Genomic DNA, 115,343 nt, shown 5'->3' on the forward strand with positions numbered 1-115,343 from the left:
TCGGAATTAGCGAATCCACTTAAAATCGTCTTCACACCACTTCACGGAACAGGTCTTGTGCCGGTAACAGAAGGCTTGAAACGGTATGGATTCGAACAGGTAACAGTCGTCAAGGAGCAAGCAGAACCAGACGGTGCGTTCCCGACCGTGACGTCACCGAACCCGGAAGAACATGCTGCCTTTAAACTGGCGATCGAATATGGTGACCGGACAGATGCCGACATCTTGATTGCGACGGATCCCGATGCTGACCGTGTCGGAGTCGCAACACGTGATGCAGACGGAGAATGGACAGTCCTGACAGGGAATCAGACGGGAGCGTTATTGCTCGACTACATCCTTTCACAAAAAGCGGCGCAAGGAACACTGCCAGCGAACGGATTCGTCGCGAAGACGATCGTTACGTCGGAACTCGGCGCGTTGATTGCACGTCATTATGATCTCCATGTCGAGAATACATTGACAGGCTTTAAGTTCATCGGGGAAAAAATCAAACAATATAACGCATCGGGTCAATATGAGTATCTCTTCGGATACGAGGAGAGCTATGGTTACCTTATCGGTGACTTCTGCCGAGACAAGGATGCCGTCCAAGCATGCTTGTTAGCCGCTGAGATGGCTGCGTACCATAAGAAAGAAGGACGGACGCTCTATGAGGCATTACAGGCGATTTACGAGCAGTTCGGGTACTTTGAAGAGTCACTCCGCTCTCTGACACTCAAAGGGAAGGATGGCGTGGCACAGATCGGGCGTATCATGGATACGTTCCGTGAGAATCCGCCAAAACAAGTGGCTGGAGAACAGGTCGTCTTATTCGAGGACTATGATGCGAGCATCGCCCACGATTTGAAGACACATCAACCTTCACCGATCAACCTGCCAAAATCCAACGTACTGAAGTTTACGCTTAGCGATGGATCATGGTTCTGCCTTCGTCCATCGGGTACGGAACCAAAAATCAAATTCTACTTCAGCGTCACGTCACCCGATGCTGCTGAGACGACACGGAAACGTCAGCAGATCGAAGATGAAGTCATGCAAGAAGTCGAACAAATTCAATAAGTCCTATGCAGGATCACGTCATCGACGGGATCCTGTTTTTGTCTGAGAGCATCAAAAAGTGAAATCCGTGCAACCGGTACCATTTTGAGGTACAGTAAACGAGATAGAGTTTATACGATAGAGGAGTTGGAAGACAGATGGAACGGATTCAACTAACAGAAGATTTATCATTCTCACGCATTATTCATGGTTTATGGCGATTGAATGAATGGGAGATGACGAAAGAAGAGCGGCTTGAATTGATTGAAGCATGCCTTGCTTTAGGAATTACGACATTTGATCACGCGGATATCTATGGTGACTACACGAATGAACGCTTATTCGGAGAAGCGCTTGCTTTAAAACCGGAGTTACGTGACCGAATGGAGATCGTTACGAAGACGGGCATCAAGATGAAAGGGAACCATTTCTCGGATCAGTCGTTATCATTCTACGATACGACGAAAGAGCATATCATCAAACAGGTGAATCGTTCTCTTCAAGAACTCGGTGTCGAGTACGTGGATACGTTGTTGATTCACCGTCCAGATCCGTTGATGGACCCGAACGAGATTGCTGAAGCGTTCGTAGAGTTGAAGGACGCAGGAAAGGTACGGACATTCGGTCTCTCGAACCATACACCTGCGCAACAAAGTCTCATTCAGTCGCGCTTACCATTCATGCTCGTGACGAACCAACTCGAGTTGTCGGTTTCGGAACTGAAACATTTCGAGGATGGATCCGTTGATCTCTGTCATGAAAATGAGATGCCGTTGATGGCATGGAGTCCGCTTGCGGGCGGTCGTCTCTTCAAAGACGAGCAATATGCACCGTTACGCGAAAAATTAGCTGAAATCGCAGAGTCGATCGGGGCAGAAGAAATCGATGAAGTCGCATATGCATGGTTGCTCAAACATCCAGCACGTATCATGCCAATCGTTGGTTCTGGTAAGATTGAACGTATCGAATCTGCTGTTCGTTCGACGAAATTGTCTTTGACACGCGAGCAATGGTTTGAGATTTTGAAGGCATCACGTGGTCGTGACGTCGATTAATTGGTTTTAAGATAAAAGCAGATCAATGCGCACGTTGTCCGTTAGCGAAATAAAGTGAGAGGATCGTTTCCGATATATCATCTGGAGGCGATCCTCTCTTTCGTTTACGAATAGAGTGTTCCTCTCATTTAAAAGTAAATAAAAAAAGCCCCATCTCAAGGGGGAGGAGAGATGGGGGATCTATGAGGTTAAGCTTCTAAGCGAAGCATCTCCTGACGGTATTTATCTAAACGATCTTTACTTGCTGACATGGCAGCTTGGTCATTGGCTTGAATCGCATCGAAGAGCGTACTGAGCTCATAATCGATTTCGAGACGTAGCACTGGAATTCGCTGCTCTGCATCTTGTCTACGGAAAGCTTCAATTACTTGTTTCATCTCGGCCACGCTCCTTTGTAAGTTGTCAGATAATTCTGATTTTTATTAGTATACTTGATTATTCCCGGATTGCCTAGTGCTAAACCTAAAAAAATCTAAAAAAAACACACTTGAAATCCTGACGGTTCCAAGTGTGGAAAATTCATTCTGGAATGCTGAAGCGTGCTTCTAAGCGATGTTGAACACTTTGAATGAGTGTTGACATGATCCAGTAAATCGCAGCTGAGAATAGCAGCAACGGCATGACGAGATACGTCGTTGCTGAAATCTGGTCAGAGACATACGTCAATTCTTCAACAGCAACAATCGTACCGAGTGATGTTGATTTGATGATATCGATGACAGAGTTCGAAAGTGGTGGAATCGCCCGAGATAGTGCTTGCGGCAAGATGACGTCCTTGAATGTCTTACGGCGCGGAATACCGAGCGAGTCAGCGGCTTCCCATTGTCCACGATCGACAGAGGAGATGGCAGCCCGGAACGATTCAGAGATATACGCAGAAAAGTGAAGCGATAAGCCGAAAGCGAGAGCTTGGAATCCAGTCAATTGAAGGACAACGAGACCATTGTATAAAATCAGGATTTGTAACAGCAATGGTGTTCCTCGGAAGAAGGAGACGTATAAACGTGCAAAACCGCTAAAGACGGCAAGACGGCTATCACGCATGACGGCAAGAATCAACCCGAGAATAAGCGCAAAGACGATGGCGAGACCACTTGCTAGAAGGGTCGTACCAATCGCCTTTGCGTAGACGTCCGAGTTATCCCGGACGATCGTTAGTAATTCACTCACTTACTGATATCCTCGTTGAAATACTTCTCACCGATTTTTGCAAGAGTGCCGTCTTCTTGCATCTCAGAGAGTGCTTTATTGAAGTCTTCTGTATACTTGCTGTTTTTTGCCATCATGAAGCCTGATTCGTTCTTGTCGAACGTCTCACCGACCGCTTTGACTTTATAGCCTGCTTTCTTCAGCTCCGTCAAAACGAAGAGACGATCGTTCATAGCAGCATCAACACGACCTGCTTCAAGATCTTTTAAGACTTGGTTCGCACCTTTGTAGTATTTCACTTTCGCGCCAGCTTCTTCAGCCGTCTTCGCGTAAAGTGAACCTTGTGTCGAACCGACTGTCTTTCCTTTTAAGTCGTCGAGTGTTTTGATGTCGTTCGTTTTATTGTTGACGATGATCGTTGAACCAGAGACCGTATACGCATCAGAGAAAGCGTATTTTTCTTGGCGCTCAGGCGTGATTCCCATTTGGTTCGCGATGACATCGATTCGTTTTGAATCGAGTGCTGGGATGAGTCCTTTGAAGTCCATCGCTTTGTAATCGACTTTATAGCCGGCACGTTTTGCGACTTCGTTCATGACGTCTACGTCATAACCTGTCAATTTTCCTTTTTCTTTATACGTGAAAGGTGGGTACGTTGCTTCTGTACCGACTGTAATGACTTTTGACTCTTTATCAGAACCTGCGTTGTCGTTCGAAGCGCCGCATGCTGCAAGCACCCCCGCTGTCGATAATGCTGCTACAGCTAATTTCAAACCGTGTTTCATAGCGCTCTCTCCTTTATAAATGAATGATTTCAATTCCTAGTTTTCGAATAGGATTAATTTTAAGCTACAAGCAGTATCATACAAAGTTACAGGAACGTCTGTCAATAAAAAAGACTGCCCTTAAAAGGACAGTCTGAAACATCGTAACTGATCGATGATGCGATTAACGGATCGTTGCTTCCGTCGCAGAGTCGAAGAAGTGTGCTTTTGTCATATCGAAGAAGAGATCAAGCTGCGATCCCATCTCGACGTGTGAGCGTGAATCAACACGTGCCGTGAACGCTTGTTGTCCGACTTTTGAGTAGAGGTAAGACTCTGCACCCATCAATTCGGATACTTCGATATGTGCTGGGAAGCGGTGTGCTGTTTTCGTGTCTTGGTAGATCAATTCCGCATGGATGTCCTCTGGACGAATTCCGAGGACAAGATCCTTGTTCGTGTAACCACGGTCGCGGAGAACTTTCATTTTTCCTTCTGGTACTTCGAACTTCTCTTCTGTTCCTGAAACGTGGAAGAGACCGTCTTCCGCTAATTTACCTGTCAAGAAGTTCATCGATGGTGAACCGATGAATCCGGCAACGAACATGTTATCTGGGTGATCATAGACTTCTTTCGGCGTACCGACTTGTTGAATGATACCCGCTTTCATGATGACGATTCGTGTCGCAAGCGTCATCGCTTCCGTCTGATCGTGCGTAACGTAAATCGTCGTCGTCTCAAGACGTTTGTGTAGCTGAATGATTTCCTTACGCATTTGTACACGCAATTTAGCATCTAAGTTCGAGAGCGGCTCATCCATCAAGAAGACTTTAGCATCACGAACGATGGCGCGACCAATCGCTACCCGTTGACGCTGACCACCAGAGAGTGCTTTTGGCTTCCGCTCGAGGTATTCTTCAAGACCGAGGATACGAGCTGCGTTATCGACGCGTTGCTTGATTTCATCTTTTGGGAACTTCCGAAGCTTTAATCCGAACGCCATGTTATCGAAGACGTTCATGTGTGGATACAGCGCGTAGTTTTGGAAGACCATCGCGATATCGCGATCTTTTGGCGCTACATCGTTCATGCGTTTGCCGTCGATGATGAAATCCCCACCTGAGATTTCTTCAAGTCCAGCAATCATCCGGAGCGTCGTTGATTTACCGCAACCTGATGGTCCGACGAAGACGATGAATTCTTTATCTTTAATGTGAAGGTTGAAGTCATCAACCGCTTTTGCATCACCTGAGTAGATTTTATCGATATGTTCAAGACGAATTTCAGCCATGTGTAGTTCCCCCTAATGTAAATGATGAAATAATAACGCTTACAAGATTTAGTATAAAAGAAGTCAGGGAGTCTGCCTATGGACAACCTGACTAAATGCAAACGTTTTCAATTAGGCATCATGCTACAAGAAGTAAGGTATAGAGGAAAGTAGCGCCTTCAAATGATCGAACATCGATTCCAGTCTGCTCCGTCAACCGGTCGAGTCGATACTGGAGGCTATTTCGATGTAAGAATAGATGTTTTGCTGTCAGGGAGACGTTCAAATTAGCTCGACAAAAAGCAAGGATCGTCTCACGAGACTCTGGCTCGAGTAAACGGATGAACTGATCGACGAGTGTCGCGCGGTGCCGGTCATCTAGACTTGCAAGACGGATCATGGCAGGCAAGAAACGTTCGATTTGCATCGAAGGAACGAAAGCAAGCGCTGCTTGTTCGAGTTGGAACTGAACGGCGATATCACCTGCAGCACGTTGTTGGCCAAGCAATACCTTACCGTCGAGTACAAAATCAGATTGTAATGCAAAAAATAAATCGGATAGTTCGGACTCGATGACAAACTCTTCGCGTTCAACGACCGTGAAGCGGTGTGTGCTAAAAGGAATAAGGATGCTCGTCTGCGAAAAGAAAGAGGAGAGCAATTGTTGAATTTCTTCACTTGTCCGTTCATCGGTTGGATTGAACAAAAAATGGACAAGTCGGAACGACTGATCTTCGAGGGCATGAGCAGATTGGATACGCTCTCGCCATAGATCGATATCAGACCGCGACGTCGTGATGATGCGTTCAGCGAATACATCAAGCAGTTGTTGTTCGCGGTCAGAGATGGCAGTCGCCTTGATTCCAAAACAGAGTCCATCTTCAAGGCGATATACGCTATACTGTTCCTGGCAATAAACATTCGGATCGGTCGTAAGCTGGTCATTGAATACAGTCATCAGTTGTCGTAACACACGGCATCACTCCTAAATCGTACATAACTATCTCGACTTTACCATAAGTCGAAAATCGGAAGGAATGATAACTTATGTCAGATACGTTTTTACTCGTATTGAAACTTGTCGGAATCATTGTCATTGGGGCCCTGATTGGCGCAGTCACGAATCATCTAGCGATTCGGATGTTATTTCGACCACTTGAACCGAAATACATCGGAAAATTTCGCGTGCCGTTTACGCCGGGTCTGATTCCTAAACGGCGAGATGAACTAGCAGCGAATCTCGGACGGACGGTCGTCAAGCATCTCTTGACGCCAGAAGGGATCGGGAAACGTCTCGCATCACCAGCTGTTCGTGGAGCTGTCACACGGCTCGTCGAACATGAAGTCATGAAATGGACACGTTCAGAAGAGACGACGGAAGCGTGGATTAGTCGATTCATCGATGAACCCAAACAACGGATTCAAGGGAAAATCAGTTATCACTTGGAGCAGGAGTTTTCATTCCTCATGGGTAAATGGCGTGAGCAGTCCGTGCGCGAGTTGATCGGGGAAGCCGGAGAACAAAAAATCGAAGAGGTCATGCCAAGACTCGTCACATCCGTATTGCACCAAGCAGAGGAATATTTTGATGGACCAGAAGGACGTCTACAACTCGAGGAAACTGTTGCTCGTTTCATCCAACAGCGTCTCGGAGGTGGGATGTTCGGGATGTTGCTCGCGAACGTCAACGTCGTTGATATGATTCAGCCGGAGCTGAAACGGGTACTTCAATCAGAGTCGACGTCTCAGTTCATCCTTGCCTTATTACGTCAGGAATGGCAAAAGGGACTAGATCGTCCACTGTCGTCTTATATGACAGAAGAGACGGAGTCACGGATTCGACAGACCGTCAAAGAACAAGTCTTGGCGCGTTTACCGATTGAATCGATGCTTGCTACACCATTACGCGTCTGGTTGAATCCCCTCGAGTCACAATTACTCGAGCAACATGTCCCTGTCGTCATCGATCATCTATTCGAACGGACGACGAATCAAATCGGGCAAATTCTACAAACGCTTGATCTCGAAACGATTGTTCGAGAAGAGGTCGGTTTGCTGGATACTGCGTATCTCGAGGAAATCGTCTTATCGATTTCCAAGCGAGAATTCCGGGCTATCACTTGGCTTGGAGGGTTGTTAGGTGGTTTAATTGGATTGATACAGGCGGGGCTTTATCTCGTCTAAACAAATTGGAGGTTTTACTCATGGCAGAAACAAACTTATATGATCACGCGTACACACTGGAGCGTGCATTACGTGAGACTTCGGAGTACACGACATTAAAAGATTTGTACACGCAAGTTAACGCGGATCCGGAATCAAACGAATTGTTTGCATCGTTCCGTAACATCCAACTCGAATTACAACAAAAGCAGATGCAAGGTGAAGAAATCACACCAGACGATATGGCGTCTGCCCAAACAAAGATGCTTGAAGTCCAAAACAACCCATTAATCAGTCAGCTGATGCAAGAAGAGCAACGGATGCACACGATGCTGACGGAAGTCACACAAATCATCATGAAGCCGTTAGAAGAACTCTACGCGCCAATGATGGAGCAACAAGACGACGTTCAATAAGTCATCAAAAAGGAAGACGCGCCATTATGGCCGTCTTCCTTTTTTGTATAGCTCAAGATGAAGTAGGGACGATCCGTGGCAAGTAAGCGCGCTCGAAATGAATCAAACGACCTGAACGTGTGACACGAGCTGCATGATGAGCGTACCCACTCTCATTGAGACGCCGAATCCCTTCTTCTCGTGCCTGTCCATCTGCTTCTGCTTCAAAAACGTCATCGAGTAACGTTTCACCACGATCTGAAAAGACTGTAATCGTATACTGCATACTTGTTCCTCCCTTGTCTGATCGGTCTTGTACTTAGTATAATGAACAGATATTCATTTTACAAGCGCAGGTCTAAGTCTTGCCACGTCAACTGTCGCGCAGCGGGAGGAGTAGTCAGGTGACTGACCGTCATACCAATCAAGCGGATCGGTCCGTCGAAGGTGATACCATTGAACAATTTCGTTGTTTCCTCAAGTAAGCGTTCTTCGTCCGCCGTTTCTTCTGAAAATGTATGCCGTTTCGAACGTGACTGGAATGTATCGGTCTTCCACTTGATCGTGATCGTCCGGCAAACGAGTTCTTTTTTTTGAAGACTCGCAATGACGGATTTTGATTCTCGAATCAACGTCTCAAATATCGTATCGATATCCTCCGTATCTTCTTCGAAGGTCGTCTCAGAACCAATCGATTTTCGCTCGCGTTCCGGACGAACCGGACGCTCGTCGATCCCGTGTGCCATCGCATGCAGTTCCGTTCCGCGATCGCGTCCGAGCAATGCTCGTAATTGTTCGACCGGCATTGCTTGGACATCTGCGACGGTTTCAATTCCTTGTTTTCGTAACGCTTGTTCCGTGACTTTTCCGACGCCGTGTAAATCTCCAATTTTTAATGGAGACAAGAAACTGAGGACGTCCTCTGGAGGAACTACCGTCATCCCGTTCGGTTTCTCGTATCCGGATGCGACCTTCGCGACGAGCTTAGAGTTCGAAACACCAGCAGAGGCCGTCAGACCTGTCCGTTCTTTAATTTGCTGAAGAACATATTGCGCGATATAGGTCGCACTTTTTTGATCAAAATAATTTTCCGTGACGTCAAGATACGCTTCATCAAGCGAGAGAGGCTCGACGAGCGGTGTCACTTCTCGAAAAAGCGCCATGATTTGCGCACTGACAGCTCGGTAGACGTCAAAGCGGGGACGAATGAAGACCGCACGGGGGCAGAGCTGGAAGGCACGTCTTGACGGCATCGCGCTATGGATACCGTATTTCCGTGCTTCATAGGAACAGGTCGCTACGACACCACGTGCATGAGGCGGTCCACCGACGACGACGGGAACACCTTTTAATCGAGGACGATCGCGTTGCTCGACGGAAGCATAAAAGGCGTCCATATCAATATGAATGATTTTTCGTTCCATCGTACAAGCGTCTCCTTTCAGTAGATATGATACAATTAGTATAACGAACTTATGTTCTGATATCTATTTTTTTGGTCGACTGTTCTTTGGCATCCGAACAAGAGCGCCTAACCATCCACGCCAGCGCATCCAGTAGAAGATGCCACCAGTCGAGAGAAAAATTAGACCAAGGGATAGGGCGTAACCGTATTTCCATTCTAATTCCGGCATGATTTTAAAGTTCATCCCCCAAATCGCACCGAGAGCCATCGTTGGTGTCGCGACGGCAGTAAAGATTGTTAATGCCTTCATGATTTCGTTTCCACGGAAGTTCGAGACGGTCGTCGATAAGTCGAGCAGGACCTCAATGTCTTTTTGATAATGTTCAATGAGCATCAACAGACGGCGGACACGTTTCGTAGCTAGTTTCAACGAGAGATCCTCGAGATACGCGTCCTCGTCGAGAAATGATTCTTCACCAGCCATGACGAGCTCTTGAAACGGAACGATTAAATCGGACCAGTTCTCGATCGTGTCGCGTAAAGCGAAGATGCTATCGAGCGAATCTTCATTGATGCTGCCACGTAGTTCATCTTGTCTTGAGAATAGTTCCGTCTCAAACTGATCGATACCGGCAAAATACGTGTTCAGCTGTAAAGCAAGAATCGTATAAAAGGCTGCGAATGGATGCGCGGGAGAATAGGGAGCGACCAGGGACACGATTGAATCCGACAATCCAATCGTGATCAGTTTTTCTTTCGTTACATAAAAGCAAATCGAGCGGCGGTCACTTTTGTCGACAGGATTTTGCCAGGTGACGACAGCGCCATAGAGAACCCCTTTTTCCGAGCGGGTGAAGTTCATGTCTTTCGATCGCAGCTGCGTCACCCAGTCCATTTCGGATTGATCGACGGCAGCCGTCGGAAAGGTTTGTTCATAGTCAGCTAAATCGAGATAGCGAGACCAATTAAATTGAGGTTCCAGTTCCATGTTCATGACTCCCATATAGTAGAATGAAATAGTATATGCCTTAAGTGTAGTCAATGGAATATAAAAAAGACACCTATTTTACAGATAAAGGACGTGTTTCAAGTATGAAAGGAATTGGTAAATTAGCAGTTGGAGAAACGCTCGATCAACGAGCGATGATCAAGCAAGCGGTCAAAGGAATTGCAGCGAATGGGAAACCATACTTGACGCTCATCTTGACGGATAAGACAGGCGAAATCGAGACGAAGATGTGGGATACGAGTGATCTTGGAAAATATGCGCCGAAATCAATCGTCCATGCTGCTGGAGAAGTCATGGACTATCGAGGGCGGACACAACTCAAGCTCAAACAAATCACGGTTCTAGAGGAGACGAATGTCGAGGACTATGTCCAATCCGCACCGATTCCGCGAGAGCAAATCGAGACGGAAGTCCTCGCGTTCGTAGAATCGATTCAGAACAGTGATATGAAAAAGCTCGTTAAACATTTGATTACTTCGCGATTCGACGCTTACTTCACGCATCCGGCAGCGGTCAAGAACCATCATGCTTTTTACTCGGGGCTGTCATACCACGTCCTTTCGATGTTGCGTCTAGCGGATCAAATCGCTCAACTCTATCCGACCTTAAACCGTGACGTGCTAATCAGTGGCATCATTCTGCACGATTATGCGAAAATCAAGGAGTTATCCGATCCGGTTGCACCGGAATATACGTTGCCTGGTAAACTCGTCGGTCATATTACGATGATGGTAGCGGAACTTGAAAAAGTCGGAGCAGAATTACAAATTGACGCAGAAGTACTGACGGTCTTGCAACATCTCGTCTTAAGTCATCACGGACGACCGGAATGGGGTTCTGCTGTCGCACCACAGATGCGCGAGGCAGAAGTTTTGTTCTTGATCGATAACCTTGATGCACGGATGACGATGATGGATCGTCTCCTTGAATATGTCGAGCCAGGACAGTTCTCGGAACGATCATTCGCACTAGATAATCGTGCTTTTTACCGTCCGAAGCTATAAGGGGGAGAAAAGATGAAGACGAAGTTGTTTGATACGGTTCAACTCGGAACGTTGACATTCCGAAATCGGGTCATCATGGCGCCGATGTGTATGTACAGTGCAAAAGAAGATGGACTCGTTACGGATTGGCATGTCACGCACTATGCAACCCGTGCGATGGGTGGTGTCGGTGGCGTCATCTTAGAAGCGAGTGCTGTTACGCCAGACGGTCGCATTTCAGCCGGTGATCTTGGAATTTGGTCAGATGTTCATATCGAAGGCTTACAACGGATCGCAGAGCAAGTCAAAGCAGCGGGTGCAAAAGCAGGCATTCAACTGGCCCATGCCGGGCGCAAAAGTACGACGGCAGAACCACCCGTTGCACCGAGTGCTTTACCGTTTGATGATACGTATACACATCCACGAGCATTAACGCTTGAGGAAATCGCGACGATCAAACAACAGTTCATCGATGCAGCACTGCGTGCGGAACGAGCAGGGTATGATTTCATTGAAATTCATGGGGCTCATGGTTACTTACTGAACACGTTCCTCTCTCCGTTATCAAACGTTCGTGAGGACCAATACGGTGGATCGGTTGAAAATCGGATGCGCTTGTTGCTAGAGATCATTGATGGCATTCAAGCCGTTTCCAAGCTCTCGATCTGGGTCCGGATTTCAGCAGCCGATCACGCAACAGGGGGAATGACGGCGACGGATTATATTCCACTCGCGAAAGAACTAGCTGCACGTCACATCGATCTACTCGATTGCAGTTCAGGGGCTGTCGTCGCTAATGCCGTACCGGAAGTGTATCCAGGCTATCAAGTGAGCTATGCAGAAGAGTTGAAACGAGAGACGGGTATTGCAACAGGCGCGGTTGGATTGATTACGACAGCTGCCCATGCAGAAGAAATCGTCCGTAACGGTCGAGCAGATATCGTCCTGCTCGCACGTGAACTACTTCGCCAACCTTATTGGGTCTATCATGCGGCAGCCGAACTAGGAGATACGGTCGCCTTGCCGAAACAATACGAACGGGCACCAATCCGGACGGTTCGTTAACTATCGCTCATATGAATGAAAAACGACACGAAAAAAGGAAGCCTTCGCGGCTTCCTTTTTTGATTACTGCTGTTGTTGTTGCATCATTTGTTGTTGCATTTGTTGTTGTTCTTGTTTATCTAAATCAAAAGCATCCTTGAAGTCTTTGTTTTCGATTTTAACATCGTATTCTTTCATGAGTGAACGGTAGATATCGTTCGGGTTGACTTGTGCTGCTTTTTCTTCAGCAAGTGCTTTTTTGATGCGTGCTTTTTCTTTATCAAGCGTAAAGTCTTTCTTTTCTTTACGATCGACTACTTTGATGATGTGGTAACCGAATTGTGTTTTAATTGGATCGGAGATTTTACCTTCAACGCCATCCTTGAACGCATAATCTTCGAATTCCTTGACCATTTTACCTTTTGTGAAGTATCCAAGGTCTCCACCTTTTGCACCGCTACCTGTATCTGTTGATTTCTCTTTTGCCAGTTTCGCGAAGTCCGCGCCGTCATCCAATTGTTTTTTGATGTCTTTTGCTTCTGACTCTTTCGCAACGAGGATATGGCTTGCTTTGACTTCGACTTTTTCTTGGTCAAAACGCTCTTGGATTTCTTTATCTGTTACTTTTGATTTCGCAGATTTTGCTTCCGTTAAGAGCATTTGTGTGCGAAGAACTGTCTCGAATTCTTTTTCGTTCTTGATTCCAGCAGATTTCAATGTTGTATTGAACTGCTCTTTATCCGGGAACTGGTCTTTTGTCTTCTTGACTTCTGCTTCGACTTCTTTATCCGTGACTTCTTTGCCGTATTTCTTCTCAAGCAATTTGTTCATTGTTTGCTGGAAAGCGATTTGAGCACCAGCTTTTTCGTATGCTTCTTCTTGGACGTCAGCCTTGTTGACTTCGCCACCTTTGTAATTGATGACGGCTTCGTCATTTGATCCACATGCTGCTAACGTAAATACACTTGCGACTGCTGCTGCGCCTAACAATTTCTTTTTCATACATACACCCCTAATTTACCATTTATTTCAACCGTTTTATCATATCATATTCTCGTCTGGTTGACAGCTGTATCTTGTCATGCCAAGAGATACTTGCTCTTTTCCATGCTATCACATCCAAGTAGTCGGTTGAGGATAATTTTTATGGGAAATTGTGAGGGAAATAACGCTCTTGAGACATAGTAGTAATGTCCTTGTCATGAGGAAAAAAGACCTAAAAAAAGCATTCTAGCTAGAGGCTAAAACGCTTTTGGTAAGGTTATGCTTTTTTGATTGAGTCCATGACTGGATCTTGAGGGCGACGATCTGCTTCTTCTGTGATCATCTTTGATGTCTCAGCGAATATGTCCATGAAGCTGTCGCCATACAAGCGACGTACGATCGCAGAAATGTCCGTTAATTCCGGGAACTTCCCGTACAATTCCTGAAGAGGAAGTGATGCACGGAAGACACCGTTTTCTTCAGGGCGGAACGCTTGAATCGTCTCAAGCAAGAGTGATTCGCCCTCTGGTGTCAACTGGACGTAGGTATTTCGTTTATCTGTTTCCTTTTTCGAGAACGTCAACAATCCGCGGTCTTCTAACTTCTTCGAGAAGTTGAATGCCGTCGAGACGTGCATGACACCATATTTCGCGATCTCTGAAATCGAGGCACCGCCTAGCGCGTGCGAAATCCACAAGATATGATGTTCATTGATGTTCAGATCAAAGGGCTTGATCCAATTTTGCCAATCTTTTTCTACCGTTTTCCATAGTGCTTTGCTTAACTGGACAATCTTGTGGCTATACAACAAAGCCTCTTGTCCAGGATATAACTTTTCGTGTTCCATATCTGACTCATCCTTTCGAAAGGTGACAATGGCTCAAACGCGCAAAATGCAAACTATACAAAAACAAATCGAAGCAACGGATCTTACTTTTGTGGAGAAAGCTGGTCTGCTTCCTGTTTCGCTTCATCAGCGAGAGACTGGATCTTCGTGAGCGATGCTTGGACTTCCGTTTGGTATTCCGAGACGCTCTGCATGACTTCTTCTTTGAAGTGCATACCAGACGCTTTTGCTGTCTCTACTAAGTTCTTGCCCTCCTGGGTCAAATCCTGCACATTCGTTACGATTGTAGAATAAGAATTTCGACGTTGATGACCGTTCGAAGAGTCGCTTTTCGTACCTTGGCGAAGCGCCTTCAGACCGTAAAAAGTCACAAGTGTTAGCGTAGCACCAAAAGCGACCCAGTTACGGGCGGGACGCTTCGACATATTGAACCTCCTTTTTAATATTAAAATATTTGTTTCATATTATTTTACCGAAAATCGAATGAAAGAAACCTATTTCGGCAATATTTTTCTAAGAATAGAAGAAAAAGAACAGACTTAGATGCGAGAAGCGATCGAGTTAGCGAGTTCAGCTAATTCCTCTGCCGTGTAATCGTCATTATGAACTTCCCATTTTGCACCGAAACCGTCTTGTTTATCGTGACGCGGAATGAGGTGCAGGTGGAAGTGAGAGACCGATTGACCCGCTACTTTTCCTGTATTCGATAAGAGATTCATGCCAGCTGCCTCTGTCTCTTGTTGAAGCGCACGACTGATTTGCGGGATCGTCGCAAATACGTCTTGTGCTTGTTCAGGAGAGAGATCATACAAATTATCGGCATGTTGTTTTGGGATGACGAGCGTATGTCCTTTCGTCACTTGTGACAGGTCAAGGAAAGCGAGAACTTGTTCGTTCTCGAATACGATATGACCAGGGACTTCTTTGCGAGCAATTTTACAGAAGATACATGACTCTTTTTGCATGGAACGTTCACTCCCTTGGGTAAGATAATATTAGTATACGGAAAGTTTCCGACTTCCGCACGATTGACAGTCAAATTGAACCCGATACACTTAGAAACATACAGCTACTGAAGGAAGGAGCGAATTGCATGGCATCACGAGTAGCCTCGACGGCACAAAAAAAACGAAAACGGCGCCTGCTCGTCGGTAGCGTCATCATCGTCGGTCTTTTCTTATTCGTTGCCTTTTGGTTTGGACGTAACATGCAAGAAGCGGCGAGAATGGAGAAAACAGACGAGCGTCTTGCTACCTTGTTAAAGGAAAAGGATCAGCGTGGATTCCAACAACTCGTCACGATGAATGGTAAGTCACTACCGATGAGTGAAGCGACGCGACTCGTTAATTGGTTGACGGCTGACTCAGAACGGACGGACCGGGTCATCGCACAAGTCAAACAGGATCAAGGCGCAGGGAAGCAAGTGAAGACACATCTGTTTTCGCTTCAAGAAGAAGATGGATGGCTTTGGTATGACCGGTACTCTCTCGATGTGAATCCTCAGCGGTTAACCGTTTCAAGTGATTTACCGGGAACGAAGATTTCATTAGATGGAGAAGAAGTCGGGACGATTGATCAGAAATCCCTTGAACTCAAGCGATCTCCTGGAGAGTACGATGTTCAAGCAAGTGCGGAACAATCCGGACAGACCGTCCAGGAATCAAAGACTGTACAACTCGGAGATGAACCGAACGCGACAGTCGACTTTAAATTGGCTGATCGATTCAATACGACCGTTTCGAACGAATATGCAGTCGATATCAAAACGTTACTTGAGACGGAAGTGAAAGCCCGGACTGGAAAAAGTATCGATACGATGACTGGCTATCTCGGACGTTCGCGTGACTCGTTCGAGAATACGTTCGGCACGCCTGATTCGACCGTTGCCAATCGAGCACGATACGATGGATATGAAGTGACCTATCAATCGGGGCAGGTGGAAGAATTGCTAATCCGATTAAATAAGACTCCAGATGAGTTAGAAGCCATCGCTGGAAAACCAGAACGAAAGAAGCGCGAGCAAGTCGGTACCGTTTGGGAATATCCGTCTAGTTTTCTCGAAGGTGTGTTCGAATGGTTGAACTTACGAGCAGAAAAACGAGTCGTCGAGCGAGAGGACGGTATGTGGTTACAATTAAAAGACTAAAAAAATCCTCGGACTAGAACGTCCGAGGATTTTTGGTTATCGTTTATTCACCGCACGGAGAATGAACGATACGATAAGGATAAGAATGATAGCTCCGAGTAAAGCAGGAACGATTGCGAATCCGGCAACCATTGGACCCCAGTTTCCGAATAATGCTTGACCGATCAATGCACCAACAAAACCAGCGATGATGTTACCAATGATACCGCCTGGAACATCCTTACCTAAAATCAAGCTTGCTAGCCAACCAATAATACCACCGACGATTAACGCCCATAAGAATCCCATTTAAAACACTCCTTTTCAATTTAAGATCTATGATTACTTACGTACTGCCCGGAGAATAAGTGAGACGATGAAGATCAAGATGACTGCTCCGAGAATAGCCGGAATGACTGCGAAACCAGCAATTTTTGGTCCCATTGAACCAAAGATGGCTTGACCGATCATCGAACCGATGAAACCAGCGATAATGTTACCGATGATGCCACCCGGTACGTCTTTCCCGATAATTAAACTTGCGATCCAACCGATGAGACCACCAATGATGAGTGCCCATAAGAAACCCATTTCTAAACATCTCCTCTACATATTAGTTTTACCTGTTTTCAGGCAGTTATAAACACGTGCGAAAATGAAAAAATCTGAAATCGTTCATTCTTTAGTTCATTCTTTAAATGACTAGACGATTAGACCACTTGATAGAGAATGAATAGACGATTCATTGATTTCACTTTCAATTTACATGTAAATCGTTTTCATATATTGATGTAACGATTACACTTAGAGTAATTGCCGAAAAAACAAGTATTAAAACATTATATTTTAAAAAACTAGGCGTTACGCTAGAAAAACGAAGCGAGTCTACTTTACGATGAGCCTAAAGGGAGTGGCAGATATGTTATTAGACATTAAAGATTTGTCAGGAGGATACGGATCAAAAACCGTTCTGCATGACATCAATATCGAAGTCGACCGAGGTGAACTCGTCGGTCTAATTGGGTTGAACGGTGCCGGAAAATCAACGACGATCAAGCATATCCTTGGTCTTTTACCGGTCAAGACGGGATCGGTTCGAATCAATGGATTGGATTTAACGACGAACGAAACCGAGTATCGTCGCCAAGTGGCGTATATTCCGGAGCAGCCGATGTTATATGAACAACTGACGTTACGGGAGCACCTTCGTCTGATGGCGCAAGGATATGACGTCGAAGAAGCAATCGCGACAGAACGCGCGCAACATTATGCTGAACGACTTCGAATGACGAAGCAACTCGAATGGTTTCCAAGTGTCTTCTCAAAAGGGATGAAGCAAAAAGCGATGATTTTATGTGCACTCGTCACAGGCAGTGAACTGTTGATCGTCGATGAACCGTTCGTTGGACTTGATCCACTGGCAATCCGAGAGTTACTTCAGATTTTTAGTGAACTGAAGCAGGACGGTAAGGGGATCTTAATGTCGACGCATATTCTTGAGACAGCCGAGCGTCACTGTAACCGATTCGTGCTCTTACATGAGGGGCACATTGCAGCAGAGGGAACGACAGCTGCTTTACGCGCACGATATGGACTGCAAGATGGAACGCTGGATGATCTGTACGTTGCCGCGATCGAGGAGGCGGAACGATGAACAGCCAGTCCTTATGGAAGGAACGCTACCAGGCGGCGATGACGGAAACGGTGAAATATACAAGGTACATGGCGAATGGCGGACTGTTATTTACCGTTTACTTCGTTATTTTGTACGGTTTAGTCGTCTACGGACGTTTCCTCGACCAACTCGATCCATCGTTTCCAGGTCGATTCGTCATGGCAGCCTTGTTTCTGATTTTACCGCTCTATCGGACGAGTCGGACGTTTCTCGTTGAGGCGGACCAAGTGTTTCTATTACCGGTGTTAGCGAAGTTATCAAGTTTCATGCAACAAGTACGAGCGTACAATGCGGTCTTTGGTATCATCCGTGCCGTGATTCCGTTTTTAGCTGTCGTTGTTCTCTATGTTCGAACGGAACAGACGACACCACTTGAACTTGTTTTACTTGGGGTAGCGCTTGCTTTGTTCGGAGCTGCTGCGAATTTATCAAAGCTTGAAGGCATCGCACATCGGACGGTGTTACTGTATGCGTGCGGAGCGGCGCTACTCGTCATCATCGATATGGCGTGGATGACAATCGTCGTCGCACTTCTCTTAATGGTCGTACTCCATTTAAAGCGTCAGGACCATCTTCCTCTACGCGAATGGATTGCGCTCGAACAGGAATCGCGTGATCGTTTTTATCGATTAGCGAACTGGTTCGTCGATGTGCCGCATTTATCGGCAACATATAAACGCCGTCGTCTCTTGAGTAACATGGTCGAGCGGATTCCATATCGAGCGCAAACGACATTCGATTACTTGTATGTCAAACAGTTCATCCGGAGTGGAGACGGGATCGGATTGATTGTTCGTTTGACGCTGATCGGGGCTGTGTTCATGTGGTTAGCGAGTGGCAACGAGTTGTTCGTTGCGCTTGCAATCCCTGCGTTTGCAGGATTGACAAGCTTTCAACTAGCACCGTTCACGAAGGCAGTGGACCAACATCTATTGACTCGTCTATTACCGTTTGGAAATGCTGTACAGGCGAAACGAAAAATCATCCGCTTCGCAGCAATCAGTCAATGCATCGTCTTGACGCTACTTGGATTCTTTTTAAGCGGATCCATCTATGTCGTTGGTGGGGCAGCCTTGGCGCTTGTGATTGGTGAATACTACGCTCGAAAATAATAAACAAGAAAGAGCCTACGCGATGAATCCATCGTGTAGGCTCTTGTTCTTTTTATTAATTGACGCGTTCGTTTGAGAGATCTTCTTCTTCGACCATACGCAATTCTTTGCTGACAGGAGCAGGGAGATCGTAAGAAGATTGACCATGTTCCGCAACGTCCAGTCCGCGGAGTTCATCTTCGCGTGTGATCCGAAGACCAATCGTAAGGTCGAGAACTTTTAAGAATGCATAACTCAAGACACTGACGATGACGACGGCAAAGACGACACCAAGTGCTTGAACACCGAGTTGCGTAAAACCGCCACCATAGAAGAGACCAGCTTGTCCGATCCCTGTGATTTCAACGAGTCGTGGTGAAGCGAAGAATCCAGTTGCGAGTGTACCCCAGATACCAGCGACGCCATGAACGGAGAAGGCACATAATGGATCATCGACACGGCTTGCGAGAAGAATGCTCGTTCCATATGTGATCACACCAGCGAGGAAACCGATGACGACAGCTGCCCACGGTTCGACGAAGGCACAGGCTGCTGTGATGGCAACGAGTGCAGCTAAGACACCGTTGATGATCGAAGGGATATCTGCGACACGACGGTGCCAGAATGAGATGGCAAGAGCACCGAGGGCACCTGCTGCAGTCGCAAGTAACGTCGTCAAGGCAACGTAACTAAAGAATCCATCGGCAATCGTTAGTGTCGAACCAGCATTGAAGCCGAACCAACATAACCAGAGGATGAAGGCACCAACGACAGAATAGATGACGTTGTGTCCGAGTAACGGTGTTTTTTCAGCACCGATTCGTTTCTTGAGCAGTAAAGCAGCAACGAGTGCAGCAATCCCACCTTGTAAGTGAACGACCGTTGATCCAGCGAAGTCTTGCATCCCGAGCGAACCAAGGAATCCACCTGCCCAAACGGAACGTGCAATGATCGGATAGATGATAGCAACGAAAAACGTTCCGAACAACAGGTAGACGGATAATTTAGCACGTTCTGCGAATCCGCCCCAAGCGATCGCGAGGGAGACAGCGACGAATGAGAGTTGGAAGAGGAACTTCACATCAATCGTGATGTTCGACCAATCAAGACTGCTGAATCCTCCTTGTAAAAAGAATCCTTCCGTTCCGATGATAGAATTGCCATCACCGAACGTCAATCCGAATCCGATGGCCCAAAAGGCGAGAGCGGCAACCGAGAAGCTGATGATTTGTTTGACGGCGACGTGCCCCGCGTTCTTCGCCCGTAACATCCCTGTTTCTAGAAGTAAGAATCCGATTTGCATCGTAAAGACGAGCAGTGCTGCGAATAAGACATAAAACGTATCGACTGAGATAGCGAGTTGTTCCAGTTTCATTGTCGTTCCTCCTTTATCCATTTAAAGTATGTGTTTACTTTAGACGGAAATACTTTCAAAGAAACGTGTTGTGTCAGAAAATCTGACATGGTATTTTTGTGGAAAGGAGTGACGAAGATGAACTACCGTGAAAAAAAGGTGATGTCGATCGGAATCGTCTGTGAATTGACCGGCTTGTCAGAACGTCAGATTCGTTACTATGAGGAACGGAAGTTGATCTTTCCAGAACGGACAAATGGAAAAACACGAAAATATTCGTTTACGGATGTCGAGCGACTCGTCGAAGTCGCGGAAAAAATCGAGGATGGCTGGCGTACGCACGAAATTCGAGAAAAAGAACGTAAGGTAACGGAACAGCAACGTTCAGACTTGATCCGCGGTCAGTTAAACGCTGCGTTCGGTCTTTACAAGAAACAGTGAACATTTCATGAACTGGTAACAGAACTGTCATTTTGTAAACGATTTATTGGCACAGACTTCTTAATTTCAGATATAATGTTTCTGTGTTCACAAACTTATCGTACGTTTTTTTGGGGCGTTAGAACGAGTATAAAGGGGTAGTTATGATGAAGAAATTCAATGATACGTTTTTGCGGGCGATCCGTGGCGAGCAGATTGATCACGTTCCCGTCTGGTACATGCGACAAGCAGGTCGTTATCAAGCGGAATATCGTGAAATCAAGAAGACGCGGACGCTTTTCGAGATCACACATGACTCGGAACTAGGCGCATATGTGACAGAACTACCTGTAAAACAATTAGGGGTCGATGCAGCGATTCTGTATAAAGACATCATGACGCCACTTCCATCGATGGGCGTTGACGTCGAAATCAAGAGTGGTATCGGTCCAGTCATCGCGAACCCGATTCGCACGATGGCAGATGTCGAAGCATTACAACCATTCAACCGCGAAGATATTCCATATATCTATGAAACGATTCGTTTGTTACGAGAACGACTCGAAGTACCGTTGATTGGTTTTTCCGGGGCACCATTCACGCTTGCGAGCTATATGATTGAAGGTGGTCCTTCGAAGGGATACCATAAAACGAAAGCATTGATGTATGGACAACCTGAGGTATGGCATGCCTTAATGGAGAAACTAGGTGACATGGTCATCGATTACATCAAGTCACAAGTGGATGCAGGAATCCAAGCGTTCCAAATCTTTGATTCATGGGTCGGAACGACAAGCCGGAAAGATTATGTCCGTTACATCAAGCCAACGATGGAACGCATTTTCACGGAATTAAAAGATACAGGCGTGCCGATGATCATGTTCGGTGTAGGAGCGAGTCACTTGGCAGAAGAATGGCACAGTTTACCGTTAGACGTCGTCGGACTTGATTGGCGTTTGTCGATTGACGAAGCACGTGAGCGTGGATTGACGAAACCTGTCCAAGGAAACCTCGACCCGTCTTATCTGCTAGCACCGTGGGATATCCTTGAAGCAAAAACGAAGGAAATTCTCGACATGGGAATGAAGCAACCAGGATTTATCTTTAACCTCGGTCACGGCATCTTCCCGGAAGTCGATCCAGAAGTATTGAAACGTTTGACTGCATTTATCCATGATTATTCGAAAGAAAAAATGGAGGTAGGAAAATGAAGACGTTAGGACTACTTGTTATGGCGTACGGTACGCCATATAAACCAGAAGATATCGAGCGTTATTATACGCACATCCGTCGCGGGCGCAAACCGTCTCCAGAAGCATTGGCAGAGTTGACGGAACGTTACGAAGCCATCGGTGGTGTCTCACCACTCGCACAAGTCACGATTGATCAGGCTGAAGAGCTACACCGTCAACTGTCTGAGAAATATGCTGGTGAAATCGAGTTCAAACTCTATCTTGGTCTGAAACACATCGAGCCATTCGTTGAGGATGCTGTCGAGCAAATGGCAAAAGACGGCATTACGGAAGCGGTCACGGTCGTTTTAGCACCACACTATTCAACGTTCAGTATCCGTTCATATAACGGTCGTGCGAAGGAAGTCGCGGACCAACATGGTATTCGTCTCGCATCCGTCGAATCGTGGTACAAAGAAGAAGCGTTTCTCGATTGGTGGGGGAAAGAAATCCGCAAGACGTTCGACGCTTTACCAGTACCTGAAGAGAAAGCCGTTCTCGTCGTTTCAGCACACAGTCTACCTGAGAAAATCATTGCAAACGGTGATCCATACCCAGAGCAATTGAAGGAAACAGCCGAATTGATCGCGCAACGTGCTGGTGTACCGCATATGATCACAGGCTGGCAATCGGCTGGACAAACGCCAGAACCATGGCTTGGACCAGATGTTCAGGATTTGACACGTGACGTCTACGAAGAAAAAGGATATGAAGCATTCGTCTACGTACCCGTTGGTTTCGTTGCCGATCACCTAGAAGTATTGTTCGATAATGATTACGAGTGTAAAGTCGTCTGCGACGAACTCGGAATTCACTATGCGCGACCTGTCATGCCAAACGCAGATCCAGCTTTCATGAAAGCTGTCACGGAAGCCGTCGCGAAACAGGTGGGTAGTTATGTCCAGTAAACGTCTCGTCATCGTGGGCGGTGGTATATCAGGACTTGCAGCCGCCTATTATGCAGAGAAGCAGTTTCCAGAGATGAACATCACGTTACTCGAGGCAGAGGGTCGTCTCGGTGGTAAGGTGGCGACATATCGGGACGAAGGATTGACGATCGAGCGGGGACCGGATTCATACGTCGCACGGAAACACGTGTTGACGGATCTCATCGAAGAGATCGGATTAGGGGAGCAACTCGTTCGCAATAACACGTCGCAAGCGTATATCTTGGATGCGCGCGGTCTCCACCCGATTCCAAAAGGTGCCGTCATGGGCATCCCGACCGATTTAGAGTTATTCGCAGAGACGTCTCTACTGACGGAAGAAGAAAAGGCAGAGGTGACAGAACGCTTGCTTCACCCTGCTCCTGATTTGACGATTCCGGAAACAGACATCCCATTAGGGGAATACCTGCGTCCGCGTCTTGGAGATGCGCTCGTCGAGAAGCTGATCGAACCGCTTCTTTCAGGCATCTATGCGGGTGATATCGACCGGATGAGTACGTTCGCGACCTACCCGCAATTCGTTGCGAATGAGCAAAAGGCTGGAAGCTTGTTCGAAGGGATGCGCCTCATGCGTCCGCTTGATCAACAACAAGGTCCGACGCTCAAAGCGACAGGTCAATTCCTATCACTTGCTACTGGACTCGAGTCTCTCGTCGAGCGTTTAGAAGAGGTGCTCGAACGGACAGAGATTCGTCTAGAGACACCACTTCGCTCCATCGAACGGGAAGAAGGCGGGCGGTATCGTCTCGAAACGGATCATGGTCCAGAATATGCTGATGATATTTTGTTGACGATTCCGCATCGCCAAGTCGTGTCCCTGTTACCAGATGCGACGCTTCCAGGGCTTGCGAACCTTTCAACACACTCGACGGCGACGGTCACGTTGATTTTCGATAAGGAAACAGCGTTACCGATTGATGGAACGGGATTCATCGTCAACCGTCGGGCGCCGTATTCAATTACAGCATGCACGGCGATTGATCAAAAGTGGAATCATGCAGCACCGAATCATACCGTGCTCCGTGCCTTCATCGGACGCCCCGGAAAAGATGCACTCGTTCGTGAATCTGACGAAATGATTGAACGCGTCGTCTTAGAAGATCTTGAAAACATCTGTGGTCGTCCATTGCAACCGGAACGTGTCGTCATCAGTCGTCTCTTAGACGGCTTACCGGCCTATACGGTAGGACATGCACAGCGGATTCAAGAAGTGCGAGAAATCGTCGCTTCTCATTATCCGCACATTCATTTAGCCGGACTCGCCTATGATGGTGTTGGATTGCCAGACTGTGTAGCAGGTGTCAAAGCGACGCTTGAACAAATGGCGTTACAACAACCGGAACCATGTAAAGAATCATGACACACCTAAACCTTTTTGAAGCTAGCCGTGCTTCAAAAAGGTTTTTTTGTCTTCAGAAGAATGACACGGAAGGAAACGGGAATAAGAGACAGAGGAATCAAAATTGAAGAATACCGTTGAAGCGGGAGGGAATCGTATGGTGGAAGTATGGAGTACGTTCACGATCATCATCGTCTACGGATTGCTTATCATGAATATCTTGGCTGTCCTGACGGTTATTTTTCTTGAGCGGCGCGATATTGGTGCGACATGGGCATGGGTATTCATCTTGTATTTCGTTCCGCTCGTTGGGTTTCTCGTCTATCTGTTTTTCGGAAGACTGTTGAAAAAAACGAATTTTTATCGTGTCACGGATGAAGAACAACTGGAACAGGATAGACGGATCGCCTTACAGAAAAAAGAACTTGTAACGATGGGACGGCACCCGATGATTCAAAAGCACCGGGATATGATTCGGATGAACCTGATGTCGAACGGTTCCCTGCTCAGTCTCTCGAATCAACTGCAGATTCTTTCGGATGGCGAGCAGAAGTTCAATCGGATGATTCAAGATATCCGCCAGGCAGAGCATGAAGTGAATATCCAATATTACATCATTCAGAAAGATCGTCTCGGGTTAGCGTTGATCGATACATTGACCGATTGTGCCCGTCGTGGGATCAAAGTACGTCTATTGTATGATGCTGTCGGATCACGAAGTCTCAAACGGACGGATTTTAAGGATTTACTCGCACACGGAGGAGAAGTGTTCGCCTTTTTCCCGTCGACGATTGGTTTCGTTAATTTTCGATTGAACAACCGGAATCACCGTAAATCCTGTATCATCGACGGTCGAATCGGCTACATTGGTGGGTTCAACGTTGGTACGGAATATCTCGGGATCGATGAAAAGTTCGGCTACTGGCGGGATACACATTTTCGCTTGGAAGGTGACGTCGTTCACGATCAACTCGACCGCTTCATTCTCGACTGGAACCAAGCAAGTGACGTCTATACGGAAAAATCTTTGTTTTACTATGGAACGCACAGGATTCAGGATATATTACCGATGCAAATCGTCACGTCGGGTCCGGATTCTCGTTCAGAGTATTTGAAGCTTGCCTTGATCAAGATGATCAACGAAGCAAAACGGACGATTTATATCCAATCGCCTTATTTCATTCCGGACACGAGTTATTTAGATGCATGTAAGGCAGCCCTTCTGTCCGGAGTGGAAGTCCGTATCATGATTCCGAACAAACCGGACCACCCATTCGTTTACTGGGCAACGACTGCTGCTGTAGGAGAGTTGTTATCGTACGGAGCTAAAGTCTACACGTATGAACCTGGATTTTTACATGCGAAGACGATCGTCGTTGATGGCGAGATTGCTTCAGTCGGGACGACGAATATCGATGCGCGAAGTTTTCGGTTGAACTTTGAAATGAACACGATCGTCTATGATCAGGCAATAGCGATTGAACTAGAACGTCTCTTCCTCGCTGATTGTGAGGTATCAAAGCTCATGACGGTCGAGTCGTATGCCGCGCGTTCAAGAACGATCAAATTCAAGGAAAGTATTTCGCGTTTGTTGTCACCGATCTTGTAAACCGTGTTTACGACCAGTCAAAATGTGAAAAATGGTATAGTGGTATGGAAATAGAAAAAGAGGAGAGTGAAGACGATGGCAAATCCAATCAAGCTACTCGTATCAGACATGGACGGAACCGTTCTTTCGGGCAAGCAACGAATTGAACCGGAGACGATTCAGGCAATTGAAGCGGCACGCGAACAAGGTGTCGAATTTGCAATCGCGACAGGACGTAACTACTTAAATGCAAAAGAATTAACAGATGCAGCAGGAATCCACTGTCCGATCATTGCTTCAAACGGGGCACGTGTGATGACCGTAGATGGAGAAGAGTTAAGTGCGACGACGTTGACGACGGAACAAGCACAGCAAATTTACGGTATCATCAGTCAATATGAAGTTTTCTTCGAGATGTTCTGTGATCGAGGACTCGTGACAGCACAAGGAGCGACGATCGACGCAGCCTATGATTCTCTAAAAGAGTTGAGTGAAGAAAGTGATCGGGCTAAACAAGTGCTTGATTTCTTCCACGATCGTTATTATGTCCACGAAGACGTCAAGATGATTGATGGATTCCGGTCGTATATCCGTAACCAAGCGGGACAAGTATTTAAATTCATCTCATTCTCGTTTGATCAAGAATTAATGAAAAAAATCTGGCAGGAAATCGAGCAGAAGGTCGACGGTGTCTATGTCACGTCGTCAGGACACGATAACATCGAAGTCATGGCAGTCGGTGCCGATAAAGGAACGGCAGTTAAAATCCTCGCTGACCACCTCGGTGTGCCAATCGAACAGGTTGCTGTCATCGGTGATAACCTGAATGATCTTCCAATGTTCAAAGTTGCCGGCAAGGCGATCGCGATGGGGAATGGTCATGATGAGGCAAAAGCGATTGCCCATCACGTGACGAAATCAAATGACGAGCACGGCGTCGGATATGCGATTCAGCAGTTGGCGTCCCGCGCTTGGTAAGGGGGACGTTTCATGTTTAAGGCATTCAAGGAATTCGCATTTCGGGGGAATGTGATCGACTTAGCGGTCGGAGTTATTCTTGGTGCTGCGTTTAGTGGGATCATCAAATCCCTCGTCGACAGCGTCTTCATGCCACTGATCGGTATCATCATCGGGGGCATTGATGTCAAAGGATTGTCAGTCATGGTCGGAAATGCAGAGTTGCAGTACGGTCAATTTCTTCAAGCGAGCATCGAATTCTTGTTGATCGCCTTTGCGCTGTTTATCTTCGTCAAAGGCATCACTTCATTCCGAAAGAAGGAAGAGGTCGTCGAAGAAGAAGCGGTACCAACGACAGAAGAAAAATTATTGACAGAAATCAGAGATGCCTTGATTCATCAAAATGAGTCATCGACGAAAAACTGACGGATACAACAAAGGCTGACTCAAAAGTCAGCCTCTACAAAGATAAAGGTGGCAGAATAAAAATCTGCCACCTTTATCTCGTAACAAAAAGAATGGCGCGTCACACGCCACTCCTACAGGAAAAAGCGCATTATGCGCTGTCAGAGACAAACAAGACCCGCTTTCCTTCTTGAATGAAGCAGGAAAACTGGCTTGTGTCTTGCCTGAGGAAAGGGCGTGAAAAGACACGTCATTCTTTTTTTGAGTCAGGTCCATTCTGAATCATAAAATTTCGAGTAACGCATTTTCAGAGCAGACTTGTAACGAAAGCTGTTTTTTCATTCCTTGATCAAATGAAATTTCCAGCACATCGTCAACCAGGTGCAAGACAGTTCCGGGACCAAATGCTGTATGCGAGACACGCATGTTCTCAGTGATCGGAAGTGGAGGAACGCTAGCTCGCGCTGTAACAGCAGTTCGCTTGCGCTCTACTTTTCGTTTTGCAGCATCAGGCGTGACGAGGCGATGGACGTCTTCGACGAATGGTGAGACATCAAATGATTTCGATTTAAAACGATAGGACAGGAGATGTAGTTCGTGTCGCGCCCGTGTCATGCCGACGTAAAACAAACGTGCAGCTTCTTCCATATCATCGAGTTGTCCATTCTTGTACGCCTTGATCGTATCAGCTGATGGAAGAATCCCAGAAACGAGATCAATCATGAAGACGCGATCAAATTCAAGTCCCTTCGCACTGTGAAAGGTCGAAAGGGTGACCGCATTTTGATTTTTATTTTGTTTCGCATCACGCATCAATTGTTCGAGATGCGTGATCCGTTCACGAAAGGCGAGTAGTGTCGGTACATCACTTGCGATGTTATCGATCGTATTCAATGTTTCAAGCAGGTGATCGAGACTAAAACCGAGACTCTCACTCATTTTTCGCAAATTCTTTTCGTAACCCAGTTCATGACGAATCAGAGAGAGGGCGGCAGAGGGGCGAACGGTTTGGATGGAAGCGAATGTGCGCTTCATTTGTTGAAGTTGTTTCTTTTGATAAAACTTCATCTCGATTTTGTTTATGAGTAGATCAAATACAGATTCACCCGTACCGAACTGTTGCAATTGAGAAAGTTGCGCTTTTGAGATATACCCGGCGAATTTCGTATGAATAGTTGCTAGCACATCGATATCTGTCGGATCTTGTGCGAATGTCATGAAGTTTAAGATATCCTTCAAAATCCAATGACTGAAGAATTTATGATCGACATCCTTAATATAAAACGGAATATTTGCTTGATCCAAAGCATTCATCACATTGATCGATGAGGCATTGTTGCGATATAAGATGGCTACTTCGCGGTAATTCGTCTCTGTCCGTAGTTGATTCAACAGATAGCGGGTCTGATCCTCGTAAGTTGGTAACGTCTCTAAGATAATCGGACGAACAGCAGCGTTCTCCGTGAACATCTGTTTCGGATAACGTGCTTTATTGCGCTGAATGAATTGGTTTGCGACGGATACGATGTCTTGAGACGAACGATAATTTTGTTCCATGTAAAGAATCGTCGCATTCGGATACGTATCTTTGAAGTGCAAAATTTTAGAGGCATCCGCGCCACGCCAACTGTATAGCGTCTGATCATCATCTGCAACGACACAAAGACGGTTATGCGGTAAGGCTAACTTCTCGACCAATTGATGCTGGACGAGCGACGTATCCTGACTTTCATCCGTTAGGATATAGTCGAAGCGTCGCTGATAATGTTGCAACAGACGACGGTCTTGCTCCAAAATCGTATTCGCATACGTCAACATATCATCAAAGTCGAGTAACGGATGTAAGGGATCACGTGACTTGAATTGTTCATATGCCACATAGATATCAGGGAAATGTTTGATCGTCGTCGGTACTGCCTTGATCTCCTTTAAAGAAAGAAGACGGTTCTTGACGAAGGAAATCATCCGCAATAACTCATCCATCTGGTCGTCTGTAATGACACTCCGATTAATTTCCTGGAAAATACGCCGGAGTAACATGCGTTTATGTGGCACATTCGGATGTTGTTGATCCATTGGTCCCTCAATGATCGTATAGGAGAGACGTTGCTGGGATGTATGATCCCGAACGACTTGAAAAGCAAAGCTATGAATCGTCGAGAATGCCGCTGTCGTTCCAATTAATTCGTGAAATAGATGATAAAAACGATCCGCCATCTCGCGAGCTGCTGCCTTACTGAAGGTCAGCCCTAAAATACGATGTGGTTCAATCTTTTTTTGTAAAATCAAATAGGCAATCTTAAAATTAAGCGTCGTTGTTTTTCCAGAGCCGGGTGAGGCGAGTAACAGCAACGGACCATGGTCATGTTCGATTGCCTGTTGTTGGACAGGATTCAGTTGAATGCCGGTCAATCGCTCCATCTGTTCGAAAAAATCTTCATGCATGATACAGTTCACCTCGAGCGTATTTATTTCGCGTTCAATAATCGAACTTTCCCTAGTGTATCATTTTTAGTGTCAGGATTGGATTAAGGAAAGAAGAACCGTGGAATAAAGAGACAAGAGCCTATTGGATGTTATGTAAGACGAGTACCCTGAATGACTAGGCAAATGGACACAAAAACATTAAAATGGGAATAAATGTAAGAGAGTACTCTCTTGTCCTGTACAAAGAGGGAAGGCGGAATGAGAATGTCTGTAGTGAAATTACACATGTATACGAATGAACATTATGAACAATGTGATGCGTTCATTCTTCCGGAAGAACAAGTCCAGTTTACTTCTTTTCCGACGGATGTCGTCGCAGATGCGGTTGCCCATCCAGATAAATTCCCGGTTGTCATCAAAAAAGACGATTTAGTCGTCGGATTTTTTATTCTTCATCTTAATCCCCCTAAAACACATCGAACACATGAACACAGTGTCCTGTTACGTGCCTTTTCCATTGATGTACGCCATCAACACCAAGGATATGCGAAAGAGGCAATGATGCAGTTGCCAGAGTTCGTGCATCATCATTTTCCAGAAGTCACAGCGATCACACTAGCGGTCAATAAAAAGAATATTGCTGCAAAATCACTGTATTTCAAAACGGGATACGTTGATACGTTACAGTCCGTCATGGGTCCAATTGGGGAGCAGCACATCCTTGCATTTGATCTAGAAAAAGAATCACGATTGAAGCATTGAAGCAAAAAAGCATTTTCCTGATTCTATTCAGGAAAATGCTTTTTTATTTAAGATAAATCGTAGAGTGATAAATGCGCACCTGCTTCACCAGAGAAGACAATACCTCGACTGGATGTTTTCGGGAAAATCCGTCCAGATGCAACGGCTTCTCCGTCATTTAGAAAAAGTTCAAACGAAGAACGATCCACGAACAGACGTAATGTATGCAAGTCCTTCGCAAGAATCGTCGATCGCGAAGTGCCGAATGATTCAGCAGGTACTTCTGCACCTGATCGGCTTCGATCGATCGTAAATTGACGTGATACAGCATCGTAATGGAATACGGTTTCTTCTGTGGCGTCTTGACGAATCGAGAAGCGGAACGAGTCCGACGACAGTTTCAAGTCTGTCATCACGAGCTCGAAAATCTCGGCTTCCGCAATTGTCACGTCTTGTTCGAAAAGAATCGTTTCGTCAAACAGCGTCTCTTTTCGTAGCTGTGTCAGTTCATTGACAGGTCGTTGACGAAGTTGTCCCTGTTCGATCGTTAATTCACGAGGCAATGTCAAAGCATGTGCCCAGTTATAGATGTCAGAAGGATAACTGATATCCGGTAACCCCATCCAACCAACAAGAATCCGTCGACCATCTGCCGCCTCAGTTGTTTGTGGCGCGTAGAAGTCAAATCCGAAATCGAGTTCTTGGAACGATTCGTGTGTGAATGTTAAGTCGGGTAAAGCTAACGGTTCGCCGATGAAATAACCGGACTGGAAAATATTTTGATAGTTCGGACCATCTGGTTCAATCCCTTGAGGGCTAAAGAGGAGGATCCCTTTTCCATCCAGCTCGAAATAATCAGGACATTCCCACATATAACCGAATGTCGAGTAATTCGTCTGTAACTCACCGAGGAATGTCCAGTGCTCTGCATCTTGAGACTGATAGATGACAGTACAACCCGTCAAGTCACTACGCTGTGCACCAATGATGCAGTACCAAATGCCCGATGCATCTTGGAAGACTTTCGGATCACGGAAATGTTCCGTATATCCTTCAGGAACGTTTGGAATAGCAGGTGGTAAATGTTTTTCGATTCGTCCATCCGAGCGGAGATGACCGACGATTTGGCTCGTATGGCGATTCCAATCCGCATCCCGTTTATTACCGGTGTACATGATGTGCACTTGATCATCTTTAATGAAGCCACTACCGGAATAAGCACCGTGTGAATCAGGATCGTCATTTGGGATCAAGGCAGCTCCTTCATCGAACCAATGTACAAGATCTTTTGATGTCATGTGATACCAGTACTTCAGCCCGTGTACGGGTCCGAGTGGAAACCATTGATAAAACAAATGATAGAGACCGTCATGATAGACGAAGCCGTTCGGATCATTCAAAAGTCCGGTCGGAGGTTGAATATGGTAAGAAAATCGCCAAGGAGATGTTCGAACTTCTTCCTTCATCGCTTGGTAGACGCTCGGATCGACATCCGAGAGGGGACGGTATCGTGCTTCACGTGTCCATTGATTCATGTTGACAGCTCCTCGTTGAAAAATTATACGCTTCTCTCGTTCACCTTACGGAGGAGAGCTGCGCTTGTCAATCCTCCGTCCTGAATGGTCAATGAACGGACATACATCCTCTGCCATTTTGCTTCGAACGATAGAGCGCTAAATCAGCGCGATGCATGACTTGTTCGAGTGATTCTCCTGTCACCTGTTCGGCGACTCCGATACTCATACCGATGTGGACGGTTTGTTCTTCTAAGTGATACGGCATCGAGACATGAGCGATCCATTGTTCACCTAAGTATCGTGCTTCTGTTAAGGATTGAGTCGTCAAGACGATGATGAACTCATCGCCGCCTAGACGAGCTACGAATCCACCAGGTGGAAGCAACTGTTCGAGACGTTGACTGACCTCGATCAGCAGGAGATCACCTAGCGCGTGACCATACGTATCATTGACTGCTTTAAAGCCGTCTAAATCAAGGCAAAGATAGATAGAATGCGTTTCTGCAGGCAATTGTTCGATGTATTGAGCGAGACCGTTGCGGTTCGCGAGACCCGTCAGGCTATCGCGTTGTGACAAGCGTTCAAACGTTAATTTCTCTTGTTCGGTATGTAGCAAGCGATGAATCAGTCGTTGTAAGGCATCCGTCAGTGTCTCGATTTCTCGGATTCCACGATGATTCGGGAGTGATTTTGAGGGATCATCCTGCATCTGTTGGGCGGCATATGTGATTTTTAATAATGGTCGTGTCAATAACTTCGCTAACATCCATCCGAGTACCGCTGTGATGAAAGAGGCAATCAATCCGGCGATAAAAATCGTTTGACGTAAAGCGTCGGCATCAGCGAAGGCAATCGAAGTCGGTTGACGCACGAGAACCGTCCAACCTAATCCATCGTAATCCTTGTAACCTCGGCTTGTACTTTGACCAGAGACGAATTCTTTCCCTTGCCAAGAAGCGGTCGCAGAAGCATTCGAAGTCAGCGTTACGCTATCAGGTAATGTTTTACCGCTCCATCCGTTCGGTCCAAGCAAAATCGTCTTTCGATCTTGACTAATGATGAAGACATCGACTTGTTGGAGAGAGGACGTGGCGCTCTGAAAACTTTGTTCGATCGCTTTTGCCCATTCGAAGCTGAGATGTGTCGCAAGGACACCAGAAAATCGCCCCTTATCGTACAAAGGTGTACTAATATCGACGAATTGTAACGGTTCACCGCTTGGGTTTGGCAATAATTTTGCGAGTAGAACAGCTTCATGGACATCCCCGATGAATGGTTGTGATAAGGCTTGTTGGAAGACGGGGCGTTCCTTGATCGATGTTCCTTCAAGAATCTGATTCGTTGACGCAACGACTTTGCCTTTCGCATCTAAGCGACCAATCCAAGAAAAGTCAGGAATCTGTCGTTGTAACTCTTCGAGTGTCTGCCGTGTTTCTGCTTTTTGTTCTGTTTGTTGAATCGTTGATAAAGAACCCAGCAATTTTACTTCGGCATAACGTGACCACATGTAATGATCAAGCTTATCAGACAGTTGGTGAGCAGTCGTTGACAGATTCATCCCGACTTCCGATTGGAGTCGGTTTGTTGCATGTTGACTAATGAAAAAAGTTAATCCGAGCGTCATGCTAAAAAATAGCAGGGAAATCAATCCCGCTAACAAAACATCAAAGCGAAGTGAGAGTCTGAACATTGTGCGATACTCCATTCATGCGTTTTCATTTTTTTTTACTTACATCATACACGTAGACGTCTACCTGTTGTTCGCGGTTCGAGATACTCGTTCGTACATATCGAAATTCGTGTTTTTCCCAAAAACGACGGGCTCTTAAATTATCGGGTAAGACCGCGAGATGAATGTGAGGTTCCTGACTTAGAAACTGATCACAAAAAGCAGATAGTAACCGACTGCTAGTTCCCGTACCGTGCTGAGAAGCATCCAGTAAAAATAGACCGATCCAAGGTGTACCGTCTTTTGGATGCTTCGGTAGGTAATCAATCAGTAAGACGGGTTCTCCGTCTACATACCCAATCAGCGATACGGTATCGGGATTTAAAAACTCTTCCTGTAAGGTCGAATCAGAGAGCGGAAGCACTCGTTCTTCTAAGAGCGCATATGCAGGAACGCTCGCGTACAACGATTGGATGATCGGAAAGTGATCATGTGTTACTTGTTCAAAGCGAATCATCTAGCGACTCCATTCTTTATTTTTAATATAAAATTTCTGTTGTTACGCCTTTTTAATTGGAATCAGATTACATATTTGTAAGAAATGAAACTTATCCTTTAAAATCACGTACACTAATAGCATAGACAAAATATGAATGAGGAGGAAGAGCAGATGTTAAAGATTGAAAATATCTCAAAGCGTCTCGGAAAAGAGCAAATTTTAAAAGACGTCAGTTTTGAGGTATCCCCAGGAGAAGTGTTCGGCTTCCTCGGACCGAATGGAGCAGGGAAGACGACGACGATTCGGATCATCACGGGACTACTCGAGCAGGATGCAGGGAAAGTCACAGTCAATGGATTTGATGTCGTAGAAGAGCGTTCGAAAGCGCTGACGCAAATCGGAGCAATCGTTGAAAATCCAGCGTTTTATCCTTATCTGACAGGAAAACAAAACTTAGTTCATGCAAAAAATCTCATTCCGGGACTCGGTCAAGTGGATTATGATGCACTAGCACGACTCGTTGGTCTTGAAGGAAAGCTTTCAAAAAAAGTCGGAGAGTACTCACTCGGAATGAAGCAACGACTCGGAATTGCTCGTGCCTTGCTACATAACCCGCGCGTCTTGATTTTAGATGAACCGACGAATGGTCTGGATCCATCCGGAATTGCAGAGCTTCGTGAATATTTACGCCAAATGGCGCGTGAGCAAGATATCGCGATTTTAATTTCAAGCCATATGTTGAGTGAGATGGAACAAATCAGTGATCGTTATGCGATCATCGATCAGGGTGTCATCAAGTCGGTCGAGTCCGTTCGTAATGAAACTGGAGCGAAAATCGCTCTTCGTGTCAATGCAGAAGCGATGACAGAGGTACTCGATGCCCTTCGCGTCGCGAACTACCCATCAGAAGTACTCGAGAATAAAATTATTATCACCGCACCGGAAAGTGAATGTCCAGCTATCGCTCGACTCGTCGTGCCGATTGCCGATTTACATGAACTGACCGTTAAACGTTTGACGCTTGAGGAACAATTCCTGCAAGTAACGAAAAAAGAGGGGGATTCACATGCTTTCGCTCATACAAAATGAATGGATGAAATGGTGGACGACTAAAAAAGCGAAAATCGTTTTAGCACTATATGTCGTTATTGCAGTTGGTATTATCATCGTTGCAAAGACGAATGATTTTGAGTTCACACGTTATGATTATTATTCATCAACGTTCCTTTTACTGACATCTCTATTAGGAATCATCACGATTGTCTTCACGGCAGAAGCCATCGGGAATGAAGTACGTTATGACACGATGAAACACTTATTAATGAGTCCGTATTCCCGAATGACGATTTATTTCTCGAAACTTATCTTTTCGATCTTGATCATGTTGTTCCAATTCGTGTTCATCGCTGCGATCGTCTACGCAGGCTCATTTGCGTTTTCAGAGGCAGGAGATCCAATTCTGTTCCGCGATACGATCGTCGAAGTTGTCAGTCCGATTTTTACAATATTCATGACGTTATTCTTCTCATTGTTGTTCCGTTCTGTTGGAATGATTATCGGCTTCACCGTACTAGCACAGTTCTTTACGAGCATTGCGGGTAACTTACTGGTTGGTTTCAAACCAGCAATCGCTAAGTGGATCGTATTCATGCATTTAGACTGGTCAATGTATTTCAAGGATTCTATGACCTATGGTACGAGTGAAGCGATGGGAACAACTTTGACGTTCTCCGCCTTGTTCGTATTGGCTCATATCATCGTCTTGTTAGGTGCATCGATTCTTGTCTTCCAAAGAAAATCATATACGTAAATGAAAGAGCTGCTATTGATAGATGAATTTGTCTATCAATAGCAGCTCTTTTACAGTATTCAAGAACTTGTCCGTTTAGGTGGACGTGCTGTAATCGGGAACAATCGCTGAAACCATTCGATCAGTGGACCGTTCAATAAGAGAAAAATGAAAGTTCCGACTCCGATGCCGATCAGTTCGCGTTCAATCAGTGAAAAGAGACAAGCAATCAAAAAAGGAATGCCGAGGCTGATCGTTGCCCCGAGCGAGGTACTTTTAAAGCGACTGATCAGTGACTTCATCAAGTAATCCGGTGGCATCAATACGAATCCGATTTGTAGATAGAGAGCGAGTCCAAGTGAAATCAATGGCATGCCGATCAACATGTACACAACGCGCATCCAAAGTCCCTGTGGTGTATAAATCAATTGATGGATCGATAAGAAGAAATCAATCGCAGCGCCGAACAGGACGACGAGTGCGAAACTGAGGACGATCGTCCACCAACTAAATCGACTCCCAAGAGAGAGTGCCGCAATCAAAGCGAGCACATGTAAGACGATGATCGCTAGTCCGACAGTTAAAGGGGAGATGGCCGCAACGGCTTCACTCGCTGATGTCCAAGGTGCACTCCCGATCGAGGCGGTCACCATGAAGCTGTTTCCTAAGGCGTTAATTAAAATAGAGAATAAATAGATGACAATCCGTTTTTGCTGACTCATTGACGTGCACAGACGGTAGGACTGCGCGTTCACCTCCTGAAAAGAAATCGTTTCGTTAAGCTATACCCTAATCGTAGCGCTCTTTTCACTTATTTTCATGAAAAGAGCATTGCCTATTCCTTATGTTTCACGACATACTTAGGACACATTACGAATCAGGGGGAGAACATATGACATATTTTGGACAGAAGATCCTGCCTTCCGTTAGAAAATTAGAAGACTTTGAAAAGATGCTGAAGAGTCCATATGAATATGGGGTCTTACTCGAAATGCATGTATCGCGTTTAAAAGCGGTCTATGAGATGGCGCATCGTTACGACAAAAAAATGTTTTTGCACATGGATCTCGTTCAAGGGTTAAAAAATGATGAATATGCCACAGAATACGTCTGCCAAGAATTGAAGCCGTATGGTGTCATTTCGACGAAGGCGAGCGTCATCTTGAAAGCACGTCAAAAAAAGGTCAAGACGATGCAACGCATGTTCTTACTTGATTCCAGTTCACTCGAAAAAAGTTATCAACTCATGGAACGGACGCAACCTGATTACATCGAAGTGTTACCAGGGTTAATGCCAAAGTACATTCAAGAAGTGAAAGAAAAGACAGGGCGTCTCGTATTCGCCGGTGGACTCATCGATACGGTCGAGGAAGTGGAACAAGCGATTGAAGCAGGTGCCTCAAGTATCACAACATCGAATAAGGACTTGTGGCGTCATTTTGAACCACGCTCTTAAGTTGATTGTGAGGAAAATCATTCGGATTATTTGACAGCGTTTTCACTGATTGTTATAGTGATATCAAGTTGATACAAAGTGACGGAGAAAAGGGAGATTCACGTGTGAGTCCTGCTTGAAGAACATTCAAGTATGAACTGACGTGGATCTCCTTTTTATGTTGCTTTTTTCACATAACCAAAAGGAGGAACACATATGTCACCCATTTTAGCGGAATTTTTAGGCACAGCTTTGCTTGTCGCGCTTGGGAACGGTGTTGGTGCAGGCGTTAGTTTGACGAAATCGTTTGCGAAGGATGCAGGTTGGATTGTCATCACGTTTGCATGGGGTTTTGCCGTGGCGATTGCAGCGTATGCCGTCGGTCAATTCAGTGGAGCACACCTTAACCCAGCAGTAACGCTTGGTTTAGCCTTTGACGGTTCATTTGCATGGGCAGACGTACCAGGCTATATCGTCGCTCAAATTGCCGGCGGGATACTTGGTGCAAGTCTTGTTTTCGTCCATTACTTACCACACTGGGCGGAGACGAAAGACCCAGCAACGAAACTCGGCGTCTTTGCGACGTCACCAGCGATTCCACATACATTTGCCAATCTAATGAGTGAAATGATCGCGACATTCTTGCTTGTCATTGGGTTGTTATCAATCGGAGCAAATAAGTTCTCAGATGGTCTAAATCCATTGATCGTCGGTTTCTTGATCGTCAGCCTCGGTATGTCATTCGGAGGAACGACAGGATATGCGATGAATCCGGCGCGGGACCTTGGTCCACGTATCGCCCACTTCATCCTACCGATTCATGGAAAAGGATCATCGAACTGGGGGTACTCTTGGATTCCGGTTCTCGGACCAGTTCTCGGTGGAAGTCTTGGCGGATTGTTTTATCGTTCGGTCTTCACAGGGAAAGATACACCGGCTTTTTGGATTGTAGGACTTGTGACAATCGTCATATTAGGCTTATGCTATAGATTCGGTGTTCGTCCGAACAAAACAACGTCAGTGGAGTCAAAGTCAGCTTAACTTATTTAGATACAAAAGGATGGGGAAGAGATGGAGAACTACATTTTGTCATTGGATCAGGGAACGACGAGTACACGTGCGATCCTGTTTAATCGTGCCGGCGAGATCGTCCATTCAGCACAACAGGAATTCACGCAGTATTTTCCGAAACCAGGTTGGGTCGAACACAACGCAAACGAGATTTGGGGAAGTGTCCTTGCTGTCGTGGCGACTTGTCTGACGGAGGCGAACGTAAAGCCGTCGCAGATTGCTGGTATTGGAATCACGAACCAACGTGAAACAGCTGTCGTCTGGGAAAAAGAAACAGGGAAACCGATTCACAATGCAGTCGTGTGGCAATCGAGACAAACGGCTGAAATCTGTGAAGCGCTTCGAGCAGCCGGTCATGCCGAGCTCTTCCGTGAGAAGACAGGTCTATTGATTGACGCTTATTTCTCTGGTACGAAAGTCAAATGGATTTTAGATCATGTCGAAGGAGCACGGGAACGTGCTGAACGTGGTGAACTGTTGTTCGGTACGATCGATACGTGGCTCATCTGGAAATTATCCGGCGGAAAAGCACATGTGACCGACTATTCGAATGCAAGTCGTACGTTGATGTATAACATTCATGAATTAAAATGGGATGACGAGTTACTCGACATCTTAGATGTCCCGAAAGCGATGCTTCCAGAAGTACGACCATCTTCTGAAGTGTACGCAGAGACAGCAGGGTATCACTTCTTCGGAGAATCAGTTCCGATTGCTGGAGCAGCGGGCGATCAGCAAGCCGCATTGTTTGGTCAAGCGTGTTTTGATACAGGAATGGCGAAGAACACATACGGTACAGGCTGCTTCATGTTGATGAACACAGGGGAAGAGGCTGTTAAATCAGATCACGGATTGCTGACGACGATCGCGTGGGGCGTCGATGGAAAAGTGGAGTATGCTTTAGAAGGAAGTATCTTCGTCGCAGGATCTGCGATTCAATGGTTACGTGACGGATTACGTCTCATTGATGATGCCAAAGAATCAGAAGGATACGCAACACGCGTCACGTCTTCAGACGGTGTCTACGTCGTACCAGCATTCGTTGGTCTTGGTACACCTTACTGGGATTCAGACGTTCGTGGTGCCGTCTTCGGTTTGACACGTGGTACGGAAAAAGAACACTTCATCCGCGCGACACTTGAATCACTCGCTTATCAGACACGCGACGTCCTATCTGCGATGGAGCAAGATTCAGGCATCGAGATGAAAACGCTCCGTGTTGATGGTGGAGCAGTTAAAAACGACTTCTTGATGCAGTTCCAAGGTGATATCATCCAAGCACCAGTTGAGCGTCCGGAAATCAATGAAACGACGGCATTAGGTGCAGCGTACCTCGCAGGTCTTGCTGTTGGATTCTTTGAGAACCGTGAACAAATTGCGACGCAATGGAAAAAAGAACGTCGCTTCGAGCCGAGCATGGCAAAAGAAGAGACGGATGCGCTCTACGGTGGATGGCAAAAAGCTGTTCAAGCTACGATGTTGTTCAAATGATGTGACGTATGTTATAGTAAGGTCAAGTTAATAAATCGGTCGGAGAATATGGAGAGACCACAGCAGCAGTTGACATAGTCAGCGTGTTTGTTGTGGTCTCTTTTTTTTCGAACCTAAACAGGAGGAACTATTCATGGCTAACCAACCATTCTCAAGCAAAAACCGTGCAGATGTCTATAATCGATTAACACGTGAAGAACTCGATCTACTCGTCGTAGGTGGCGGTATCACAGGTGCGGGGATTGCCCTCGATGCAGCGTCACGCGGTATGAAGATTGGCCTCGTCGAAATGCAGGATTTCGCGTCCGGTACGTCTAGTCGTTCAACGAAATTAGTCCATGGTGGTCTACGTTATTTAAAACAATTCGAAGTTCAAATGGTCGCGGAAGTCGGTAAAGAACGTGCGATCGTTTACGAAAACGGACCACACGTCACGACACCAGAGTGGATGTTGCTTCCGATGCACAAAGGCGGTACGTTCGGACCGTTCAGTACGTCAATCGGTCTTCGTGTTTATGACTTCTTAGCAGGTGTTAAACGTTCGGAATGGCGTACGATGTTATCTGCGAAAGAAACATTAGCGAAAGAACCACTCGTCAAACAACAAGGTCTCAAAGGTGGCGGTTATTACGTTGAGTACCGTACAGATGACGCCCGTCTAACAATCGAAGTTATGAAAGAAGCGGTTGAACACGGTGCACGCGTCGTCAACTATACAAAAGCGGAAGAAATCATCTACGATGCTGGAAAAGTCGTCGGCATGCGTGTGACAGACCTCTTGACAGGTGACGTACATGAAATCCGTGCGAAAAAAGTCGTCAACGCGACAGGTCCATGGGTTGATGAATTACGTGAAAAAGATGGCTCTAAAGTCGGGAAACAACTTCGTTTGACAAAAGGTGTCCACGTCGTCATCGATCAATCGAAATTCCCACTTAAACAAGCGGTCTATTTCGATACACCAGACGGTCGGATGATCTTCGCGATTCCACGTGATGGAAAAGCATACGTTGGTACGACAGATACGTTCTTCGATAAAGATACTGCACATCCGAAGTTCACAGTCGAAGACCAAGACTACGTCTTAGACGCGATTCACTATATGTTCCCAGAGGTTAAAGTGACAGCAGAAGACGTTGAATCAAGCTGGGCTGGTGTACGTCCATTGATTTATGAAGAAGGAAAAGACCCTTCTGAAATCTCTCGTAAAGATGAAGTATGGCAGTCTGAGTCAGGTCTCATCACGATTGCGGGTGGGAAATTGACTGGATACCGTAAAATGGGTGAGCACGTCGTTGATCTCGTCGCTAAACTTTTGAAAAAAGAAGAGAACGTCGCGTATGCACGTTGTTCGACGAAAAACATGCCAATGTCTGGTGGACACGTCGGCGGAGCAAAAGGATTTGCTGAATTCTTAAAAGCTCAAACAGCAACGAACGGTCTAACGACAGAAGAAGTTCAATTCCTAGCAAAACGCTACGGTTCGAACTTACCGAAAGTACTGGAATATGCAGCAGCATTCGATGCAGCAACGACAGCTCTTCCACGTTCTGTCTATGCACAACTCCACTACAGCATCGAACATGAAATGGTCGCTCGTCCAATCGACTTCTTCATCCGCCGTACAGGTGCTGTCTTCTTCGACATCGCTTGGGCTCGTGCGCACAAAGATGCCGTCATCGAAGAAATGAAATCTGTCTTGAACTGGACAGCAGAACAAACAGATGCTTATACGAAAGAACTCGATATCGAAATCGAAGATGCAGCACATGCACTCGTGACAGAATAAGCTCTCTAACTCATCAAGGAATCAAGATCAATATGATCTTGATTCCTTTTTTGCATATTCGTATTGGCGCGGGCGGAAAGATTGCAACTCTGTCTAGAGGCGACTATGCTTAATGTATGAAATTACACAAAAGGAGAGAACACAGATGAAAGTAGAAGTATGGTCGGATTACGCATGTCCGTTTTGTTATATTGGGAAGCGTCGCTTAGAACAAGCGATTGCGAACGAAAAGTTAGATGTCGAGGTCGAATTCAAGAGCTTTGAACTCGATCCAGATGCACCAGCAGTACCGACACAAGGCTTATACGAAATTCTTGCGTCAAAATATGGAACGACTCTCGAGCAAGCACGGAATATGTCGCAAGGTGTCGTTGATACGGCACGTCAGGAAGGTTTGCACTACGAGATGGATCGTGTCATCCCAGCCAATACATTCGAGGCTCATCGCTTGACTCAATTCGCTAAAAAACATGGTAAGATGAATGCAGTATCAGAAGCCTTGTTCACAGCGTATTTCATTAATGGAGAAGATTTGAATGACCCAGCCATTTTGACACGGATCGCAGTAGATGCTGGACTTACTGAAGCAGACGTCACAGCGTTTCTTGCGTCAGAAGAGCTGGCGACAGATGTTCGAGAAGAAGAAGCGATGGCACAACAACTCGGAGTTCGTGGTGTACCGTTCTTCGTCTTCGACCGGAAATATGCGATTTCAGGCGCACAACCAGTAGAAGCATTCGAACAAGTCTTCGCGAAGATCCGCCAAGAACAAACACTTGAAGTCATCGCTGAAGGTGATGCGTGTGGTGTTGACGGCTGTAACTGATCACATTATGATTCCATCACAAAGGAGCACGAAACCCTTATGAAATTCATCTTCCATCCTGAGATTCGCGATGCGCGAATCAATCTCGCTGTCGAAGAATTCATCTTGAACAACCTGAACGTCAATGAAGAAGACTATTTCTTGTTTTATATCAACGGTCCATCGATCATCGTCGGAAAAAACCAGAACACGAACGAAGAAGTCAATTTGAAGTATGTCGAGGAAAACGGCATCCACGTCGTCCGTCGTCTTTCAGGTGGTGGCGCGGTGTATCATGACGAAGGAAACTTGAACTTCAGTTTCTTGACAAAAGATGACGGTGATTCGTTCAACAACTATAAAAAGTTCACGGAGCCAGTCGTACAAGCGCTGCATAAACTCGGTGTCGAAGCGGAGCTATCCGGACGAAACGATATTCATGTCGGAAGTCGGAAAATCAGTGGGAATGCCCAGTTCACGACGAAAGGACGGATGTTTAGTCACGGTACATTGATGCTCGATTCGAACATCGAAGAAGTCGTCAATGCGCTTGTCGTCAGTGAAGAAAAGATGCGCTCTAAAGGCATTAAATCGGTCCGAAGTCGTGTCGCGAATATCTCGGAATTCCTGTCAGAACCGTTGACGATGGAACAATTCGTCGATCATCTCCTTGCTTCGATCTATGAAGGAAAAGAGATTGAACGGTATATCTTAACCGAAGAGGACTGGGATAAAGTACGTGCCATCTCAGCAGAACGTTATGGCAACTGGGAGTGGAATTTCGGAAAATCGCCGAAATTTGATGTCATTCATAAAAAACGCTTCCCGATCGGTACGATTGATTTCCGGCTGAACGTCAAAAAAGGCATCATTGAAGAAGCGAAGATTTATGGCGACTTCTTTGGTGTCGAGGATGCAGAAGAAATTGCGCGGGCGCTCGAAGGTTCACGCTATGATCGCGCGTCTCTTCGCGAAGTGCTCGGTCGGTACGAATTGAAAAAATACTTCGGCGCTGTCGAACTAGATGAAGTGCTAGACGTTTTAGCGTAAGTCTTTATGGGAAAACTCCTTCTATCAACTGCATAGGGGGAGTTTTTTTCATGGGCTATAATAAAGATAATTTTTTAGAAGGTTCGTTGACGGACTTTATTGATTTTGAACGGATTTCAGAAGGATTACCAAAAACGGAGGATGAACAGCCGTTACCATATTATGAGCGTGATGATTATAAGGCAGCAGGAAAATTAGAAGGAAAAGTCGCGATCGTCACGGGCGGCAACTCTGGAATCGGGCGTGCTGTCTCAATTGCTTATGTCCGTGAAGGAGCAAAAGTCGTCATCGCCTTCTACGGTGATCAAGAAGGAGCGGAAGAAACAAAAGCACGACTTGAGGAATTAGGCGGCGAAGTCCTACTTTCTAAAGGGGATATCGGAGATGCAGATTACTGTGAAACACTCGTCCAAAAAACAATCGATCGTTTCGGTCGCTTAGATATCATCGTCAACAATGCGAGTATGCAAAAACCAGAAGATAGTCTGAAGGACATCACAGACGAGTCGATGGAAAAGACGTTCAAGACGAATATCTTCGGAATGATGCGTCTTGCCCGTGCCGCGCTCCCGCACCTTTCACTCGGTTCTGCCATCATCAATACGACATCGTCGACGGCATACGAAGGAAACGCGCTTTTGATTGACTATTCTGCGACGAAGGGTGCAATCGTCAGCTTCACACGAAGTCTTTCGATGAACTTAGCGAAGGAAGGCATTCGTGTCAATGCTGTCGCACCGGGTCCGATCTGGACGCCGCTCATCACGGAAACGTTCCCGCATGAATCAGTCAAGACATTCGGGAAAAATACACCGATGGATCGCCCAGGGCAGCCGGCTGAGATGGCATCAGCATATGTTTTCCTCGCGTGTAACGATTCAAGTTATATGACAGGACAAGTCCTTCACTTAAACGGTGGCGTCATCGTCAACGGTTAAAAAGAAACTCTGTGAAAACGTTTCCAAAAAGTGTTACACTATCCATACGGTCGCTTTTGACTACGTATGGATTTTTTTTACGTAAAAAATGAATAGTCATTCATTCGAAAGGGGAATTTTGCTCATGCTTGGATTGATTCAATCCGTCGAAGAAACTGCTCGAACACATCCGGATTCAACGGCGTATGTGTTTGAGGACACGCAAGTCAGCTATCGTGAGTTTGTCGAGAAGTTTCACCGGGCAGCCGGTGCGCTTGAAGCGAACGGGATCCGAAAAGGCGATCATGTCGCGCTGATTTTAGGGAATAGCCCAGCATTCCTAGTGGCATATTACGCCATCATGAAACAAGGGGCAATCGCGATTCCGATCAACCCTACATACACACCGGATGAAATCGGGTATATCCTGATGAACGGTGATGTGAAGGGGATTTTAGGGATTGCACCGCTCGTCGAAGCTGCAAAAGATCGTCTCGTGCATTTACCGAATCTTAAGATTGTCGTCTCTGTTCCTTACGCGGATCAAGAAGGACCAAACGAAACACATCAACAAGTGACGTTCATCACGCTCGATCGCTGGCTCGAAATCGAACATCCCTTGACCGAAGTGACGAATGAACTGGACGACATCGCTGTCATTCTCTATACGAGTGGAACGACAGGAAAACCAAAAGGTGCGATGTTATCCCACCGTAATCTGACGTCGAATGCGCGCTCGATTGGGGATTATCTACATGTATCCAGTAACGACCGGACACTTGCCGTATTACCGATGTTCCATGTCTTTTGTTTGACGGTCGTCGTCAATGCGTCACTCGCACATGGAGCGTCAATCATCATTGCTTCACGTTTTTCACCACAAGAGACGTTTGAGTTAGCGAAAAAAGAACAGGTGACGATTTTTGCGGGTGTACCGACGATGTATAATTTCTTACTGCAAACCGTGAAGGCTCATCCGGAATATGCGACCTATTTTGAATCAACACGCTTGTTCGTCTCAGGGGGAGCGAGTCTTCCAGTGCCGCTTCTTGAAGCATTTGATCGAACATTCCAATGTCATATCCTCGAAGGATATGGTTTATCGGAAGCATCACCCGTCACTTGTTTCAATCCGGTCAATGGTGTTCAAAAACCAGGCTCGATTGGAACATCGATCGTCGATGTCGAAAACAAAGTCGTCGATGAACTCGGACAAGAATTACCAGATGGTCAAGTCGGAGAATTGATCGTTCGGGGACCAAACGTCATGACCGGTTATTACAAGATGCCGGAAGAGTCGCAAGCGACGTTACGCGATGGCTGGTTATATACGGGTGATTTGGCTCGTCGAGATGAAGACGGGTATTTCTATATCGTCGATCGCAAAAAAGATATGATCATCGTCGGTGGGTACAACGTCTACCCGCGTGAAGTCGAAGAAGTCCTCTATCAGCATCCGAACGTCATCGAAGCCGCCGTCATCGGTATACCGGATGAGGAGATGGGCGAAGCCGTCAAAGCATTCGTTGTTGCTCGTGAGACGATGACGGAAGAGGAAACGCAGGCATTCTGTGCTACATCACTCGCGAAATATAAATGTCCGACACAGATTGAGTTCATCGATCAATTACCTCGTAATACGACCGGAAAGATTTTACGGACCGTGTTGAAGAAACAACCGACGAATTCATGACTGTCTCAAGAACTTCAGGTTTCTGAAGTTCTTTTTCTGTGCATAGACAAGAAGGAGGGGATACGAATGAATATCGCATTGATTGCACATGATGAGAAAAAGGATGAGATGATGGGCTTTACACGGGCTTACGCCGCATTCTTTAAGAAAAATACATTATACGCGACAGGAACGACCGGGCAACGGATCATGGAAGCAACCGATCTGCACGTCCATCGCTGTAAGTCAGGTCCACTCGGCGGGGATCAGGAAATCGGAGCGCTGGTAGCACAAGGAAAAATCGATATCGTGATTTTTTTACGCGATCCACTGACGGCCCAACCGCATGAGCCGGACGTCTCGGCACTCATTCGATTATGTGACGTATACGATTTGCCGCTTGCGACGAATGTCGGAACTGCTGAAATTTTAATTAATGGACTCGAACAAGGACAATTTGATTGGAAGGAAATCATTCGAAAACGCCATGAACTGGAACAACAAAAGTTTTTAGACGATTAATTTCATGAGAACGCTTCTCATTTTCGTTTGAGCATGATATAGTCAGTTTGAGGATGATACTGATTATCAATTGCGATGGAAAAGGTGGCGAAGAAAATGGAGATTCTATTAATGACGGGTGTAACGGTATTGCTAGGAGGCGGCGTTGGATTTTTGACGCACGTCGTAAAAATGGAACGTCGTCAACAGGCAACACCTGTGACTTCAAAGAACGAGCAAGTAGCGTATCCAGCGCTCCGTCTCGTCAAATAATAGAAAACTTATGACTTCGCCTTTCTTTTCTTTTGAAAAGAAAGGTTTTTTTGAATTATTATCCACTCTCCCATAATTTTGCGGAATTCCTTTGATACACTGAAACAAAGCACATTAGTCGAGGAGTGAGAGCCATGCATACAATCTATTTAGTTGATGATGAAGTGAACTTGAACCGTGTACTCGTGAAATATTTGGAGCAAGAAGGATGGCAAGTGAAATCATTTACGTCTGGTGAGGCAGCGGCCTCTGCCATCGTTGAAAAGCCTGACTTATGGATTTTAGACATCATGCTACCGGATATGGATGGTTTTCAATTGATTAAACGGATCAAGGCACATGATGAGACGACACCTGTCATCTTCATCTCGGCTCGGGATGAGGACATCGATAAAATCATTGGTCTTGAGATGGGATCAGACGATTACATCGCAAAACCATTCCTTCCGCGAGAACTCGTCATCCGCGTCAAAAAGATTTTGGCACGAACGTATGCGACACCAAAGAGTGGTGTCATCCAATACGGCGATTATATGATTTATCCAGAGAAACGAATCATCGAAGAGAATGGTCAAGAAATCGATTTGACGTCGAAAGAGTACGATTTGTTGATTTTATTCGCTACACAAATTGGGACGCCGATGTCACGCGAGCAGATTCTTGTCAGCGTCTGGGGTGACGATTATTTCGGTTCAGACCGAGTCGTCGATGATCTCGTTCGTCGCGTCCGTAAAAAATTATCGAAGCTTGAGCTCGAAACGATTTACGGCATCGGTTATCGCTTGGTGTCTGCATGAAAAACCGCAGTCTCGGATTCCAGATTTGGGCGATGTTTCTGCTCGTCATCGTCACGCTTTCTGCGGTCATTCTCCTGGTCATCCGTTCATCGATTGGAAATTTCATCGATGAACAGGTCTATGCGACACTTGAGAATAGTGAAGTCTTCTTCTCGAAAGATGCTTCTGTCATCGAGATGTTACAGGATAATCCGATCGAATTCGACCGCCGAAAACAGGAGTCTCGTTCTGTTAACATCTTACTCCTTTCTAAAAACGGCAAACTCTACTACGGTGGAGCGCCACAACAACTGATCAATCAGATGTACCGTGATGCAATTGATCAAAAGACCGTTACAGCAAAGTATACAACTCGTCTTGATAAAGAAGACGTCTATTACAGTATTCGAAAAATCGAGGTTAGCGGCGAAACCTATTATCGTGTCTCTTATGTTTGGGATGCGTATCGGCAAGAACTGATTACACAGTTGTTCTCGAAAATCGGATTCGTCGTCATCATTGGGAGTATCTTTACGTTATTCATTGCCTTTTGGTTAGCGCGACGTTTGACACATCCACTCGTTGAGATCGAGGGAGCGGTTGGGAAAATTGCGGCTCAAAAGTGGGATACACCACTTCCGCTTGACCGTGGGGATGAGATTGGACGACTCGCACGATCGGTCGATGCGATGCGAATGGATCTTGAAAAACAAGATAAGGCACAAAAATCATTACTTCAAAACATCTCCCATGATTTGAAGACGCCGATCATGGTCATCCGAAGTTATGCCCAGTCTATCTCAGACGGGATTTATCCTGATGGTGATTTGACCGGATCCGTATCCGTCATTGATGAAGAAGCGGAACGATTAGAGAAAAAAGTCGCGGCTTTACTCTACGTCACGAAGCTCGACTATTTCGAGCTCGATCGTTCGACGTGGGACAATGTTGACATCGACCGGATGGTGCATCTGTTGAAAAATCGCTTTTCCGGGACGAAGTCACTCGAGTGGCATGTCAGTGGGGAAGCAGGAATCGTTCTTGGTGAAGGAGAGCAGTTGCGTGTTGCGCTCGAAAATGTCATGGACAATGCGATTCGTTATGCCGAAACACGAATCGATATCCGATTGTCCGGAACATCGGATCATGTTCATATTGAAATCGAAAATGATGGACCACCGCTTGACGCCTCCTCGCCACTGTTCCATCAATTCTCACGTGGTAAGGAAGGGAAGTTCGGTTTAGGTCTTTATATTGTCAAACGGATCGTCGAGCGTCATGACGGGACGGTCGCAATCGAGAATCGCTCTGCGGGAAATGGAGTCGGAAAAGTTTGTGTGATTTTTAATTTTCCAAGGCACTTCATCGAACAAATGGAGAATCAAAATGAAAGTAAGACAGAGAAATATTAAAAACGGGATCTTTGGATCTCGTTTTTTTCATTAGGAAATAACTAGCAGGACTAAACAACATAACTGATTATTTGATATAACCAATGTAGTCCAGGAAGGGAGCGAAGAATATGTCATACACAGTTACGGAAGAAACGTTAGCCTTGATCCCGCAATATGGTCAGTACGGAGAGCCGCAGACACTCGTTATCAAGGAACATTCTGAGAGCATTTTAGATGGTCATCCGATTAAATTAATTGAAGAATCCTGTTTGTATTTTGGTTCGTCGATGCGTGGAAGAATTGAAGCAGCGCGGCATATTCTTGGTCCGAACCGAAAGACACCTGTTTTAGTGGATTGGCAAGCACAGACGATTTTCTTTCCAACGACCGCAAAAGAAAAGGCAGAATGTATTTGGATTAATTTTAAACAGATGAAGACTGTTCAGAAAAAATCGGGAAAAGTACAAGTCGAATTTCAGACCGGGCAATGTATCGATACGGATGCCTCGGCATACAGCATCGAGCGACAACGGATTAAAACGCTGGAACTGGCGTATGAAATGCAACGTCGTTTTCAATTGCCGGAGTTTAAGAATCGGTGAAAAGTGGAAACACATAACAGGAATCTTACTTACGTAAGGAGAAACAGTAGAGAGAGAAATCATAGGGAGGTGAAGCGGTAACTTTTACCGCGACACGATGAATGAATCATACGAATGGTTAAATCGCCGAAAACTACAGCCTGGATTTGGTGCGACTGGAGGCAGACGCTTTATCAGTTCCCGCATCGTACGTCCGGAAAATACACCGGGTAAACGAATCAAAGGAATTAAACGGGCACGACAATTGGTCGTCGATGATGCTGGAAATCGCCGTTGGGTCACGAAACGCATCGTTGTGACGGATGCTGCGAAACACGTCACGATGAACCGTCGGACATCTATCGCCTTGAAGGAGACGAATGAGTCGCGCCTAGAGCAAGTCAAACAAAAACTAGCATCTAACAAAAAGGTCTTATTACCGATCTTAGCGGCAACAGGGATCGCTGTCGCAGGTGGGGTCCTTGCTTACGTCCTTCGTCGGAAGAAAAAACAATCTGATCAATAAAAATAAGCCGTTCTCCAATCGGAGGACGGCTTATTTCATGCATTACAAGAATCGTTTTCGTAAAGATGTCGAGAGTGCTTTTTCTGCGATTTCTTCTAGTTCCGTCAAGTTTGTCGGATCAAAGCTATCATTGTAGAAACGACCTACGAAGTCGACACGGTCGTAATCGAGTTCCTTGAAAATCAAGTGTTTATGGTCGTCATAAAAAACGACACGATAGTAATCAGATCCGCGTTCAAGGGTTACGAGACCTTTGATGTGATCCAATTTTTTTTGTTCTTCGGTTTGCTCTTCCTCGAGCGTGTCATCCTCGTTCGTCGATGCTTCGGCTTGCTCGATCGCATTCTTTACGAGTTCCGGTCGTTGTTCTTGTTCTTCCGTCATGTTTTATCGCCTCCATTTATTATTTTACATGGAAATGGACAGATGAGAAAGAAAAATCCCTCAGTCCATCTGGTGTGCTTCACAAACGCGTAGTACATTCATCGCGCCAATTCGTAATCGATCGAGTAGTTGAAGTCGTGCTTCTTCATTTGGAATTGTATCAAGAGCAACTACTTCCATCAGTTCCAACCAACGGATGGCATGTTCTTTTTGAATCGGTAATAACCGGTGAATCATCGCTAAACTCGCCGGCGGTTGATCCGGGTCGCGCGGTCCCCCTGTCAATTGGGTCAAGAAGACGAGTTGTGCCTGTTCGACACGTTGTCGATCGTCAGGGAACAACGGTCGCAACAGTGAATCATGGTAGACTTGATGATAGAACGAGCGAACCAAGGATGTGAGTATATGCTCGCCTCCGATGGTTTCGTAAAGTGACAAGAAGCATCACCTGCCTTACATAGGATGTGTCCTGATTATAGCAAATTTATACGTAGAAGACATGCACCAAAAACAGTACATTTGTTCTTGTTTGTGAGATACTAAGAGTAAAGAAAAACGAGGAGGAGGTTTTCTTGATGAACCATATGCATATTGGTCGTGCCGGTAGTGGGAAAACGACACAATTGATCGAGCGCGTCGTACAAGAACTCGAGCAACGACCATTAGGGGAGAAGATGTATTTCATCGTTCCAGATCAGATGTCATTTGAAATGGAGCGGCGGATTGCGACAGATGAACGGATAGCAGGTCTTGTTCGTCTTGAGGTCATGAGTCTACGGCGCTTTGCGTTTCATATTTTACGCGATTACGGGAATCAAGCGATTCCATTTCTTGATGAGACGGGGACACAGCTATTACTGCGACAGGTCGTTGAGGAATCAGAAGACGAACTGAAGATTTTTAAACGAACTAAAAACATGCCAGGATTTTTCCAAGGACTTGATGAGCTCATTACGTCGTTTAAACGTTCGTTGATTGAGCCAGACATGTTGCGTCAAGTGAGTGATCGCTCTCTCGAACGGTCACCGAAATTAAACGACCTTGCGTTGATTTATGAGCGCTTTACGGAACGAATTGTCGATAAAGCACTCCATGCAGACGATTACTATACGACGTTACTCGAATTACTTCCCAAAGCGCGACTGGATCAAGCGACGATCATCGTCGACGGATTTTATGAATTTTCGCTCCAGGAACAACAAGTTTTACTCGCCTTGATGCAACAAGTGGCTGAAATGCATATTAGTTTTACAATGGACGCAACGGATCCTTATGCGAAACAAACTTCTTTTGGTGTGTCCCAGCGATGCTACATGCAGTTGATCGGTCAAATGCAGGAGCTGTCGATTCCATACGAAGAAATCTTGTATGATCAACCAATCAAGTTTCAATCAGAAGGGCTACGACATTTGGAGCAGGCCTTGTTGAAGCCGGGATATCCTCCTGTCGATCATGACATTGACGGCTTTCAGATGACAGCTGCAGTTAACCGTCAAGTTGAAGCGGAATCAGCCGTGCGGAAAGCGATTCAACTCGTTCGACAAAAAGGGTATCGCTTTCGTGAGATGGCATTCGTCGTGCGACATCTTGAGCCGTATGCGGATCACTTGGAACGAGCATTCCACATGTATGATGTTCCATATTTCTTGGATCAACGTGAGTCGATGGTTCATCATCCGCTTGTTGACTTGATTCAATCCGCTTTAGACATCGTGACATCGGGTTATCGGGAAGAAACAGTCTTTCGTTTACTGAAGACGGAGCTCTTGCCGATTCCCGCAGAAGATGCGCGTCTAGCGCTCGATCGTTTCGAGACGTTCGTGCTCGAACGCGGCATCAAAGGATCGATGTGGCAACAACCGTGGCAATTAAAGCGACGCTTAGCAGAGGAAGTTCGCTTAACGGAAGAGGAGCTTGCGCAAGAAGAAGAACTGAACCATTTACGAACATTCGTCGTCGACTTGATTGAACCGTTGCACCGTAGGTTAAAGCAGGCGAAGACGATGAGCGCGTATACGAAAGGTCTTTATCAATTCCTCGAAGAACAGAAAATTGCAGAACGTTTAATGGAATGGCGTAAGCAGGCACTAGAGCAGGATCAATTACTTGTTGCGCGCGAGCATGATCAAGTATACGAAGCGATACTTCATCTATTCGAGCAGCTAGAAGCTGCTGCACCTGAGCACACTTTATCGACGGAGCTGTTCGTTCAGATGGTCGAGACAGGACTTGAGAGCCTTCGTTTTGCACTTGTTCCGCCATCGCTCGATCAAGTGATCGCGACGGACTATGTCCGTGGACGATTACAACGAGTAAAAGTCGTCTTTTTACTGGGAGCGAATGATGGTCTGATTCCGTTCGTTCAAGATCAATCAAAGTTACTGTCCGAAAATGATCATGACTTTTTACATGAACATGGTATTCCGGTTGGGAAAGCGTCTCTTGATGTGTTTGATGATGAGCTGTTTTACCTGTATCAAGGGATGATGGCTCCAAGTGAAGCCTTGTATGTCAGTTACGCACTTGTCGATGAAGAAGGAAAGGCGCTTCAGCCGGCAGCGATCACAAAACAATTAAAGCGACAACTGTTGCTCGATCGTCCGATCAAAACACACTTTGCAGAAGCTGGGGAACACGCACCGCAAGAACAACTTGATTTCGTAACGAGTCCAGATCGCGCGGCAGCAGCGACGGCGATCGAGCTGCGCCGTTTGCAACGACGTTATCCGATTCAGCCGATTTGGTTCGAAGTGTACAATACGCTTCTCGAAAACGGACAGGGGCGTGAACGGATGGGGTTATTCTCGAGTGCCTTGTTCTATCAAAATCAAGCGGAAGCCTTGCCGGAAGGGTTGGCGCATCGTCTATATGGTGATTCACTGCAAGCGAGCGTTTCGCGTTTTGAGACCTATAACGCCTGCTCGTATAAGCATTTTGCCCGATACGGTCTTCGTTTACGCGAGCGGAAGCTGTATAAATTTGAAGCACCAGACATCGGGAATCTGTTCCACGGTGCATTGAATGATCTGTCGCTCAGTATTAAAGCTTCTGGACGACACTGGCGAGAAATCGACGGCGAGACGTGCGGAACACTTGCGAAGGAAGCTGTCGAAAAGGTGACGCCGGAAATTCAGAATGCGATCTTGATGAGTTCGAGTCGATTCGGGTATATCAAGAAAAAATTGACGGATGTCGTGGAGCAAACAGCTAAAATGCTTGTGGAACAAGCAAAACGAACAGATTTTGAACCTGACTTATTTGAAATCAGTTTTGGGAATGCGACGTTCCCACCATTACGCTTTACGTTACCGGATGAAACAGAAATTGAATTCACGGGTCGCATCGACCGGATTGATCAGGCGACGATCGGTGATCAGCTATACGTTCGAATCATTGATTACAAATCGAGTGCTCGAGGACTGGATTTTGCGGAAATCTATTATGGGCTTGCGATTCAGATGTTGTTGTATTTGAAGACGGTCGTGGAACAGTCGGAGTTGCTCTATCAACAGCAGGCGAAACCAGCTGGTGCGTTATATTTCCACGTCAAAAACCCGATGCTACGAGGCGATTTATCGGCTGACGAAGAAGAGCGCAACCAACTGTTACTCGAGTCCTATCAAATGCAAGGCGTCATTCTCGAGAATGACGAGGTACTACGAGCGATGGATCATATTGCGTACGATGAACGAAAAAAATCACCGCTCGTCAAAGTGACATTCACAAAAAACGGACTGCATAAGACGCAGACGAAAGGTGTCGTACAAGAGGAAGATTTATCAGCGCTGATGGATCATGCATGGGAGGCATTAAAAGACAGCAGTCAAGACATCTATGATGGGGATATCGCCATCAATCCGTTTGATTATCAAGAGCGGACACCGTGTAGTTTTTGTGAGTATCGTTCAGTCTGTCAGTTCGATGAATCGCTTGGGAATCAGTATCGCCCATTAAAACCGATGTCTGAAAAAGAGGTACTGGAACGGTTGAAGGAGGAAGAAGAATGAGCGTGCGTTGGACGGAAGAACAACAACAAGCCATTTCAGCTAGAGGTGGACATATCCTCGTCTCAGCGGCAGCGGGATCAGGGAAGACAGCGGTCCTCGTTGAACGGCTGACGCAACGATTGATTGATCCCGAAGATGAGCTGTCGGCTGATCGGATTCTCGTCGCTACCTTTACGAATGCGGCAGCACGTGAGATGAAGACGCGAGTCATCGAGGTCATGGACCAGCGCATCAAAGAGGCACCTGATGATTTGTATTTGAAAAAACAGCGTCAATTGATGAACCGGGCACAAATTACAACGATTCATTCGTTCTGTTTGTCGATTCTGCGCGAGAATTATTACCGGATTGGTTTAGATCCTGCGTTTCGAATTGCCGATGAATCCGAATTACTGTTGTTACAAGACGATGTCTTAGAAGCAGTCTTTGAGTCCTTTTATGCCTCCGAGGACCCAGGATTCTATGATTTGATTGATAGTTATACGTCAGATCGGGATGATCAAGCCATGTTGACGCTGATTTCGAATCTCTATCGATTTTCCCGTTCCTTACCGGATCCGGAAGCCTTTTATGCACATTTAGTCAGTCAGTACGATCAGCCGATTGACCCGGATGATTCTCCACTTATGCAACGACTAGTCGAATTAGAGTGGGAAAGTCTCTCGAATTTATTGGGACGTTACCGAGAACTTGCTTTTGAGCTGGAGCAGTCTGGTTATGCGGAAATGGGAAACATGATGCGACAGGATATCTCTCCCTTTACCTTGCTCGAAACGTCAGAACGACACTGGTCGATGGTTGCGCTTGCTTTTCAAGCAGTAGAGTTCGGTCGCTGGAAGAGTCCACGCGGGGATGAAGGAATCAAACCGTTTCAAGCAGAGCGGACGCGACTCGTAGCGGAGTTCAAGAAAATGAAAGAGCTGTTCGTCCAAAAGACTGGTGTTGATTACTTGGAGGACTTGCGGTCGCAGCTTCGACACGTGGAGACGATCGTGACACTCGTACGTCAATTTGCAAGCGATTATCTCGAAGCGAAACAACAACGTGGTATCGTCGATTTTTCGGATCTTGAACATTTTGCATTAGAGATTTTGACGGACGAAGGACAACCGTCAGACGTGGCAAAACTTCTGAAGGAACGCTTCGTTGAAGTACTGGTCGACGAATATCAAGATACGAACGAGGTTCAGGAACGCATCATCCAATTGGTCTCGAAAACGGATGAGGCGACAGGAAATCTATTCATGGTCGGTGATGTCAAACAATCCATCTATAAATTTCGTCATGCAGAGCCAGGATTGTTCCTTGAGAAATTCAAACGATTCCAACAGACCGACGTTGGAACACGGATCGATTTAACAAAAAACTTCCGCAGTCGTCTTGAGGTGCTGGATGGAACGAATCAAATCTTCCGCCAAGTGATGGATGAGACGGTCGGGGAGATTGATTACGATGAAGCCGCGCACCTTCGACTTGGGAATCTGAGTTATCTCGAATCGGAGCAAGTGGCACCTGAATTACTTTTGATTGATCCACTTGATAGTGAAAAGGAAGAGGTTGAAGCACGAGCGATTGCAACGCGAATTTTAGAACTCGTTGATTCGAAGCATCCACATCTAATCTATGATGCGAAAGCCAACCGATTCCGGACCTGTGAATACCGCGACATCGTCGTCTTAGCACGGTCGCGTGGTAAGCGTGTCCAAGCGCTTGTCGAAGTGCTCGAACAGTATGAGATTCCGGTCTATGCGGATACGACAGGTGGATACTTCCAAGCGACGGAAATTCAAATCATGATGGCATTGCTCAAGACGATCGATAATCCGCTTCAAGACATCCCATTCGCGAGTTTGTTACGATCGCCGATTTTTGGGGTGGCGGATCGAGATTTAGGACGGATTCGAGCAAAACAAAAAGAAGGAAGCTTTTATGAGGCAGCGCTAGCAATGGCGGCAGAGGAATCATCACTCGGAATTCGAATGGATGAAATCATCCGTCAGATTCAATCATGGCGAACTGAAGAGCGTGGGAGTGCCCTACCTGCCTTCATTCGATCGCTCTTTGATCAGACCGGCTATTTTGAGTACGTCGGCTGTCTCGCCGGAGGAAAAAGTCGTCAAGCCAACTTGAACGCCTTATATGAGCGAGCGAAGCAATATGAGACGTCCGGTTATCGTGGTCTCTATCGTTTCCTTCGTCTGATCAATCGATTAATTGAACGAGGAGAAGACTTCGCAGAAGCCCGTTCGCTTGGAGAAGACGAGGACGTCGTTCGCATCATGACAATCCACCAATCAAAAGGACTCGAGTTCCCCGTGACGATCGTCAGCCAATTGACGAAGCAATTCAACAAACAGGATCAAATGCAGGCGATTCAGTTGCATAAGACGTATGGTATTGCCCTGGATGCGATTGATCCGATTCGTCGTTTGCGATCTGGGACACTCTTAAAAGAAGTCATCCGCCGGGAAATGGATCGAGAGATGAAGGCAGAAGAGATGCGCGTCTTGTATGTTGCGATGACTCGAGCGAAGGAAAAGTTGATTCTCGTCGGGACAGTCAAGGATTTAGAGGATCAAATGGCGACCTGGCAGATGACGCCACCAGATGAAGTCTTACTTCCTGAAAATGACCGGCGCCAAGCGAAGAGTTATGCGGAATGGGTCGTTCCGGCAGTCTTACGCAGCAGTTTACTACGTCCGGATGAGACGGATTGGTCGATTCGCGTGATGTCTTTAGAGGAGTTAGCACCGTATCAAGAAATCTCAACACTCGTGGAGCAACTCGAACATGTTCAGAAGCTTGAAAAAATCGATGTGCCGGTTAATTCGCAAGTCAAAGAAATCGTCGAAGCGGCATTTTCGTATCAGTATCCGCATGCGCTTGCGACAGAGACGGCAGCAAAACAGACCGTCACGGAACTGAAGCGGGCGGAGCAACTGGAACGTGCAGCATTCGAAACGACATATCGCCAGACGACGTATTACCGTGCGCCACAATTCCTCGGACCTGTTTTAAGTGGAGCGGAACGAGGGACGGTCTTACACTTAGCGATGCAATTGTATGAACCGGACGAACCGATTTCGCAACAAATCAATCAGTGGGAAGCAACGGAACGCATTACGCCGATTGAAGCAACGACGATGCGGGAAGCAACAGCACAGTTACAAGGGTTCCTCGACTCTGAAATCGGACAATTGTTTAGCGAACGATTACGGACGAACCACGTCTATCGGGAATTGCCGTTCACATATAAGATCGGGGCATCGCGTTTCCGGAAAGACTGGATAGGTCCAGTGGATGACGCAGTCATGCAAGGAATCGTCGACTGTTTGATTCAGGATGGGGAGTCATATATCTTGCTCGATTATAAATCGGATCAAATCGTCACGACAGAAGTCGGACAGACACCTGCTGATGTGTTACGGGATCGATACGCAACTCAGTTGAATCTGTATCAAGAAGCGTTAGAAGCGATTCTTCATATTCGAATTTCACGCAAGGTCATCTATGCGTTTGCTTTAGAAGAAACGATTGATTTAATTTAAATTACTGAGACCTTCCTCATCCCCCTACTTTAGGTAGAGATGAGGGAGGTTTTAGTATGGGTCGAAAGAGGGATGAAGAAGAAGGAGGTAAAATCAGTTTCTGAAGTGATTTCCGTTTCTTATTGTGAAGGAACTGTGTAAAATAAAGAAGATATGTCACTTTGATGATGGATAATTTTGGGAGGTTTTAATAGATGGCGCGTATTTTATTAGCAGAAGACGAAGATGTCTTACGCATGTTAGTACTCGATACACTAGAAGATGAAGGATATACGATTGACGAAGCGACGGACGGTGACGAAGCGTATCAAAAAATCATGAACGCTGAGTATGATCTCGTTTTACTCGATTACATGATGCCTGGAATGACAGGGATTGAAGTCATCGAAAAAGTCCGACAACATCCAGATAAGCAACACTTAAAAATCATGATGTTGACGGCTAAAAGTCAACAATCAGACCGCGAACGAGCAGAAGAAATCGGAGCGAATTACTTTTTCTCGAAGCCCTTTAGTCCGTTAGAACTGATTGATGTCGTGGGAGGAATACTGAGTGATCACCAAGTGGATTAATCGAAAAATCGGACGTCAACTCATGGCCTCCTTTTATGTCGTATTAGCTACATTGATGATTTCATCATTGATCGTCTACAACTACACCGATACGAAACTGCAGGCGACTCGGGCGAAATTAGAAGATATCCGTGACCGGAGTGCACGTGCGGGTGCTTTATGGGAAGAGTGGCAGGATGTCCAGTTCAACATGCGCGGTTATGCCTTGATGGGGAATGGTGATCTATACAATCAAGTCATGGCTCAACAAGATAAGATTGATCAGCAAACAGAATGGTTCGAAAAAAATGCGATTTATGATCAAGGAAAGGCATTCGCCCAGTCCTCGAGAGAATTGTATGGTTATTATTTCGATGCGATTTTGCCGCTTATTCAATCGTATGTCGAAGCGAAAGAATCTGGAGATGTCACGGAATCCTTCTTAAAAGGAACAACACTTGCTGAACTGCCACTTGGTCAGCGATTATTAGCTGAAGGTAAGATTCAATTAGATGCTCAAGGAAACATTGATGTACTCTCGGAAATCAATAAGAGCGAGCTAGCACTCGGCGGTTATCGTGAATTTTTAGAGGATTGGGCACAACGGACGAGCGACCAACTGGAACGGGAAATCCGGACGACACAGCTGATTTGGTTAGCGAATATCGTCGTCTTACTTGCCGTCTTGATTTTCTTTATTTATCCGTTTATCCGCCGCATCACGATGGAATTATTATCTCTCGTCAAGAACAGTCAACGGCTTGCGAACGGTGAAGATGTTTCGAGCGTCAAAGTACCGAATCGTAAAGATGAAATCGGAATTCTGGCGTTATCCTTCAATCAGATGGCAAGTTCGATTTCCGAGAACAAGCAGCATTTATTAGCGAAAAATGAAGAATTACAAGCGCAACAGGAAGAATTGCAAGCACAGCAGGAAGAATTACAAGCACAGCAAGAAGAACTCGAAGAAGCATTAGAGCTGACGATGCGGAATGAGCAACATCTGCAGTATCGGAATGATTTGACAGAAACGCTCGCGGCGCGTGAGTCGTTGACTGCTTATCCGGAAATCATCGAGAAGCTCGTCACGATCACGGATTCTGAGATTGGTGCATTAGTATTTGTTGATGAAGAAGATAGTTATTCTGTCGTTACGTATGGAATGACGGATGAATTGGCAGAACAGCTGCTTCAAAACGATGCGTCTCTCTTAAAACGAGCTGAGTCACTAAAGTCACCTGTTCATTCTTCTAAACAAGTCGCAAGCAATCATCCATTGCCATATCCGTACTATATGTACGAAACAGCTGTACCGATTCTCGACCCCACTGCAGATGATATCATTGCGTACATCTACCTTGTCCGTTACCGCGATCAGTTTACGAACGAACAGATGCGTGATGTCATGTCCTTCTCCCGCCAATTATCGCTATCGCTTTTACGGATGCGGCTGTTTGACGAGATGACGAAAGAGAAAACGAAGACGGAGCGGATTCTCGATTCGATTCGAGAGGCCGTCATCTATCTTGAACCGGGTAAAGAAGAGGTCTTCGTCAATCGACCACTATACGATTTATTCCCGGAATTACGTTATGGTGTCCAGACTGAACAGGAGACATTGCAAACGTGCTTAGAAGTCATTCGATCCGTTGTCGACGAACCAGAAGTCTTTAGCCGTTATGTTGATGCAGTTCTGCGTGGAGAATTACCGACTGATAGTTTACAGTTCTCGATTCGAAACGAAACGGTATTCATTCAATTTTATGTCGAGGTGATCCACATCCATCACGTACATAAAGGAACGATGCTCGTCATGCGTGATGTGACGAAAGAGACTGAAATGGATCGTTTGAAATCAGAACTCGTTTCAACTGTCTCTCATGAACTTCGGACGCCACTCTCTTCGATTTACGGATTTACAGAACTCATGCTCAACCGAGACATCGAAGAGTCGCGCCAAGATCGATATTTGCGGACGATCCATTCCGAAACGGAACGTCTTGCGAATCTCGTCAATGATTTCTTAGATGTCCAGCGCATGGAGTCGGGCACACAATCGTATAAAAAAGCATCCGTGAACATCTATACGATTGCTGAAGAAACGACACAATTTTATGCGGCTTCGACACAGGCTCATCGGATTACGTTCCGTCACGAGGGAAATCAGTTGCCTGTCATTGAAGCAGACGAAGAAAAAATCAGACAGTTGCTCAATAATTTATTGAATAATGCGGTGAAATATTCACCATCTGGTGGTGCGATCGATGTCGTACTCACGACATCACTTGATCAAGTCATTCTTCAAGTTCGAGATGAGGGAATCGGGATTCCAGAACAATCGCTGAGTCGTCTATTCGAAAAGTTCTATCGCGTCGATAACTCGGATAGTCGAAAAATTGGTGGGACTGGTCTAGGACTAGCTATCTGTAAGGAAATCGTCACGGGTCATGGTGGAGAAATTCATGTCGAGTCAGTCGTGAAGGAAGGTAGTCTTTTTACCGTCAAATTCCCACTTGTCCAGTCTACACATGTGACAATCTCCTGAAAAAACCATATATCAACAAAATAACACTAGGTGTTCGTCCTGAAATCAGATACGATGAAATAGGAAAAGAAAGGAGGAAATGAAATGCCAATCACAGCATTCGTTCACACACACGTCTTACTTTGGGTACTTTTATTGGTTACGTTCTTCGTCGCTTTTTCGATGTACAAGAACAACAAAAAAGCTGCAAAAGGGATTCATATGGCGTTCCGTCTGTTGCTCTTATTGACGTTCGCGACAGGTCTTTATCTGTACATCAAAATTATGGGGATGTCTGAAAATCCAGACCCACTCTACCATGCGAAGATTACACTTGGCTTACTATCGCTCATCTTCGGAGAGTTGACACTTGTTCGACTTAAAAAAGGAAAAGCTTATTCCGGTTTCGTCATCGGATTCATCGTGCTCGTCCTTGTGACAGTATTCCTAGGCTATTCACTCCCATACGGTATGAAATTCTTCTAAGTTCATGCGGGATCAAAGAGTCCTTTTCGACCTCATAGGTTGAAAAGGACTCTTTTTGTCATGTTCGTTAGTAATTTTTGTTTACAAGTGGTTGTTATTTGGGAAAAGGGATGTATTAAACAGTAGAGAGGGGAACGCTTGTGGCACAGTTGAAGGAATGGACGAAAGTTTTCCGAGCACGAAAATGGATGAAACGCGCAGAACCGGTGTTACCACTTTGGCATGGGTATATCGGTTATAAATATGGATTATTCGATGCTCTTCAAACAGGAGCAACACAAGCAGAGGCACAGCTACGGATGCAGCGTCCGCTGACACAGGAAGCGTTATCCCGCTGGTTCGAAGTCGGCGTTGCAGTCGGTCACTTGAAGAAAAAAGATTTACGCTATACAGCGACTCGCCATGTTCTTCCGGAACTCTCTCAATCAGACGATCGGAGTATCGGATTCATGTTATCGGAAATGATGGAGTTGCACTTGCCAGCATTATTCTCTTATCCTCAATTTTTAGAAGAGGGTCAACAAAAGACTTTTAATGGAGAGGAACATGGAGACATCGTAGCTGAAACTTCAGCTCTCGTTGAGACGGTTGCTTTCCCAGCAGTACGCCATATCATTCGGAGTCGTAATCTGACCTCACTACTTGATATTGGTTGTGCTTATGGTGGGTATCTCCGTAAAATCCATGAGGCATTGCCGGACTTACGACTTGCCGGAATCGATATTGAAGAATCCGTCATCGCAGAAGCAAAACGACGAGATACGAGCGGAGAGATTGATTTTGTCGTTGGAGACATCAAAACGTTTGATGTGAAAGAGACATATGACGGTGTCATGATGAATAATATTTTGTATTACTTCCCGCAACCGGAACGCCTTGCACTATTAAAAGGAGTTCGTCGTTTCGTCAAGGATGATGGAACAGTCATTCTCGTCACACCATTACGTGACAGTTCACATGGTGCACCTTTCTCAGCAGCATTCAATGCCTTCATGACGTTGCATGAGAATCTGTATCCATTACCAAGTAAGGAAGAATTGAAAGAAGATCTAACGAAAGCTGGGTTTGAAAACATTTCGATCACACCATTCTTAAAAGAAGGTGCCTGGTATATCGTCACTGCAAACGCCACTTCCTAAGCGAAGTCTGGCGTTTTTACAGTTGGAAGACAGTTTAAATTTGTTGCTTTTACTATGTGCTTAGTATAATAGTTGAAACGATGAGAGATAAAAAGGAGAGATTTGGGTGAAGCGACGCGTAGCAGTGATTGGAGCAGGACCTGGGGGACTTGCATGTGCCTTGTTATTAGCAGGAAAAGGAGTAGACGTCACCGTTTACGAAAAACAAACGCAAGTCGGTGGACGAACTTCTGCCGTCAAGCTAGGTGACTATACGTTCGATCGAGGACCAACATTCCTTAATATGCCGCATATTTTAGAAAACGTTTTTCACGAAGTCGGTCTTCGGTTAGAAGATTATTTAGATTTAAAGGCACTTGATCCGATGTATACACTCTATTTCAAAGGAGGAACAGAGGAGTTTACGATGACGACGGATCGGGACCGGATGAAAGAGGCAATCGAACGACAATTTCCTGGAAACGGAGAAGGGTACGATCGTTTCATGGCAGAGCAAGCACTTAAGCTTGGAAAACTCATGCCAATCTTACAGACACGTCACGATCGGCTGACGGATTACTTATCACCGCGTGTCTTAACGGCACTGCCACGCCTATCGCTCGGACGATCGCTTTATGATGTTTTATCCGATTACTTCACGAGCGAAGAATTGAAGTATTCCTTTACATTCCAAGCGAAATACTTAGGCATGTCAGCTTGGGAATGTCCGGGTGGTTTTTCGATCTTGTCTTACATGGAACATGCTTACGGTGTCCACCATCCGATTGGTGGGATGCATCAAGTACCGCTTGCAATGCAACGTGCGATTGAGGAGCTAGGCGGAACCGTAAAGTTGGGTGCGGGCGTCGAACAATTGATTTTAAACGGAAAAGCTGTCGAAGGAGTCATCCTCGAGTCAGGTCAACATGAGTTATTCGATGAAGTCATCATCGGCGCCGATTTCGCACATGCGATGAATCATCTGGTGCCGGAAGGGGTTTTGAAAAAATGGTCCCGACCAAAAATTGACCGCAAAAAATTCTCGTGTTCGACGTTCATGTTATACCTTGGTGTCAACCGGACGTTCGATGCACCACACCATACGATTTACTTTGCAGAGGATTATGAGAAAAACGTTCGCGAGATGACGCAGACTTTAGAATTGTCGGATGACTTTTCATTCTATGTCCAAAATCCATCCGTGATTGATTCAACGCTAGCACCTGAAGGCAAGTCTGCTATGTATGTCCTAGTGCCGGTACCGAACAATTACTCGGAACTTGATTGGTCGATCGAAGGACCGAAGCTACGTCGCCGTGTTCTGGACGCTCTTGAAACGCGTTCACCATATCAAGGGATTGAAGCGGCAATCGAAGTCGAAGAGATGTTCACGCCAGACGACTGGGAAGCGATGGGGATTCATCAAGGCGCGACATTCAATCTCGGTCATCAGTTGACACAGATGATGTATTTCCGACCGCATAATCAATTTGAAGAGCTCGATCATCTGTATCTCGTCGGAGGTGGCACACATCCGGGTAGCGGATTACCGACGATTTTCGAATCCGCGCGTATTACGGCAGAACTCGTGCTCAAAAAAGAAGGGGTGCGGACATGAAGATAGGATTCGTAGGAGCCGGTGTCGGTACACTGCATGCAGCGCTTTTGCTGACAGCAAGACATCCTGGAGTCGAGATTACGATTTTTGAAAAAGAAGCGCATGTCGGTGGTCGATTACGATCCGTCGATTTTGAATCGGGTGGCCGCATCGATGAAGGTCCGACGATCGTTCTGATGCCAGGCAAGTTAAAAGAGCAGTTGGCAGAAGCCGGAGTTACGGGAGTAGAACTTGAACGGGTCGATCCATTGTATGACCTTCACTTCGACGATGGTACGGTCGTTACGAAAGTAGCCGATGTCGTGGATCAAGCGATCGCGATCGAACGTCAATTCGGTGAAGGTCGTGGATTTTATGAATTCATGCATCAAAAAGAAAAGGATTATGAGACGAGTGTATCGAAATTTTTAGAACGTGGTTATCGTCGGAAGACGGAGTTGTTGCACCCAGACATGATGCGTCCATTATTACAGATGCATGCTCTAGAGACTGCACATGACCATTTGAAGCGATACTTCAAGAGTAAATATTTGCGCATGGCATACAGTTTTCCGACATTTTATATCGGCGGAAACCCTTATACAACACCATCGATTTACGGTTTGATTCCGTACCGGGAACAAGCAGAAGGTGTCTGGTATGTAAAAGGTGGCTATTTCTCGCTTGCTGAACGCATGTACGACACATTAGTCGAACGTGGTGTCCGATTCGTCTTCGAAGCACCCGTTGAACGAATCGTCATCGACCAAGGACAGGCGAAGGAAATCGTCTTACAAGATGGCACACAGGAAGCATTCGATCAAATCGTATTAAACGGAGAGTTTCCATTGATGGAACGTCTTGTAGAAGGTAAACAACCTAAGACCTATACGCCTTCAGGCGGTACGCTACTGCTGTATTTCAAGATGAAAGGGAAAGTCGATTTACCGGTGCATCGCTTTTTGATGCCAAACGACTTGGAACCGCTCATGACGAATATCTTTAAAAAAGGACGATTACCAGAACATCCGGCAGTCTATCTGTTCCATCCGAGTCGGATTGACCGTAGCTTAACAGGAACAGACGATAGTGTCGTCTACTCATTAATTCCTTCTCCGCGAGGCTATGGTGTAGAAGATTATGAAGAAGTAGACTTCATTGAGACTGTACTTGAAAAAATCGAGCATCATCATCCGGGATTCCGGGAAAAGATACAAGAAATGAAGATTCGTACACCGAATGATGCACAGGCCTTTGGATTATATCAGGGAGGTAGTTTTGGGATTGCGCCGACGATTCGCCAATCGGCTGCCTTAAAGACACAGGCAAAACCGTATCCGGATATCGATCGATTATATGCCGTCGGTGCATCGGTGCATCCGTGTGGAGGAGTACCAGTCGTCATGATGGGCGCAACGATACTCGTAAACCGAATGGAACAAGAGATGGGGTGGAAACATGAATTCAGTGACGATCCAGAACGCGTATATCAAATGTGAGGAAGTCATTCAGTCCGGATCTAAGACGTTCTATAAAGCCTTTTCACTCTTACCAAAAGCAGATCGACAAGCTGTTTATGCCATCTATACATTTTGCCGGTTCCTCGATGATACCGTCGATGAGTCGGATACGCCGAAAGAGAGTTTACTAGCTTTCTTGAATGAATTCAAACGATTCCGTGATGGCGAAGTATTAGATAAACCGTTATGGATTGCGTTGGCAGACGTATTTGGACGTTATGAAATGGATGAGACACCATTCCTTGAGCTCGCGGAAGGGATGCGTTGGGATATCGAGAAAAATCGTTATCAGACGCTTGAAGAGACAGAGCAATACAGCTACTACGTAGCGAGTACGGTCGGTTTGATGTTGTTGCCCATCCTTGCACCGCAACAGCCTGATCTCCGTAAGTCTGCTATCGATCTTGGAATCGCGATGCAATTAACGAATATTTTACGAGATGTTGGTGAAGATGCAAAACGCGGCCGTATCTACTTGCCTCATTCATGGATGGAGACATACGGTGTCACAGCGGAGTCGTTACTCGCTGGTCGTCCTTCAGGAGACTTCATCGGTCTCTGGGAAGAGGTTGCACTTCGAGCAGAGCATCTGTATGACGCGGCGATTCCATCGTTTGAACGGTATCCACGAGAGAGTCGGCGTGCTCTTAAGGCTGCTGCCTTCCTGTACCGTGGTATACTCGATGCAGCGCGGGATAATCACTATGACGTCTTTACAAAACGGGCATACGTCAGCCGTTGGCAAAAAATGAAGTTACTTGCTACGATTTAATACATGACCATAGAAAAAAGACCTTGGCGGGGACCAAGGTCTTTTTTCTATGGTCTGAGACCGGGGAGTCTCAGATTACTTCTACACCAGAGCGAACATCTGGACTACGAGATAGGTCTGTTTCGACCACGGGGATGGTCTTTTCTTTATCGAGCTATCTGTGGACCAAACGGATGAGACGATCTAAGGGGGAACGTCGTAAGTCATGCGAATGGACACACGATGAGTCACGTGATGAAATGGGTGGGTCCCATTTGATTTCGCTGGTTAGAAAAAGTAAGTTCTTCAACGCTCTTGACTCGGGGAAGTCACCTTGCGCTTGATTGAGGATGTGGGGTCAATCACTACCTCTTGAACTCGAAGTAATCGTATCAAATCTTAGTTGTCCGTACAAGTGATTGATATGCAATTCACATAACGTTCACAGGGTAGCGGCGACAGCAGAGACGATTCGTTCACTTGCTAGTTTTCCTGAAAGCGTCACCATTGGACTACCACCACCAGGATGCGTTGATCCACCGGCAAAAAACAAATTGTGAACATTCTTTGAACGGTTGCTCGGACGGAGGAAAGACGACCGGATGCCATTGGATGACAAGCCATACAATGAGCCGTGATAGGCAAAGAAGGTTTGTTCGATATCCTGTGGCGTGACCCGTTGCTCGAAGACGACATCGGACGAAATATCAATCCCAAAGGACTGCAATCGTTGATTGATCAGTTGATCATACGTATCAAAATCAATCGCATGTCCAGTATCCGTTGCAGGTGCATTGACGAGCACGAATAAGTTATCACCCGCTTGTCCCATTTCTGGTGCTGTGACGGAAGAATTCGAGATATAGATCGTCGGCTCCTCAGCGTAACGTTTTTCATCAAAGAGTGCCTTGAACTCAGCTTCGTAATCCGAAGAGAAGAAGACGTTATGATGAGCCAGCCCTTCGATCCGACGTGAGAGACCGATACATCGAACATAGGCAGAAATCGACGGTTCGACTTGAGCAGGTGTCGGATTTTTAAAATCAGGTCGTGCCGTTTCTGAGATCAGACGTGGATATTGTGTCAACAAATCACCGTTCATGACGACGAAGTCAACCGGTAGATATTCCAAGTGATTCAATTCAATTTCCGTTGCTTGTCCATCGACGACTTCGATCTGTGTCACTTCATCGCCAAGACGGAAGACGACACCTAGTTCTTTTGCACGTCGGGCGAACCCTTCTGCGATTGCTGTATTACCGCCATTTGTGAAGTAGACACCGTCATTTAGTTCTAAATGAGCGATTAAACTGAAGGTAGCGGGTGTTTGATACGGACTACTCCCGATATACGTCGCATAACGATCGAGTGCCTGAATTAACCCTTTATCCTTAAAGTAGTGCTTATGCAACCCATGAAGGTTTTGAAAGGGATGCACTTTCAACATGTCTCGCCAGAGGGAGGGGCGGATATACGAATCAATATTCGTAAAGAATTGTTGTTTTGCGATCGTATACAACTTCGCCACTTCTTCTTGGTAACCTGTAATATCGTTCTTCGCCAACTGACCGTTCGTGAAACGATCTACTTCTGTCCGCATCGCTTCGCGTCCAGACGAGAATGTTAATGTTCTTCCGTCGGAAAAGTGATTGACCGTATGACGCTCAAGTTTCGTGAATGTAAAGTACTCATCGGGATCCGCACCGGATTCAAGAATGACAGACTGAAAAACTTCCGGCATCGTGATCGTGTTCGGACCAAAATCGAAGCGATGTCCTTCTGTGACGATTGGCATCATTTTGCCACCGATATGTGTATTGCGCTCGATGACCGTGACGCGAAATCCTTTTGCTGCTAATGAGATAGCAGCGCTGAGTCCACCAAGACCGGCTCCGATGACAGCTATATGTTTCATGCTACTGATTCCTCCTTATGAATAGGTCCTACCCTTCCATGTGATTTCCCGTTTCCTAAAGCTTCGAATCATCGCACTTGCTAGCAAGATGACATAAAGGAATACCGCCAGTGGATGGAGCCACCAAACATGTCGGATTCGTGCCGCACGATCGATTTGAAATCGTGCTAAATAAAGAAGAATCAGTGCGAAACCCATCTGCCAGGATGGGTGGAGGATGAGATAAGGTAGGACACTTGCTTGCACCAAGTAAAAGAGTAGAAAGTATGATCCGACGATATAAGAATCGTTCATCCCACGAAAGACATTCTTTAGAAAACCTTGCCAGACTTCTTCGTTCGTGGCGTACATATCACAAGAGACTGCTGGGGCGACTTCGACGAGCGTCGTCGTCAACCCGTGTCGTTTAAACGTACGACAAAGTTCTAAATCGTCAACGAGAGCCGATTGGATGCTTTCATGTCCACCGACTTGGTCATACGCGTGTCGTTCGACGAGAACGACCATGCCGTTGGCTGCAGCAAAAGCTGGATGCTTCACTTTGCGAAACGGAATCGGAAGATGTTGCGCGATAAGAACATGTTGCATTGGAATCAAACACTTTCCGAGAAACGTCGGTACAGGAAAGGACGGGAAACCGGAAAGGAAAACGGCTCGTTCTGTTCGTAACGTTCCGTATAAGCGACAAATCGCATCAGGTGTCAGTGTTACATCAGCATCGAGAAATAACAGATAGTCCTCTGTCGTTCGTTTCGCGAGTTGATGACATGCATGAACCTTTCCTGCCCAGCCTGCTGGTAAGGGAAGACCATCAATCACTGTAAAACGGTCGTCTTGACCAATCCGATCGAGCAATAACTCACGCGTCCGATCGGTCGAGCGGTCTTCATATAAGTAAACGTGCATCCCTGGTGTCAGAGCAGGTTCTAATGCGTCTAATAATTTTCGTACATTACGCTCCTCATTCCGTAACGGGATACAGATTGCTAGACTATCTGGTTGAACGGGATCCGTTAATCGTGGTAGAAAAGCTAAATTGATCCATGTATAGAGACAGACAGCTAGAGCGAAGAAGAGAAAGAACCAACTCATGACCGAAGTGCCCGTAACCAGCGCTCCGTTCGTGCAGGAAGTGGTTCCCTTCGGGTAGAGATACAGCGATACAAATCAACACGTTCCGCAATTGCATCTGCTCGAATGTCGTCGTATAAATCAGTTAGTTCTGCTGTCAGTCGTTTTGCCTGAGCACTTGACCGTTCGTCAGGTAATGGATGAAAGCGACGCGTCCGGATATAGACGTCCGGTTGCTGTTCATGACCATATGAATAATAAAAGGCGACGAGAGACACGTGATCCGTATGACGCGTCAAATGTGTGGCACCACTTGCTAAGCGAAGCGGACGGTCCTCTTGATGACGTTCTTCGCCTTGAGGAAACATCCAGACGCTGCTGCCATTTTGAAGTCGTTCTTTTGCATAATGAAGGCTTGTCTTGATATCAGCGAATGATGTCCGGTCAACAGAGAAAGCTCCGAGACGGGAGAAAAACGGGAAACGAGCAAGCCCTGCTTGATCAATCATGACATAGGGGTCGTGATGGAAACAGGTCTGATCCAAATGAAAAAGAATCATACCGTCCCACCAAGAACTGTGTGTAGCAAGCATGAGACCCGGGACAGGTAAATCGTCTGCTCGATATAAGACACGGTGGAAATGACGTCGGATCAAAGCATGATCGACATACGTATGAAATACGGATTCAGCTAATTTGCTTTTGTTTGCTTCTTTCAACGATAACCCCTCGTTTCACAATGAAATAGACGATGAATGCACTTAAGCTGACCAAAGTGACGCCATAGAGACCAGCAACTCCTGCTGTTACACCGAATAAAGTGTGCAACATTAAAAAGAGATACTGATTGTTTTGTTCGAGTGCGGCATCCGTCGCCTTGACTTGATATCGATTGATGAAAAAGGAAAAGACGAGCGCCGTTCCATACCACCCGAAGAAATTCTGTGTCGGAATATCGTAATACCAGCCACCGTCTTGCCAAAGCCAATACGATTTCACGTTAGCAGCAACAGGATCGATCGCTAAATCGAGCCAGACGGCAAACAATGGAACGAGAATCAATGTACTATAGCGAAACGAGAACAAACGGGAGAAAGCGAGACTCGCCCCCATGACCGATAGCCATGCAGCCCCGATCGTAATCGGTACACCTAATAATTGGACACCGAAATCCGACTCGTAACGATATGTTCCGAACGGCCAACCGGTATGGACCCCAATCGACTCAATGATGATCGAACCAAAGAAGATGAAGGGGATGACAAGACGCCCCTTCGGTAAGACATGCCAAAAATAGAGAGCTGCGTATAAGCCGGAAGCGAATAAAAAGACGGCATTGGCCCACTCGAGCCAAGGGGGAAGTAACGAAAAACCGACTAAGATCAAGCCGATGGTGAACCAAATCGAAAAGAAAATCCAAAGACGTTTATGAAACTGCTCCATGCGTGACATTCCTCCATTTCCAAAATAGCTTCTGTCATAAGTATACCCATATATCTTGAAAACGAGCGAGGGAGAAGCGGTCTTATAAAAAAAGTGGTCCGGCTTCTCGTAAGAGAAACCGAACCACTTCCTATCATCATCCGTTTGAATGTTGTTTTTGCTTCTTCTTTTTGATGAACGAGAAAAGGAGAAACGCGATATACAACGGAACAGCAACGAACCAAAACGTCGACCACTCATTGCTACGCGCAATCATGACATACGTCACGTATAGCAACGTAAAGGTGATGACGAACGTATGGCGCGGAACGGGAATGTCTTTAAAACTTGGAATCTTGACACGACTGACCATCAAGAAGGCAAGACCTGTAAAGACGAGTGGGACCATCAAGTCGTTCATTCGTCCGCTAAACAACGTGACGACGGCCAAAATACCACCTGCCGCTGTAATCGGTACACCTGAAAAATAAGCAGATGCCACATTCGTTGCCGATAAATTAAAACGAGCAAGACGAAATGCGCCAAACAACGGGAACAGAGCAGAGATTAGTAAACCAACTTCTCCGAATTCATAGAAATACGTATAGTAGGCCATCATTGCAGGTGCGACACCGAATGTCACGATATCTGCTAATGAGTCCAGTTCTTTTCCGAAGTCGCCTGCTACACCAAGCATCCGAGCAAGACGTCCATCCAGACTATCAAGCATCATCGCGATGACGATTAGTAAGGTGGCATTTTGAAAATCACCTTTTGCTGCCATGACGATGGCTAAAAAACCACAATACAGATTTCCGAACGTAAATAGGTTGGGTATTGAATTACGAACACGATCTTTCCACAAAATGATTCCTCCTGCCACTTCATCGATACTACTCATCATACCATAATTAGGAGATGGAATTCAGCCGTTCGTAAAGAGAATCCCCTGAGTGAAAGATAAAAAATCATGAGGATTCAACCGAACTTGATGTCCACGTTTTCCAGCGGATATGATGATGAATGGTTCATGGATAGCACGATCCGATAAGAGAACCTGAAAATTCTTCTTAGCACCGATTGCAGAGACACCGCCTCGAATATAGCCAGTCAGGCCTTCTAACTCCTTCATCGGAACAAGCGCGACTTTTTTCGAATGCAATGCTTTAGCCGCTGCCTTTAGAGAGAGTTCTTCTTCCCCCGAAATGACGACGAAGACATATTTATTTTCGACCATTTTCAAAACAAGGGTTTTAAAAATGGTCGAAAGGGGGTAATTAATCTTTCTAGCGACGGCTTCAGCAGATAAATCATCAAGATCAACAGGATAATTGAGGGATTCGAAGTCAATCTTAGACTGCTTCAGAAGCCTCTCGACGTTCGTTTTGCTCATGTGTTTCTCCTTTGACGAGTGAGTATTGGACCCATTTCCGTCCATGCCAACGCTTCATGGCGAAAATGCCACGGAACCATTCGTCAGCAGAGAAGGCAATCCAGATTCCAAGTAATCCAAGACCGAAACCAAGACCAAGCGTATAACTGAGGACGACCGCGATTCCCCACATCGATAGAATACCGATGGCGACAGGGAAACGAACATCTCCTGCCGATTTAAGAGTTCCCATGAGCACGATGTTCATCGCGCGACCTGGTTCAAGAATGACGCTTGCCCAGAGTAGTGGGATACCGATTGCAATGATTTCAGGACTCGATGTGAACACTGATAGAATCGATGAACCGAATGAAGCAAGAGCGACAGCTGAGATGAAGCTTGCGAAAACAGCAATCTTCAATGTTTTCACAGCACGTCCATATGCTTGTTCAAATTGTTGCGCACCAACTTGGCGTGCGACGAGTAACTGCGTTCCTTGAGCGATGGCAAGCGTGAATAGGAAACAAAGCATCGTGATGTTTGATACATAAACACGAGCAGACAACGCTGCTTCACCAATTGTTGCGATGAATCCTGTGATGATGAGTTGTGAGAATTGATAGGAGATCCCTTCACCAGCAGATGGGATTCCGATGTTCATGATTCGTTTCACATCCTCACGATTAAAATGAATCAAGTCTTTTACTGTAAAACGTAAAGAAAGTTTGTGGTAAACGACAAAGAACAACACAAGGACAGCGATTGTCCGGGCGACGACAATCGACCAAGCGACACCAGCAACACCGAGAACGGGAATGCCGAAGAGTCCAAGAACAGCGATGACGTTACCAAAAGCACTAACGAAATTCATGAGTAGCGTGACGTACATAGCATTTTTAGTGAATCCATGACTCCGGAGAATCGCACCCAGTGTCAATGAGATGGCTTCTAAGAAAAGGAATAGACCAACGATCTTAATGAACGTTTCGCCATAGACGAGCGTCTCTCCTTCTAACGAGAAAAATCCAAGAAGTTGTCTTCCGAACAACACGACGGTCAGAGAAACGATGAGACCGGTATACAAGTTAATCGCAAAAGCAGAACGAGCCGTTTGACGAGCGTTTTGCGTCTTTCTTGCACCGAGGTACTGACCAATGATGATCGTTGCACCGACCGAGGTGATGTTAAAGAGAATAATGAAGATATTCAAAATTTGATTGGATACACCGACTGCTGCAGCAGCGCTATCCGAGTAATAACTTAAAATCAACGTTGCAATGATCCCGAGGCTCATATGCAATGCAATCTCAATGAATAATGGCCACGTAATGTGGAATAAGCTTGGTTGCTTGACTGTTTTCATAAATAAATCCCCTTTGTTTCATAAAACGAATAGTGTTTCTTTATCTTTTTGAAACTATACGCCTTCGATTTTCATAATGAAAGAGGGTTTTTTGTCTTTCATCGAAAAAAAAGAGATTTAAAAGGATTTTCATAAAATATCACGAATACATCATAATGAACAATCATTCATTTTTTAAAGGTAGGGGAATCCGATGAAACGAGAAATGCATTATGTCGTCAAGGATCAAATCGCAACGCTAACGCTAGCTCGACCCAAACAACTGAATGCATTAACGTCGAATTTACTAGAAGAGTTGGCAGACGCTCTAGAAGAAGCGAATCAGGATGAGGAAGTACGTGTCATCGTCTTGACTGGTGAAGGACGTGGTTTTTGTGCAGGACAAGATTTGAAAACCGTCTCGCCTGAGCTCGATCATGGTGAATATCTACAGCAGTATTATCATCCTGTCGTTCGGGCACTCGCTAAATCGAAAAAACCGACGATCGCTGCCATCAATGGTGTAGCGGCAGGTGCCGGTTTGTCACTAACGCTCGCCTGCGATTTCCGGCTCGTCCACGCTGAAGCGAAATTATCGCTCGGATTCATCAATATCGGTCTTGTCCCGGATGCAGGAGCGCCGTATTTCTTACCCCGGCTAATCGGTGCGGCAAAAGCAACGGAGCTTGCGTTACTCGGTGACACGATTTCAGCAGAAGAAGCCGTTTTGCTCAACCTAGCAACACGAAGTATCGAATCAGAGAAATTTGTAGAAGAGGTCACAGCGTTTGCTCGTCAGCTGGCAGATCGTCCGACAAAAGTGATCGGGTACATCAAGCAGCTGCAAGCAGCGAGTTATGAAAATAACCTGGAGGAAATGCTTGCTCAAGAAATCATCTATCAGTCACGTGCTGGAAAAACGGAAGACCATCGCCATGCTGTTGAATCCTTCATCGAAAAAAAACGCCCTGTTTTTGTCGGACGATGAATCAAGCATACTTTATAGAAGAAAGACGTCGGAAACGCACGATGCGCCGACGTCTTTTTAATTCAATTTCTTTTTGATTTTTCGTGCGGTCGCATGTGTACGGTTCGTCAATCCTGTAGAGATACGGAATAGTAGAATTCCAAGAAAAGCAGAAACAAAAATGTATATCCCGGTCAACGTCACGAATGCACCACTAGCGAGCGTGATGAAAAGTATCGAAAATTCACCACGTGGACCCAGACAAAAGCCAGATTCGATCGCATGATAATTCGATAAACCAAAGGACCTTCCGCCGAGGTAACCGACTAAGAATTTAGAGACGACTCCCCAAATGACAAGAGCGAAGAAAAATAGATCAATCGGTAATCCGTCAGTCAACTCGAATGACATTCCGAACATGATAAAGAACAATGGTAATAATAAGTCTTGGAACGGAGTGACTAGTCGTCTAAGATAACGCGTCTCATCCAGTTCGGTTAACAGAATACCGATGATGAAGGCGCCAAGTACTTCTGACAATCCGAATAAGATACCGATACCGGAAAATAACAAGATTAACCCGATGATTCCGATGCCGGCATCAGGATGACGGTAGAGTGAATCGACGAGACGTTTCCGTCTTCGGATGAATAACGTCATGATGATTAAAGCAATGAAGAAGAAGCCAAATCCGAGAAAGATGATGCTGATTTTTGCTACCGAGAACGTCTCAGTCCCTAAAACGAACGGGGCCGTCGTCAGTAGGATTGGTGCCATCAAATCTTCGAAGACGAGTAAGGACAGCACGAAGCGATTCACATCCTGATGTTTATCCGGTTCCCGATCGAGCAGCCGAGCAGAAATCGAAGAACTCGTCGCATATAAGACACAGCCAATCAAAAACGATTCGGCGACTGAAAAGCCAAACGATAGGGTCAACAGGATAGTCCCACCAAACGAAAGTAGAATATCGATGACTCCTGCTTTCCAAATGGAACGGAGCTGAATCAGCAAGTCCGCCACTGAAAATTTTAGACCAAGTAAAAAGAACAGGACGATGATGCCCGCTTCTCCTCCGAGTTTCAGCTCTTCGGGAGGGTCATAATAAAATCCAAGGACGATTCCGATCAAGATGAAGGCCAGAATACTCGGAACATGGAATCGTTCACTCAAATAACTGATCGTAAATAAGCCGATGAGGATGAGACCGGCGTAAAAGAAAATTTCCATGGAGGATGTCCTCCTTTCTGTACCCTATACCCTAATTCGCTGGCATTCATTAACTCGTTTCTCTCCTGGAGAACGGATACAGAAAAAAGCCTGGACACAAAACTTCTTTTTCAGAAGGTGAGTGTACAGGCTTTTAAATGGTTATAAGACTTGAACGATCGTTCCAGAATACGCAGGGAGAGAGACATCAAGCGTCTGCTGGTGCGTGTTCGTCAATAAATCAAGCCCCCGACCAGCTTGTGGAGCGGTCAACGAAACGGGAGCATCTGAATTGTTGAAGTAGATATAATATAATCCTTCCGGGCTCATGCGACGCATGATGATTGTATTCGTCTCATCATTCGCGTGAACGAAAGAGATATGTCCTTTGTTCGCAAGCGTCTTATGTTGCTTTCGAAGCTGTAGCAAGTGTCGTGTATAGGCGAATAACTCCTGATCCTGCTCCTCTGGATCCCACGGCATACATTTTCGGCAGCCTGGATCTTGATCGCCATCGAGACCGATCTCATCACCATAATAGATGACGGGACTACCCGAGAACGTCAACATCGATAACAAGAGAAGACGAAGCTTCTGTTTGTTATTCCCAGCACGTGTCAACGCACGCGGTGTATCGTGTGATCCGATTAGATTGAAGGTCACTTCATTGACATTCATCGTGTTTGAGAACAACACATGCGACATATCGTTCGCATACGAGCTTGCTTTAGTCTTATCTAAGGCAAAGAAGTTCAAAGCGGCATTCGTAAATGGATAGTTCATGACGGCGTCAAACTGGTCACCGAGCAACCATTCCTGTGAGTCATGCCAAATTTCACCAAGGATATACGTGTCAGGGTTGACTTCCTTGACGACTTGACGGAAATCACGCCAAAATGCGTGATCGACCTCGTTGGCGACGTCGAGTCGCCAGCCATCGATTCCGAATTCTTCGACCCAGTAGCGGGCGACATGGAGCAAGTAAGACTTTACTTCATCATTCTCGGTGTTGAATTTCGGCATTTCAGGTACAAAAGCAAACGTATCGTAGTTCGGCAATGGTTCTGTCACGAGCGGGAAATCACGCAGATGGAACCATTCTTTATAGGTTGAATGACTACCATGTTCACGGATGTCAGCGAATGCTTTATGGTGGAAGCCGGCATGATTGAAAACGGCATCTAGCATGATACGAATGCCATGTGCGTGTAACAAATCGACCATTTCCTTGAATTTCTCTTTCGTACCGAACTGTGGATCAATTTCTAAGTAATCGATTGTGTCATATTTATGATTCGATTTCGCCAAGAAGATCGGGCAGAAGTAAATACCAGTGATACCAAGTTCAACGAGATAATCGATGTGGTCGATGACGCCTTGGAAATCTCCACCGAAAAGATTCGTCGTCGTCGGTGCTGTACTATTCCATGGGAGTGTACCAGCTGGATCATTCGTCGTATCGCCATTTGCGAAGCGATCTGGGAAGATTTGATACCAAACCGTATCCTGGACCCAATCTGGTGCAGTGAATACGTCGACTGCATTAAGAAAAGGAACGCAGAAATAGTAGCCAGTATCATCGAGCGGTTTTTCGTCGAACCATCCACGTTCCGTGAATACATGACTCGTTGAACCGTCATGGAGACGGAAACCATATCGTAGACGACGGAAGGGAGGTACGACATCGATGAACCAATAATCGTATAACTCATCTGATCCACTTCGCTTCATCGGTGTTTCAAATGTATTCCAGTAGTTTGATTTTGAGGGATCGAAGTTCCAATCGGCAGCATCCGGATTTTCAGTATGCCAATCGTATGGATCGCCCCATATCAAATCGACGCGATCAACGTCATTTTTTTTCGTTTGTAAACGGATGTGGATTGTTCGCTCATCATATTTATAGACGAACGGAGACATCGCACGGTGAAACACAGCTTCTTTGAACATGGCAGTCACTCCTTAACGCAATCGCTTGCATCATATTGATTATGTCTTCGACCTAAGAATAGTAAAGCGCTTTCTTAAAGTCAATTCCAATCCCGTGAAATCAAGGATTCCTGATAAAAGTCGAGAGTGTGATGCAATCGTTTGCATCATGTTGTGCAAACAATAAAAATGAAAACGTTTTCTTTTTATGCACTTATTCTATCTAGCATTTGATTCAAATAATGAAATCAAAAATAAAAAGTTTTTGAAATGTAAGAAAATAATTGAATAAAAGGACTTGTCAAAAGGATTTTAGATTGTATAATAAAAATGTAAAGGTGATGCAAACGTTTTCATAAAACGCTTACAACCACTCGGTTGTTATCATGAGAAAATGGTTGTGCCTTTATGCAAACGTTGTGCATTAAAACTTATCATTCATAAGTTAACTTGGGGAGGAAATTTCAATCATGGAAATGAAAAAATTCGTAGCAGGTCTCTCTGTATCTGTCATGGCAATCGGTGCACTTGCAGCATGTGGCGGTGGATCAGACTCTGAATCATCATCTTCAGATTCAGGTAGTAAAAAACCAAGCAAGATCGTCATCTGGGAAGACACTGAAAAAGCTGAAACGACTAAAGCAGCAGCTAAAGCGTTCGAAGAAAAAGAAGGCGTCAAAGTCGAAGTCAAAGAAGTTAAGATGACAGATCAGCAGAAGAAAGTAGCACTTGACGGACCAGCAGGTAAAGGACCGGATATCATGCTTCTTCCACACGACCAAATCGGTACAGTCGTTGACCAAGGCTTGATCGCAGAGCTCAAGGATGGCGAAAAAGCACTTGAGCCATTCATCGATACAGCGAAATCAGCAGTAACGTTTGACGGTAAAGTCTACGGATATCCGAAAGCAGTTGAAACACCAATCCTCCTCTTCAATAAAGATGAATTAAAAGAAGCACCAGCTTCAATGGACGATCTGTACAAGATCTCAACAGAGCAAAAGAAAGACGGCAAATACGGATTCCTCGCGCTTTGGGATAACTTCTACTTCGCACACGGTCCAATTGGTGGCTACGGCGGATATGTCTTCAAAGACAACGGTGGCAAATTGGATCCAGCAGATATCGGCTTGAACAACAAAGGTGCTGTCGAAGGTATGGATTACATCGGCAAGTGGTACAAAGAAGGTCTCTTCCCGAAAGGTCTTATCGGTGGTGGCGGTGGTCAAGCACTTGACCAACTCTTCGGCGATAAAAAAGCTGTTGCTGTCATGAACGGTCCATGGGCAGTTGCGAGCTATAAAGAAAAAGGCATCAACCTCGGAGCTTCAGCTCTTCCGAAACTTCCAAACGGTGAGCCGATTAAAACATTCGTTGGTGTAAAAACATACGCGATTTCAGCATACTCGGAAAATGCAGAGTGGGCTGAGAAGTTCTTGGCATCACTCACTGGTGAAGAGAACGCGAAAGCAATGTTCGAAAAATACAATGAGATCCCACCAGTCACTGCGCTTCAAGAAGATGCAGCAATCAAGGATAACGAAGTCGCAGCAGCAGTCTTCGCACAATCACAAAACGGTGTGCCAATGCCGAACATCGCTGAGATGGGTCAAGTTTGGGAACCAATGGCAGCAGCACTTCAGCTTGTTGCAACAAACAAACAAGACGCACAAAAATCAGCTGATGATGCTGTCAAACAAATCAAGCAACAAATCGAAGCTAACAATCAATAAGCGTAAATGGAACGCGTGAATCCATGAAAAAGAGATAAAGAGAGGGGGATCTTGGATTCCCCCTCATCTTTATGGTTGGAAGAGAAGCCTGAGGTCAGACATGACCTTTGGAAAGGAGAACGGACGATGGCTGCGATTGCAACACCACACCCGACGAATCCAACGCCTGAAAAAAAGACGAACCACCGCACGATTGCGGCGCTGATGTCGATCATTCCAGGAGTAGGACAACTATACAATAAACAATTCCTTAAAGGCGCGACATTTTTTGTCGTCGTACTATCATATTTTCTCGTCAACTTTGAACTGTTCTTCAAAGGAGCCGGAAATGGTCCTGGCGATCGCGGAGCGATCTGGGGCTTGATTACACTCGGTGAGGTACCAGGCGTAAGGGGGGATCACTCGATCTTTCTAATGGTCGAGGGCATCATTGCCTTGATTTTACTTGTCTTTGGTATCGCCATTTACGTCTGGAACTTTATCGATGCGTATCGAATCGGTAAGTTGCGCGACATGAACCTCGAAGTACCTTCCTTGAAGATGCAACTACGGAACTTCCGCGATAATGGATTCCCGTATGCGATGTTGATTCCTTCATTAGTACTTTTAGTGTTCACAGTCGTCTTACCGTTGATTTTTACTTTCTTGATTGCTTTTACAAACTATAAGTTCAACAACTCTCCTCCAGCGAAATTGGTCGACTGGATCGGGATTCAAAACTTCTTGAATATCTTCACGGTTGATATTTTCCGCGACACATTCGTCAGCGTTCTTGGTTGGACGCTTGTCTGGACCGTCGCTTCGACGACAGGTGTCATCGCGATCGGTATCGGACTGGCAGTCTTACTGAACCAAAAGGGACTCAAAGGAAAACGGTTCTTCCGTTCCATCTTGATCCTGTCATGGGCAGTACCAGCCTTCATCACGATCTTGATCTTCCGCTCGATGTTCAATGAGACATTCGGTGTCTTCAATACGACGTTATTACCAGCAATCGGTCTTACTGACGGTGTCGACTGGATGACAGATCCGACGTATACGAAGCTTGCCTTGATCGGGATTCAGTGGTGGTTAGGTTTCCCATACATCATGACACTGACGACGGGAATCTTGCAGTCGATACCAGAAGATCTTTATGAGGCAGCAACAATCGACGGAGCGACAGCAGGAGAGAAGTTCCGCTTGATCACATTGCCGATGATTCTTTTCGCAACAGCACCGATCTTGATCACGCAGTATACGTTCAACTTCAATAACTTCAATATCATCTATCTCTTCAACAACGGTGGACCGGCAGTACCAGGTCAATCGGCTGGTGGAACGGATATCTTGATTTCGTGGATTTACAAATTGTCGCTTGGCGCGAACCCGCAGTATGGATTCGCAGCAGCGATCACGCTTGTGTTGTCGTTCTTCATCATGACGATTGCCGTCATTCAGTTCAAGCGTTCAAAATCATTCAAAGATGAGGATATGATCTAATATGAGAAAACAAAACCGAATCAACATGGCGTTGTCATATCTCATTTTGACGGTCGCCTCCATCATTATCGTCTATCCACTCCTTTGGGTTGTTGGTACTTCACTCAACCCAGGGAAAAGTATTACATCGGATATCTTCCCAAGTAATCCGACTTTGATTCACTACTTCGATTTGTTCGATCCATCAAAAACGGATTATGGCATGTGGTATTTAAACACAATCAAGATTGCCGTCATCACGATGGTCGTCTCCGTCGCGCTAATCACATTAACAGGATACATTTTTTCACGCTATCGCTTCGTCGGTCGGAAAAATTCACTGATCTTGTTCCTCGTGTTGCAGATGGTGCCGCAATTCGTTGCCATTATTGCGATTTATGTCTTGCTTAATATGTTAGAATTGTTTGATACGCATCTGGCGCTTATCCTACTCTACTCGGGTGGAGCGATTCCAATGAATACGTATCTTGCAAAAGGATATTTCGATACGATTCCAAAAGAACTCGATGAAGCGGCACGGATGGATGGTGCCGGTCACTTACGAATCTTCTGGCAAATCATCTTACCGCTCGCAAAACCGATGGTCGCCGTCATCGCGTTGTTCAACTTCATGGCACCATTCAACGACTTCATTTTAGCATCGCTCGTCCTGCGTTCTCCTGAGAAACAGACACTTGCGGTCGGGTTGTACAACATGGTGTCGGAGCAGTTCGACAATAACTTCACGTTATTTGCGGCAGGTGCCGTATTATCAGCAGTTCCAATCGTTCTTCTCTTCTTCGCATTCCAGCGCTTCTTCGTGTCTGGATTGACAGCAGGTGGAACAAAAGGATAATCATAAGGGGGAAATCAGCGGCATGAGACGAGGCATAATGCTTCTCCTCTTGCCGCTTCTCTTGTCTATCGGGCTTCAACCGATGACGGGTGAAGCAGCAGGTTGGGAAAAAGAACGAATGTATTTCATCATGGTCGACCGGTTCGAGAATGGCGATCCGAGTAATGATAAAGAGGCGGATCCTGAAAATCCAAAAGCGTTCCAAGGTGGCGATTTAGCAGGCGTGACGAAACGTCTCGATTACATCAAGGAAAAGGGATTCACTTCGATTTGGTTAACGCCGATCTTTAAGAACCGTCCGAACGGTTATCATGGATACTGGACGGATGATTATTACGAGATTGATCCGCACTTCGGAACAAAGGAAGAGTTTAAACGTCTCGTCAAAGAAGCGCATAAACGGGATATCAAGGTCGTCCTTGATCTTGTCGTCAATCATTTAGGACCAAATCATCCGATGGTGAAAGAAAAACCGGAGTGGTTCCATAAAAATCAACCGATAATGAACTGGAATAACCCGTCGGAAGTCGAGAATAACTGGCTGTTCGATTTACCGGACTTCAATACGGAAAATCCAGAAGTCGTCGATTATTTAGTTGATGTCGCGAACTACTGGGTCGATGAAACGGGTATAGACGGATACCGGCTCGATACAGTTCGCCATGTGCCAGCCTCATTTTGGGAAACGTTTATCCCAGCAGTCAAAGAAAAGCATCCAGACTTATTCTTGTTGGCTGAAGTATTCGATGGAGATCCGCGAAAAATCGCGTCCTATTCAAAATTAGGTTTTGATTCCGTGACGAACTTCCCGTTTTATTATGGAGTCAAGGATCAGTTTGCCCGCAAAAATGGTTCAGCGGAAGAGCTCGATTCAGTTTATAATCGAGATACTACGTTTAATCCGAATGCCAAGGGACTTGCAACCTTCATTGATAATCATGATGTCAAGCGCTTCATCACGGAAGCAAAGATTGGTGGAGCAGACGAAGAGGAACGGCAGCTTCGGTTGGCGCTGTTCGCACTCTATGCTGCCCCGGGGATGCCGATCGTCTACCAAGGAACAGAGGTGGCGATGCCAGGTGGCGAGGATCCTGGAAACCGGATGATGATGACATTTGATCAAAACAAGAAGATGCAACAGTACGTAAAAACGTTGAACGAGATGCGTCAGGACTACCCAGCGTTTGCAACAGGGAAGCAACGCTTGATCGCAAAAAACGATCATATGGCAGTCTACTCACGGGAGACGAAACAACAACAAGTCGTTTACGCGATCAATCTTGGAGAAAAAAAGACGAGCTTACGCGTGTCTGCGAAAGAAATCGGTGATGATCAGCGTCTAAGAGGACTTTTATTCTCAGACTTGGTGCGTCAAGATGGTGACGCCTATGAGATCACGCTTGATGCAAATAGTGCGAACAGCTATGTCATCGAAAAGTCACAAGTCAACTGGTGGTCGATCATCGCAATTGGTGCGATTGCTCCGATTTTAGCGCTCATACTTCTTCTCGTTCATCGTAAACGCATGCAACGTCAAACAAAATAAAATACTTAACTAGGGGAAATGTGAGGTGAAGGGGATGCAGGTAACAATCAAGGATGTAGCACGGGAAGCGAATGTCGCACCCTCGACGGTATCACGCGTCATTGCGAATAGTTCACGCATCAGTCAAAAGACGAAGGAACGGGTGCGGCAGGCGATGGATGAGCTCGGATATTATCCGAACGTTCATGCACGCAGTCTAGCGAATCGAACGACACAGGCGATCGGTCTCGTCATGCCAAGTGCTGCAACGAAAACACTACAAAACCCGTTCTTTTCGGAGGTCATTCGAGGAATCAGTACAAAAGCGCATCAAAATGGATATTCGTTATATATGACGACAGGTGTCTCGGAAGAAGAAGTATATGAAGGTGTCGTCTCGATGGTTCAGGGCCGTCGGGTCGATGGTGTCGTCGTACTGTATTCCCGTACGGATGACAAAGTCGTTCAATTTCTGCAAGACTCGAAGTTTCCGTTCGTCGTCGTCGGAAAACCATTCAGTGATTCATCACATGTCACGTATGTCGATACGGATAATTATCTAGCCGGTCGCGAAGTGACGAAGTACTTGCATCAACTTGGGCATGAGTGTATCGCATTCGTCGGAGGCGCACAGGACTTAGCTGTGACGCAAGAGCGTGTCGGGGGCTACAAGACGGCTCTCATGGAAGAGGGCATTCCGATTCAAGAATCCTACATCGTCAGTGCACCATTCATGACGACAGGAGGAGCCGAGGCAGTCAAGCGACTGATGTCGCTTGAACATCCGCCTACGGCTGTCGTCGTCAGTGACGATATGATGGCACTTGGTGTCATGAGTACACTGAATGAGATGGGGATCGGTGTGCCGGATCAAATGGCCGTCGTCAGTTTCAATAACTTGTTCATCGCAGAATTCTCAAGCCCACCGTTGACTTCTGTTGAAATCAATATTTTTGGACTTGGTTTTGAAGCGACGAATTGTTTGATTGAACAAATCAATGAAGATGCGACACCTTATGGGAAACGCGTCATCGTTCCGCATTATCTCGTGGTTCGTCAGTCTTGTGGCGGAAAATCTGAAGCATGAAATGATAGTCTATTTTTAAGCCGATTGGTTTGAAAATAGACTTTTTTTGATTCAAATGGCTATCGATTTCTAGTAAAAGGAAGCGGTTGCAGAAAAAGAAATTTATTTTCGTGCAAACGATTGCATTGATGCTTTTTATGTGTACAATAAAGAATGTATAGTATAGATGAAACGCTTACATGATCAGGATAACCGACATGCGTAGCATAAAAAGGAGCGACTTGACGATGAAACGACTTTTTGAGGTCAATGAGTGGAAAATTACAGAGCTTGGTTTTCATCCAGAAGATAATCGATTGGCAGAATCGATGACATCGATCGGAAACGGTCATATGGGAATGCGCGGGACGTTTGAAGAAGAATACACAGGGGACACGCATCAAGGCATGTATGTCGCAGGTGTTTACTATCCGGATAAGACACGTGTCGGCTGGTGGAAAAACGGTTATCCGGAGTACTTCGCGAAAGTACTCAATGCTGTCAATATCATGGGATTGAAAGTATCCGTCAACGGAAAAGCTGTTGACTTGAACACGTGGGAAGTCATCGACTTCAAACGCGAACTTGATATGCAACACGGTGTGTTGACACGGACGATGCTATTGAAGAATGGGGTAGAGGAAACGAAAGTCGAATCCAAGCGTTTCTTCTCGATCGTCGATAAAGAAATCGCTGCTTTGCAATATACGGTGACGCCTGTCAATTTTGAAGCAGAAATCGTCATTGAATCGTATCTTGATGCGGATGTTGAAAATGAAGACTCGAACTATGACGAGAAGTTCTGGCTTCCTGTCGAACACGGAATTGAAGAACGGTTTGGTTATGTCACATCAAAAACGAAAAAGCTCGATTGGCATGTGACGGCAGCGATGATCACGGACGTCGAAGGCGCACGGTGTGAGGTCGTCGATGGCAATACGCAGTACGTCGCGAATCGTTTCACGAAACAAGCCGCAGTAGGTGAGGGTGTCACAGTCGAAAAATTCGTCGCACTCGTAACGAATCGCGATCATGACATCGATGCGTTACTGGAGCAAGCAATGAAACGGGTTCACGTCGCATTCGAATCAGGCTTTGAACCATTGCTTGCGACACATGAAGCAGCTTGGTTGCACCACTGGGAAGAAGCGGACGTGAAAATTGAAGGAGATGTCGAGGCACAGCAAGGGATTCGTTTCAACATCTTCCATATGTTCCAGACCTACACAGGTGAAGATTCACGCCTCAACATCGGACCAAAAGGATTCACGGGCGAGAAGTATGGTGGTGCGACGTATTGGGATACAGAAGCGTACTGCTTGAACTTCTACCTTGCGACGTCGAAACCGGAAGTGGCTTGGAATTTACTCAAGTATCGCCACAATCAATTACCGCAAGCAAAAGAAAATGCGGATAAGAATGTCGGCATGAAGGGTGCACTTTATCCGATGGTAACGATGAACGGAGAAGAGTGTCACAACGAGTGGGAAATCACACATGAAGAAATTCACCGGAACGGTGCAATCGCGCATGCGATTTATAATTACACGAATTACACGGGAGACACATCGTACCTCGGACAATACGGATTTGAAGTATTAGTCGAGATTTCTCGCTACTGGGCAAGCCGTGTCAATTACGTCGCGCATAAGGACGTCTACATGATTCTTGGCGTGACGGGACCAAACGAATACGAGAACAACGTCAACAACAACTGGTATACGAACCTGATTGCGGCATGGTGTCTCGAATATACGCAGACCGTCCACCGTCATTTGGCACAAGAAGAGCCAGAACGTCTGCAAGAACTTATGCATCAATTAGCGTTGACGGATGAGGAGCTGGCGAAGTGGGCAGATATCGACGCGAAGATGTATTATCCAAAAGATGAGGCAGCCCCTGGAATCTTCATGCAACAGGATGGCTTCATGGATAAGGAACAAATCTTGGTCGCTGACCTCGATCCAAAACATCTTCCGCTAAACCAGAATTGGTCATGGGACCGGATCCTTCGCTCTGTCTTCATTAAACAAGCAGATGTCTTACAAGGTCTTTACTTCTTGACGGATCGATTCAGTGTAGAAGAGAAAAAAGCGAACTTCGATTTCTATGAACCACGCACGGTTCATGAATCGTCATTATCACCATGTATCTACTCAATCATTGCGGCGGAAGTCGGTTATGAGGAAAAAGCGGTCGAACTGTACCAACGCTCAGCACGACTTGATCTTGACAACTACAACAATGATACGGAAGACGGGTTACACATCACGTCGATGGTTGGATCATGGATGTCGATCGTCCACGGATTCGCTGGATTACGGGTGGCGAACGATACGTTATCCTTCAAGCCGATGTTGCCAAAAGGCTGGACGAGCTATACGTTCCGGATGCAATGGCGCGGTCATCATATCCATGTCCATGTACAGCCGAATGCCGTCGAAATCGCCCAAACAGAAGGCGAAGCATTCAGCTTAAACGTTCATGGAACTACTGTTGAAGTTCCGGCAGGAGGACAGATTACAGTTCCTGCTTCGATGACAGTATAAGAGAGAAAAAAGAACCGATTTTTGAGTCGGTTCTTTTTTTGGGGTGTAACAAGAAGCAGGACACCTTTGTCACAAATGAAAACGCCATCATGAAAAAGAACATCAATCTTTGGAAATCTTGACTATCCGACGACATTTGAATGTGCTAAAGTGTTTCAAGATAGTTATGAATGAGAGGAGAACGGCGTGTGACAGCAGTAGTAAAGGAAAGTATGTTAAAAGTGATCGTGGCTTCGATTGGGGGATTCGTCATTGCCGTTGCCATGAACTGGTTTTTGATTCCGAGTGGTGTCTATTCGACTGGATTTACAGGACTTGCCCAAATCCTGACGCAAGTCCTTCAAAATACAGCATTTGCGTTTGGTGAAAACGTCTGGTTCTTGGCGTTGAACATCCCTTTGATCGTGCTCGCATGGATCATGTTAGGTCGGAGTTTTACAATCATTACGTTGGTTTCGGTATTGGCAACGACGATTTTCATTGGTCTTATTCCTCAATATGCTGTCATACCAGGTGATCAAACACTGAATGCAGTGTTTGGAGGGGTCTTGCTTGCGATCGGTACCGGTATAACGATTAAGTTCGGTGCTTCGACAGGTGGTTTCGATATCGTTGCCCTCATCTTTGCTCGTTTCTCCGATCGTAGTGTCGGCTTGTATCTGTTCGTCTTGAATTTCTTAATCGCATTATTAGCAGGCGCATTGTTCGGTTGGTCGACTGCTTTATACACGATCGTCTTCATCTACGTGACGTCTAAGGTCGTCGATGAGATTCATACGAGCAATCAGCGTCTGACGATCTTCATCGTCACGAATCATGCGGATGACATCACGACGGCTTTGCATCAGCATATCATCCGAGGAATCACGCAAATTCCTTCGATTGGAACGTATTCGCGAGCTGAAAAAGCGACGTTGATGATGGTCATCGAGCGTCACGAATTGCGGGACATTGAACGAATTTGCCGGGAAGCGGACGAGACAGTATTCATCAACGTCGTCGCAACGGACTCGGTCGTCGGATACTTCCGAAAAGGATAATGAAAAAGGCACTTGCTCTGCGATATGCAGCAAGTGCCTTTTATCTGTTATCATGCGAGTCCAAGAACGTGTCTCAAGTAATACGCGATCCCGTCATCCTCATTTCGCTTCGTCGTGCCGTTTGCCAGATGCTTCAGCGCGGGGATGGCATTACCCATCGCGACACCATGTCCAGCATACTCGATCATCTCTAAATCGTTTTCCTCATCACCGAACGCAACGATCTGTCGCGAATCAATTCCAAGGTGGTGTGCGATATGAGCAAGACCGACCGCTTTGCTTGTACCTTTTCGCATCACTTCGACCATGAATTCAGGCTTCACCCATTGACGATTGAGTACCGTCTCAGCATGGATACCAGATAGTTCGGAGCGGATCTCGTCGACGTGTTCTCCTTTGGCGTGAATCAGGAGAGACGTCGGTTCGTGAAGAAGCAGCTTTCGTAAATCTCCGGTCGTGACAGATAAGGCATGGTCGGTATAAAATTCGTAAATGCCGACTGGGTCATATTGAAAATAGACATGATCCGTGACTTCGCAGACAATATTTTGTGTTTTCGTCTCAGCGACGGATTCTAAAATATGTTGAACAGTTTTTAATGGAATCGGATGATGCTGGACTTCAAAGTGATTATCTTGCGGGTGATGAACGAGACCACCGTTAAAATTAACGATCGGTGTCGTCAAACCGAGCTGTTCGTAATATTTCCTGGCGTGACGAAATGGTCGTCCAGTTGCGATGACGACTTCGTGACCGTTCGCACGCGCACGCTGGAGCGCAGCGATATTCGCAGCGCTGATTGTCTTATCATCTTTTAAAAGGGTGCCGTCGAGATCGACAGCAATTAAGTGACGGGTCATAATGAAATCCTCCGCTTTCTTTTCGTTAATTCTACTGTAGCATATGAAGCGATTGTCCTTCGTATGAAACGATTAAGTTTTTCAAGGAAAAGAAAGCGCTTGAAAAAATTAGAGAAAAGCTGTTGCTTGGATTAAAAAATGGTATACTACAAATCGTAGGATAACTCTATAGTACGTTATGGAAACGGAGGGGAAATCATGCGTTTTCTCGTTACATTCTTTTGGTCATTCTTACTCGTGAACACGGCTGTGTTCATCGTATCGGCAGTTGATGCAGTAACGTATAGCTTCGGATTCGCGACAGCTATGTCTGTCGTCACTTCACTTGTCGTCTTCGCACTCGATGCCGTCAATGAAGATTTAGGTCTTGGTCAAGGGACTAAGGCAGAATAAGGAAAAGCGAGATGTCGTCATATGGGCGATAGGCTCGCTTTTTGTCTTAAGGAGGAATGATTGATGATCGTCATCGAACAGGTTCTGTGGCAAGAGATGCCGCAAAATGTCTACATCGCAGGAAACCAGATCATCGGAATCGGTTCCTACACCATAGATGAAGCACTGATTACGCACCGGATTGATGGTCGCAACAAACGGCTAGTCCCCGGATTCATCGACGGACACTTACATCCGATCGGTGGAGGAGGAGAAGGCGGATTTGCCACGCGAACGGCACCGTTGACTGTTCGCGACATATTCGAAGGTGGTGTCACGACGGTTGTCGGATTGCTCGGAACGGACGGCTGGACGCGAACTGGAATCGATCTACTGGCACATATACGGGGATATGCTGCATCTGGTATCCGTCCCTTTCTATTAAGCGGAAGTTATATGGTTCCGCCGGTCTTCCTGACGCAATCGACAGGACATGATATCGTCCTCATCAATGAAGTGATTGGCATCGGAGAGATTGCCATCAACGATCACCGATCGACACAACCGACGGCTCATGAACTCGCGCGATTAGCGTCAGAAGCCCGAATTGCCGGCATGGTCAAAGGAGTGTCGGGAACGATGAACGTCCATATCGGAGACGGGAAACAAGGGCTCGATCTGTTACATGAGGTGATTGATACGACGGACCTCCCCATCGGACAATTCCTTCCGACGCATATCAACCGAAGTGAACGAATCTTTGAAGCGGGACTTGCCTGGGCGAAACGAGGAGGACGGATCGATTTCACGACGTGTACGACGGAAACTTTCATTGCGGAAGGCGAGATTCCAGCAGGACAGGCTGTCGCCCGTGCTTTAGCAGCGGGAATTCCACTCGAGCAGATCACGATGTCGAGCGATGCTGGCGCAAGTCTTCCGGCGTTTGATGAGGCAGGTCGATTAGTGCGAATTGATACAGGAAAACCCTCTTCCTTGATGCAAGCCGTACGCGATGCAGTGGAGCAGGGTGTTGCTTTTGATCAGGCAATCGCGACGATTACGCGGCATGTCGCGGATGCATATGGTATACCGGGCGGGCGAATCGCGGTTGGAGAACGAGCGGATCTGTTACTGATTGATGACGCTTTGCAAATCGATACGATTCTTGCGAATGGTCATGCTATAATGATTCAGAAAAAATGGCTAATACCAGAATGACGGAGGGATAGACGTGTCAAAGAAGTCGAAACGAAAAAACACGAAAAAACCGCAATCCAAGGCGAATTGGATTACAGCGGGAGTCATCGCCTTGATCGTATTGGTTGGGGGGTTACTGCTCGTCTTCACGGATCGAGAAGATTCTGCATCGAAGAATGGCAATCTAACGGCTACACAAGTCGCAGATAAAGTGAAATCCGGTGATGAATTCTATACGTATTTCTATCAAACGGGATGCGTCCACTGTGAAAAAGTAAAACCATATCTCGTTCCGCTTGGTGAAAAACAAGACATTCCATTCGAACAGATCGATCTTGCTGTCGAACAGTCGGCTTGGGACACGTTTGGCATCGAGGGTACACCGACGGTCGTTCACTTTAAAGACGGTAAGGAAGTCGGACGCGTAGCAGGTGAACAAACAGAAGACAGCTATAAAGAGTTCTTCGCTGGAAAAGACGTAAAGGACTCAAAAGAAGAATCATCTGGTGATCTCAATGATTAAAAAATGGTTTTACTCTCGCGTGTTCGAATTAAATGGACACCCGCTTGTTGCTAAACAACTGAAACGGTTTGCGATGAGCCGTATCAGTCGTCCGTTCATCCGTCCGTTCGTTCAGGCATACGATTTAAATATGACAGAAGCGACTCAGAATTTAGAAGCGTATTCGAGTTTACATGACGTTTTCATTCGTCATGTCAAACCGGAAATGCGACCGATCGATCAAGCAGAAGGTGCATTCGTCAGTCCGTGTGACGGTGTATTGTCTGTCGTTGACGATTTGACGGCTGATAGCCGCTTTACTGTCAAAGGACAATCGTATACGGTATCCGAGTTACTCGGTTCCCATCATGAAGCACAGCAATATGTTGGTGGACGTGTGATGATCTTTTACTTAAGTCCGCAAAACTATCACCGGGTTCATGTGCCGATGGATGGAACAGTCCGGACGAGCTATACGCTCGGTCGCGATTCGGCACCGGTGAATGAGATTGGTCTTACACATGCGCTTCGCCCGTTGACACGTAATTACCGTCGCGTGACGCGCATCGTCCAAGGGAAACATGCACTTGAACATGTCATGGTCGGTGCACTGAACGTTAACTCGATCGTTCGGACGAACGAGTCGAAGGACCTTCGTCGCGGGGATGAGTTTGGATACTTCTCATTCGGTTCGACGGTCGTCCTGATTTGTCCGAAAGATGCATTGACGTTAGACAGCCAAGCGATTGGACCGGTTTTAATGGGGCAACGCCTCGGACAATGGCATTCATGACAGCGAGGCGCCCGTTATGGGCGTCTCCTTACATTTAGGAGGAATGAATCATGCCGGCACTGGCATTAGCAGAAATCGGAAGTACGCAGGTCCAAACGTATATCGCACTCATTATTTTTTTAGTGACCTATGGCTTCATCATCAGTGAAAAAATTAGTCGAGCAATCGTTGCCTTACTTGGAGCGCTCGCGATGGTCATCATCGGCATTGTGGATCTCGAGACTGCATTGTTTGAATATATCGAGTGGGGAACAATCGTCTTATTGATTGGGATGATGATTCTCGTCACGATTGCCAATCAATCTGGCTTGTTCGAATACATCGCGATCCGCGCTGCGAAGACGACAAAAGGTGATCCGATCAAGGTATTGGTTTTACTGTCCGCATTGACAGCACTCGGATCTGCATTCCTTGATAACGTCACGACGGTTCTATTGATCGTTCCAATCACGTTTTCGATTACGAAGATACTGAAGATCGCGCCGTTTCCATTCTTGCTCGCAGAAGTCCTATTTGCGAATATCGGTGGAACAGCAACGTTGATCGGGGATCCACCGAACATCATGATTGGTGCTGCGAATCCACACTTGACGTTCAATGCCTTTTTAGTGAATCTCGCACCAATCATCCTCGTCATCACGGTCGTAACGATCGGCATTCTTTACTTCGTCTTCCGGAAGCAACTACATGTTGAAGCGGAAGATCGGCAGAAACTGATGGAAATCGATGAGAAGAGTTATATCGTCAGTCGAAAATTGGTCGCACGAAGCAGTATCGTCCTCGTCAGTACGATTGCGCTGTTCGTACTGCATCCGGTGCTTGATCGCATCGGACTCCATCTCGAAGCACCGGCGATCGCGATTCTTGGAGCGACAATCCTGATGTTGCTGACGATTGAAAACGATCATCAGCTAGAAGGAATCTTTGCTCGTGTTGAATGGACGACGATCTTCTTCTTCGCTGGACTATTCGTGCTCGTCGGCGGGATTCAAGAAGCAGGTATCATTCGCTACCTTGCTGAAAAGACGATTGATTTGACAGGCGGTGACATTCAGACGACAGCGACTGCTGTTCTTTGGTTGTCTGGTATCGCCAGTGCGACGATCGATAATATCCCGTTCGTTGCGACGATGATTCCACTCATCAATGATGTAGCTGCTGGAATTGGATTATCACCAGCAGATGCGAAAGTGGACGTATTATGGTGGTCCCTCGCACTCGGTGCCTGTCTCGGTGGTAACGGAACATTGATCGGTGCATCGGCGAACGTCATTGTCGCGGGTCTCGCGACACGACAAGGTGAAAAATTCACCTATATGCGCTTTTTGATTTACGGAGCACCGATCACGATTGTGACGTTGATTCTATCCCAACTCTATTTGTGGATTCGGTATTACTAAGAAAACGGAAGGTCCGCCTTCCGTTTTCTTTTGTGCGTCGCTCTTACTACCTGATTGTGCTATAATCGAACGATAAGAGCATAACTGTTTCTTAAACTTAACTATAGAGCTAGACCATTATCTGGAGGTTTTATTCTTGTTCAAACGACTTTATCCGAAACATTTCGTGGCTTCGATCTACGATATCGACCTTGAAATGCTCAAACGAAACGGTGTCAAAGCGATTTTGACCGATCTTGATAATACGCTCGTCGCATGGAATATCGCAGATGCTCCAGACGAATTGGTTGCTTGGCTGGATATGGTGAATAATCAATATGGTTTCGACGTCATCATCGTATCGAACAATAACGGAGACCGCGTCAAGAAGTTTGCGGATCCACTCGGATTGCATTATATTGCGCCTGCTCGAAAACCGCTTCCTATCGGGTTTAAACGGGCATTGACGGAATTCGGTTATCACGCGAAGGAAGTTGTCTTCTTAGGAGACCAACTCTTCACGGATGTACTCGGTGCAAACTCCGTTGGAATCGAAGTCATCCACGTTCAACCTGTCGTTAAGACGGACGGTGTCGTCACGAAATTCAATCGCCTGATGGAACGTGTCATTTTCCGCCGGATGAAACGCAAAGGAATCTATAAATTGACACAACGCGTCAAGGAAGATCCTTCTGCACTGGAGCATCCGATCGAAACACTTCGTCAGGATAAGCAACAATAACCCTGTCAGATCGGTAGATGAAAGGGAAGGCAGCAGTCGCAACATGTACGGCGAGAGGTCGGAAGTTACGCTCTTGGAGTAGCGAGCAGGGCGCTACGGTGAAAAGAGAAGGGATATCGTTCCCGCATGCGGCTCAACATAATATGATCGAAGAAATCCACTGCGCTGGCTGTGGTGTCGCCATTCAAACGGAAGACACGAAAGCACCAGGATACGCACCTAAATCTGCACTTGATCGTGAAATGGTCATTTGCCAACGTTGCTTTAAATTAAAGCACTACAATCAAATTCAAGATGTATCGTTATCGGACGATGATTTCGTTAAAATCTTAGACGGAATCGGTCAAAAAGATGCACTTGTCGTTAAAATCGTTGATATCTTCGATTTTAATGGAAGTTGGTTACCGGGCTTACATCGGTTCGTCGGTAAAAACGATGTCTTACTCGTCGGGAACAAAGCCGATTTATTACCGAAGTCACTCAACCCGAACCGCCTCATGAACTGGATGCGTCAAGCATCGAAAGAACTTGGATTACGTCCAGTCGACGTTCATCTGATCAGTGCGAAAAAAGGGCACGGAGTCGATGAACTCGCTGAAAAAATCGATTATTATCGAAAAGGTCGCGACGTCTATGTCGTTGGTTGTACGAACGTCGGGAAATCGACACTGATCAACCAAGTCATCAAACGCTTCGGTGAAGAAGATGAAGCCGTCATCACGGTCAGTCACTTCCCAGGAACGACACTAGACTTGATCGACATTCCACTCGACGATAACTGTAACCTGTATGATACACCGGGGATCATCAATCATCACCAGATGGCTCACTATGTTGATGCAAAGGACTTGAAGCTGATCACACCGAAAAAAGAGATCAAGCCACAAGTCTTCCAAATCCATCCGCAACAGACACTCTTCTTCGGAGGTCTTGCACGATTGGACTATATGGAAGGGAACAAGCGTTCATTCGTCATCTACATGTCGAACGAATTGAAAGTTCACCGGACGAAGCTTGAAAAAGCAGACGATTTATACGCGAACCACAACGGTGAGCTGTTGTCTCCGCCAAACGAAAAGACGCGGGAGATGCTACCGCCGCTTGTCCGTCATGAATTCAGCCTCCGCGACAACATGAAGACGGATATCGTCTTCAGTGGACTCGGGTGGGTTGCGGTTCACGGAAAAGGTGGACGTGTCGCTGCTTATGCCCCGAAAGGTGTCGCTGTATCCTTACGTGAGGCGCTCGTCTGATGCGCTTTGCCGTCATCGGTCATCCGATTGCCCATTCACTTTCACCTGAGCTGCATACAGCTTGGCTGGAAGCGGCTGGGCTTTTCGGCTGTTATGACCTCATCGATGTAACGGAGCAGCAATTGCCGCAAATCATTACAAAATTACGCACACATCAGCTAGACGGAATCAATGTGACGATTCCACATAAAACAGCAATTATCCCGTATCTGGATCGGCTAGAGCCGGCAGCTCAAAAAGCAGGCGCCGTGAATACGGTATATCGGCAGGATGGGCAGTTGATTGGTGCGAATACAGATGGAATCGGATTCGTCCGCGCATTGATAGAACGTCGTCCGTCATTTCAAAAGACGCTCGTTCTTGGTGCGGGCGGTGCGGCGCGAGGCATCATTGCTGCGTTGCCCGGAGATGTGACGATCACGAATCGTACAGAAGAACGCTCTAAGGCAGTTGCCGATGAATTCGGAGCAACCGTTCTACCATGGCAAGAAACATTTGATTTAACGAGTTACGACGTCATCATCAATACGACTTCTGTCGGGATGGCGCCACATATCGAGGCACGTCCGATCGAATTGACGGAGACGCACGCCTTGATTTGTGATATTATTTATCGACCGACGCCGACCCGTCTATTGCGTGAAGCGGCCGAAAAAGGTCTCGACACACTTGACGGCGTCCCGATGTTCGTCTTACAAGCGGCTGAAGCATTTGAACGCTTCACCGGACAAGCACCTGACCTTGCACTTGGCGAGCAGGTGATACGAAAGCAATTGGAGGAATTTTAATCATGTTAACAGGTAAACAAAAACGTTTTTTACGCGCGACAGCTCATGACTTAAACCCGATTTTCCAAGTCGGTAAAAATGGAGTCGGCGAAGCGATGTGCGCTGATTTGATGGATGCGCTCGAAAAACGGGAACTCTTGAAAGTACAAGTATTGCAAAATTGTGCGGACGCACCAAAGGATGTCGCACAAGAACTCGTCGCAGGAACGAATGCTGAACTCGTTCAAGTCATCGGAAAAGTCATCGTTCTCTATAAAGAATCAAAAGAGAACAAGACGCTCGAATTGCCACGATGAAAATCGGACTGATGGGCGGAACGTTCGATCCTCCGCATATCGGTCATCTCCTGATTGCCGAACAAGCGCAGGAACAACTCGAACTCGATGCGGTCTGGTTCGTACCAGCGAATGTGCCACCGCATAAACAACGTACAGTCACAGACGCAACCAAGCGTTTACGCCTTGTAGAAGAAGCCATTGCATTGAATCCTGCTTTTTCCGTCTCAGCAATCGAGTTTGAGCGCGAAGAGCCTTCTTATACGTATGATACGATTCGTGCACTCAAGCACCGGTACCCGGAGCATGAGTTTCTGTTTCTCGTTGGAGCAGACTCACTCGTGAGTCTCGATACGTGGTATCAAGCCGAACGGTTATACAAGGAAGTCGTCTTTGGTGCCGTCGCTCGACCGGGCAGTCGGTATCTGATTCCGCGCGGTGCCCGTGTGAAAGCGGTCGATATGCCATTGCTAGAAATTTCTTCGACGGATATCCGGCAACGGGTCGCGCGCGGACGGAGCATTCGCTACCTTGTACCGGAAGCCGTTCGACAACGGATTGAGGAGTGGAATCTATATGCGCCTTGAAGAAGCACGTCAAATCATTGAGCGTACGTTGCCTGAGCGACGCTATGTGCATACATTAGGTGTCGTCGAAACAGCGCGACACTTAGCTCTTAAATATGGTGTTGACGAAGAAGAAGCAACACTTGCTGCTATGCTTCATGATTATGCGAAATACCGCGATACGAATGAGATGCGTTCGATTGCCGTTGAATTGAATCAACGGGTTTTACTCGATTATGATGACGAACTGCTTCATGCGCCAGTAGGTGCGGAGCTTGTCCGTCGAGAACTTGGTCTTGATTCAGATGTAATTTATCAGGCCATCGCAAATCATACGACGGGGGCACCCGGTATGCCGTTGCTCGATCAAATCATCTTCGTCGCGGATGCGATTGAACCAAATCGCAGTTATCCAGGTGTCGAAGCGCTTCGTGAAGTAGCGGAGCAGGATTTGACGGACGCCGTTATTGCAACACTCAGTCAGACGATTCATTTTTTATGTAAAAAACAAGCCATCATCTTTCCGCGAACGATTGAGACTTATAATGCCTTCGTCGCGGCCAAACGAAAGGGGACCGTCCTATGACAGTCGAACAAGAATTACAATTAATCGTAAATGCCATCGACGATAAACGCGCTGAAGATATCGTCGTCCTGAATATGTCGAGCATCTCACCAGTTGCCGACTACTTCGTCATCTGTGAAGGGAATTCAGAAAAACAAGTACAGGCAATCGCACGTGAACTCAAAGAAGTCGCGCACGAACATAACCTGCCGATCAAACGTCTCGAAGGATTCGATGCGGCACGTTGGGTGTTAGCGGATCTTGAAAACGTCGTCGTTCACGTCTTCCACCGTGACGATCGTGATTACTATAATCTCGAAAAACTCTGGGCAGATGCTCCAAAGGTTGAAGTCGAGGTCAACTAATGGCATACGAACAGTTCGCCTACATCTATGATGAATTGATGCAAGACGTCCCGTACGATCAATGGGTCGACTGGGTCAAAGCATACGTTCCGACTGGCAGTACGATTGCTGATATCGGATGTGGAACGGGTACGGCGACGCTTGCATTAGCTGCACACTATGAGATGCTCGGAATCGATTTATCGGAAGAGATGCTCGAAGTCGCGCAGGAAAAAGCGATGGAAGAGGGATTACGCATTCAATTCTGGGCGCAAGACATGCGCGAAATCGAATTGCCGACACCTGTCGATGCCGCGACGATCCTATGCGACTCCTTGAACTATCTCCGGACGGAAGAGGATGTCAAACAGACGTTTACACATGTAGCAGCAATCCTCAAAGAGGGTGGACGTCTCTTATTTGATACACACTCTCCATACAAGATGGAAACATTGTTCAATGGAAAGACATATGCGACACATGCGGAGCAAAGTTCGTATATCTGGTTCGCGGATCCTGGTGAAGCACCGCTTTCTGTCGTCCATGAACTGACTTTCTTCATCGAGGAAGAGGACGGTCGCTATGAGCGTGTCGATGAAACGCATCATCAGCGGACGTATCCTCCAGCACAGTACGTGACGTGGTTACGCGACGCCGGATTCCGGGTTCTTGCGGTCACAGGCGATTTTGGACCGGATGCTCCTTCTGAGACAGCCGAGCGGATTTTCTTCGTTGCTGAAAAAATGTAAAAGTGATCTCATCCGTCTTCTTTAAGCGATACACGTTCGTGTTGCTTGAAGAAGACGGATTTTTTGTTCGTCAAACAGATGCTAATTCAAAGTAACGGTATGGATGATATGACCTTTATCCGACATAACACACCGTATCATGTTGTAAAAGAGTGGTTAGTACGTATTCCTTCGTTTCCTGAAGTCCGTAGCGACCTGTTAGAGTCGTGGAGAAAGGAGGGATTCGTCTTGACCGTTCCACGTTTGCAACAGATCGCAGGTCTCGTCGTCGTCCTGCTACTCATCATTTTATTGTTCGTACCATTACCCTCTTGTTCGAATGAAGCGATGGTCGATCAACCGTCCTTAACGGATAAACAACAAGAGGCAAAAGCAGAGCCAGCAGAAAAAGATACCTCGATTCGTGACAAACTCATCATGGTCGATGTGAAAGGGGCGGTAGAAGCACCTGGACCCTATCAATTTCACCTCGGTGATCGAGTGAAGGATGCAATCGAAAAAGCAAAGACGACTGAGAAAGCTGACATTCGACAAATGAATCTCGCGGCACGTCTCATTGATGGACAGGAAGTCATCGTGCCGGTAAAAAAGACGAAAGATCAGCCGAAACCAACGAAACGCTCAAAAGCAGAGATACCAAAAGGACTGATTGACCTCAATGCGGCAACGGCGGAACAGTTGATGGAGGTTCCGGGAATCGGTCCTGCCAAAGCAGAAGCGATCTTAGCCTATCGTGAGGAGAAGGGGGGATTTGCGACGTATGAATCACTCGGAGATGTGAAGGGCTTTGGGGAAAAGACGTTAGAATCGCTTAAATCCTACCTGATCGTCTACTGATGCCACTTCATGCGCTGTTCGTTCTCTTACTCATTGTCGCCATTAAAGAATCGATCTGGTGGTTAGTGACGCTGATGCTATTTACTGTCATGAAGTCATGGTCTTTTTCAATCGGTCGTCTTTTCTTTTTGTTCATTCTGAGTTGTCTATTCATCGGAATGGGTCATCTGTCACCTGAACCGCACGACGTCTCGTCTGTTGACATCTTATCAGGTAAGCGTAATGGGGATCGAATTCGCTATGAGGCGGAGAGCAACGGTCAATCGATTCTATTGACGGCAACGATTGCAGAAGATGAGACAGGATACGAACGAATCGGTTACTCCTGTCACGTCGATACGGAACCGCTCGATGTCCGTCAACAATCGAATGCGGGAGGTTTTGACGAACTGCAATTCATGCATACGAATCGTTACGCTGGAAAGTGGGAAGTACGTTCGTTTGATTCCTGTCATCCGACACTTGGATATGCGGCAGAAGGAAGACGGGTACGTGAAGCATGGTTGAAACGGATAGAAGACTTGTTACCACAAAAGCAAGCATTCTACGTCGAAGCACTTGTATTTGGTGAGGATCGATTAATGGATCAAGTGACGCTCGAACGGTTTAAGAAATTCGGCTTATTACATGCGATCGTCATCTCAGGATCACATATCGCTTTTTTAGTGTTTAGTCTGCTGTACGTCTTACGAAAAATCAGGATGACAAAAGAAAAACGACTTGATATCGTTCTGATTTTACTGCCGATTTACGGATGGTTGACGGAGTGGAGTCCTCCAGTCACTCGGGCTGTGCTCGTCGCGATCATTCTGTTGCTCGGTCGTCGTTTCCACAAACCGTTAGATCCGGTCGAGGTCATTGCGGGGGTCGCGGCTTTTCAATTAGCGATTCAACCAACTGTCATTTACGATATCGGATTTCAATTGACGGTCGGACTGACGCTGTTTCTTGTGCTGTCGAGACGACTCATGGGTTCGGTTCGTCGTCCTTGGAACTGGCTACTTATCAGTGCGTGGGCACAATTCGGAACCCTTTTGTTTTTACAGGGGATTGAACAAACAACGGTTTCAATCTGGTCTCCGTTGTTGAATTTATTAATTGGTAGCTGGATTGAGTGGGTGATTCTGCCAGGATCGTTCCTCCTTGCGACGCTTCCATTTTTACCGCTCAGTTCGACGTTTCAGATTGCGCATCAGTACGCGATTCAATGGATGGACCAAGCATTACAGCTAGCGGAACATCTGCCGTTAGCAATGGTTGCCGTTCCAACATTTTCTCCGATCGTCTTGACAATCGTCGTTGTCGGAACGGGAATCGCTTGGTTCATTGCTGAACGGAGATGGTGGGGGCATGCTCTCCCATTGGTCCTTTTGCTTACGGCATGGGGTTACACGGAGTGGCACGTACCTGAACAAATCACGTTTTTAGATGTCGGGCAAGGGGATAGTATCGTACTTGAGAAAGCAGGAGAAACGTTCGTCGTAGACACAGGTGGTGTTTATCAGCAAACGACGCATCCACTGCTTCGTCCGTTTGATCCGGGTAGTCATATCGTCGCGCCCTTTTTATTCACACGAGGAGAAGCAGAAATCGACGGTCTCATCGTGACACATGCTGATCACGATCACGTCGGTGGACTGCTAGGATTACTGCGTCAAGTTCGTGTGAAAACCATTTATTTAGGGGCGTATGACAACACGGATGAGAAGCGAAACGATTTGATTCATTCGATCGAAGCAACTGGAACGCATGTCAAGTTCGTTCAAAAGGGACAAACGATTCGTCCTTGGTTACATGTACTTGCACCGACTGGACGAGAAGAAGAAGAGAACGATCGGTCTATTATATTACTTGCACAGATTGCCAAACAACGTGTTTTACTGACGGGTGACGCTGGCCTAGCAATCGAGGACGAATTAACGATTGGTCCGATCGATATTCTAAAAGCAGGTCATCATGGTTCGAACACGTCGACCGGTGAAGAACTCTTGCAGAAGACAAATCCGAAGATTGTCATCTTATCAGTCGGACGAAAAAATCGATACGGGCATCCGCATCCGGACGTGCTTGAGCGGATCGGGACAGATCGGATCGTCTTTCGAACGGATGAGGACGGGAGTGTAACTTGTTCTTCAGCGGGCTGTGAACCTATGATAAAATAAAAAAACAGCAACCCCCCAAGGTTGCTGTTTTACTGATTATAGACTTAAGAACTTAATTGCGACACCGATGATGAACAAGACTGCGAAGAAGCCGAATGATGCACCAAAACCAACGGCAGAGTCGAGCGCATCGTTGCGTTTTGATTGAATATCGTTCTCGAACGCGTTTTCACTTGGTGGGCGTACTGAATGTGCCATGCTGCATTCCCCCTTAATAGATTCCGCTTCTAGTATAGCGGAATAAAAGAGGATTATCTATGATGAAGTTAAGAACAAACTGTGAAATGTGGTGGGAATGATGAAAACTCCTTGGCTCGTCAATGGAAAATTAGCGAATTTATACTTATTATATGGAACAGAACGACACTTGTTAGAAGAATGGGAACGTGAAATCGTAAAAGCGGCTCTTCCGGACGGAGAACGCTTTGATTATATGAAAATCGATTTGAACGACCAACCGCTTGATGCGGTACTCGATGAAGCGGAGACGGTACCCTTTTTAAGCGACTACCGTGTCGTCGTTGCAAAACCTGCAACGTTTCTGACAGGAGCGAAAGATAAAAAACAACATAATCTCGAACGGTTAGCAGATTATATCCTACAACCGGCAGACTACGCGGTGGTTGTCTTGATCGTCGAAGCAGAAAAGCTCGATGAACGAAAAACCGTCGTCAAACGATTGAAGGAGCGCGCGACGGTACTAGAGGCAAAAAAACCGACGACCGAAGAGTTGTTCCGCTTCGTTCTGGATGCTGTCAACGACAAAGGATACCGGATGGAACGTCCAGCAATCGAGCGACTCATTTTCTTGACTGCTGAGATGTGGGGGACATTAGCCCATGAACTTGAGAAGTTGATGTTGTTTGCAGGGGACCGACCAACAATCGAAATCGAGGATGTCGATTTGCTTGTTCCGCGAACATTAGAGGACAACGTCTTTCAATTAACGGACTACTTGATGAAGCGTCAACTCGAACCAGCGATCCGCTTGATTCGCGACCTTGAAAAACAAGGACAGGAAGTGTTGGCTCTCCTTGGACTGATGGCACGCCAATACCGGATGATGTTGCTATCGAAACGATTAGCAGAACAAGGATACGGAGAACGACAAATCGCATCAAAAGTCGGAGCTCATCCGTATGCGATCAAATTGGCACTCCAGTCTGCAAAACGGTTTACGTTTGCGCAGCTCGAGCAAGCACTCATCGCCATCACGACGACAGATGAAGGTATGAAAACAGGACGCGGTGATAAGAAGATTCTATTCGATGCGTTGATTGTTCGCTTAGCGACGCTATAAGAGGAGGCAAACGATGATGGAAGTCCAGATCATTACAGCAGAAGAGGTCATCCCATTACGGCATGATGTGTTACGTCCCCATCAACCACGTGAAGCATGTATCTACCCAGACGATGCGCTTGCATCGACGTTTCATCTCGGCGGGATAAAAGCACAACAAATCGTCGCAATCGGTAGTTTCTCGGAACAATCTCATGCACAAGCGCCAGGAGCGACGTATCAGCTTCGTGGTATGGCGTCGAGTGAAGACGTGCGTGGTGAAGGGTATGGTCGGGCGCTGATTGAAGAAGCCCGTCGTCTATTGAAAGAACGACAAGTGACAGCATGGTGGTGTAACGCCCGCGTCACGGCACTTCCTTTTTATGAGCGCCTCGGACTGGAACGTGTTGGAGAACCGTTCCTCATTGAAGGGATCGGTCTTCACTATGTCATGATCGATCGTCTAGACGACAAGTAAGACAAGAAATGGCGGACGAAGGAATCGTTTTACACGAGTCCTTCGTCCGCCATTTTAGATCATATAAAAAATCGCCACTGGAGATACCTCCTAGTGGCGACCCATCACCGTATTCTTCGGAAAGAATTAAAGTGCGTTTACGAGTTTAGCGAGACGTGATTTGTCACGACCAGCTTTGTTGCTGTGGATGAGACCTTTAGCAGCAGCTTTGTCGATTTTTTTAGAAGCTGTAGCGAAAGCAAGGACCGCTTGGTCTTTGTTACCTTCAGCTGCGAAAGTTTCGACTGCTTTAATCGCTGAACGCATTGCCGATTTACGTTGTACGTTAGCGACGCGGCGTTTTTCAGCTGTTTTAACGCGTTTGATTGCTGATTTAATGTTAGCCATGGATGATTCACCTCCAATAAAACTCATTCGAGATTTATATTCGCATATCTGCAGTTATCGTTCAACAGAACAAACACAATTGTAGCAAACGTTTTTCTTAAAAGCAATACGACGTCTAGGGAATCTTCACATTTTGTTTTTCGGGTAAAACAAAACGAGATAGTACAGTGAAGCGCTTTTTGGTATAATGAACCGTATGTACGTTTGAAAATAAGGTAAGGTGACTCTAAACATGACGAATGAAGACCGTTTAAAGCGGCAGAAGAGTATTCGTAACTTCTCGATCATTGCCCATATCGATCACGGGAAGTCGACACTCGCTGACCGAATTTTAGAAAAAACTGGCGCGTTGACATCGCGCGAAATGAAAGATCAGACACTTGATGCCATGGATCTCGAACGTGAGCGTGGCATCACGATTAAACTCAACGCTGTTCAATTGAAGTATACAGCAAAAGATGGGGAAGATTACATTCTTCACCTCATTGATACACCTGGACACGTCGACTTCACATATGAAGTCTCGCGTTCACTTGCAGCTTGTGAAGGGGCTGTCCTCGTCGTCGATGCGGCGCAAGGAATCGAAGCGCAGACGCTTGCGAACGTTTACTTAGCACTCGACAACGATCTCGAAATCCTTCCGATCATTAACAAAATCGATTTACCTTCTGCGGATGTCGAACGCGTCCGTCAAGAAATCGAAGATGTCATCGGACTTGATGCATCTGAAGCCGTTCCGACTTCTGCGAAGGCAGGGATTGGTATTGAAGAAATTCTCGAACAAATCGTCGAGAAAGTACCAGCGCCGACGGGTGATCCGTCTGCACCACTCGAAGCATTGATCTTTGACTCCTATTATGACGCTTACCGTGGTGTCGTAGCATCGATTCGAATCGTCAACGGAACAGTTAAAGTCGGCGATAAGATTCGGATGATGTCGACAGGTAAGGACTTTGAGGTTCTGGAACTTGCCGTTGCGACACCAAAACCATTACGTCAGCAAGAATTGACGGTCGGTGATGTTGGAACGTTGTCTGCTTCGATCAAAACGGTCGGCGACGTACGTGTCGGGGATACGATTACGCTTGCGAAACAGCCAGCTACTGAAGCACTGCCAGGATACCGTAAGATGAATCCGATGGTATACTGTGGACTCTATCCAATCGATGCTGCGAAATACAACGATTTACGAGAAGCGCTTGAAAAACTACAACTTAGTGACGCGGCGCTTGAGTTCGAACCAGAGACATCACAAGCACTCGGATTCGGATTCCGTTGTGGATTCCTCGGGATGCTCCACATGGAAATCATCCAGGAGCGAATCGAACGTGAATTCAACATCGATATGATCACGACGGCACCATCGGTTATCTATCACGTGACGACGACAGCGGGTGAAGTCTTGCACGTCGATAACCCATCGAAGATGCCGGATCAGCAAAAAGTCGAATTCATCGAAGAGCCGTTCGTTAAGGCTGCTGTCATGACACCGAATGATTACGTCGGTGCGATCATGGAGTTGTGTCAAAAGAAGCGTGGGACATTCGTTGACATGCAATACATCGATACGACACGTGTCAAAATCACGTATGAGTTACCGTTATCTGAGATCGTCTACGACTTCTTCGATCAGTTGAAATCGAGTACGAAAGGGTATGCGTCACTTGATTATGAATTGATCGGCTACCAACAGTCGCGTCTCGTCAAGATGGACATCCTGCTCAACAACGAGAACGTCGATGCGCTCAGCTTCATCGTTCACCGTGACTTTGCGTACGAACGCGGGAAAGTCATCGTTGATAAGTTGAAAGAATTGATTCCGCGGATGCAGTTCGAAGTGCCGATACAGGCCGCTGTCGGAACGAAGATCGTTGCTCGTTCGACGATCAAGGCATTACGGAAGAACGTTCTCGCGAAATGTTACGGGGGAGATATCTCTCGGAAACGGAAGCTGCTCGAGAAGCAAAAAGAAGGTAAGAAACGCATGAAGATGGTAGGCTCAGTAGAGGTACCGCAAGAAGCCTTCATGTCCGTTCTATCCATGGACGAAGATTAAACAGGTGGGGGGCGCTTGCGTCCCCTTTTTGGTTTTTATAGAGAAAGGATGAGGCGAAATGGGAATACGCGCCGCATATGTCCACATCCCTTTTTGTGAACATATTTGTTATTACTGTGATTTCAATAAAGTCTTTTTAAAGAATCAGCCCGTCGATGAATACCTCGATGCGCTTGAACGCGAAATCGAACTGACGTTGAAACAATACCCGACGGATCATCTCGAGACGATCTTCATCGGTGGCGGAACACCAACCGCTTTAAATGAACCACAGATGCAACGGTTGATGGAAATCATCCAGAAACACTTGTTGCCCCTGACAGGCGATGATTTAGAGTATACAGTCGAGTCGAACCCGGACGGTGTATCAGAAGAGAAGCTCGATATCATGAAGGCGGGCGGTGTCAATCGCGTCAGTTTCGGTGTCCAATCGTTTGATGACGGTTTGCTCGAACGCATCGGTCGGACGCACCGGGAAGCAAAAGTCGCGCAGACGCTCGACGCAGCGGCAAAACGGTTTGATAACATCTCCGTCGACTTGATGTTCGGCTTACCGAATCAGACGCTCGATCAGGTCCGCTACGACGTCTCGCGTGCACTTCAATTACCGATCACGCATATCTCCTCCTATTCGTTGATTTTAGAACCGCACACGGTCTTTGCGATTCAAGAGCGAAAAGGAAAGTTACCGCTACCGACGCAAGATCTCGAGGCAGAGATGTATCAAGTGATGATCGATACGATCGAAGCAGGTGGATATGCGCAGTATGAGATCTCGAACTTCGCGCAAACAGGAAAAGAGAGTCGTCATAATCGCGTCTACTGGGAAAACGATGAGTACTACGGATTCGGTGCAGGATCACACAGCTATATCAATCAGACGCGTCGTGCGAACATCGCACCAATTCCGCACTATATCAAGGCGGAAGGGTTACCGGTTCGAAAAGAGACGCCGTTGACGAACGTCGAGCGGATGGAAGAAGAGATGTTCCTCGGACTTCGAATGAAGGATGGCGTATCACTCGAACGTTTCCAGACGAAATATGGAGTAGCGTTTAAAGATGTGTTTGGTGAAGTCATGAAACGTTTATTGCCAAACGGTCTCGTCGAACAGACGGAGACACATATCCGTTTGACGCCTGCTGGAGTTCCATTAGCGAACGAAGTCTTTGCGGAGTTCATCGGTGAAGCGCAGGTTCAATGAATCTTAAATAAATGAAAGGAAGCGGTGTTCCCTAAAAAAGAGGAAGACCGCTTCTTTTCATTTTTTGGATTTCCTTAAAAAATAGGCAGTCGTTCCGATGACCGCGATGAACAGCCAGACAAAGACTCCTGCCATTGCCAATAATTCAATCATCCGATTCATCCTTTCCATTCTTTGTTTCACTGTATCGCAGAATGGGAAACTGTTCAAAGGGTCACGCAATTCGGTTGACATCGGACGGACAATTCCTTATAGTAAAAGATGTAATTAGCACTCGTTAAAAGTGAGTGCTAACAAAATAAGGTGGTGAAGAAGGTGCTGACGGATCGTCAATTGTTGATTTTGCGTGCAATCGTCGATGACTATATCAAGACCGCTCAACCCGTCGGCTCACGGACGCTCTCGAAACGAGACGACGTGACGTTCAGTTCCGCGACCATTCGTAACGAGATGGCGGACCTCGAAGAGATGGGTCTGATTGAAAAGCCACACACTTCCGCAGGACGGATTCCTTCCGAACTCGGATATCGTTTTTATGTCGACCATCTGATTCGTCCGGAAAGCATCACACCAAAAGAAGCACAGGCATTGAAATCACTCTTTGCCCATTCCGTGAATGAGAATGATCGGTTGATTCGGCATACAGCAGACCTGTTGAGCGATTTAACCCATTACACGACACTTGTACTTGGTCCAAAAGAAGAAGGGCAACGCCTGCATCATCTGGAATTGATTCCTCTTGCCGAAGGTCGTGTCGTCATCGTTCTCGTCACGGAGACAGGACATGTCGAACACAAGACATTGCAATTGAATCAAGCGTTGTCCCAAGAAGCAGCGAGCCGGCTGATGGAACGTCTGAATCAGACGTTACGCGGTACGCCGCTCTCAGCCTTACGCAGTCGTCTGCTCGAGGAAATCCGTCGCTTCCGTTCAGAGCATTCTGAACAGACGGTGTTGCTTTCGAAGGCACTTGATCTCGTATTGACGGATCAAGAGGAACGACCGTTCATTTATCTGGGCGGGAAAGCCAACATGTTCGATCAGCCCGAATTTCAGGACGTCGCAAAACTACGACCTGTTCTCGAGTTGATCGAACAGCAAGAAGCCGTTCTCGACTTCCTACGACCGAATCTCGATAATCAAATCCTGATCACGATCGGGAGTGAGAACAATGTGGATGCATTAAAAGATTGTAGCGTCATCCGGGCCCATTATTCGGTCGACGGTGTCTCGATCGGGACACTCGCCTTGATCGGACCGAAACGGATGGATTACAACCGGGGAATCAACTCGATCATCCATCTACTTCAAGCATTCCAAACCGAATTGCATAAGAACAATTTGGATTGAATATAGAAAGGGGCTCGATTCAGAGTGGAAGAAAAAGAACAGAATCAAAACCTCCAACAAGAAGAAAACGTGACAGAGCCGACTGAAACCGTCGAAGTCACAGAAGAAGAAGTCATTCAAGCGGATCTCGTCGAAGATGAGAAACCAGACTTCGAAGCACAACTCGCAGAAGCAAAAGCTTCAGAATTACGCCTCCGTGCGGATTTTGAGAACTTCAAGCGTCGTAACCGTGTCGAAGCAGAGAATCGCGCGAAGTATTCTTCACAAGCGATCGTCGAAAAGCTGTTACCACTCGTCGATAACTTGGACCGTGCGCTCCAAATCGAGACGGAAAACGAGGAGACGAAATCCGTCTTGACGGGTGTTGAGATGGTGAAACGTCAACTCGTCGAAACGCTTCAAAATGAAGGCGTCGTCGAGATTCCAGCAGTCGGTGAAGCGTTCGATCCGAACTTACACCAAGCGGTCGTTCAAGAAGCGAGCGAAGAACACGAATCAGGTGTCGTCATCGCTGAATTCCAAAAAGGGTACAAATTGCACGATCGTGTGATTCGTCCGAGTATGGTTAAAGTAGCTGAGTAATCAGCAAGTAGGCACTTGAATATTCTAATCATTGAAAGCGAGGAAATAGATCATGGCAAAAATCATCGGTATTGACTTAGGTACAACGAACTCATGTGTTGCAGTAATGGAAGGTGGCGAACCTGTCGTCATCGCTAACGCAGAAGGAAACCGTACGACACCATCTGTCGTCGCATTCAAAAACGGCGAGCGTCAAGTAGGGGAAGTCGCAAAACGTCAAGCAATCACGAACCCGAACACGATCATGTCGATCAAGCGTCATATGGGTACGGACTATAAAGTAGAAGTCGAAGGCAAAGACTACACACCACAAGAAGTCTCTGCGATCATCCTTCAAAAACTAAAAGCGCAAGCAGAAGACTACCTCGGTGAAAAAGTCACAGAAGCTGTCATCACAGTACCTGCTTACTTCAACGATGCAGAACGCCAAGCGACAAAAGACGCTGGTACGATTGCTGGTCTTGATGTAAAACGGATCATCAACGAGCCTACAGCGGCAGCACTCGCATACGGTCTCGAAAAAGGCGAAGATCACACGATCCTCATCTATGACCTTGGTGGCGGTACGTTCGACGTGTCGATTCTTGAACTTGGTGATGGCGTCTTTGAAGTTGTTTCAACTGCTGGTGACAGCCGTCTTGGTGGAGATGATTTCGACCAAAAAATCATCGACCATCTCGTAGCAGAATTCAAAAAAGAAAACGGCATCGATCTTGCTCAAGATAAGATGGCGCTTCAACGTTTGAAAGATGCAGCTGAAAAAGCGAAAAAAGACCTTTCAGGTGTTTCTTCAACACAAATCAGCCTTCCGTTCATCACAGCTGGCGCATCAGGTCCACTTCACTTGGAAATGACGCTCTCACGCGCGAAATTCGACGATCTCACAGCAGATCTCGTTGAACGTACGATGGAACCAACACGCCGTGCTATGAACGATGCAGGTCTGACACCAGACAAAATCGACAAGATCATCCTCGTTGGTGGTTCGACTCGTATTCCTGCAGTTCAAAAAGCAATCCAAGACTTCACTGGTAAAGAGTCGTTCAAAGGGGTTAACCCGGATGAAGTCGTTGCCCTCGGTGCAGCGGTTCAAGGTGGCGTATTGACAGGAGACGTTAAAGACGTCGTTCTTCTCGACGTAACTCCACTCTCACTCGGTATCGAGACAATGGGTGGCGTGATGACGAAATTGATCGATCGTAACACAACGATCCCAACTTCGAAATCACAAGTCTTCTCGACTGCAGCAGACAGCCAACCAGCTGTTGACATCCACGTCCTCCAAGGGGAACGTCCAATGGCAGCAGATAACAAAACACTTGGTCGCTTCCAATTGACGGACATTCCGCCAGCACCACGTGGTGTGCCACAAATCGAAGTTAAATTCGACATCGACGCGAACGGTATCGTTAACGTTTCTGCGAAAGATCTCGGAACGAACAAAGAACAGTCGATCACGATCCAATCATCAAGCGGTTTGACTGAAGCGGACATCGAGCAAATGGTCAAAGATGCAGAAGCAAACGCGGACGCAGACAACAAGCGTAAAGAAGAAGTCGAATTACGCAACGAAGCAGACCAACTCGTCTTCGCAACAGATAAAGCAATCAAAGACCTCGGTGAGCAAGTCGCTGACGCTGATAAAGAAAAAGCAGAAGTTGCAAAAGAAAAAGTAACAAAAGCTCTCGAAGGAACAGACATCGAAGCAATCCGTTCTGCAAAAGACGAATTGTCGACAGTCGTCCAAGAGTTGACACAAAAAGTCTACGAGAACATGGCACAGCAACAAGCTGGCGCTGAAGGCGCACAAGCTGGTGGTCAAGACGACAACGTCATGGACGCTGAGTTCGAAGAAGTCGACGAGAAAGACAACAAGTAATTCATCCGACCGATTTTTCGGGCGCTAGAGAGAGCCAAAGCGTATCCGCGCTTTGGCTCTTTCCATGTCGCACGAAGTTCGGTAAAATCAAACAGTATGAAATGAATCGGAATAGAGAGAGGAAGACTGCACGTGGAAAAACGCGATTATTATGAAGTACTAGGCGTCGCGCGCGATGCCTCATCAGCGGAAATCAAACGCGCGTACCGTAAGCTTGCCCGGACGTATCACCCGGATGTCAACAAGGAAGCGGATGCGGATGCGAAATTCAAGGAATTATCGGAAGCGTATGAAGTGTTATCCGATGACAATAAACGAGCACGTTACGATCAATTCGGTCACCAAGATCCATCGCAAGGTGGCGGTGGATTCAGTGGAGCTGAAGGATTCGGAGACATCTTCGACATGTTCTTCGGTGGCGGACGTCGTCAAGATCCAAACGCACCACGTAAAGGACAGGATTTACAATACGTCGAGGAAATCGACTTCATGGAATCGGTCACAGGCGTCGAGAAGACGATCACGATCCCAGTCGAAGAAGATTGCGGTACATGTCATGGTTCGGGTGCCAAACCAGGAACACATCCGGAAACATGTAAACGATGTGGTGGTTCGGGGCATATCAACGTCGAACAAAACACGATGTTCGGTCGTGTCGTTAACCAAACGACATGTTCGACATGTCATGGCCGTGGACAAATCGTCAAGGAGCCATGTGAAACATGTCGTGGAGCCGGTCGCGTCCGTAAAAACAAAGATGTCCGTGTCAAAATTCCAGCAGGGATCGACAATGGGCAACAAATTCGTTTAGCAGGTAAAGGGGAAGCCGGTGTCAACGGTGGACCAGCGGGTGACTTGTATGTCGTCGTTCGTGTCGCAGCACACGAACTGTTCGAACGTGTCGACGATCATATCGTCATGGATATGCCACTGACATTCGCACAAGCAACACTCGGTGATGAGATTGAAGTACCAACCGTTCACGGTAAGGTCAGTCTGAAGATTCCAGCCGGCACACAGACAGGATCGCGATTCCGTCTCCGCGGAAAAGGGATGCCGAACGTTCGGTCCGGTCACCATGGCGACCAGTACGTCAACGTCGTCGTCATCACACCGAAGAACCTGACGGAACGTCAAAAAGAACTCTTACGGGAATTCAATGAAATCAGCGATGAAAAAGGTGTCGAAGAGCAACACGAAGGTGTCTTCAGCCGGATCAAGACATTCTTTACAGGGTGATCACTACAGAGGAGCGTGACAAGAAATGAAATGGTCAGAGATCTGTGTCCATACGACACAAGAAGCCATCGAAGCAGTTTCAAACATCTTACATGAAGCGGGAGCAAGCGGAGTCGTCATCGAGGACGTCGAAGATTTCGAGATGATGTCCCACCGCGAAGATAACTTCGGTGAAATTTGGGATGAGACGAAACGGGACGAGTATCCGACTCAAGGTGTACTCGTGAAGGCGTATCTTGCAGAAAGCAGCGATTTGACGGACACGATCAAAGGCATCGAACATGACATCCAACAGTTGACGAACTTCGGTCTGTCGATTGGCTCGGGTGCTGTCACGCTGACTCAAGTAGATGAAGAAGACTGGGCACATTCATGGAAACAATTCTATAAGCCGGTCAAAATCAGTCGTCATCTGACGGTCGTCCCAATGTGGGAAGATTATACACCACAACCGGATGAAAAGATCATCGAGCTCGATCCAGGTATGGCGTTCGGAACAGGAACACACCCGACGACGGTCCTCTGCATTCAAGCGATTGAGAACTACTTGCAAGAGCAAGACCGTGTCGTCGATGTCGGAACGGGATCCGGTGTCTTAGCGATCGCAGCAGCGAAGCTTGGGGCAAAAGATGTCTTTGCACTGGATTTAGACGAAGTCGCTGTCAAATCAGCGACAGAAAACGTCGCTTTGAACGAAGTCAGTGAGCAGATCACGGTTCGTCAAGGCGACTTGATGAAGGAATTGAGTGAGCCGGTCGAGTTGATCGTCGCAAACATCTTAGCGGAAGTCATCCTCCTCTTCGTCAAGGATGCCTATACGTTGACGTTACCAGGCGGTCATTTCATCGCTTCCGGTATCATCAGTCAGAAGAAGGATATGGTCGTAAAAGCGATGCAAGAAGCAGGATTTACGATCGTCGAGACGACGAAGCTTGAGGACTGGGTCGCGATCATCGCGAAACGGGAGGCGTAAACGCATGCAACGGTATTTCGTCGAGCCCTCGATGCGTCAGGGAGATGTCTTTCATCTCCCGAAAGACGACGCACACCATATGAAAAACGTCATGCGGATGGAAGTCGGCGGAGAGATTCTCGTACTCGACGGGACAGGTCTTTACCGGTGCCGTCTGGAAGCACTCGATAAACAAGCGGCTTCTGCCCGGATCGAAGAGACTTTACCGATCGAGACGGAGTTACCGATTCGTGTGACGATCGCCCATGGATTGCCAAAAGGCGATAAGATCGAACTCGTTGCCCAAAAAGCAACGGAACTCGGGATGCATCATCTACGGATTTTCGAAGCCGACCGTTCCGTCTCGAAATGGGATCAGAAGAAGGTTCCGAAAAAGATTGAACGCCTCGAAAAAATCGTCAAGGAAGCAGCGGAACAATCGTACCGTGCCCACTTGCCGACAGTCGACTTCGTGGCGTATGATGAAGTCTTACAGGATGCATCGAACTATACGGCTTGTCTGGTTGCCTATGAAGAATCAGCAAAACAAGGGGAGGCCTCCGTCCTCGCTACGACGCTTGCTGGATTGCAAGAAGGTGATTCCCTTCTTGTCGTCATCGGACCTGAAGGTGGGTTCGCTGAAGCAGAAATCGCACGTTTGACGGATGCCGGTTTTAAAAAAGCCGCTCTAGGGCGTCGCATCTTACGGACGGAAACGGCACCATTTTATGTCCTTTCCGCCGTCTCGTATCATTTTGAATTGAAAGGGTGAACGAAATGGCAACTGTTGCCTTTCAAACGCTTGGCTGTAAAGTCAACCATTACGAAACAGAAGCTGTCTGGCAACTGTTCAAGGACGCTGGCTACGCACGCGTTGATTTTGCGGATCATGCGGACGTGTATGTCGTCAATACATGTACGGTCACGAATACCGGAGATAAGAAAAGTCGCCAAGTCATCCGACGGGCGATTCGCCAAAATCCGGATAGTGTCATCTGCGTAACGGGTTGTTATGCTCAAACGTCTCCTGCTGAGATCATGGCGATTCCTGGCGTCGATGTCGTCGTCGGAACACAAGATCGGCATAAAATGATTGGATACATCGAACAATTCCGTGAAGAACGCATGCCAATCAATGCGGTCGGAAACATCATGAAAGCAAAAGTCTATGAAGAACTGGATGTACCGGCCTTTACGGACCGGACACGGGCTTCGCTGAAAATTCAAGAAGGTTGTAACAACTTCTGTACGTTCTGTATCATCCCATGGGCGCGTGGTCTCATGCGGTCTCGTCAACCGGAAGATGTCTTGAAGCAAGCACAACAGCTCGTTGATGCGGGTTACAAAGAAATCGTCTTGACGGGAATCCATACAGGTGGATACGGAGAAGACTTGAAAGACTACAACTTAGCAAAATTACTTAAAGCACTCGAATCCGTCAATGGACTTGAACGCTTGCGCATCTCGTCGATTGAAGCGAGTCAAATCACGGACGAGGTACTCGATGTCCTGAAGGATTCGCCGATCGTCGTTCGTCACTTGCACGTTCCGATCCAGTCTGCATCCGATACGGTCCTTCGCCGAATGCGCCGCAAGTATACGATGGCGGAATTCGGAGAACGAATCACGCGTCTGAAGGAAGTCCTGCCTGACTGTGCAATCACGTCGGATGTCATCGTTGGTTTCCCAGGTGAGACGGAAGAAGAGTTCATGGAAACGTTCAACTTCATCAATGATCATAAGTTCAGTGAATTGCATGTTTTCCCGTACTCGAAACGGACGGGAACACCAGCTGCGATGATGGACGATCAAGTCGAGGAATCAATCAAAGAAGAACGCGTCGCGCGCTTGATCGCATTATCAGATCAACTCGCGAAGGAATATGCTTCGAAATACGAGGGAGAACTGCTTGAGATCATTCCGGAAGAATTTTCGGAAGAAGCAGGCGGTCGTCTCGTCGGTTACACGGATAACTATCTGCGTGTCGCAATCGAAGGCGATGAGTCAATGATCGGACAACTCGTTCGTGTCAAAATCACGAAAGCCGGCTATCCGATGAATGATGGTCAATTCGTCCGCATCATGCAGACATTAAAAGACGCTGCGGTCTAATCGAAAGGGCAAAGGAAACCTCTGGTTTTCTTTGCCACTTTTTTTGTTTTCATTTCAGGAATGCGCTACACTGAATACAGTTCAATTAAGGAAAGAGGATATCATTCATGCGAATCAACAAATTCATTAGCGAAACGGGTTTTTGCTCAAGACGTGCTGCCGATAAACTGATCGATGCAGGTCGTGTGACGATCAACGGTCTGACAGCAGAACTCGGCTCGCAAGCTGAAGAAACGGACGTCGTCGAAATCGACGGTCAGCCGCTTCAGACAAAACCAAAACCTGTCTACATCGTCTTAAATAAACCAGTCGGCATCACGTGTACGACAGAGC

General features: G+C 46.4%; 111 protein-coding genes (2 of these 111 only partly in view). 77 read left to right on the plus strand and 34 right to left on the minus strand.

The annotated features are described in order from the left end of the window. Both U719_RS03505 and U719_RS03510 read left to right on the plus strand, forming a co-directional pair. Positions 1–1,062, plus strand: partial view of a phospho-sugar mutase gene (locus U719_RS03505; protein ID WP_023467329.1) — the 3' portion only. The gene continues 675 nt to the left of window position 1, outside the view; the window shows 1,062 of its 1,737 coding nt (coding positions 676–1,737); its start codon lies beyond the left edge, outside the window; it ends in the stop codon at positions 1,060–1,062. Between the two features lie 137 nt (positions 1,063–1,199). Next, complete coding sequence (locus tag U719_RS03510) at positions 1,200–2,096, plus strand: aldo/keto reductase family oxidoreductase (RefSeq protein WP_023467330.1); 897 nt, start codon at positions 1,200–1,202, stop codon at positions 2,094–2,096. 188 nt (positions 2,097–2,284) lie between these two features. Here U719_RS03510 and U719_RS03515 read toward each other — a convergent pair whose 3' ends face one another. From U719_RS03515 to U719_RS03535, 5 genes are all read right to left on the minus strand, one after another. After that, on the minus strand, positions 2,285–2,473 hold the full coding sequence (locus U719_RS03515) for a hypothetical protein (RefSeq protein ID WP_023467331.1): 189 nt from the start codon (positions 2,471–2,473) through the stop codon (positions 2,285–2,287). 142 nt (positions 2,474–2,615) lie between these two features. Further along, positions 2,616–3,266: an amino acid ABC transporter permease gene (locus U719_RS03520; RefSeq protein WP_023467332.1), complete on the minus strand. Its 651-nt coding sequence runs from the start codon at positions 3,264–3,266 to the stop codon at positions 2,616–2,618. Further along, positions 3,263–4,030, minus strand: a complete 768-nt coding sequence (locus U719_RS03525) for a transporter substrate-binding domain-containing protein (RefSeq protein ID WP_023467333.1) — start codon at positions 4,028–4,030, stop codon at positions 3,263–3,265. Before U719_RS03525 ends, U719_RS03520 begins: the two co-directional genes overlap by 4 nt. A gap of 163 nt (positions 4,031–4,193) precedes the next feature. Further along, entirely contained in the window at positions 4,194–5,300 is a 1,107-nt protein-coding gene (locus tag U719_RS03530) for an ABC transporter ATP-binding protein (protein WP_023467334.1), read from the minus strand. Between the two features lie 118 nt (positions 5,301–5,418). After that, positions 5,419–6,252, minus strand: coding sequence for a CdaR family transcriptional regulator (locus U719_RS03535; protein WP_023467335.1), 834 nt, complete (start codon positions 6,250–6,252; stop codon positions 5,419–5,421). Positions 6,253–6,326: 74 nt separating this feature from the next. Here U719_RS03535 and U719_RS03540 point away from each other — a divergent pair, with 74 nt between their 5' ends. Then, a complete protein-coding gene (locus U719_RS03540; protein WP_023467336.1) occupies positions 6,327–7,463 on the plus strand; it encodes a DUF445 domain-containing protein in 1,137 nt (378 codons plus the stop codon). 20 nt (positions 7,464–7,483) lie between these two features. Beyond that, entirely contained in the window at positions 7,484–7,858 is a 375-nt protein-coding gene (locus tag U719_RS03545; RefSeq protein WP_023467337.1) for a YlbF family regulator, read from the plus strand. A gap of 52 nt (positions 7,859–7,910) precedes the next feature. Here U719_RS03545 and U719_RS03550 read toward each other — a convergent pair whose 3' ends face one another. The 3 genes from U719_RS03550 to U719_RS03560 all read right to left on the minus strand — a co-directional run bounded on the left by U719_RS03550 (position 7,911) and on the right by U719_RS03560 (position 10,230). Next, positions 7,911–8,123, minus strand: coding sequence for a YhzD family protein (locus tag U719_RS03550; RefSeq protein ID WP_023467338.1), 213 nt, complete (start codon positions 8,121–8,123; stop codon positions 7,911–7,913). Positions 8,124–8,181: 58 nt separating this feature from the next. Continuing rightward, complete coding sequence (dinB, locus tag U719_RS03555; RefSeq protein WP_023467339.1) at positions 8,182–9,261, minus strand: DNA polymerase IV; 1,080 nt, start codon at positions 9,259–9,261, stop codon at positions 8,182–8,184. A gap of 63 nt (positions 9,262–9,324) precedes the next feature. Beyond that, on the minus strand, positions 9,325–10,230 hold the full coding sequence (locus U719_RS03560; protein WP_023467340.1) for a magnesium transporter CorA family protein: 906 nt from the start codon (positions 10,228–10,230) through the stop codon (positions 9,325–9,327). A gap of 104 nt (positions 10,231–10,334) precedes the next feature. On the opposite strand from U719_RS03560, the gene U719_RS03565 reads away from it, so the two are divergent. After that, on the plus strand, positions 10,335–11,255 hold the full coding sequence (locus U719_RS03565; protein WP_023467341.1) for an HD domain-containing protein: 921 nt from the start codon (positions 10,335–10,337) through the stop codon (positions 11,253–11,255). Positions 11,256–11,267: 12 nt separating this feature from the next. Beyond that, complete coding sequence (gene namA / locus U719_RS03570; protein WP_023467342.1) at positions 11,268–12,299, plus strand: NADPH dehydrogenase NamA; 1,032 nt, start codon at positions 11,268–11,270, stop codon at positions 12,297–12,299. A 63-nt stretch (positions 12,300–12,362) separates the two neighbouring features. On the opposite strand, the gene U719_RS03575 is transcribed toward namA, so the two are convergent. The 4 genes from U719_RS03575 to U719_RS03590 all read right to left on the minus strand — a co-directional run bounded on the left by U719_RS03575 (position 12,363) and on the right by U719_RS03590 (position 15,074). Continuing rightward, positions 12,363–13,280 carry a peptidylprolyl isomerase gene (locus tag U719_RS03575; protein WP_023467343.1) on the minus strand — a complete coding sequence of 306 codons (918 nt, stop codon included), beginning with the start codon at positions 13,278–13,280 and terminating at the stop codon, positions 12,363–12,365. Positions 13,281–13,539: 259 nt separating this feature from the next. Further along, the gene (locus tag U719_RS03580; RefSeq protein WP_023467344.1) at positions 13,540–14,109 is read right to left on the minus strand and encodes an HTH-type transcriptional regulator Hpr; all 570 of its coding nucleotides are present in this window, start codon (positions 14,107–14,109) and stop codon (positions 13,540–13,542) included. 83 nt (positions 14,110–14,192) lie between these two features. After that, on the minus strand, positions 14,193–14,534 hold the full coding sequence (locus U719_RS03585; RefSeq protein WP_023467345.1) for a hypothetical protein: 342 nt from the start codon (positions 14,532–14,534) through the stop codon (positions 14,193–14,195). Between the two features lie 114 nt (positions 14,535–14,648). Continuing rightward, positions 14,649–15,074 carry an HIT family protein gene (locus U719_RS03590; protein ID WP_023467346.1) on the minus strand — a complete coding sequence of 142 codons (426 nt, stop codon included), beginning with the start codon at positions 15,072–15,074 and terminating at the stop codon, positions 14,649–14,651. Positions 15,075–15,202: 128 nt separating this feature from the next. Here U719_RS03590 and U719_RS03595 point away from each other — a divergent pair, with 128 nt between their 5' ends. Continuing rightward, entirely contained in the window at positions 15,203–16,255 is a 1,053-nt protein-coding gene (locus U719_RS03595) for a hypothetical protein (protein WP_023467347.1), read from the plus strand. A 36-nt stretch (positions 16,256–16,291) separates the two neighbouring features. Here the strand turns inward: U719_RS03595 and U719_RS03600 are convergent, their stop codons facing one another. Beyond that, complete coding sequence (locus tag U719_RS03600) at positions 16,292–16,543, minus strand: GlsB/YeaQ/YmgE family stress response membrane protein (protein WP_023467348.1); 252 nt, start codon at positions 16,541–16,543, stop codon at positions 16,292–16,294. A gap of 33 nt (positions 16,544–16,576) precedes the next feature. Beyond that, entirely contained in the window at positions 16,577–16,825 is a 249-nt protein-coding gene (locus tag U719_RS03605) for a GlsB/YeaQ/YmgE family stress response membrane protein (RefSeq protein WP_023467349.1), read from the minus strand. A 328-nt stretch (positions 16,826–17,153) separates the two neighbouring features. Between U719_RS03605 and U719_RS03610 the strand changes: the two genes are divergently transcribed. Both U719_RS03610 and U719_RS03615 read left to right on the plus strand, forming a co-directional pair. After that, a complete protein-coding gene (locus tag U719_RS03610; RefSeq protein ID WP_023467350.1) occupies positions 17,154–17,888 on the plus strand; it encodes an ABC transporter ATP-binding protein in 735 nt (244 codons plus the stop codon). Then, entirely contained in the window at positions 17,885–19,021 is a 1,137-nt protein-coding gene (locus tag U719_RS03615) for an ABC transporter permease (protein ID WP_023467351.1), read from the plus strand. Before U719_RS03610 ends, U719_RS03615 begins: the two co-directional genes overlap by 4 nt. 55 nt (positions 19,022–19,076) lie before the next feature. Here U719_RS03615 and U719_RS03620 read toward each other — a convergent pair whose 3' ends face one another. Next, entirely contained in the window at positions 19,077–20,375 is a 1,299-nt protein-coding gene (locus U719_RS03620) for an ammonium transporter (RefSeq protein ID WP_023467352.1), read from the minus strand. Between the two features lie 117 nt (positions 20,376–20,492). Here U719_RS03620 and U719_RS03625 point away from each other — a divergent pair, with 117 nt between their 5' ends. From U719_RS03625 to mscL, 7 genes are all read left to right on the plus strand, one after another. Continuing rightward, positions 20,493–20,795, plus strand: a complete 303-nt coding sequence (locus U719_RS03625; protein WP_023467353.1) for a MerR family transcriptional regulator — start codon at positions 20,493–20,495, stop codon at positions 20,793–20,795. Positions 20,796–20,938: 143 nt separating this feature from the next. Continuing rightward, positions 20,939–21,985: a uroporphyrinogen decarboxylase gene (hemE, locus tag U719_RS03630; protein ID WP_023467354.1), complete on the plus strand. Its 1,047-nt coding sequence runs from the start codon at positions 20,939–20,941 to the stop codon at positions 21,983–21,985. Further along, positions 21,982–22,914, plus strand: a complete 933-nt coding sequence (gene hemH, locus U719_RS03635) for a ferrochelatase (protein ID WP_023467355.1) — start codon at positions 21,982–21,984, stop codon at positions 22,912–22,914. Before hemE ends, hemH begins: the two co-directional genes overlap by 4 nt. Further along, positions 22,904–24,313, plus strand: coding sequence for a protoporphyrinogen oxidase (gene hemG / locus U719_RS03640; RefSeq protein ID WP_023467356.1), 1,410 nt, complete (start codon positions 22,904–22,906; stop codon positions 24,311–24,313). The genes hemH and hemG overlap by 11 nt, the downstream gene beginning before the upstream one ends. Positions 24,314–24,449: 136 nt before the next feature. Then, complete coding sequence (cls, locus tag U719_RS03645; RefSeq protein WP_023467357.1) at positions 24,450–25,901, plus strand: cardiolipin synthase; 1,452 nt, start codon at positions 24,450–24,452, stop codon at positions 25,899–25,901. A 75-nt stretch (positions 25,902–25,976) separates the two neighbouring features. Then, positions 25,977–26,858, plus strand: coding sequence for a Cof-type HAD-IIB family hydrolase (locus U719_RS03650; RefSeq protein WP_023467358.1), 882 nt, complete (start codon positions 25,977–25,979; stop codon positions 26,856–26,858). Positions 26,859–26,870: 12 nt separating this feature from the next. Continuing rightward, on the plus strand, positions 26,871–27,263 hold the full coding sequence (gene mscL / locus U719_RS03655; protein ID WP_023467359.1) for a large-conductance mechanosensitive channel protein MscL: 393 nt from the start codon (positions 26,871–26,873) through the stop codon (positions 27,261–27,263). A 261-nt stretch (positions 27,264–27,524) separates the two neighbouring features. Here the strand turns inward: mscL and U719_RS03660 are convergent, their stop codons facing one another. Then, complete coding sequence (locus tag U719_RS03660) at positions 27,525–29,687, minus strand: ATP-dependent helicase (RefSeq protein ID WP_023467360.1); 2,163 nt, start codon at positions 29,685–29,687, stop codon at positions 27,525–27,527. A gap of 246 nt (positions 29,688–29,933) precedes the next feature. Here U719_RS03660 and U719_RS03665 point away from each other — a divergent pair, with 246 nt between their 5' ends. Then, a complete protein-coding gene (locus U719_RS03665; protein ID WP_023467362.1) occupies positions 29,934–30,431 on the plus strand; it encodes a GNAT family N-acetyltransferase in 498 nt (165 codons plus the stop codon). Positions 30,432–30,478: 47 nt separating this feature from the next. Here the strand turns inward: U719_RS03665 and U719_RS03670 are convergent, their stop codons facing one another. From U719_RS03670 to U719_RS03680, 3 genes are all read right to left on the minus strand, one after another. Next, complete coding sequence (locus U719_RS03670; protein ID WP_023467364.1) at positions 30,479–31,945, minus strand: sucrose-6-phosphate hydrolase; 1,467 nt, start codon at positions 31,943–31,945, stop codon at positions 30,479–30,481. Positions 31,946–32,033: 88 nt separating this feature from the next. Next, the gene (locus tag U719_RS03675) at positions 32,034–33,617 is read right to left on the minus strand and encodes a diguanylate cyclase domain-containing protein (RefSeq protein WP_023467365.1); all 1,584 of its coding nucleotides are present in this window, start codon (positions 33,615–33,617) and stop codon (positions 32,034–32,036) included. Between the two features lie 25 nt (positions 33,618–33,642). Beyond that, positions 33,643–34,113, minus strand: a complete 471-nt coding sequence (locus U719_RS03680) for a GNAT family N-acetyltransferase (protein WP_023467366.1) — start codon at positions 34,111–34,113, stop codon at positions 33,643–33,645. Between the two features lie 153 nt (positions 34,114–34,266). Between U719_RS03680 and U719_RS03685 the strand changes: the two genes are divergently transcribed. Then, on the plus strand, positions 34,267–35,184 hold the full coding sequence (locus U719_RS03685) for an ABC transporter ATP-binding protein (RefSeq protein ID WP_023467367.1): 918 nt from the start codon (positions 34,267–34,269) through the stop codon (positions 35,182–35,184). After that, positions 35,162–35,905 (plus strand): ABC transporter permease, encoded by a 744-nt coding sequence (locus tag U719_RS03690; RefSeq protein ID WP_023467368.1) that lies wholly within the window; start codon positions 35,162–35,164, stop codon positions 35,903–35,905. Before U719_RS03685 ends, U719_RS03690 begins: the two co-directional genes overlap by 23 nt. Positions 35,906–35,964: 59 nt before the next feature. On the opposite strand, the gene U719_RS03695 is transcribed toward U719_RS03690, so the two are convergent. Further along, a complete protein-coding gene (locus tag U719_RS03695; RefSeq protein WP_023467369.1) occupies positions 35,965–36,606 on the minus strand; it encodes a YitT family protein in 642 nt (213 codons plus the stop codon). Between the two features lie 170 nt (positions 36,607–36,776). Between U719_RS03695 and U719_RS03700 the strand changes: the two genes are divergently transcribed. The 14 genes from U719_RS03700 (at position 36,777) to U719_RS03760 (ending at position 50,165) form a co-directional block, all read left to right on the plus strand. Next, positions 36,777–37,340: a glycerol-3-phosphate responsive antiterminator gene (locus U719_RS03700; RefSeq protein ID WP_023467370.1), complete on the plus strand. Its 564-nt coding sequence runs from the start codon at positions 36,777–36,779 to the stop codon at positions 37,338–37,340. Positions 37,341–37,535: 195 nt separating this feature from the next. Further along, positions 37,536–38,360 (plus strand): MIP/aquaporin family protein, encoded by an 825-nt coding sequence (locus U719_RS03705; protein ID WP_023467371.1) that lies wholly within the window; start codon positions 37,536–37,538, stop codon positions 38,358–38,360. A 30-nt stretch (positions 38,361–38,390) separates the two neighbouring features. Next, positions 38,391–39,881 (plus strand): glycerol kinase GlpK, encoded by a 1,491-nt coding sequence (glpK, locus tag U719_RS03710; protein ID WP_023467372.1) that lies wholly within the window; start codon positions 38,391–38,393, stop codon positions 39,879–39,881. Between the two features lie 133 nt (positions 39,882–40,014). Then, complete coding sequence (locus tag U719_RS03715; protein WP_023467373.1) at positions 40,015–41,670, plus strand: glycerol-3-phosphate dehydrogenase/oxidase; 1,656 nt, start codon at positions 40,015–40,017, stop codon at positions 41,668–41,670. A 145-nt stretch (positions 41,671–41,815) separates the two neighbouring features. After that, positions 41,816–42,496, plus strand: coding sequence for a DsbA family oxidoreductase (locus U719_RS03720; RefSeq protein ID WP_023467374.1), 681 nt, complete (start codon positions 41,816–41,818; stop codon positions 42,494–42,496). Positions 42,497–42,535: 39 nt separating this feature from the next. Then, the gene (locus tag U719_RS03725) at positions 42,536–43,525 is read left to right on the plus strand and encodes a lipoate--protein ligase (protein WP_023467375.1); all 990 of its coding nucleotides are present in this window, start codon (positions 42,536–42,538) and stop codon (positions 43,523–43,525) included. A 50-nt stretch (positions 43,526–43,575) separates the two neighbouring features. Continuing rightward, positions 43,576–44,463: an SDR family oxidoreductase gene (locus tag U719_RS03730; protein ID WP_023467377.1), complete on the plus strand. Its 888-nt coding sequence runs from the start codon at positions 43,576–43,578 to the stop codon at positions 44,461–44,463. 124 nt (positions 44,464–44,587) lie between these two features. Further along, positions 44,588–46,135 (plus strand): fatty acid--CoA ligase family protein, encoded by a 1,548-nt coding sequence (locus tag U719_RS03735; RefSeq protein WP_023467378.1) that lies wholly within the window; start codon positions 44,588–44,590, stop codon positions 46,133–46,135. A 66-nt stretch (positions 46,136–46,201) separates the two neighbouring features. Then, positions 46,202–46,636, plus strand: coding sequence for a methylglyoxal synthase (gene mgsA, locus U719_RS03740; RefSeq protein ID WP_023467379.1), 435 nt, complete (start codon positions 46,202–46,204; stop codon positions 46,634–46,636). A 96-nt stretch (positions 46,637–46,732) separates the two neighbouring features. Further along, positions 46,733–46,888: a hypothetical protein gene (locus tag U719_RS16915; RefSeq protein ID WP_023467380.1), complete on the plus strand. Its 156-nt coding sequence runs from the start codon at positions 46,733–46,735 to the stop codon at positions 46,886–46,888. Between the two features lie 134 nt (positions 46,889–47,022). Next, positions 47,023–47,685, plus strand: a complete 663-nt coding sequence (locus U719_RS03745; protein ID WP_023467381.1) for a response regulator transcription factor — start codon at positions 47,023–47,025, stop codon at positions 47,683–47,685. Beyond that, complete coding sequence (locus tag U719_RS03750; RefSeq protein WP_023467382.1) at positions 47,682–49,076, plus strand: HAMP domain-containing sensor histidine kinase; 1,395 nt, start codon at positions 47,682–47,684, stop codon at positions 49,074–49,076. Before U719_RS03745 ends, U719_RS03750 begins: the two co-directional genes overlap by 4 nt. Before the next feature lie 110 nt (positions 49,077–49,186). Beyond that, positions 49,187–49,660: a competence protein ComK gene (locus U719_RS03755; protein WP_023467383.1), complete on the plus strand. Its 474-nt coding sequence runs from the start codon at positions 49,187–49,189 to the stop codon at positions 49,658–49,660. A gap of 97 nt (positions 49,661–49,757) precedes the next feature. Then, complete coding sequence (locus U719_RS03760; protein WP_023467385.1) at positions 49,758–50,165, plus strand: hypothetical protein; 408 nt, start codon at positions 49,758–49,760, stop codon at positions 50,163–50,165. A 42-nt stretch (positions 50,166–50,207) separates the two neighbouring features. Here U719_RS03760 and U719_RS03765 read toward each other — a convergent pair whose 3' ends face one another. Next, the gene (locus U719_RS03765) at positions 50,208–50,549 is read right to left on the minus strand and encodes a hypothetical protein (protein WP_023467386.1); all 342 of its coding nucleotides are present in this window, start codon (positions 50,547–50,549) and stop codon (positions 50,208–50,210) included. 60 nt (positions 50,550–50,609) lie between these two features. After that, complete coding sequence (locus U719_RS03770) at positions 50,610–50,987, minus strand: globin (RefSeq protein ID WP_023467387.1); 378 nt, start codon at positions 50,985–50,987, stop codon at positions 50,610–50,612. 137 nt (positions 50,988–51,124) lie between these two features. On the opposite strand from U719_RS03770, the gene addB reads away from it, so the two are divergent. From addB to U719_RS03815, 9 genes are all read left to right on the plus strand, one after another. Then, complete coding sequence (gene addB / locus U719_RS03775; protein ID WP_023467388.1) at positions 51,125–54,556, plus strand: helicase-exonuclease AddAB subunit AddB; 3,432 nt, start codon at positions 51,125–51,127, stop codon at positions 54,554–54,556. Then, the gene (gene addA, locus U719_RS03780; protein ID WP_023467389.1) at positions 54,553–58,104 is read left to right on the plus strand and encodes a helicase-exonuclease AddAB subunit AddA; all 3,552 of its coding nucleotides are present in this window, start codon (positions 54,553–54,555) and stop codon (positions 58,102–58,104) included. Before addB ends, addA begins: the two co-directional genes overlap by 4 nt. A 194-nt stretch (positions 58,105–58,298) precedes the next feature. Beyond that, a complete protein-coding gene (locus U719_RS03785; protein WP_023467390.1) occupies positions 58,299–58,676 on the plus strand; it encodes a response regulator in 378 nt (125 codons plus the stop codon). Then, positions 58,657–61,200, plus strand: coding sequence for a HAMP domain-containing sensor histidine kinase (locus U719_RS03790; RefSeq protein ID WP_023467391.1), 2,544 nt, complete (start codon positions 58,657–58,659; stop codon positions 61,198–61,200). Before U719_RS03785 ends, U719_RS03790 begins: the two co-directional genes overlap by 20 nt. Positions 61,201–61,284: 84 nt before the next feature. Continuing rightward, a complete protein-coding gene (locus tag U719_RS03795) occupies positions 61,285–61,665 on the plus strand; it encodes a DUF1516 family protein (protein WP_023467392.1) in 381 nt (126 codons plus the stop codon). Positions 61,666–61,853: 188 nt separating this feature from the next. Continuing rightward, positions 61,854–62,804, plus strand: a complete 951-nt coding sequence (locus tag U719_RS03800) for a trans-aconitate 2-methyltransferase (protein ID WP_217448943.1) — start codon at positions 61,854–61,856, stop codon at positions 62,802–62,804. Positions 62,805–62,910: 106 nt separating this feature from the next. Next, positions 62,911–64,401, plus strand: a complete 1,491-nt coding sequence (locus U719_RS03805) for an NAD(P)/FAD-dependent oxidoreductase (protein ID WP_023467394.1) — start codon at positions 62,911–62,913, stop codon at positions 64,399–64,401. Then, entirely contained in the window at positions 64,398–65,879 is a 1,482-nt protein-coding gene (locus U719_RS03810; RefSeq protein ID WP_023467395.1) for an NAD(P)/FAD-dependent oxidoreductase, read from the plus strand. Before U719_RS03805 ends, U719_RS03810 begins: the two co-directional genes overlap by 4 nt. Then, positions 65,839–66,672 carry a phytoene/squalene synthase family protein gene (locus U719_RS03815; protein WP_023467396.1) on the plus strand — a complete coding sequence of 278 codons (834 nt, stop codon included), beginning with the start codon at positions 65,839–65,841 and terminating at the stop codon, positions 66,670–66,672. Before U719_RS03810 ends, U719_RS03815 begins: the two co-directional genes overlap by 41 nt. Positions 66,673–67,093: 421 nt before the next feature. Here U719_RS03815 and U719_RS03820 read toward each other — a convergent pair whose 3' ends face one another. From U719_RS03820 to U719_RS03850, 7 genes are all read right to left on the minus strand, one after another. Then, positions 67,094–68,566, minus strand: coding sequence for an NAD(P)/FAD-dependent oxidoreductase (locus tag U719_RS03820; RefSeq protein WP_023467397.1), 1,473 nt, complete (start codon positions 68,564–68,566; stop codon positions 67,094–67,096). A gap of 15 nt (positions 68,567–68,581) precedes the next feature. After that, positions 68,582–69,658 carry a glycosyltransferase family 2 protein gene (locus tag U719_RS03825; protein ID WP_023467398.1) on the minus strand — a complete coding sequence of 359 codons (1,077 nt, stop codon included), beginning with the start codon at positions 69,656–69,658 and terminating at the stop codon, positions 68,582–68,584. Beyond that, complete coding sequence (locus U719_RS03830) at positions 69,655–70,356, minus strand: lysophospholipid acyltransferase family protein (RefSeq protein WP_023467399.1); 702 nt, start codon at positions 70,354–70,356, stop codon at positions 69,655–69,657. The genes U719_RS03825 and U719_RS03830 overlap by 4 nt, the downstream gene beginning before the upstream one ends. Then, the gene (locus U719_RS03835; RefSeq protein ID WP_023467400.1) at positions 70,325–71,080 is read right to left on the minus strand and encodes a carotenoid biosynthesis protein; all 756 of its coding nucleotides are present in this window, start codon (positions 71,078–71,080) and stop codon (positions 70,325–70,327) included. Before U719_RS03835 ends, U719_RS03830 begins: the two co-directional genes overlap by 32 nt. Positions 71,081–71,216: 136 nt before the next feature. Further along, complete coding sequence (gene pssA / locus U719_RS03840; protein ID WP_174316042.1) at positions 71,217–71,963, minus strand: CDP-diacylglycerol--serine O-phosphatidyltransferase; 747 nt, start codon at positions 71,961–71,963, stop codon at positions 71,217–71,219. Between the two features lie 21 nt (positions 71,964–71,984). Beyond that, positions 71,985–72,452, minus strand: coding sequence for an aminoacyl-tRNA deacylase (locus tag U719_RS03845; protein WP_023467402.1), 468 nt, complete (start codon positions 72,450–72,452; stop codon positions 71,985–71,987). Further along, the gene (locus U719_RS03850) at positions 72,412–73,794 is read right to left on the minus strand and encodes an MATE family efflux transporter (RefSeq protein ID WP_023467403.1); all 1,383 of its coding nucleotides are present in this window, start codon (positions 73,792–73,794) and stop codon (positions 72,412–72,414) included. Before U719_RS03850 ends, U719_RS03845 begins: the two co-directional genes overlap by 41 nt. Before the next feature lie 193 nt (positions 73,795–73,987). Between U719_RS03850 and U719_RS03855 the strand changes: the two genes are divergently transcribed. Then, positions 73,988–74,761, plus strand: a complete 774-nt coding sequence (locus U719_RS03855) for an enoyl-CoA hydratase/isomerase family protein (RefSeq protein WP_023467404.1) — start codon at positions 73,988–73,990, stop codon at positions 74,759–74,761. Positions 74,762–74,818: 57 nt separating this feature from the next. Here U719_RS03855 and U719_RS03860 read toward each other — a convergent pair whose 3' ends face one another. Both U719_RS03860 and U719_RS03865 read right to left on the minus strand, forming a co-directional pair. After that, entirely contained in the window at positions 74,819–75,970 is a 1,152-nt protein-coding gene (locus U719_RS03860; protein WP_023467405.1) for a cation:proton antiporter, read from the minus strand. Between the two features lie 141 nt (positions 75,971–76,111). Then, positions 76,112–77,899, minus strand: coding sequence for a glycoside hydrolase family 13 protein (locus U719_RS03865; RefSeq protein WP_023467406.1), 1,788 nt, complete (start codon positions 77,897–77,899; stop codon positions 76,112–76,114). Positions 77,900–78,354: 455 nt separating this feature from the next. Here U719_RS03865 and U719_RS03870 point away from each other — a divergent pair, with 455 nt between their 5' ends. From U719_RS03870 to U719_RS03900, 7 genes are all read left to right on the plus strand, one after another. After that, positions 78,355–79,611: an extracellular solute-binding protein gene (locus U719_RS03870; RefSeq protein ID WP_174316741.1), complete on the plus strand. Its 1,257-nt coding sequence runs from the start codon at positions 78,355–78,357 to the stop codon at positions 79,609–79,611. A 126-nt stretch (positions 79,612–79,737) separates the two neighbouring features. Next, positions 79,738–81,093, plus strand: coding sequence for a carbohydrate ABC transporter permease (locus U719_RS03875; RefSeq protein ID WP_023467408.1), 1,356 nt, complete (start codon positions 79,738–79,740; stop codon positions 81,091–81,093). A 1-nt stretch (position 81,094) separates the two neighbouring features. Then, positions 81,095–81,928 (plus strand): sugar ABC transporter permease, encoded by an 834-nt coding sequence (locus tag U719_RS03880; protein WP_023467409.1) that lies wholly within the window; start codon positions 81,095–81,097, stop codon positions 81,926–81,928. Positions 81,929–81,950: 22 nt separating this feature from the next. Then, complete coding sequence (locus U719_RS03885) at positions 81,951–83,474, plus strand: alpha-amylase family glycosyl hydrolase (protein WP_023467410.1); 1,524 nt, start codon at positions 81,951–81,953, stop codon at positions 83,472–83,474. A gap of 34 nt (positions 83,475–83,508) precedes the next feature. After that, positions 83,509–84,540 (plus strand): LacI family DNA-binding transcriptional regulator, encoded by a 1,032-nt coding sequence (locus tag U719_RS03890; RefSeq protein WP_035398727.1) that lies wholly within the window; start codon positions 83,509–83,511, stop codon positions 84,538–84,540. 227 nt (positions 84,541–84,767) lie between these two features. Next, on the plus strand, positions 84,768–87,068 hold the full coding sequence (locus U719_RS03895; protein ID WP_023467412.1) for a glycoside hydrolase family 65 protein: 2,301 nt from the start codon (positions 84,768–84,770) through the stop codon (positions 87,066–87,068). A 188-nt stretch (positions 87,069–87,256) separates the two neighbouring features. Beyond that, positions 87,257–88,108: a YitT family protein gene (locus U719_RS03900; RefSeq protein WP_023467413.1), complete on the plus strand. Its 852-nt coding sequence runs from the start codon at positions 87,257–87,259 to the stop codon at positions 88,106–88,108. A 50-nt stretch (positions 88,109–88,158) separates the two neighbouring features. On the opposite strand, the gene U719_RS03905 is transcribed toward U719_RS03900, so the two are convergent. After that, positions 88,159–88,968, minus strand: a complete 810-nt coding sequence (locus U719_RS03905) for a Cof-type HAD-IIB family hydrolase (RefSeq protein WP_023467414.1) — start codon at positions 88,966–88,968, stop codon at positions 88,159–88,161. Positions 88,969–89,166: 198 nt separating this feature from the next. On the opposite strand from U719_RS03905, the gene U719_RS03910 reads away from it, so the two are divergent. The 15 genes from U719_RS03910 to U719_RS03980 all read left to right on the plus strand — a co-directional run bounded on the left by U719_RS03910 (position 89,167) and on the right by U719_RS03980 (position 101,492). Then, a complete protein-coding gene (locus U719_RS03910) occupies positions 89,167–89,361 on the plus strand; it encodes a YjzD family protein (RefSeq protein WP_023467415.1) in 195 nt (64 codons plus the stop codon). Positions 89,362–89,424: 63 nt separating this feature from the next. Further along, positions 89,425–90,558, plus strand: coding sequence for a beta-aspartyl-peptidase (iadA, locus tag U719_RS03915; RefSeq protein WP_023467416.1), 1,134 nt, complete (start codon positions 89,425–89,427; stop codon positions 90,556–90,558). A 13-nt stretch (positions 90,559–90,571) separates the two neighbouring features. Next, entirely contained in the window at positions 90,572–91,060 is a 489-nt protein-coding gene (locus tag U719_RS03920; protein ID WP_023467417.1) for a thioredoxin family protein, read from the plus strand. Then, complete coding sequence (locus U719_RS03925) at positions 91,053–91,832, plus strand: phosphatidylserine decarboxylase (RefSeq protein WP_051353617.1); 780 nt, start codon at positions 91,053–91,055, stop codon at positions 91,830–91,832. The genes U719_RS03920 and U719_RS03925 overlap by 8 nt, the downstream gene beginning before the upstream one ends. A gap of 50 nt (positions 91,833–91,882) precedes the next feature. Beyond that, the gene (locus U719_RS03930) at positions 91,883–93,232 is read left to right on the plus strand and encodes an ArsB/NhaD family transporter (protein ID WP_023467419.1); all 1,350 of its coding nucleotides are present in this window, start codon (positions 91,883–91,885) and stop codon (positions 93,230–93,232) included. Positions 93,233–93,368: 136 nt separating this feature from the next. Continuing rightward, the gene (locus U719_RS03935; protein WP_023467420.1) at positions 93,369–93,953 is read left to right on the plus strand and encodes a YqeG family HAD IIIA-type phosphatase; all 585 of its coding nucleotides are present in this window, start codon (positions 93,369–93,371) and stop codon (positions 93,951–93,953) included. A gap of 143 nt (positions 93,954–94,096) precedes the next feature. Then, positions 94,097–95,206 carry a ribosome biogenesis GTPase YqeH gene (gene yqeH, locus U719_RS03940; protein ID WP_023467421.1) on the plus strand — a complete coding sequence of 370 codons (1,110 nt, stop codon included), beginning with the start codon at positions 94,097–94,099 and terminating at the stop codon, positions 95,204–95,206. Continuing rightward, entirely contained in the window at positions 95,206–95,994 is a 789-nt protein-coding gene (gene aroE, locus U719_RS03945) for a shikimate dehydrogenase (RefSeq protein ID WP_023467423.1), read from the plus strand. The genes yqeH and aroE overlap by 1 nt, the downstream gene beginning before the upstream one ends. Before the next feature lie 2 nt (positions 95,995–95,996). Continuing rightward, a complete protein-coding gene (gene yhbY / locus U719_RS03950) occupies positions 95,997–96,290 on the plus strand; it encodes a ribosome assembly RNA-binding protein YhbY (RefSeq protein WP_023467424.1) in 294 nt (97 codons plus the stop codon). Further along, positions 96,287–96,856, plus strand: coding sequence for a nicotinate-nucleotide adenylyltransferase (gene nadD / locus U719_RS03955; protein ID WP_023467425.1), 570 nt, complete (start codon positions 96,287–96,289; stop codon positions 96,854–96,856). The genes yhbY and nadD overlap by 4 nt, the downstream gene beginning before the upstream one ends. Beyond that, complete coding sequence (gene yqeK, locus U719_RS03960) at positions 96,846–97,421, plus strand: bis(5'-nucleosyl)-tetraphosphatase (symmetrical) YqeK (protein WP_023467426.1); 576 nt, start codon at positions 96,846–96,848, stop codon at positions 97,419–97,421. The genes nadD and yqeK overlap by 11 nt, the downstream gene beginning before the upstream one ends. Continuing rightward, entirely contained in the window at positions 97,418–97,765 is a 348-nt protein-coding gene (gene rsfS / locus U719_RS03965; RefSeq protein WP_023467427.1) for a ribosome silencing factor, read from the plus strand. The genes yqeK and rsfS overlap by 4 nt, the downstream gene beginning before the upstream one ends. Next, positions 97,765–98,493 (plus strand): class I SAM-dependent methyltransferase, encoded by a 729-nt coding sequence (locus U719_RS03970; RefSeq protein WP_023467428.1) that lies wholly within the window; start codon positions 97,765–97,767, stop codon positions 98,491–98,493. The genes rsfS and U719_RS03970 overlap by 1 nt, the downstream gene beginning before the upstream one ends. 228 nt (positions 98,494–98,721) lie before the next feature. Then, a complete protein-coding gene (locus U719_RS03975; RefSeq protein ID WP_023467429.1) occupies positions 98,722–99,330 on the plus strand; it encodes a helix-hairpin-helix domain-containing protein in 609 nt (202 codons plus the stop codon). After that, a complete protein-coding gene (locus U719_RS03980) occupies positions 99,330–101,492 on the plus strand; it encodes a DNA internalization-related competence protein ComEC/Rec2 (RefSeq protein ID WP_023467430.1) in 2,163 nt (720 codons plus the stop codon). The genes U719_RS03975 and U719_RS03980 overlap by 1 nt, the downstream gene beginning before the upstream one ends. Positions 101,493–101,528: 36 nt before the next feature. Here the strand turns inward: U719_RS03980 and U719_RS16580 are convergent, their stop codons facing one another. Further along, the gene (locus U719_RS16580) at positions 101,529–101,690 is read right to left on the minus strand and encodes a YqzM family protein (protein WP_023467431.1); all 162 of its coding nucleotides are present in this window, start codon (positions 101,688–101,690) and stop codon (positions 101,529–101,531) included. A 97-nt stretch (positions 101,691–101,787) separates the two neighbouring features. On the opposite strand from U719_RS16580, the gene holA reads away from it, so the two are divergent. Further along, positions 101,788–102,792, plus strand: a complete 1,005-nt coding sequence (gene holA / locus U719_RS03990; RefSeq protein ID WP_231681748.1) for a DNA polymerase III subunit delta — start codon at positions 101,788–101,790, stop codon at positions 102,790–102,792. Between the two features lie 13 nt (positions 102,793–102,805). Further along, the gene (locus tag U719_RS03995) at positions 102,806–103,249 is read left to right on the plus strand and encodes a GNAT family N-acetyltransferase (RefSeq protein ID WP_041255011.1); all 444 of its coding nucleotides are present in this window, start codon (positions 102,806–102,808) and stop codon (positions 103,247–103,249) included. Between the two features lie 126 nt (positions 103,250–103,375). Here the strand turns inward: U719_RS03995 and rpsT are convergent, their stop codons facing one another. Next, positions 103,376–103,636, minus strand: coding sequence for a 30S ribosomal protein S20 (gene rpsT / locus U719_RS04000; RefSeq protein ID WP_023467434.1), 261 nt, complete (start codon positions 103,634–103,636; stop codon positions 103,376–103,378). A 232-nt stretch (positions 103,637–103,868) separates the two neighbouring features. Between rpsT and lepA the strand changes: the two genes are divergently transcribed. The 10 genes from lepA to rluF form a co-directional block, all read left to right on the plus strand. Continuing rightward, positions 103,869–105,692, plus strand: coding sequence for a translation elongation factor 4 (gene lepA / locus U719_RS04005; protein ID WP_023467435.1), 1,824 nt, complete (start codon positions 103,869–103,871; stop codon positions 105,690–105,692). Positions 105,693–105,750: 58 nt separating this feature from the next. Further along, complete coding sequence (gene hemW / locus U719_RS04010; RefSeq protein ID WP_023467437.1) at positions 105,751–106,896, plus strand: radical SAM family heme chaperone HemW; 1,146 nt, start codon at positions 105,751–105,753, stop codon at positions 106,894–106,896. A gap of 315 nt (positions 106,897–107,211) precedes the next feature. Continuing rightward, positions 107,212–108,246: a heat-inducible transcriptional repressor HrcA gene (hrcA, locus tag U719_RS04015; protein WP_023467439.1), complete on the plus strand. Its 1,035-nt coding sequence runs from the start codon at positions 107,212–107,214 to the stop codon at positions 108,244–108,246. 24 nt (positions 108,247–108,270) lie between these two features. After that, the gene (gene grpE / locus U719_RS04020) at positions 108,271–108,828 is read left to right on the plus strand and encodes a nucleotide exchange factor GrpE (protein ID WP_023467440.1); all 558 of its coding nucleotides are present in this window, start codon (positions 108,271–108,273) and stop codon (positions 108,826–108,828) included. A gap of 52 nt (positions 108,829–108,880) precedes the next feature. Continuing rightward, complete coding sequence (gene dnaK, locus U719_RS04025; protein ID WP_023467441.1) at positions 108,881–110,707, plus strand: molecular chaperone DnaK; 1,827 nt, start codon at positions 108,881–108,883, stop codon at positions 110,705–110,707. 132 nt (positions 110,708–110,839) lie between these two features. Continuing rightward, entirely contained in the window at positions 110,840–111,946 is a 1,107-nt protein-coding gene (dnaJ, locus tag U719_RS04030) for a molecular chaperone DnaJ (RefSeq protein ID WP_023467442.1), read from the plus strand. A gap of 25 nt (positions 111,947–111,971) precedes the next feature. Then, positions 111,972–112,919: a 50S ribosomal protein L11 methyltransferase gene (gene prmA / locus U719_RS04035; protein WP_023467443.1), complete on the plus strand. Its 948-nt coding sequence runs from the start codon at positions 111,972–111,974 to the stop codon at positions 112,917–112,919. 4 nt (positions 112,920–112,923) lie between these two features. After that, positions 112,924–113,670, plus strand: coding sequence for a 16S rRNA (uracil(1498)-N(3))-methyltransferase (locus U719_RS04040; protein WP_023467444.1), 747 nt, complete (start codon positions 112,924–112,926; stop codon positions 113,668–113,670). 5 nt (positions 113,671–113,675) lie between these two features. Further along, on the plus strand, positions 113,676–115,010 hold the full coding sequence (mtaB, locus tag U719_RS04045; RefSeq protein ID WP_023467445.1) for a tRNA (N(6)-L-threonylcarbamoyladenosine(37)-C(2))-methylthiotransferase MtaB: 1,335 nt from the start codon (positions 113,676–113,678) through the stop codon (positions 115,008–115,010). 107 nt (positions 115,011–115,117) lie between these two features. Next, on the plus strand, positions 115,118–115,343 hold the beginning of the coding sequence (gene rluF / locus U719_RS04050) for a 23S rRNA pseudouridine(2604) synthase RluF (RefSeq protein WP_023467446.1). It continues 470 nt past the right edge of the window; 226 of the gene's 696 nt are visible here — the first part of the coding sequence; the start codon lies at positions 115,118–115,120; the stop codon falls past the right edge of the window.

It is taken from the genome of Exiguobacterium sp. MH3, assembly GCF_000496635.1.
GTDB classification, from domain to species: Bacteria; Bacillota; Bacilli; order Exiguobacteriales; family Exiguobacteriaceae; genus Exiguobacterium_A; species Exiguobacterium_A indicum.

Excerpts from the sequence above, each read along its gene's own strand:
- U719_RS03735 (WP_023467378.1), top strand. The coding sequence starts at position 44,588 with ATGCTTGGATTGATTCAATCCGTCGAAGAAACTGCTCGAACACATCCG.
- addA (WP_023467389.1), top strand. The coding sequence starts at position 54,553 with ATGAGCGTGCGTTGGACGGAAGAACAACAACAAGCCATTTCAGCTAGA.
- U719_RS03890 (WP_035398727.1), top strand. The coding sequence starts at position 83,509 with ATGCAGGTAACAATCAAGGATGTAGCACGGGAAGCGAATGTCGCACCC.
- U719_RS03980 (WP_023467430.1), top strand. The coding sequence starts at position 99,330 with ATGCCACTTCATGCGCTGTTCGTTCTCTTACTCATTGTCGCCATTAAA.
- lepA (WP_023467435.1), top strand. The coding sequence starts at position 103,869 with ATGACGAATGAAGACCGTTTAAAGCGGCAGAAGAGTATTCGTAACTTC.
- glpK (WP_023467372.1), top strand. The coding sequence starts at position 38,391 with ATGGAGAACTACATTTTGTCATTGGATCAGGGAACGACGAGTACACGT.
- dinB (WP_023467339.1), bottom strand. The coding sequence starts at position 9,261 with ATGGAACGAAAAATCATTCATATTGATATGGACGCCTTTTATGCTTCC.
- U719_RS03720 (WP_023467374.1), top strand. The coding sequence starts at position 41,816 with ATGAAAGTAGAAGTATGGTCGGATTACGCATGTCCGTTTTGTTATATT.
- U719_RS03625 (WP_023467353.1), top strand. The coding sequence starts at position 20,493 with ATGAACTACCGTGAAAAAAAGGTGATGTCGATCGGAATCGTCTGTGAA.
- addB (WP_023467388.1), top strand. The coding sequence starts at position 51,125 with ATGAACCATATGCATATTGGTCGTGCCGGTAGTGGGAAAACGACACAA.
- U719_RS03530 (WP_023467334.1), bottom strand. The coding sequence starts at position 5,300 with ATGGCTGAAATTCGTCTTGAACATATCGATAAAATCTACTCAGGTGAT.
- U719_RS03590 (WP_023467346.1), bottom strand. The coding sequence starts at position 15,074 with ATGCAAAAAGAGTCATGTATCTTCTGTAAAATTGCTCGCAAAGAAGTC.
- U719_RS04040 (WP_023467444.1), top strand. The coding sequence starts at position 112,924 with ATGCAACGGTATTTCGTCGAGCCCTCGATGCGTCAGGGAGATGTCTTT.
- namA (WP_023467342.1), top strand. The coding sequence starts at position 11,268 with ATGAAGACGAAGTTGTTTGATACGGTTCAACTCGGAACGTTGACATTC.
- U719_RS03665 (WP_023467362.1), top strand. The coding sequence starts at position 29,934 with ATGTCTGTAGTGAAATTACACATGTATACGAATGAACATTATGAACAA.
- iadA (WP_023467416.1), top strand. The coding sequence starts at position 89,425 with ATGATCGTCATCGAACAGGTTCTGTGGCAAGAGATGCCGCAAAATGTC.
- U719_RS03800 (WP_217448943.1), top strand. The coding sequence starts at position 61,854 with ATGAAACGCGCAGAACCGGTGTTACCACTTTGGCATGGGTATATCGGT.
- U719_RS03620 (WP_023467352.1), bottom strand. The coding sequence starts at position 20,375 with ATGAAACTGGAACAACTCGCTATCTCAGTCGATACGTTTTATGTCTTA.
- U719_RS03855 (WP_023467404.1), top strand. The coding sequence starts at position 73,988 with ATGAAACGAGAAATGCATTATGTCGTCAAGGATCAAATCGCAACGCTA.
- rpsT (WP_023467434.1), bottom strand. The coding sequence starts at position 103,636 with ATGGCTAACATTAAATCAGCAATCAAACGCGTTAAAACAGCTGAAAAA.
- U719_RS03815 (WP_023467396.1), top strand. The coding sequence starts at position 65,839 with ATGAATTCAGTGACGATCCAGAACGCGTATATCAAATGTGAGGAAGTC.
- yqeK (WP_023467426.1), top strand. The coding sequence starts at position 96,846 with ATGCGCCTTGAAGAAGCACGTCAAATCATTGAGCGTACGTTGCCTGAG.
- U719_RS03845 (WP_023467402.1), bottom strand. The coding sequence starts at position 72,452 with ATGAGCAAAACGAACGTCGAGAGGCTTCTGAAGCAGTCTAAGATTGAC.
- U719_RS03875 (WP_023467408.1), top strand. The coding sequence starts at position 79,738 with ATGGCTGCGATTGCAACACCACACCCGACGAATCCAACGCCTGAAAAA.
- U719_RS03750 (WP_023467382.1), top strand. The coding sequence starts at position 47,682 with ATGAAAAACCGCAGTCTCGGATTCCAGATTTGGGCGATGTTTCTGCTC.
- U719_RS03685 (WP_023467367.1), top strand. The coding sequence starts at position 34,267 with ATGTTAAAGATTGAAAATATCTCAAAGCGTCTCGGAAAAGAGCAAATT.
- U719_RS03525 (WP_023467333.1), bottom strand. The coding sequence starts at position 4,030 with ATGAAACACGGTTTGAAATTAGCTGTAGCAGCATTATCGACAGCGGGG.
- U719_RS03680 (WP_023467366.1), bottom strand. The coding sequence starts at position 34,113 with ATGATTCGCTTTGAACAAGTAACACATGATCACTTTCCGATCATCCAA.
- yqeH (WP_023467421.1), top strand. The coding sequence starts at position 94,097 with ATGATCGAAGAAATCCACTGCGCTGGCTGTGGTGTCGCCATTCAAACG.
- mtaB (WP_023467445.1), top strand. The coding sequence starts at position 113,676 with ATGGCAACTGTTGCCTTTCAAACGCTTGGCTGTAAAGTCAACCATTAC.
- U719_RS03860 (WP_023467405.1), bottom strand. The coding sequence starts at position 75,970 with ATGGAAATTTTCTTTTACGCCGGTCTCATCCTCATCGGCTTATTTACG.
- nadD (WP_023467425.1), top strand. The coding sequence starts at position 96,287 with ATGAAAATCGGACTGATGGGCGGAACGTTCGATCCTCCGCATATCGGT.
- U719_RS03585 (WP_023467345.1), bottom strand. The coding sequence starts at position 14,534 with ATGTCGAAGCGTCCCGCCCGTAACTGGGTCGCTTTTGGTGCTACGCTA.
- U719_RS03730 (WP_023467377.1), top strand. The coding sequence starts at position 43,576 with ATGGGCTATAATAAAGATAATTTTTTAGAAGGTTCGTTGACGGACTTT.
- U719_RS03540 (WP_023467336.1), top strand. The coding sequence starts at position 6,327 with ATGTCAGATACGTTTTTACTCGTATTGAAACTTGTCGGAATCATTGTC.
- U719_RS03785 (WP_023467390.1), top strand. The coding sequence starts at position 58,299 with ATGGCGCGTATTTTATTAGCAGAAGACGAAGATGTCTTACGCATGTTA.
- U719_RS03610 (WP_023467350.1), top strand. The coding sequence starts at position 17,154 with ATGTTATTAGACATTAAAGATTTGTCAGGAGGATACGGATCAAAAACC.
- rsfS (WP_023467427.1), top strand. The coding sequence starts at position 97,418 with ATGACAGTCGAACAAGAATTACAATTAATCGTAAATGCCATCGACGAT.
- U719_RS03925 (WP_051353617.1), top strand. The coding sequence starts at position 91,053 with ATGATTAAAAAATGGTTTTACTCTCGCGTGTTCGAATTAAATGGACAC.
- U719_RS03850 (WP_023467403.1), bottom strand. The coding sequence starts at position 73,794 with ATGAAAACAGTCAAGCAACCAAGCTTATTCCACATTACGTGGCCATTA.
- U719_RS03715 (WP_023467373.1), top strand. The coding sequence starts at position 40,015 with ATGGCTAACCAACCATTCTCAAGCAAAAACCGTGCAGATGTCTATAAT.
- U719_RS16915 (WP_023467380.1), top strand. The coding sequence starts at position 46,733 with ATGGAGATTCTATTAATGACGGGTGTAACGGTATTGCTAGGAGGCGGC.
- U719_RS03700 (WP_023467370.1), top strand. The coding sequence starts at position 36,777 with ATGACATATTTTGGACAGAAGATCCTGCCTTCCGTTAGAAAATTAGAA.
- mgsA (WP_023467379.1), top strand. The coding sequence starts at position 46,202 with ATGAATATCGCATTGATTGCACATGATGAGAAAAAGGATGAGATGATG.
- U719_RS03910 (WP_023467415.1), top strand. The coding sequence starts at position 89,167 with ATGCGTTTTCTCGTTACATTCTTTTGGTCATTCTTACTCGTGAACACG.
- U719_RS16580 (WP_023467431.1), bottom strand. The coding sequence starts at position 101,690 with ATGGCACATTCAGTACGCCCACCAAGTGAAAACGCGTTCGAGAACGAT.
- U719_RS03885 (WP_023467410.1), top strand. The coding sequence starts at position 81,951 with ATGAGACGAGGCATAATGCTTCTCCTCTTGCCGCTTCTCTTGTCTATC.
- hemE (WP_023467354.1), top strand. The coding sequence starts at position 20,939 with ATGATGAAGAAATTCAATGATACGTTTTTGCGGGCGATCCGTGGCGAG.
- U719_RS03865 (WP_023467406.1), bottom strand. The coding sequence starts at position 77,899 with ATGTTCAAAGAAGCTGTGTTTCACCGTGCGATGTCTCCGTTCGTCTAT.
- prmA (WP_023467443.1), top strand. The coding sequence starts at position 111,972 with ATGAAATGGTCAGAGATCTGTGTCCATACGACACAAGAAGCCATCGAA.
- U719_RS03995 (WP_041255011.1), top strand. The coding sequence starts at position 102,806 with ATGATGGAAGTCCAGATCATTACAGCAGAAGAGGTCATCCCATTACGG.
- hemW (WP_023467437.1), top strand. The coding sequence starts at position 105,751 with ATGGGAATACGCGCCGCATATGTCCACATCCCTTTTTGTGAACATATT.
- U719_RS03575 (WP_023467343.1), bottom strand. The coding sequence starts at position 13,280 with ATGAAAAAGAAATTGTTAGGCGCAGCAGCAGTCGCAAGTGTATTTACG.
- U719_RS03835 (WP_023467400.1), bottom strand. The coding sequence starts at position 71,080 with ATGGAGCAGTTTCATAAACGTCTTTGGATTTTCTTTTCGATTTGGTTC.
- holA (WP_231681748.1), top strand. The coding sequence starts at position 101,788 with ATGATGAAAACTCCTTGGCTCGTCAATGGAAAATTAGCGAATTTATAC.
- hemG (WP_023467356.1), top strand. The coding sequence starts at position 22,904 with ATGTCCAGTAAACGTCTCGTCATCGTGGGCGGTGGTATATCAGGACTT.
- U719_RS03795 (WP_023467392.1), top strand. The coding sequence starts at position 61,285 with ATGCCAATCACAGCATTCGTTCACACACACGTCTTACTTTGGGTACTT.
- U719_RS03615 (WP_023467351.1), top strand. The coding sequence starts at position 17,885 with ATGAACAGCCAGTCCTTATGGAAGGAACGCTACCAGGCGGCGATGACG.
- U719_RS03600 (WP_023467348.1), bottom strand. The coding sequence starts at position 16,543 with ATGGGATTCTTATGGGCGTTAATCGTCGGTGGTATTATTGGTTGGCTA.
- mscL (WP_023467359.1), top strand. The coding sequence starts at position 26,871 with ATGTTTAAGGCATTCAAGGAATTCGCATTTCGGGGGAATGTGATCGAC.
- U719_RS03515 (WP_023467331.1), bottom strand. The coding sequence starts at position 2,473 with ATGAAACAAGTAATTGAAGCTTTCCGTAGACAAGATGCAGAGCAGCGA.
- U719_RS03895 (WP_023467412.1), top strand. The coding sequence starts at position 84,768 with ATGAAACGACTTTTTGAGGTCAATGAGTGGAAAATTACAGAGCTTGGT.
- U719_RS03870 (WP_174316741.1), top strand. The coding sequence starts at position 78,355 with ATGAAAAAATTCGTAGCAGGTCTCTCTGTATCTGTCATGGCAATCGGT.
- dnaK (WP_023467441.1), top strand. The coding sequence starts at position 108,881 with ATGGCAAAAATCATCGGTATTGACTTAGGTACAACGAACTCATGTGTT.
- cls (WP_023467357.1), top strand. The coding sequence starts at position 24,450 with ATGGTGGAAGTATGGAGTACGTTCACGATCATCATCGTCTACGGATTG.
- U719_RS03825 (WP_023467398.1), bottom strand. The coding sequence starts at position 69,658 with ATGAGTTGGTTCTTTCTCTTCTTCGCTCTAGCTGTCTGTCTCTATACA.
- U719_RS03820 (WP_023467397.1), bottom strand. The coding sequence starts at position 68,566 with ATGAAACATATAGCTGTCATCGGAGCCGGTCTTGGTGGACTCAGCGCT.
- hemH (WP_023467355.1), top strand. The coding sequence starts at position 21,982 with ATGAAGACGTTAGGACTACTTGTTATGGCGTACGGTACGCCATATAAA.
- U719_RS03675 (WP_023467365.1), bottom strand. The coding sequence starts at position 33,617 with ATGTTCAGACTCTCACTTCGCTTTGATGTTTTGTTAGCGGGATTGATT.
- U719_RS03605 (WP_023467349.1), bottom strand. The coding sequence starts at position 16,825 with ATGGGTTTCTTATGGGCACTCATCATTGGTGGTCTCATCGGTTGGATC.
- U719_RS03690 (WP_023467368.1), top strand. The coding sequence starts at position 35,162 with ATGCTTTCGCTCATACAAAATGAATGGATGAAATGGTGGACGACTAAA.
- U719_RS03510 (WP_023467330.1), top strand. The coding sequence starts at position 1,200 with ATGGAACGGATTCAACTAACAGAAGATTTATCATTCTCACGCATTATT.
- U719_RS03565 (WP_023467341.1), top strand. The coding sequence starts at position 10,335 with ATGAAAGGAATTGGTAAATTAGCAGTTGGAGAAACGCTCGATCAACGA.
- U719_RS03765 (WP_023467386.1), bottom strand. The coding sequence starts at position 50,549 with ATGACGGAAGAACAAGAACAACGACCGGAACTCGTAAAGAATGCGATC.
- U719_RS03745 (WP_023467381.1), top strand. The coding sequence starts at position 47,023 with ATGCATACAATCTATTTAGTTGATGATGAAGTGAACTTGAACCGTGTA.
- U719_RS03880 (WP_023467409.1), top strand. The coding sequence starts at position 81,095 with ATGAGAAAACAAAACCGAATCAACATGGCGTTGTCATATCTCATTTTG.
- U719_RS03970 (WP_023467428.1), top strand. The coding sequence starts at position 97,765 with ATGGCATACGAACAGTTCGCCTACATCTATGATGAATTGATGCAAGAC.
- U719_RS03930 (WP_023467419.1), top strand. The coding sequence starts at position 91,883 with ATGCCGGCACTGGCATTAGCAGAAATCGGAAGTACGCAGGTCCAAACG.
- U719_RS03560 (WP_023467340.1), bottom strand. The coding sequence starts at position 10,230 with ATGGAACTGGAACCTCAATTTAATTGGTCTCGCTATCTCGATTTAGCT.
- U719_RS03650 (WP_023467358.1), top strand. The coding sequence starts at position 25,977 with ATGGCAAATCCAATCAAGCTACTCGTATCAGACATGGACGGAACCGTT.
- U719_RS03905 (WP_023467414.1), bottom strand. The coding sequence starts at position 88,968 with ATGACCCGTCACTTAATTGCTGTCGATCTCGACGGCACCCTTTTAAAA.
- U719_RS03810 (WP_023467395.1), top strand. The coding sequence starts at position 64,398 with ATGAAGATAGGATTCGTAGGAGCCGGTGTCGGTACACTGCATGCAGCG.
- U719_RS03670 (WP_023467364.1), bottom strand. The coding sequence starts at position 31,945 with ATGAATCAATGGACACGTGAAGCACGATACCGTCCCCTCTCGGATGTC.
- U719_RS03545 (WP_023467337.1), top strand. The coding sequence starts at position 7,484 with ATGGCAGAAACAAACTTATATGATCACGCGTACACACTGGAGCGTGCA.
- U719_RS03695 (WP_023467369.1), bottom strand. The coding sequence starts at position 36,606 with ATGAGTCAGCAAAAACGGATTGTCATCTATTTATTCTCTATTTTAATT.
- U719_RS03595 (WP_023467347.1), top strand. The coding sequence starts at position 15,203 with ATGGCATCACGAGTAGCCTCGACGGCACAAAAAAAACGAAAACGGCGC.
- U719_RS03760 (WP_023467385.1), top strand. The coding sequence starts at position 49,758 with ATGAATGAATCATACGAATGGTTAAATCGCCGAAAACTACAGCCTGGA.
- pssA (WP_174316042.1), bottom strand. The coding sequence starts at position 71,963 with ATGATGAGTAGTATCGATGAAGTGGCAGGAGGAATCATTTTGTGGAAA.
- yhbY (WP_023467424.1), top strand. The coding sequence starts at position 95,997 with ATGTTAACAGGTAAACAAAAACGTTTTTTACGCGCGACAGCTCATGAC.
- U719_RS03755 (WP_023467383.1), top strand. The coding sequence starts at position 49,187 with ATGTCATACACAGTTACGGAAGAAACGTTAGCCTTGATCCCGCAATAT.
- U719_RS03660 (WP_023467360.1), bottom strand. The coding sequence starts at position 29,687 with ATGCATGAAGATTTTTTCGAACAGATGGAGCGATTGACCGGCATTCAA.
- U719_RS03550 (WP_023467338.1), bottom strand. The coding sequence starts at position 8,123 with ATGCAGTATACGATTACAGTCTTTTCAGATCGTGGTGAAACGTTACTC.
- U719_RS03705 (WP_023467371.1), top strand. The coding sequence starts at position 37,536 with ATGTCACCCATTTTAGCGGAATTTTTAGGCACAGCTTTGCTTGTCGCG.
- U719_RS03580 (WP_023467344.1), bottom strand. The coding sequence starts at position 14,109 with ATGGAACACGAAAAGTTATATCCTGGACAAGAGGCTTTGTTGTATAGC.
- U719_RS03725 (WP_023467375.1), top strand. The coding sequence starts at position 42,536 with ATGAAATTCATCTTCCATCCTGAGATTCGCGATGCGCGAATCAATCTC.
- aroE (WP_023467423.1), top strand. The coding sequence starts at position 95,206 with ATGCGCTTTGCCGTCATCGGTCATCCGATTGCCCATTCACTTTCACCT.